100 protein-coding genes and 1 pseudogene (2 of these 101 only partly in view) are annotated in these 113,787 nt (G+C 65.4%); 66 read left to right on the top strand and 35 right to left on the bottom strand.

Annotation, left to right across the window (positions count from 1 at the left end; genetic code table 11):
• The 3 genes in view from ACWYRN_RS14910 to ACWYRN_RS14920 are tightly spaced (at most 20 nt apart) and all read left to right on the top strand, a layout consistent with a single transcriptional unit that may run on beyond the window.
• Positions 1–352, top strand: the 3' portion of a protein-coding gene (locus ACWYRN_RS14910; RefSeq protein ID WP_488688394.1) for a cell division protein. 95 nt of this gene lie to the left of the window's left edge; only the last 352 of its 447 coding nucleotides appear in the window; its start codon lies off the left edge, out of view; its stop codon occupies positions 350–352.
• On the top strand, positions 349–1,821 hold the full coding sequence (locus tag ACWYRN_RS14915; protein ID WP_488688395.1) for a TIGR01777 family oxidoreductase: 1,473 nt from the start codon (positions 349–351) through the stop codon (positions 1,819–1,821). Before ACWYRN_RS14910 ends, ACWYRN_RS14915 begins: the two co-directional genes overlap by 4 nt.
• 20 nt (positions 1,822–1,841) lie before the next feature.
• A complete protein-coding gene (locus ACWYRN_RS14920; RefSeq protein WP_488688396.1) occupies positions 1,842–2,183 on the top strand; it encodes a hypothetical protein in 342 nt (113 codons plus the stop codon).
• Positions 2,184–2,186: 3 nt separating this feature from the next.
• Here the strand turns inward: ACWYRN_RS14920 and hepT are convergent, their stop codons facing one another.
• Together hepT and ACWYRN_RS14930 are read right to left on the bottom strand one after the other, a co-directional pair.
• Positions 2,187–2,606: a type VII toxin-antitoxin system HepT family RNase toxin gene (hepT, locus tag ACWYRN_RS14925; RefSeq protein ID WP_488688397.1), complete on the bottom strand. Its 420-nt coding sequence runs from the start codon at positions 2,604–2,606 to the stop codon at positions 2,187–2,189.
• Between the two features lie 10 nt (positions 2,607–2,616).
• Complete coding sequence (locus tag ACWYRN_RS14930; RefSeq protein ID WP_488688398.1) at positions 2,617–3,870, bottom strand: putative Na+/H+ antiporter; 1,254 nt, start codon at positions 3,868–3,870, stop codon at positions 2,617–2,619.
• A 248-nt stretch (positions 3,871–4,118) separates the two neighbouring features.
• Between ACWYRN_RS14930 and imuA the strand changes: the two genes are divergently transcribed.
• Positions 4,119–4,826 carry a translesion DNA synthesis-associated protein ImuA gene (gene imuA, locus ACWYRN_RS14935; protein ID WP_488688399.1) on the top strand — a complete coding sequence of 236 codons (708 nt, stop codon included), beginning with the start codon at positions 4,119–4,121 and terminating at the stop codon, positions 4,824–4,826.
• Positions 4,756–6,237, top strand: a complete 1,482-nt coding sequence (locus ACWYRN_RS14940) for a Y-family DNA polymerase (protein ID WP_488688400.1) — start codon at positions 4,756–4,758, stop codon at positions 6,235–6,237. Before imuA ends, ACWYRN_RS14940 begins: the two co-directional genes overlap by 71 nt.
• Before the next feature lie 53 nt (positions 6,238–6,290).
• Here ACWYRN_RS14940 and ACWYRN_RS14945 read toward each other — a convergent pair whose 3' ends face one another.
• Both ACWYRN_RS14945 and ACWYRN_RS14950 read right to left on the bottom strand, forming a co-directional pair.
• Complete coding sequence (locus ACWYRN_RS14945; RefSeq protein WP_488688401.1) at positions 6,291–7,637, bottom strand: sensor histidine kinase; 1,347 nt, start codon at positions 7,635–7,637, stop codon at positions 6,291–6,293.
• Positions 7,613–8,275, bottom strand: a complete 663-nt coding sequence (locus tag ACWYRN_RS14950) for a response regulator transcription factor (protein WP_488688402.1) — start codon at positions 8,273–8,275, stop codon at positions 7,613–7,615. The genes ACWYRN_RS14945 and ACWYRN_RS14950 overlap by 25 nt, the downstream gene beginning before the upstream one ends.
• A gap of 583 nt (positions 8,276–8,858) precedes the next feature.
• On the opposite strand from ACWYRN_RS14950, the gene pbpG reads away from it, so the two are divergent.
• Positions 8,859–9,653, top strand: coding sequence for a D-alanyl-D-alanine endopeptidase (gene pbpG / locus ACWYRN_RS14955; RefSeq protein WP_488688403.1), 795 nt, complete (start codon positions 8,859–8,861; stop codon positions 9,651–9,653).
• Positions 9,654–9,662: 9 nt separating this feature from the next.
• Here pbpG and arsH read toward each other — a convergent pair whose 3' ends face one another.
• Genes arsH through ACWYRN_RS14975 form a run of 4 tightly spaced genes read right to left on the bottom strand, consistent with a single transcriptional unit; the run spans position 9,663 to position 12,526 of the window.
• Positions 9,663–10,379, bottom strand: coding sequence for an arsenical resistance protein ArsH (gene arsH, locus ACWYRN_RS14960; protein WP_488688404.1), 717 nt, complete (start codon positions 10,377–10,379; stop codon positions 9,663–9,665).
• Positions 10,380–10,388: 9 nt separating this feature from the next.
• Positions 10,389–11,669 carry an arsenic transporter gene (locus ACWYRN_RS14965; RefSeq protein WP_488688405.1) on the bottom strand — a complete coding sequence of 427 codons (1,281 nt, stop codon included), beginning with the start codon at positions 11,667–11,669 and terminating at the stop codon, positions 10,389–10,391.
• Positions 11,670–11,682: 13 nt separating this feature from the next.
• The gene (locus ACWYRN_RS14970; protein WP_488688406.1) at positions 11,683–12,162 is read right to left on the bottom strand and encodes an arsenate reductase ArsC; all 480 of its coding nucleotides are present in this window, start codon (positions 12,160–12,162) and stop codon (positions 11,683–11,685) included.
• Positions 12,163–12,187: 25 nt separating this feature from the next.
• On the bottom strand, positions 12,188–12,526 hold the full coding sequence (locus ACWYRN_RS14975) for an ArsR/SmtB family transcription factor (protein ID WP_488688407.1): 339 nt from the start codon (positions 12,524–12,526) through the stop codon (positions 12,188–12,190).
• Between the two features lie 148 nt (positions 12,527–12,674).
• Between ACWYRN_RS14975 and ACWYRN_RS14980 the strand changes: the two genes are divergently transcribed.
• Positions 12,675–13,439: an alpha/beta hydrolase family protein gene (locus ACWYRN_RS14980; RefSeq protein ID WP_488688408.1), complete on the top strand. Its 765-nt coding sequence runs from the start codon at positions 12,675–12,677 to the stop codon at positions 13,437–13,439.
• Between the two features lie 216 nt (positions 13,440–13,655).
• Here the strand turns inward: ACWYRN_RS14980 and ACWYRN_RS14985 are convergent, their stop codons facing one another.
• Both ACWYRN_RS14985 and ACWYRN_RS14990 read right to left on the bottom strand, forming a co-directional pair.
• Entirely contained in the window at positions 13,656–14,006 is a 351-nt protein-coding gene (locus ACWYRN_RS14985; RefSeq protein ID WP_229439289.1) for a hypothetical protein, read from the bottom strand.
• Between the two features lie 142 nt (positions 14,007–14,148).
• A complete protein-coding gene (locus ACWYRN_RS14990; RefSeq protein ID WP_488688409.1) occupies positions 14,149–16,062 on the bottom strand; it encodes a M61 family metallopeptidase in 1,914 nt (637 codons plus the stop codon).
• Positions 16,063–16,289: 227 nt separating this feature from the next.
• Here ACWYRN_RS14990 and ACWYRN_RS14995 point away from each other — a divergent pair, with 227 nt between their 5' ends.
• The 4 genes from ACWYRN_RS14995 to ACWYRN_RS15010 all read left to right on the top strand — a co-directional run bounded on the left by ACWYRN_RS14995 (position 16,290) and on the right by ACWYRN_RS15010 (position 20,614).
• A complete protein-coding gene (locus tag ACWYRN_RS14995; protein ID WP_229439291.1) occupies positions 16,290–16,754 on the top strand; it encodes an Hsp20 family protein in 465 nt (154 codons plus the stop codon).
• A 307-nt stretch (positions 16,755–17,061) separates the two neighbouring features.
• Positions 17,062–18,579, top strand: coding sequence for a Do family serine endopeptidase (locus ACWYRN_RS15000; RefSeq protein ID WP_488688410.1), 1,518 nt, complete (start codon positions 17,062–17,064; stop codon positions 18,577–18,579).
• A gap of 44 nt (positions 18,580–18,623) precedes the next feature.
• Positions 18,624–19,286 carry a response regulator gene (locus ACWYRN_RS15005; protein WP_229439293.1) on the top strand — a complete coding sequence of 221 codons (663 nt, stop codon included), beginning with the start codon at positions 18,624–18,626 and terminating at the stop codon, positions 19,284–19,286.
• A complete protein-coding gene (locus tag ACWYRN_RS15010) occupies positions 19,283–20,614 on the top strand; it encodes an ATP-binding protein (protein ID WP_488688411.1) in 1,332 nt (443 codons plus the stop codon). The genes ACWYRN_RS15005 and ACWYRN_RS15010 overlap by 4 nt, the downstream gene beginning before the upstream one ends.
• A gap of 1 nt (position 20,615) precedes the next feature.
• Here the strand turns inward: ACWYRN_RS15010 and ACWYRN_RS15015 are convergent, their stop codons facing one another.
• A complete protein-coding gene (locus ACWYRN_RS15015) occupies positions 20,616–20,819 on the bottom strand; it encodes a hypothetical protein (protein ID WP_488688412.1) in 204 nt (67 codons plus the stop codon).
• Between the two features lie 169 nt (positions 20,820–20,988).
• On the opposite strand from ACWYRN_RS15015, the gene ACWYRN_RS15020 reads away from it, so the two are divergent.
• The 4 genes from ACWYRN_RS15020 to ACWYRN_RS15035 all read left to right on the top strand — a co-directional run bounded on the left by ACWYRN_RS15020 (position 20,989) and on the right by ACWYRN_RS15035 (position 24,624).
• Positions 20,989–21,396 carry a hypothetical protein gene (locus ACWYRN_RS15020; RefSeq protein ID WP_229439296.1) on the top strand — a complete coding sequence of 136 codons (408 nt, stop codon included), beginning with the start codon at positions 20,989–20,991 and terminating at the stop codon, positions 21,394–21,396.
• Between the two features lie 97 nt (positions 21,397–21,493).
• A complete protein-coding gene (locus ACWYRN_RS15025; RefSeq protein WP_488688413.1) occupies positions 21,494–21,985 on the top strand; it encodes a DUF6328 family protein in 492 nt (163 codons plus the stop codon).
• A gap of 3 nt (positions 21,986–21,988) precedes the next feature.
• Positions 21,989–22,855 carry an oxygenase MpaB family protein gene (locus tag ACWYRN_RS15030; protein ID WP_488688414.1) on the top strand — a complete coding sequence of 289 codons (867 nt, stop codon included), beginning with the start codon at positions 21,989–21,991 and terminating at the stop codon, positions 22,853–22,855.
• Between the two features lie 77 nt (positions 22,856–22,932).
• Positions 22,933–24,624 carry a 6-pyruvoyl-tetrahydropterin synthase-related protein gene (locus ACWYRN_RS15035; protein ID WP_488688415.1) on the top strand — a complete coding sequence of 564 codons (1,692 nt, stop codon included), beginning with the start codon at positions 22,933–22,935 and terminating at the stop codon, positions 24,622–24,624.
• A 49-nt stretch (positions 24,625–24,673) separates the two neighbouring features.
• Here the strand turns inward: ACWYRN_RS15035 and ACWYRN_RS15040 are convergent, their stop codons facing one another.
• A complete protein-coding gene (locus tag ACWYRN_RS15040) occupies positions 24,674–25,624 on the bottom strand; it encodes an MYG1 family protein (protein WP_488688416.1) in 951 nt (316 codons plus the stop codon).
• Positions 25,625–25,822: 198 nt separating this feature from the next.
• Here ACWYRN_RS15040 and ACWYRN_RS15045 point away from each other — a divergent pair, with 198 nt between their 5' ends.
• Entirely contained in the window at positions 25,823–27,295 is a 1,473-nt protein-coding gene (locus tag ACWYRN_RS15045) for an alanine/glycine:cation symporter family protein (RefSeq protein ID WP_488688417.1), read from the top strand.
• Positions 27,296–27,337: 42 nt separating this feature from the next.
• Here ACWYRN_RS15045 and ACWYRN_RS15050 read toward each other — a convergent pair whose 3' ends face one another.
• The 3 genes and pseudogenes from ACWYRN_RS15050 to metE all read right to left on the bottom strand — a co-directional run bounded on the left by ACWYRN_RS15050 (position 27,338) and on the right by metE (position 35,177).
• A complete protein-coding gene (locus ACWYRN_RS15050) occupies positions 27,338–30,181 on the bottom strand; it encodes a PAS domain-containing protein (RefSeq protein WP_488688418.1) in 2,844 nt (947 codons plus the stop codon).
• A gap of 40 nt (positions 30,182–30,221) precedes the next feature.
• Positions 30,222–32,618 carry a TonB-dependent receptor plug domain-containing protein gene (locus ACWYRN_RS15055; RefSeq protein ID WP_488688419.1) on the bottom strand — a complete coding sequence of 799 codons (2,397 nt, stop codon included), beginning with the start codon at positions 32,616–32,618 and terminating at the stop codon, positions 30,222–30,224.
• A 211-nt stretch (positions 32,619–32,829) separates the two neighbouring features.
• Positions 32,830–35,177 (bottom strand): annotated as a pseudogene (gene metE, locus ACWYRN_RS15060) (5-methyltetrahydropteroyltriglutamate--homocysteine S-methyltransferase).
• Positions 35,178–35,272: 95 nt separating this feature from the next.
• Here metE and ACWYRN_RS15065 point away from each other — a divergent pair.
• Positions 35,273–36,199, top strand: a complete 927-nt coding sequence (locus ACWYRN_RS15065; RefSeq protein WP_488688420.1) for a LysR family transcriptional regulator — start codon at positions 35,273–35,275, stop codon at positions 36,197–36,199.
• A gap of 200 nt (positions 36,200–36,399) precedes the next feature.
• Here the strand turns inward: ACWYRN_RS15065 and ACWYRN_RS15070 are convergent, their stop codons facing one another.
• Positions 36,400–37,191, bottom strand: coding sequence for a PhzF family phenazine biosynthesis protein (locus ACWYRN_RS15070; protein ID WP_488688421.1), 792 nt, complete (start codon positions 37,189–37,191; stop codon positions 36,400–36,402).
• Between the two features lie 114 nt (positions 37,192–37,305).
• Between ACWYRN_RS15070 and ACWYRN_RS15075 the strand changes: the two genes are divergently transcribed.
• A complete protein-coding gene (locus ACWYRN_RS15075) occupies positions 37,306–40,482 on the top strand; it encodes an error-prone DNA polymerase (protein WP_488688422.1) in 3,177 nt (1,058 codons plus the stop codon).
• A gap of 49 nt (positions 40,483–40,531) precedes the next feature.
• On the opposite strand, the gene ACWYRN_RS15080 is transcribed toward ACWYRN_RS15075, so the two are convergent.
• Positions 40,532–40,789, bottom strand: coding sequence for a Txe/YoeB family addiction module toxin (locus ACWYRN_RS15080; RefSeq protein WP_488688423.1), 258 nt, complete (start codon positions 40,787–40,789; stop codon positions 40,532–40,534).
• A complete protein-coding gene (locus tag ACWYRN_RS15085) occupies positions 40,764–41,063 on the bottom strand; it encodes a type II toxin-antitoxin system Phd/YefM family antitoxin (protein WP_488688424.1) in 300 nt (99 codons plus the stop codon). The genes ACWYRN_RS15080 and ACWYRN_RS15085 overlap by 26 nt, the downstream gene beginning before the upstream one ends.
• A gap of 527 nt (positions 41,064–41,590) precedes the next feature.
• On the opposite strand from ACWYRN_RS15085, the gene ACWYRN_RS15090 reads away from it, so the two are divergent.
• Positions 41,591–42,616 carry an EthD domain-containing protein gene (locus ACWYRN_RS15090; protein ID WP_488688425.1) on the top strand — a complete coding sequence of 342 codons (1,026 nt, stop codon included), beginning with the start codon at positions 41,591–41,593 and terminating at the stop codon, positions 42,614–42,616.
• On the opposite strand, the gene ACWYRN_RS15095 is transcribed toward ACWYRN_RS15090, so the two are convergent.
• Positions 42,607–43,017 (bottom strand): RidA family protein, encoded by a 411-nt coding sequence (locus ACWYRN_RS15095; RefSeq protein WP_488688426.1) that lies wholly within the window; start codon positions 43,015–43,017, stop codon positions 42,607–42,609. The genes ACWYRN_RS15090 and ACWYRN_RS15095 overlap by 10 nt on opposite strands.
• Before the next feature lie 142 nt (positions 43,018–43,159).
• On the opposite strand from ACWYRN_RS15095, the gene ACWYRN_RS15100 reads away from it, so the two are divergent.
• The 4 genes from ACWYRN_RS15100 to ACWYRN_RS15115 all read left to right on the top strand — a co-directional run bounded on the left by ACWYRN_RS15100 (position 43,160) and on the right by ACWYRN_RS15115 (position 46,536).
• Positions 43,160–44,083, top strand: a complete 924-nt coding sequence (locus ACWYRN_RS15100; RefSeq protein ID WP_488688427.1) for a LysR family transcriptional regulator — start codon at positions 43,160–43,162, stop codon at positions 44,081–44,083.
• Between the two features lie 88 nt (positions 44,084–44,171).
• Entirely contained in the window at positions 44,172–44,603 is a 432-nt protein-coding gene (locus tag ACWYRN_RS15105; RefSeq protein WP_488688428.1) for a DUF2231 domain-containing protein, read from the top strand.
• A 35-nt stretch (positions 44,604–44,638) separates the two neighbouring features.
• Complete coding sequence (locus ACWYRN_RS15110; protein WP_488688429.1) at positions 44,639–45,904, top strand: PQQ-dependent sugar dehydrogenase; 1,266 nt, start codon at positions 44,639–44,641, stop codon at positions 45,902–45,904.
• Between the two features lie 257 nt (positions 45,905–46,161).
• Positions 46,162–46,536: a COG4315 family predicted lipoprotein gene (locus ACWYRN_RS15115; protein WP_488688430.1), complete on the top strand. Its 375-nt coding sequence runs from the start codon at positions 46,162–46,164 to the stop codon at positions 46,534–46,536.
• A 35-nt stretch (positions 46,537–46,571) separates the two neighbouring features.
• Here the strand turns inward: ACWYRN_RS15115 and ACWYRN_RS15120 are convergent, their stop codons facing one another.
• The gene (locus tag ACWYRN_RS15120) at positions 46,572–46,892 is read right to left on the bottom strand and encodes a Dabb family protein (RefSeq protein WP_229439316.1); all 321 of its coding nucleotides are present in this window, start codon (positions 46,890–46,892) and stop codon (positions 46,572–46,574) included.
• 134 nt (positions 46,893–47,026) lie between these two features.
• Here ACWYRN_RS15120 and ACWYRN_RS15125 point away from each other — a divergent pair, with 134 nt between their 5' ends.
• From ACWYRN_RS15125 to ACWYRN_RS15155, 7 genes are all read left to right on the top strand, one after another.
• Positions 47,027–47,419: a hypothetical protein gene (locus ACWYRN_RS15125; protein WP_488688431.1), complete on the top strand. Its 393-nt coding sequence runs from the start codon at positions 47,027–47,029 to the stop codon at positions 47,417–47,419.
• Between the two features lie 229 nt (positions 47,420–47,648).
• Positions 47,649–49,334, top strand: coding sequence for a CTP synthase (gene pyrG / locus ACWYRN_RS15130; protein ID WP_488688432.1), 1,686 nt, complete (start codon positions 47,649–47,651; stop codon positions 49,332–49,334).
• Positions 49,331–50,188 (top strand): 3-deoxy-8-phosphooctulonate synthase, encoded by an 858-nt coding sequence (kdsA, locus tag ACWYRN_RS15135; RefSeq protein WP_488688433.1) that lies wholly within the window; start codon positions 49,331–49,333, stop codon positions 50,186–50,188. The genes pyrG and kdsA overlap by 4 nt, the downstream gene beginning before the upstream one ends.
• Positions 50,189–50,294: 106 nt before the next feature.
• Entirely contained in the window at positions 50,295–51,578 is a 1,284-nt protein-coding gene (eno, locus tag ACWYRN_RS15140) for a phosphopyruvate hydratase (protein ID WP_488688434.1), read from the top strand.
• Between the two features lie 59 nt (positions 51,579–51,637).
• Positions 51,638–52,000, top strand: coding sequence for a cell division protein FtsB (gene ftsB, locus ACWYRN_RS15145; RefSeq protein WP_488688435.1), 363 nt, complete (start codon positions 51,638–51,640; stop codon positions 51,998–52,000).
• A gap of 6 nt (positions 52,001–52,006) precedes the next feature.
• Positions 52,007–52,246 (top strand): helix-turn-helix domain-containing protein, encoded by a 240-nt coding sequence (locus ACWYRN_RS15150; RefSeq protein ID WP_488688436.1) that lies wholly within the window; start codon positions 52,007–52,009, stop codon positions 52,244–52,246.
• A gap of 90 nt (positions 52,247–52,336) precedes the next feature.
• Entirely contained in the window at positions 52,337–52,741 is a 405-nt protein-coding gene (locus ACWYRN_RS15155; RefSeq protein WP_488688437.1) for a DUF3224 domain-containing protein, read from the top strand.
• A 43-nt stretch (positions 52,742–52,784) separates the two neighbouring features.
• Here the strand turns inward: ACWYRN_RS15155 and ACWYRN_RS15160 are convergent, their stop codons facing one another.
• Positions 52,785–53,291: a Dps family protein gene (locus tag ACWYRN_RS15160; protein ID WP_229439328.1), complete on the bottom strand. Its 507-nt coding sequence runs from the start codon at positions 53,289–53,291 to the stop codon at positions 52,785–52,787.
• Between the two features lie 189 nt (positions 53,292–53,480).
• Between ACWYRN_RS15160 and ACWYRN_RS15165 the strand changes: the two genes are divergently transcribed.
• The 3 genes from ACWYRN_RS15165 (at position 53,481) to ACWYRN_RS15175 (ending at position 56,388) form a co-directional block, all read left to right on the top strand.
• Positions 53,481–53,783, top strand: a complete 303-nt coding sequence (locus ACWYRN_RS15165) for a hypothetical protein (RefSeq protein ID WP_488688438.1) — start codon at positions 53,481–53,483, stop codon at positions 53,781–53,783.
• Between the two features lie 75 nt (positions 53,784–53,858).
• A complete protein-coding gene (bchE, locus tag ACWYRN_RS15170) occupies positions 53,859–55,448 on the top strand; it encodes a magnesium-protoporphyrin IX monomethyl ester anaerobic oxidative cyclase (RefSeq protein WP_488688439.1) in 1,590 nt (529 codons plus the stop codon).
• 313 nt (positions 55,449–55,761) lie between these two features.
• Complete coding sequence (locus ACWYRN_RS15175; protein ID WP_488688440.1) at positions 55,762–56,388, top strand: hypothetical protein; 627 nt, start codon at positions 55,762–55,764, stop codon at positions 56,386–56,388.
• Positions 56,389–56,414: 26 nt separating this feature from the next.
• Here the strand turns inward: ACWYRN_RS15175 and ACWYRN_RS15180 are convergent, their stop codons facing one another.
• From ACWYRN_RS15180 to ACWYRN_RS15190, 3 genes are read right to left on the bottom strand one after another with little or no spacing between them, the layout of a single operon-like run.
• Entirely contained in the window at positions 56,415–56,852 is a 438-nt protein-coding gene (locus ACWYRN_RS15180; protein WP_488688441.1) for an acyl-CoA thioesterase, read from the bottom strand.
• 28 nt (positions 56,853–56,880) lie between these two features.
• On the bottom strand, positions 56,881–57,837 hold the full coding sequence (hslO, locus tag ACWYRN_RS15185) for an Hsp33 family molecular chaperone HslO (RefSeq protein WP_488688442.1): 957 nt from the start codon (positions 57,835–57,837) through the stop codon (positions 56,881–56,883).
• Positions 57,838–57,840: 3 nt separating this feature from the next.
• Complete coding sequence (locus tag ACWYRN_RS15190; RefSeq protein WP_229439334.1) at positions 57,841–58,365, bottom strand: gamma carbonic anhydrase family protein; 525 nt, start codon at positions 58,363–58,365, stop codon at positions 57,841–57,843.
• A 181-nt stretch (positions 58,366–58,546) separates the two neighbouring features.
• Between ACWYRN_RS15190 and ACWYRN_RS15195 the strand changes: the two genes are divergently transcribed.
• Complete coding sequence (locus ACWYRN_RS15195; protein WP_488688443.1) at positions 58,547–59,425, top strand: alpha/beta fold hydrolase; 879 nt, start codon at positions 58,547–58,549, stop codon at positions 59,423–59,425.
• 348 nt (positions 59,426–59,773) lie between these two features.
• Here the strand turns inward: ACWYRN_RS15195 and ACWYRN_RS15200 are convergent, their stop codons facing one another.
• Complete coding sequence (locus ACWYRN_RS15200) at positions 59,774–60,175, bottom strand: GFA family protein (protein ID WP_488688444.1); 402 nt, start codon at positions 60,173–60,175, stop codon at positions 59,774–59,776.
• A gap of 120 nt (positions 60,176–60,295) precedes the next feature.
• On the opposite strand from ACWYRN_RS15200, the gene ACWYRN_RS15205 reads away from it, so the two are divergent.
• The 8 genes from ACWYRN_RS15205 to ACWYRN_RS15240 all read left to right on the top strand — a co-directional run bounded on the left by ACWYRN_RS15205 (position 60,296) and on the right by ACWYRN_RS15240 (position 67,730).
• Positions 60,296–61,129, top strand: coding sequence for a 3',5'-nucleoside bisphosphate phosphatase (locus ACWYRN_RS15205; protein ID WP_488688445.1), 834 nt, complete (start codon positions 60,296–60,298; stop codon positions 61,127–61,129).
• A 305-nt stretch (positions 61,130–61,434) separates the two neighbouring features.
• Positions 61,435–62,313, top strand: coding sequence for a protease HtpX (gene htpX / locus ACWYRN_RS15210; RefSeq protein WP_488688446.1), 879 nt, complete (start codon positions 61,435–61,437; stop codon positions 62,311–62,313).
• Between the two features lie 12 nt (positions 62,314–62,325).
• Positions 62,326–62,949 (top strand): L-threonylcarbamoyladenylate synthase, encoded by a 624-nt coding sequence (locus ACWYRN_RS15215; RefSeq protein WP_488688447.1) that lies wholly within the window; start codon positions 62,326–62,328, stop codon positions 62,947–62,949.
• A 96-nt stretch (positions 62,950–63,045) separates the two neighbouring features.
• The gene (locus ACWYRN_RS15220; RefSeq protein ID WP_229438865.1) at positions 63,046–63,699 is read left to right on the top strand and encodes a site-2 protease family protein; all 654 of its coding nucleotides are present in this window, start codon (positions 63,046–63,048) and stop codon (positions 63,697–63,699) included.
• Positions 63,696–64,265 (top strand): class I SAM-dependent methyltransferase, encoded by a 570-nt coding sequence (locus ACWYRN_RS15225; protein WP_488688448.1) that lies wholly within the window; start codon positions 63,696–63,698, stop codon positions 64,263–64,265. Before ACWYRN_RS15220 ends, ACWYRN_RS15225 begins: the two co-directional genes overlap by 4 nt.
• Before the next feature lie 64 nt (positions 64,266–64,329).
• Entirely contained in the window at positions 64,330–65,214 is an 885-nt protein-coding gene (gene dapA, locus ACWYRN_RS15230; RefSeq protein WP_488688449.1) for a 4-hydroxy-tetrahydrodipicolinate synthase, read from the top strand.
• A 43-nt stretch (positions 65,215–65,257) separates the two neighbouring features.
• Positions 65,258–66,436 (top strand): NlpB/DapX family lipoprotein, encoded by a 1,179-nt coding sequence (gene bamC / locus ACWYRN_RS15235; RefSeq protein ID WP_488688450.1) that lies wholly within the window; start codon positions 65,258–65,260, stop codon positions 66,434–66,436.
• Between the two features lie 313 nt (positions 66,437–66,749).
• Positions 66,750–67,730 carry an IS110 family RNA-guided transposase gene (locus tag ACWYRN_RS15240; RefSeq protein ID WP_488688451.1) on the top strand — a complete coding sequence of 327 codons (981 nt, stop codon included), beginning with the start codon at positions 66,750–66,752 and terminating at the stop codon, positions 67,728–67,730.
• A 180-nt stretch (positions 67,731–67,910) separates the two neighbouring features.
• On the opposite strand, the gene ACWYRN_RS15245 is transcribed toward ACWYRN_RS15240, so the two are convergent.
• From ACWYRN_RS15245 to ACWYRN_RS15255, 3 genes are all read right to left on the bottom strand, one after another.
• Positions 67,911–68,192, bottom strand: a complete 282-nt coding sequence (locus ACWYRN_RS15245; RefSeq protein WP_488688452.1) for a hypothetical protein — start codon at positions 68,190–68,192, stop codon at positions 67,911–67,913.
• Positions 68,193–68,472: 280 nt separating this feature from the next.
• On the bottom strand, positions 68,473–68,952 hold the full coding sequence (locus ACWYRN_RS15250) for a DUF7931 domain-containing protein (protein ID WP_488688453.1): 480 nt from the start codon (positions 68,950–68,952) through the stop codon (positions 68,473–68,475).
• An 18-nt stretch (positions 68,953–68,970) separates the two neighbouring features.
• Positions 68,971–70,092 carry a ribosomal protein uL16 3-hydroxylase gene (locus tag ACWYRN_RS15255; protein ID WP_229438871.1) on the bottom strand — a complete coding sequence of 374 codons (1,122 nt, stop codon included), beginning with the start codon at positions 70,090–70,092 and terminating at the stop codon, positions 68,971–68,973.
• Between the two features lie 78 nt (positions 70,093–70,170).
• On the opposite strand from ACWYRN_RS15255, the gene ACWYRN_RS15260 reads away from it, so the two are divergent.
• Positions 70,171–70,719: an FKBP-type peptidyl-prolyl cis-trans isomerase gene (locus tag ACWYRN_RS15260; RefSeq protein ID WP_229438872.1), complete on the top strand. Its 549-nt coding sequence runs from the start codon at positions 70,171–70,173 to the stop codon at positions 70,717–70,719.
• Between the two features lie 318 nt (positions 70,720–71,037).
• Here the strand turns inward: ACWYRN_RS15260 and ACWYRN_RS15265 are convergent, their stop codons facing one another.
• Both ACWYRN_RS15265 and mutS read right to left on the bottom strand, forming a co-directional pair.
• On the bottom strand, positions 71,038–71,991 hold the full coding sequence (locus tag ACWYRN_RS15265; RefSeq protein ID WP_488688454.1) for a hypothetical protein: 954 nt from the start codon (positions 71,989–71,991) through the stop codon (positions 71,038–71,040).
• Positions 71,991–74,654, bottom strand: coding sequence for a DNA mismatch repair protein MutS (gene mutS / locus ACWYRN_RS15270; protein ID WP_488688455.1), 2,664 nt, complete (start codon positions 74,652–74,654; stop codon positions 71,991–71,993). Before mutS ends, ACWYRN_RS15265 begins: the two co-directional genes overlap by 1 nt.
• Before the next feature lie 163 nt (positions 74,655–74,817).
• Here mutS and ACWYRN_RS15275 point away from each other — a divergent pair, with 163 nt between their 5' ends.
• Positions 74,818–75,168, top strand: a complete 351-nt coding sequence (locus ACWYRN_RS15275; protein ID WP_488688456.1) for a hypothetical protein — start codon at positions 74,818–74,820, stop codon at positions 75,166–75,168.
• Between the two features lie 21 nt (positions 75,169–75,189).
• Here the strand turns inward: ACWYRN_RS15275 and ACWYRN_RS15280 are convergent, their stop codons facing one another.
• Together ACWYRN_RS15280 and ACWYRN_RS15285 are read right to left on the bottom strand one after the other, a co-directional pair.
• Positions 75,190–75,570: a response regulator gene (locus tag ACWYRN_RS15280; RefSeq protein ID WP_488688457.1), complete on the bottom strand. Its 381-nt coding sequence runs from the start codon at positions 75,568–75,570 to the stop codon at positions 75,190–75,192.
• Positions 75,571–75,573: 3 nt separating this feature from the next.
• Positions 75,574–77,337 carry a histidine kinase famiy protein gene (locus tag ACWYRN_RS15285; RefSeq protein WP_488688458.1) on the bottom strand — a complete coding sequence of 588 codons (1,764 nt, stop codon included), beginning with the start codon at positions 77,335–77,337 and terminating at the stop codon, positions 75,574–75,576.
• A 251-nt stretch (positions 77,338–77,588) separates the two neighbouring features.
• On the opposite strand from ACWYRN_RS15285, the gene ACWYRN_RS15290 reads away from it, so the two are divergent.
• Both ACWYRN_RS15290 and ACWYRN_RS15295 read left to right on the top strand, forming a co-directional pair.
• Positions 77,589–81,713 (top strand): CheR family methyltransferase, encoded by a 4,125-nt coding sequence (locus tag ACWYRN_RS15290; protein WP_488688459.1) that lies wholly within the window; start codon positions 77,589–77,591, stop codon positions 81,711–81,713.
• 165 nt (positions 81,714–81,878) lie between these two features.
• Positions 81,879–82,523: a PEP-CTERM sorting domain-containing protein gene (locus ACWYRN_RS15295; protein ID WP_488688460.1), complete on the top strand. Its 645-nt coding sequence runs from the start codon at positions 81,879–81,881 to the stop codon at positions 82,521–82,523.
• Here the strand turns inward: ACWYRN_RS15295 and ACWYRN_RS15300 are convergent.
• From ACWYRN_RS15300 to ACWYRN_RS15310, 3 genes are all read right to left on the bottom strand, one after another.
• Complete coding sequence (locus ACWYRN_RS15300) at positions 82,501–83,127, bottom strand: LysE family translocator (protein WP_488688461.1); 627 nt, start codon at positions 83,125–83,127, stop codon at positions 82,501–82,503. The genes ACWYRN_RS15295 and ACWYRN_RS15300 overlap by 23 nt on opposite strands.
• A gap of 192 nt (positions 83,128–83,319) precedes the next feature.
• Positions 83,320–85,890, bottom strand: coding sequence for a cyanophycin synthetase (gene cphA / locus ACWYRN_RS15305; protein ID WP_488688462.1), 2,571 nt, complete (start codon positions 85,888–85,890; stop codon positions 83,320–83,322).
• A gap of 81 nt (positions 85,891–85,971) precedes the next feature.
• Positions 85,972–88,146: a cyanophycin synthetase gene (locus ACWYRN_RS15310; protein ID WP_488688463.1), complete on the bottom strand. Its 2,175-nt coding sequence runs from the start codon at positions 88,144–88,146 to the stop codon at positions 85,972–85,974.
• A 286-nt stretch (positions 88,147–88,432) separates the two neighbouring features.
• On the opposite strand from ACWYRN_RS15310, the gene ACWYRN_RS15315 reads away from it, so the two are divergent.
• From ACWYRN_RS15315 to ACWYRN_RS15410, 20 genes are all read left to right on the top strand, one after another.
• Positions 88,433–90,718: a cyanophycin metabolism-associated ABC transporter gene (locus tag ACWYRN_RS15315; protein WP_488688464.1), complete on the top strand. Its 2,286-nt coding sequence runs from the start codon at positions 88,433–88,435 to the stop codon at positions 90,716–90,718.
• 3 nt (positions 90,719–90,721) lie between these two features.
• Complete coding sequence (locus ACWYRN_RS15320; RefSeq protein WP_488688465.1) at positions 90,722–91,189, top strand: cyanophycin metabolism-associated DUF1854 family protein; 468 nt, start codon at positions 90,722–90,724, stop codon at positions 91,187–91,189.
• Between the two features lie 149 nt (positions 91,190–91,338).
• Positions 91,339–92,238 carry an alpha/beta hydrolase family protein gene (locus tag ACWYRN_RS15325; RefSeq protein WP_488688466.1) on the top strand — a complete coding sequence of 300 codons (900 nt, stop codon included), beginning with the start codon at positions 91,339–91,341 and terminating at the stop codon, positions 92,236–92,238.
• Positions 92,235–92,681, top strand: coding sequence for a MarR family winged helix-turn-helix transcriptional regulator (locus tag ACWYRN_RS15330; RefSeq protein WP_488688467.1), 447 nt, complete (start codon positions 92,235–92,237; stop codon positions 92,679–92,681). The genes ACWYRN_RS15325 and ACWYRN_RS15330 overlap by 4 nt, the downstream gene beginning before the upstream one ends.
• Before the next feature lie 69 nt (positions 92,682–92,750).
• Complete coding sequence (locus ACWYRN_RS15335; RefSeq protein WP_488688468.1) at positions 92,751–93,161, top strand: GFA family protein; 411 nt, start codon at positions 92,751–92,753, stop codon at positions 93,159–93,161.
• Positions 93,162–93,248: 87 nt separating this feature from the next.
• Entirely contained in the window at positions 93,249–93,785 is a 537-nt protein-coding gene (locus ACWYRN_RS15340; protein WP_488688469.1) for a pyridoxamine 5'-phosphate oxidase family protein, read from the top strand.
• Between the two features lie 150 nt (positions 93,786–93,935).
• Positions 93,936–94,271 (top strand): DUF805 domain-containing protein, encoded by a 336-nt coding sequence (locus tag ACWYRN_RS15345; protein ID WP_488688470.1) that lies wholly within the window; start codon positions 93,936–93,938, stop codon positions 94,269–94,271.
• A 91-nt stretch (positions 94,272–94,362) separates the two neighbouring features.
• The gene (locus ACWYRN_RS15350) at positions 94,363–95,430 is read left to right on the top strand and encodes an SDR family oxidoreductase (protein WP_488688471.1); all 1,068 of its coding nucleotides are present in this window, start codon (positions 94,363–94,365) and stop codon (positions 95,428–95,430) included.
• Entirely contained in the window at positions 95,430–96,725 is a 1,296-nt protein-coding gene (locus ACWYRN_RS15355; protein WP_488688472.1) for a glycosyltransferase, read from the top strand. Before ACWYRN_RS15350 ends, ACWYRN_RS15355 begins: the two co-directional genes overlap by 1 nt.
• Positions 96,726–96,936: 211 nt before the next feature.
• Positions 96,937–99,498 (top strand): excinuclease ABC subunit UvrA, encoded by a 2,562-nt coding sequence (gene uvrA, locus ACWYRN_RS15360; protein ID WP_488688473.1) that lies wholly within the window; start codon positions 96,937–96,939, stop codon positions 99,496–99,498.
• Between the two features lie 122 nt (positions 99,499–99,620).
• Complete coding sequence (locus tag ACWYRN_RS15365; RefSeq protein WP_488688474.1) at positions 99,621–103,091, top strand: response regulator; 3,471 nt, start codon at positions 99,621–99,623, stop codon at positions 103,089–103,091.
• 35 nt (positions 103,092–103,126) lie between these two features.
• Positions 103,127–103,918: a CheR family methyltransferase gene (locus ACWYRN_RS15370; RefSeq protein ID WP_229438978.1), complete on the top strand. Its 792-nt coding sequence runs from the start codon at positions 103,127–103,129 to the stop codon at positions 103,916–103,918.
• A complete protein-coding gene (locus ACWYRN_RS15375; protein ID WP_488688475.1) occupies positions 103,915–104,529 on the top strand; it encodes a chemotaxis protein CheB in 615 nt (204 codons plus the stop codon). The genes ACWYRN_RS15370 and ACWYRN_RS15375 overlap by 4 nt, the downstream gene beginning before the upstream one ends.
• Positions 104,526–105,740 (top strand): hybrid sensor histidine kinase/response regulator, encoded by a 1,215-nt coding sequence (locus tag ACWYRN_RS15380; RefSeq protein ID WP_488688476.1) that lies wholly within the window; start codon positions 104,526–104,528, stop codon positions 105,738–105,740. The genes ACWYRN_RS15375 and ACWYRN_RS15380 overlap by 4 nt, the downstream gene beginning before the upstream one ends.
• A gap of 263 nt (positions 105,741–106,003) precedes the next feature.
• Complete coding sequence (gene ahpC / locus ACWYRN_RS15385; protein ID WP_229438895.1) at positions 106,004–106,567, top strand: alkyl hydroperoxide reductase subunit C; 564 nt, start codon at positions 106,004–106,006, stop codon at positions 106,565–106,567.
• Positions 106,568–106,789: 222 nt separating this feature from the next.
• Entirely contained in the window at positions 106,790–108,379 is a 1,590-nt protein-coding gene (ahpF, locus tag ACWYRN_RS15390) for an alkyl hydroperoxide reductase subunit F (protein ID WP_488688477.1), read from the top strand.
• Positions 108,380–108,521: 142 nt separating this feature from the next.
• Positions 108,522–109,793 (top strand): hypothetical protein, encoded by a 1,272-nt coding sequence (locus tag ACWYRN_RS15395; protein ID WP_488688478.1) that lies wholly within the window; start codon positions 108,522–108,524, stop codon positions 109,791–109,793.
• A 531-nt stretch (positions 109,794–110,324) separates the two neighbouring features.
• The gene (locus tag ACWYRN_RS15400) at positions 110,325–112,031 is read left to right on the top strand and encodes a RecQ family ATP-dependent DNA helicase (RefSeq protein ID WP_488688479.1); all 1,707 of its coding nucleotides are present in this window, start codon (positions 110,325–110,327) and stop codon (positions 112,029–112,031) included.
• 15 nt (positions 112,032–112,046) lie between these two features.
• Positions 112,047–113,147 carry a ligase-associated DNA damage response exonuclease gene (locus ACWYRN_RS15405; protein WP_488688480.1) on the top strand — a complete coding sequence of 367 codons (1,101 nt, stop codon included), beginning with the start codon at positions 112,047–112,049 and terminating at the stop codon, positions 113,145–113,147.
• On the top strand, positions 113,140–113,787 hold the beginning of the coding sequence (locus ACWYRN_RS15410; RefSeq protein WP_488688481.1) for an ATP-dependent DNA ligase. 993 nt of this gene lie beyond the right edge of the window; the window shows 648 of its 1,641 coding nt (coding positions 1–648); its start codon is at positions 113,140–113,142; the stop codon falls past the right edge of the window. The genes ACWYRN_RS15405 and ACWYRN_RS15410 overlap by 8 nt, the downstream gene beginning before the upstream one ends.

Consider the following 113,787-nt stretch of genomic DNA (forward strand, 5'->3'; position numbering starts at 1 on the left):
GGCGCCGGTACTCGACGCCTACCACGGCAGTATCGAAGCCGCCTTCTGGCCTGGCGCTGCGCCGGCCGGGGCGCGCGACCTGCAAACCTGGTGGATCGCGCTGTTCGGGCCGACGGTGCAATTGATGGCCCTGTGGATGATTGCCCTGATCCACCTGGCCGACCGCCTGCGCCAGCCGCAGGTGTGGCTGTGGCTGATGATCGGCCTCGTGGTCTGGGCGCCGCAGGACATCATCGTGTCGCTGCGCGCCGCCTGCTGGGCGCACGTCTGGGTCGATGCCGCGGCACTCGTCGCGATGCTGCCGCCGCTGTTCTGGCTGTGGCGCCACGACCGGGCGGCGGTGGCGTCATGAACACCCACTTGCTGGCGCTGCAGCTGATGGCGGCACAAGGCTGCCTCGGCGCCTTCGACACGCTGTACCACCACGAACTCACCGAAGCCCTGCCGCAAAAGCCGGGCGCGCGGCTGGAACTGGGCATTCATGCGACGCGCGCCCTGATCTATGCGCTGCTGTTCATCGGGCTCGCGTACTGGGAATGGCATGGCGTGTTTGCGGTCGCCTTATTGGCCATCTTCACGGTGGAAATCGTGCTCACGCTGTGGGACTTCGTGGTCGAGGACCGCACCCGGCTGCTGCCGGCCACCGAGCGCGTGACGCATACGGTATTGGCGATCAACGGCGGCGCCTTCATCACGCTGCTGGCGATGAATTTCCCGGCCTGGTATGCCGAACCGACGGGGCTGGTATGGAGTCCGCAGGGCTGGCTCAGCGTGTTCCTGGCGCTGTGCGGAGTGGGTGTGGGCATCTCCGGCCTGCGCGATGGGGTGGCCGCTTTGCGGCTTGGGCGCGTCGGCGGGCAGGGCGTGGCCGAGGCGCCGATCGCTTTCGATGAGAAGAAGCGCACCGTGCTGGTGACCGGCGCCACCGGCTTCATCGGCCGCCAGCTGGTGCGCGCCTTGCTGCAGGACGGTCACGCGGTGATTGCCCTGACCCGCCAGCCCAGGCAGGCCGCATGGACTTTCGAGGGCAAGGTGCGCTGCATCGCCTCGATGCAGGAACTGCCGGCGGCATGCCGTGTCGACGTCATCGTCAACCTGGCCGGCGCCCGCATCCTGGGGCCGCGCTGGACGGCGAAACGCCAGGCAGCCTTGCGCCGCAGCCGCATCGGCCTGACCGGGCAGGTGGTCGACTGGATCGCGCGCGCCGAACACAAGCCCTTTCTGATGTTGTCGGCGTCCGCCATCGGCTACTACGGCATCCAGCGCATCGGCGACGCCACGGAACTCGATGAGAGCGCGCCGCCGCAAGCGATGTTCATGTCGGACTTGTGCCGCGAATGGGAACAGGCCGCGGGCGCCGCCGCGCAATACGGCACGCAGGTGGAATGCATGCGCTTCGGCCTGGTGCTCGGCATGGCCGGCGCGCTGCCGATGATGCTGTTGCCTATCCTGCTGGGATTGGGCGGCAGGCTGGCCAGCGGCAAGCAATGGCTGTCCTGGATCCACGTCGACGACGTGGTGCGCGGCATGGCGCACCGCTGGCGGCTGGCGGTGGGGCAAGCCGGATCGGCGCCTGGCATGGGCGTCAGCAATTTCACGGCCCCCGAATGCGTGACGCAACTCGGCTTCAGCCAGGCAGCGGCGCGCATCTGGCATCGGCCCTGCGTGATGCCGACGCCGGGCTGGCCGATGCGACTGGTGCTCGGCGAGCAGGCCGACTTGCTGCTGGAAGGGCAGCGTGTTGTGCCCAGGCGCCTGGAGCGGGAAGGCTTTGTGTTCCGCTATCCGGGCATCGCGGCAGCGTTGCGGAGCGTGAAGTAGATTGCGGTTATAGTCGCATCATGCCAGCCGATCGCACCTATCCGCATACGCCCGACGGCCGTTACTTCGTCGTCTCGGGCCGCCTTTGGCGCACCAGCAATCCTGGTCTCTCACCGGAGCATCGTCAGGAACTGGTCGACCAGCTGATGCGCGCACGGCGCCAGGTTGGCCTTACCAAGAAGGCGGGCGATGCCGAAGCGGAACGCCAGGCGCGATCAAGCGTCGACAAGGCCAAGCGCGCCCTGGGCGAGCGCGGTCCGGTATGGTGGACCGACGGCGCGCCGGACCTGAACCGGCGCATGGTCGCCAACACGCCGTATGCCGATTGGTACGCGGCCCTGGCGGCGGATGGTGGGGATTGACGCCTAGGCCGCCGCCCCGGCGCGCGTGACCAATGCCTGGCTGTAGGCGCCGAAATCGTCGAGCCCGCGCTTGATGATGGTGACCAGCGCCGGCAGCGGCGCGGCCTGGTGGTCCCACTCGGCGCGGCAGAATTCGCCGGTGCGCTTCAGGTCTTCGGCCAGCGCCGCCTCGATCCAGCCATGCTCGGCCAGCAGGGTCATCACCTCGCGCTCGTCGTGCGGCTCGCCCAGGCCGGCCACGCCGATCACGTAGTCTCCCATCTCGACCGCCGCTTCCCAGGCGCGGATCACGTTCAGCGTGGCCGCGTCCTGGCGCGTGATGTCGCCGACAAAGGTGGTCGGGTCCTTTTCGTACTCTTCGCGGGCGCGCCGGCAGCAGCGTTCGATGGTGCCGGTCTTGCCGATCAATACGGTGTCGTCCATGGGTGCTCCTCTAGATCAGGAAAAGCAATGCTGCCACAGCGGTCGGCCCGAGCGCGCCACCCAGCAAACCGAGCGCGTTGATGGATTCGTCGGCAAAGCCATGCTTGAGCAGGGCCGCGCCGGCCGGGTTCGGGGCGTTGGCGATGACGGTCAGGCCGCCGCCGGCCACCGCGCCCGCCACCAGCATGTATTGCGACTGTTCCGACAGGCCCGCGATCAGCGAGCCGAGATAGGTGAGGGCGGCATTGTCGGTAATCGCCGTCAGGCCCAGCGCGCCGAAGAACAGGGCGGTCGGCCCCAGGCTGGAGACGACCGGCTGCAGCCACCATTGCTGCATCCCGCCCAGCACCACCAGGCCGGCCAGGAAGAAGCCGACCAGCAGGCCTTCCTTCAGGATCAATGGGTCCTGGTGGCGCTGGTAGGCCTGGGTAAAGCCGAGGAAGAGCATGAACAGGCCCAGGAAGAGCACCGGATGGTGGGCCAGCAGCACCACCGCGGCCAGGAAGGCCAGGTGGATGAGCGACACTTTCAGGGGCACCGTTTTTGCGTCGCCCGTCGCGTCGCTCGTCGCGGCGGCGGGCGCCAGGTACTTGCGCAGCAGCAGGGTGATGACGGTGGCGTTGACCAGCACGGCCAGGGCCGCGCGCCAACCGAAGTGCAGGAACATGTAGGCGCTGTCCCAGCCCCAGGTGGACGCCACCATCAACACCGGCGGCGCGGCATACGAGGTCAGGGTGCCGCCGATCGACACGTTCACGAACAGCACCCCCAGCGCGCCGTACTTCAGCGCCTCCGGTATGCCGGGGCGGAACACCTGGGGCGCCAGCATCAGCGCCGCCAGCGTCATCGCGGCCGGCTCGGTGATCAGGGAACCGGCCAGCGGCACCAGGGCCAGGCCGAGCCAGGCCAGGGCTACTTCGGTGCGCACCGGCACCAAGCGCGCGACCGTGGCGAGCAGGGAGCGCACGGCATCCAGGATGGGCCGCGAAGCCGCGATCACCATCACCACGAACACGAACAGCGGCTCGGTGAACTGGCGCGACTCGGTATAGTCCACCGCCGCACCCGGCCCGCCGATCAGGGCCATGGCCACGATCAGGACCATGGCCCAGAAGCCGAATACCACCTCGACCTCGCCCAGCAGATGGAACAGCCCGGCATGGCGCGGGTGGCGGTGGGCCAGCACCTCGAAGCCTTTGGCGGCAAAGGTGTGGACGAGGGCGCAGGCGAACAGGATGGCGCCGACCAGCTGCATGGTGGTCATGGCTGGCCTTGCTGTTGTATATGGAAGAGATCTGCAGTCATTGTCAGGCGATTAATAGGTAAACCGCCATTATTTCATCTTTTGATGCGGCTCGGATGACTTGCCTGGCCAGGCTGAAAAGAGGTGGCCCGCTTGAGCGTACACAGGAACAAGGTGAAATCCTACATAGACAGACTATACACATCTTGCCAAAAGCTGAACGAACTAGTACTGTATATCCATCCAGTACTTTTGTATTACCCGTAATCATGTCTTCCTTACAAAACAATACTTCACCGGAAGAATTGCACCCTTCGCTATGGCTGGCCTCGCAGCTGGCCCGTGCGAATACGCGTTGCGTCGACACTGGCCACCCGGTGCTGTCGAAGCAATTGCCGGGCGGCGGTTGGCCGGTCGGCACCCTGGTCGATTTGCTGCTGCAGCAGCCCGGCATTGGCGAAATGCGCCTGCTGCGCCCGGCCCTGGTGGCGGCTGCGTCGCGCCGCATCGTGCTGCTGCAGCCGCCGCACCCGCCGCAGGCGCTGGCGCTGGCTGCGCTCGGCCTGCCGCCCTCGCAACTCGTCTGGCTGCGCAGCACGCGCAGCAACGACGCGCTGTGGGCCGCCGAGCAGGTGCTGCGCAGCGGCAGTTGCGGCGCGCTGCTGTTCTGGGCCAACCACGTGCGCGGCGAAAGCCTGCGCCGCCTGCACCTGGCGGCGCAATGCGGCGAAACCCTGTTTTTCATGATGCGTCCGCTCGCCGCCGCGCAAGATTCGTCGCCGGCGCCGCTACGCCTGTCGCTGCGGCCTGCCGCCGGCGGGCTCGACGTCGGCTTCGTCAAACGCCGGGGGCCGCAGCGCGAAGCGCCGCTGTTCCTGCCACTCACTCCAACTTTGCTTCAACGACATGCGTTTGTGGATCGGCCTGCACCTGCACCAGTTACCGCTCGAGGTCTTCAGCCCGAACTGGTGCAATGACGCCGGCAGCGTCGTGCTCGAGCAGGAGCGCGTGCTGGCAGCTTCCCCGACAGCACGCGCTGCCGGGGTAGCACCCGGCATGCGCCGCGGCGGAGTGCTCATGCTGATGCCGGATGCACGCCTGCACGTGCGCTCGCCCGAGCGCGAGGCCGAAGCCCTGAACACGGCGGCGCTGGCGCTGCTGCAGTACACGCCGCTGGTCGCGGTGGCCGAGGAATCGACCCTGCTGATCGACATCGGCGCCAGCCTGCGCCTGTTCGGCGGCATCCGCGCGCTGTGCCGGCGCGTGCGCGCCAGTTTGCGTGCGCTCGGCTATTCCGGCGTGCTCAGCTGCGCCCCCACCGCACGCGGCGCCTGGATGCTGGCGCGGCGCCGCGCCGGCCGCGCCATGCGCATCGAGTCGCTCACGCGCCGGCTCGACAGCCTGCCCGCCAGCCTGCCGCCGCCGGCGCGCGCCTATGCCACCTGGTTCGAAGGCATCGGCTGCTTCAGCCTGGGCGCCATGCGGCGTTTGCCACGTCCGGGTTTGCAGCGGCGCTGCGGACGCGCGCTGCTCGACATGCTCGACGCCGCCTACGGCATGGCGCCCGAATTGTTCGAATGGGTCGAGGCGCCCACCAGTTTCCACGCGAAGATCGAACTCTTCGACCGGCTGGAAAATGCCGAGGAATGCCTGATGGGCGCCGAACGCCTGGTGCAGCAACTGACGGGCTGGCTGTGCGCGCACCAGCTGGCCGTCGAGCGCATTACACTGCTGCTGGAGCATGAGCGGGGCAGGGTGGCGCGTCCGCCCACGCCGGTCGAGATCGCGCTGGCCGAGCCCACCTGGCGCGACGAACACCTGGTGCGCCTGCTGCGCGAACGCCTGGCCAAGCTGACCCTGGAAGCGCCGGTGATTGCCCTGGTGCTCGACGCCAACCAGGTGCAGCCGATGGCGCCGCCGAACGAATCGCTGTTTCCCGAGCCGGGCGGCAGCGAGGAAGACCGCCTGCGCATGTTCGAACTCCTGACCGCACGCCTGGGGCCGGAGAATGTGCTGCAGGCCCTGCCGCAGGCCGATTACCGGCCCGAGGTGGCCAACAGCTGGGTACCGGTGCAGGAAAAGGTGCGCGAAACGGCGCGCTCGGCGCAGATGCCGCCGGACGTCGAAAGCCTGGCGCGGCCGACCTGGATCCTGGCCAAGCCGATTGCGCTCTTGATGCGCAATCACCGGCCATTCTATGGATCGCCCCTGAAGATGGCGTCGGTGGCGGAGCGGATCGAGGCGGGGTGGTGGAGCCAGACGCAGACGCGGGATTATTTTGTCGCGGAAGGGCAGGATCACACGCTGTACTGGGTATACCGCGAGCGCATCGTCGGCTCGGGCGAGGAAGAGGCGCCGCGGTGGTACCTGCATGGCCTGTTCGGCTGACCGGCAGCCCGGGCGGCGCCATGACCTGCCGCCGCGGCCGGGAGCCGGCATGCTCAGCGTGCCGCCGGAAACGTCACGCGCGCACGCAATCCCCGCATGCCGTCGGGCCTGTCCAGCAGCGCAATGCCGGCACCGGCCTGGCGCGCGATCGACGCCGTGATGGCCAGGCCGAGGCCGGAGCCGATCGCGCCGTTGCCGAGCACGCGGTAGAAAGGATCGAACACGCGCTCCCGTTCTTCCTCAGGAATGCCGATGCCCGTGTCGTCGATGTCGAGCACGACGCGGCCGCCGGCCTCGGTCACGCTGATGTCGATGCGGCCGCCTTCGGGCGTATACCGGATGGCGTTCTCGACCAGGTTTTTCACGAGGATGGCGATATCCACGGCGTGCCCGGCGACGGTCGGGTCGGCATCGCCCACCACGCCCAGGTCGATCGCCCTGGCTTCGGCCAGCGGCACCAGGTCCTCGAGGCATTCCTGGATCGTCTTCTTCAAGGCCACCTGCGCCAGCCGGCCATTGCCCGACTCCTGGGTGCGCGCCAGGGTCAGCAACTGGTCGAGCAGGATACGGGTGCGCGCCAGGCCCGCCGATAGGGCGCCCAGCCGTTCCCGCGCCTCGCCCTGCATGTCGCTGGCCGCCAGCCGTTCCGCCTGCAGCGACAGGGCGGTCATGGGTGAGCGCAGCTCGTGCGCGGCGTCGGCGATGAAGCGCCGCTGCAGCGACAGCGCGCGCACCGTGCGGCCGATCAGCTTGTTGATCTCGGCCACGAAAGGCCAGGCTTCCGACGGGAGTGCAGCCCGGTCGAGTTCCCCGAGGTCGTGTTCCGGGCGCTCGCGCACTTGCGCGGCAAGCTTTTGCAGCGGTTGGAACATGGTCCGCACCAGCAGCGTCACCATCAGCACCAGCAGCGGCCCCAGGAACAAAACCGGCGTCACCGCGCGCAAGGCATTCGCACGCGCCGCCGCGTCGCGCACGGCCGTCTGCTGCGCCACCGCGACGCGCACGCCGCGGGAGTTGGTGCGGATGAAGACGCGCCAGGTCTCGCTGCCGCTGGTCACGGTCTGCAGGCCGTCGGGCAGGGCAGGTGAAAAATGCGGCGGCCGTTCCGGTTTCGGCACGGGCACGCCGGGCGCGTCGATGAAGCGCACGACCAGGCGCGCATCGAAGTCGACGTCGCCGACCCGTTCGCGCGCCATCGGCGAGGTCGGTACGGCATCGAGCCTGCTGATCAGGTAGCCGACCTGCCGCAGTTGCGTGTCCTGGTCATGGTGGGCATCGCTGGTGGCGTCGACGTACGAATACAGGCCGGCCACGGCGGCGCCGAGCAGGATCGCCGTCGAGATCCACAGCGACAGCCTGAAACGCAGCGATGCCGCTACCGGCCCTTCGCGACCATCCATCCGACGCCCCGTACATTCTTGATGATTTCGCTGCCGAGTTTCTTGCGCAGCGAGTGGATCAGGAATTCGATCGCATTGCTCTCGACTTCCTCGTCCCAGCCGTAGACGCGGTGTTCCAGCTCCGCACGCGAGAGGATGGCGCCCGGGCGCACCAGCAGCGCCTGCAGCAGGGGAAATTCGCGCGCGGTCAGGCGCACCGTCGCCGTCGCGGTGCGGGCCTCGTGGGTGGCCGGGTCGAGGGCGACGATGCCGTTCCCGAGCACCGGGCTGGCGCTGCCCTCCTTGCGCCGGGTCAGGGCGCGCATCCGCGCCAGCAGCTCGCTCATCGCGAACGGCTTGACCAGGTAGTCGTCGGCCCCGCCATCGAGGCCGGCCACGCGGTCCTCGGTGGCCTCGCGCGCCGTGAGCACCAGCACCGGCACGTCGTTGCGCGCCTGGCGCACCGAGCGCAGCACGGCCATGCCGTCGATGCGGGGCAGGTTCAGGTCGAGCAGGACCAGCCCGTATTCCAGGGTGCGCAGCGCTGTCAGCGCAGCCTCGCCGTCGACCACCCAGTCGGCCGCATAGCTGGCGTCGCGCAGCGCATGCTGGACCACGCTGCCGATCATCGGGTCGTCCTCCACCAGCAGCACTCTCATCGGCCGGTTCCCCGGGACGGCGGGCCACCGCATGCCGTGCGCCCTGCCGGGGCCAGGCCCGTCGTCGCTACTTTCATGTCTTGCTTTCTCCTGTATTACGCCGCCAAATTACGCCGCCAAGCTTACCAGCGGCCGGCACGGGGCCGCGTTCGCTGGCGCCTGCCCGGCCGGGTTCGTGCGAGCGCGTCATGTTAGGAGGAAACACTTAGCGAAGCCTTAGCGTACTTGAGATGCTGGGCGCCGCGCCGGCGCACCGGACGATCCTGCTCATCGCTAAGTGTTTGCTAATTCTCGGCCATTACGATGGCCGGATTCGTATGCTCCGCTGTCCGACCGAGGGCGGCGGAGGCGTTGCTTGCCTCTTTCGAAGATGAAAATACTGGTCCTCGTTTTCCTGTCCCTGGCATTCCTGCTGGGTTCCGCATCGCCCGTGCACGCCAACGGCAGCCATTCCTCCGCCACGGCGAAGGCAAAAACAAAAGCGAAGGCAAAAAAAAAGGCAAAAGCAAGAACAAAGGCAAAAGCAAAAACAAAGGCAAAAGCAAGAACGAAAGCAAAAGCCAGGGCAAAAGCCGCGAAGCGGGTGCGTCACCCGAAGGCGGCCACGGTCAACCGTGCCAACGTCCAGCTGGCGGCCCTGCGCTCGAGCGCGGTACTGGTGCTCGATCCGAAGACGCAGAGGGTCCTGTACCAGAAGAACGCACACGCGGTCATGCCGATCGCGTCGCTGACCAAGCTGATGACGGCCCTGGTCGTGCTGGAAGCCAAACAGGACATGAAGGAAATGCTGACCGTCACCCAGGCCGACGTCGACCGCCTCAAGTACTCGTCGTCGCGCCTGCGCGTGGGCACCCGCCTGTCGCGCTCGTCCATGCTGCACCTTGCCCTGATGAGTTCGGAAAACCGCGCCGCCTCGGCGCTCGGGCGCAACTACCCTGGCGGGACCGGGAAATTCGTCGAGGCGATGAATGCCAAGGCAAGGGCGCTGGGCATGCGCAGTACCCGCTACGTGGAACCGACCGGGCTCTCGAGCGCCAACGTCTCGAGCCCGGAGGACCTGGCCAGGCTGGTGGTCGCCGTCGAGAAGAACCCCTTGATCCGGCGCTACTCGACCGACCGCCACTTCACGATCCGGCAGGCGCGGGAGCAGACCGTCTACCGCAACTCGAACCGGCTGACCGCGAACCGCAACTGGAAGATCCGCCTGCAAAAGACGGGGTATATCTCGGAGGCCGGCCGCTGCATGGTGCTGCACGCAGTGGTCAAGGGCAGGGCGACGGTCATGGTCTTCCTGAATTCCCAGGGAAAGTTATCGCGTGCGGCCGACGCCAATCGGGTGCGTGCCTGGCTGACCACCTTCCATCCCTGGCGGCGCTGACGCGGCGCTTCACAGCCTGCCGATCTGCCGGTTAATGGCCGCCTGCGCCCGCTCGTTGCGCTCGCTGTAGCGGTCCGTCAGGTAGTCCGTGCGGCCGCGCAGCAGCAGCGTCATCTTGAACAGCTCTTCCATCACGTCGACCACGCGGTCGTAATAGGCCGACGGGCGCATGCGCCCGGCCTCGTCGAATTCCTTGTAGGCCATCGGCACCGAGGACTGGTTCGGGATCGTGAACATGCGCATCCAGCGGCCCAGCAGGCGCAGGGTATTCACCACATTGAACGACTGCGAGCCGCCGCACACCTGCATCACCGCCAACGTGCGTCCCTGGCTCGGGCGGATCGCGCCCATTTCCAGCGGAATCCAGTCGATCTGGTTCTTCATCACCGCCGTCACCGCGCCATGTCGCTCCGGGCTGCACCAGACCTGGCCTTCCGACCACAGGCACAGTTCGCGCAGTTCGACTACTTTCGGGTGCGTCTCCGGCACGCTGCCGGCCATCGGCAGTTCGGTCGGATCGAAGATCTTCACTTCCGCGCCGAAGTGTTCGAGGATGCGCGCCGCCTCCTTGGTCAGGAAGCGGCTGAACGAGCGCTCGCGCAGCGAGCCGTACAGCATCAGGATGCGCGGCGGGTGGTTCATGTCGCCCACGGGCGCCAGCTTGTCCAGCGTTGGCAAGTCCAGCAGTGCGGGGCGGATATTGGGGAGGTCGTCGAGTGTGTCCATATACTTCCTTCAGCTCAGGCGCAGGGCCAGCGCGCACAGGGTAACCAGCAGGATCGGCAAGGTGAGCACGATGCCGACCCTGAAGTAATAGCCCCAGGAGATGCGAATGTCTTTCGATGCCAGCACATGCAGCCAGAGCAGGGTGGCCAGGCTGCCGATCGGCGTGATCTTCGGACCGAGGTCGGCACCGATGACGTTTGCGTAGATCATGGCTTCGCGCACCACGCCCTGGGCCGTACTCGCGTCGATGGCCAGTGCACCGACCAGCACGGTCGGCATGTTGTTCATGACCGACGACAGGATGGCGGTGATGAAGCCGGTGCCGAGCGCCGCGCCCCAGACGCCATGTTCGGCGCAGCGATCCAGAAAGGCCGTCAGGTAACCGGTCAATCCCGCATTGCGCAGCCCATATACCACCAGGTACATGCCGAGCGAAAAAACAACCACCTGCCAGGGAGCGCTGCGCAACACCGCGCGGGTCGAGATGCGGTGCCCGCGCGCCGCCACAGCCAGCAGCAGCACTGCACCGGCTGCAGCGACGGCGCTGATCGGAATGCCGGCTTCGCCCAGCCAGAAAAAGCCGACCAGCAGCAGCGCCAGCACCCACCAGCCGGTGACAAAGGTCGCGCGGTCGTGGATGGCGTCGTCGGGCAGCCTGAGTTGGGTGACATCGTAGTGCGCAGGAATCTCCTTGCGGAAGAACCAGGCCAGCGCCGCCAGCGTTGCTGCCACCGACACCAGGTTCACCGGCGCCATCACCGCCGCATAGCGCGCGAAACCGATATCGAAGTAGTCGCTCGACACGATGTTCACCAGGTTCGATACGACCAGCGGGAGGCTGGCGGTATCGGCAATAAAGCCGGCCGCCATCACGAAGGCCAGGGTTGCCTTCGGCGGAAAACGCAGGGCGGCCAGCATGGCGACGACGATGGGCGTGAGGATCAGGGCGGCACCGTCGTTGGCGAACAGGGCGGCGACAGCAGCGCCGAGCAGGACCAGCAGCAGGAACAGGCGCCGGCCATGGCCGCCACCCCAGCGCGCCATGTGCAACGCGGCCCATTCGAAGAAGCCCGCCTTGTCGAGCAGCAGGCTGATGATGATCACGGCAATGAAGGCGCCGGTGGCGTTCCAGACGATGTGCCACACCGTCGGGATGTCGCCCACTTGGATCACGCCCGCGAGCAGGGCGACGACGGCCCCGCCAGTTGCGCTCCAGCCGATGCCCAGCCCTCGCGGCTGCCAGATGACGAGTGTGAGGGTCGCCGCGAAAATCAGGAAAGCGGTCAGCACGAATGTTCCGCCTTCAAGCCAGGATGCCGCCGATGCGGTCGAGTTCGGTCTTGAACCGTGCATGATCGGCGGCCAGTTCGCCGAGCGGCAGCGTCAGGAAGGTCTCGATGCGGGCGCGCAGGATGGCATAGGCTCCTTCGAACGCGGACGTGATCTCGTCTTCCGTGCCTACTACATGGCTCGGATCTTCCACGCCCCAATGCGTGCGCAGGACCGGGCCCAGGTAGGCCGGGCAGGTTTCGCCGGCCGCGCTGGCGCAGACGGTGACCACGATGTCCGGCGTCACTGGCAAGGCGTCCCAGGACTTGCTGTAGCAGCCCGCGGTGGACACATCCTTGGCGGCGAGCAGGGCCAATGCTCGCTCGTTCAGCTTGCCGGTCGGCTGGCTGCCGGCGCTGATGGCCTGCCAGCCTTGCGGCGCAAGGTGGTTGAAGACGGCTTCGGCGATGAGCGAACGGCAGGAATTGCCCGTGCAGAGGAAGAGGACGTTCATGAGGGTTTTGTCTTGTCGAGTGAATTCAGGTGCCGCAGACGAGCCCGGCAGAAGGCGTGCACGGCGTGCCGCCGCAGCAGTTTTCGGTCAGGAAGCCGAGCAGGGTGTTCATCGTGTCGAACTGGGCGGCATAGATGATGAAGCGGCCTTCCTGGCGTGCCACGATCAGGTTGGCGTGCGCCAGTTCCTTCAGGTGGAACGAGAGAGACGACGCGGGCATGCCCAGGGCGTGCGCAATCTTGCTGGCGGCCAGGCCGTCGGGGCCGGTTTGCACGAGCAGGCGGAAGACTGCCAGGCGCGATTCCTGGGCGAGGGCGGCGAGGGCGACGACTGCATCTTTGTTTTCCACCACGGCTCCCTTCATTTCGACGTTTCGACGTTTCTAGTATAGTCGAAACGTCTTGCGATAGGAAGCGTTTGAAAGCATGTCACTGGAGCGCATGCAGAGCGCTTTCTTGCGCGCCTCGCCGATCGCGTGCAGAGTAGCGCCTTCATTGCAAAAGAAAGACACCATGTTCACCGAACGCGTCGATTTCCAGGGGCCGCACGGCAAGCTCTCGGCCAAGCTGGACATGCCCGACGGCACCCCGCGCGCCTACGGCGTCTTCGCCCATTGCTTCACCTGCAGCAAGGATGTGCTGGCGGCGAACCGCATCTGCCACGGCCTGGCCGAGCGCGGCGTGGCCATGCTGCGTTTCGATTTCGCCGGCCTGGGCGCCAGCGCGGGCGACTTTGCCGACACCAATTTTTCTTCGAACGTGGACGACCTGGTCGCGGCCGCCGACTTCCTGCGCACGCGCTTCGAGGCGCCGCGGCTGCTGGTGGGGCACAGCATGGGCGGCACGGCGGTCCTGGCTGCAGCGCAGCGCATTCCGGAATCGAAGGCCGTGGTGACGATTGCCTCGCCGAGCGATCCGCACTACGTGGTCGACAAGCTGCTGTCCGAGCACCTGGATACGCTGGCGCGGCTGGGCGAGGCCCGGGTCAAGCTGGCGGGGCGCGATTTCCAGATCCGCCAGCAGTTCGTGGAGGATGCGGCGCAACACGGCCTGGCGGACCGGATTGCCGGGCTGGGCCGTGCGCTGATGGTGATGCATGCGCCGCAGGACGATACCGTCGACATCGCGAATGGACAGCGCATCTTCGACCTGGCGCGCTACCCGAAAAGCTTTGTTTCGCTCGACGGGATGGACCATCTGGTGACGGGACGGGAAGATGCGGCGCAGGTGGCCAGGATGATTGCGGCGTGGAGTGCGCGCCATATCGATGCGGCGTGATGGATCGACATGCTAATCGTACGGTGGGCACTCCGTGCCCACGCGGAAGCCAGCGCAGCGTTAGCGCAGTTTGAAAGCGGATGTTGGACGAACCGCGGAGTTTCCCCAGGAGGCACCGCGACATGAAAACGGAGCCGGTATAACGCAGCCAACATGACGCCAGCTTCCGCGTGGGCACAGCGTGCCCACCGTACGGTTGACGCCAGCGGCTAATGCTTACTCGTCGAAGTCTTCGGCGAGGTTTTTCCAGCCACGCGCCTTGGCAAACGCCGTGAATTCTTCCGGCGCCTCGAGCACGATCAGCTTGCGCTCCTGCAGCCCCGGATCGCTGTGTCCGAAATCCGGCCCTTTATAGCCCAGCGCGCGCAGGCGGTCGATGATGTTCTTGACCAGCACGCGGTCCTTGTACAAGCCGCTGTCGAGCGGCTTGGCAAAGTCCACGTACACGTCGATGATCCCGTAACCCTCGTCGAAAATGCGGATCGCCTTGACGTCATGGGTACGGCCGGTGCTGTCCGCGGCCTGGAAAGGCCCGGACAGTTCAATATCGGAGGAGTCGGTAGTCATAGCGCGCAGCATACAGGAATCCCGATAAACCTACTGCGCGTCGGACTGACAATCTGCGATGCTCGCTGTACTTCCGTACAGCTGCGCTTCTCGATTGCCAGTCCTTCCGCTCGCGACGGTTTCTCGAGATCCCTCGACAGTTTTACTTCAGCGCCTTGTAGATCGCGTCCAGGCGGTCCGGCGTGCCCGGGATGCGTTCCAGGCGCGGGTAGCGCAGGCCGTCGTGGTAGTCGAGCGAGATGGTGCGCAGGTTGTTACCCTTGCGGACCAGCAATTCGATCGGCGCCTTGCTGCCTTTGGCCGCCTTCACCGCCGCCTTCAGCACCTCGGCCTTGTAGGCCCGGTTATTCACCGCCACGACGGTCGTGTTGCCGGCCAGGCCAGCGCGGAAACCGACACCATCCCAGATCACGTTGCTCACGCCGCCATCGGCGCGCACCGAGAAGCCCAGCGAGTAGCTGAAGTCGGCCGACTTGCTGCGCTCTTCCGCAGCCTTGATGGCGTCGGTCGGGGTGTCGGTGTAGACCAGCTTCCAGCCGGCGCGGGCCAAGCCGTCGAGCGGGGCGCCCGGGCCGTGGCCTTCCACGCGGGTGCGCAGGAAGGGCGCCCAGTCGAATTTCTGCACCTTGTCGAGCGCGGCGACCACGTCCTCGAAGGTGTAGAAGGCCGGCAGCATGCTGCCGTTGTCGATGCCGTAGAAGGCGCGTGCGAAATCGTCGAGCGAGCGCTTGTCGCCGGACAGTTCGCGGATCTTGGTGTCCACATCCAGCCAGATCAGCGCGCCTTCCGAGTAGTAGTCTTCGCTGCGCTGCCAGTTGCTCCAGGCGAGGGCGCGGCGGCCGGCGATGATCGGGTCGTTCACCGTGTCCTGCATGGCGCGCCAGGCACGGCCCTGGGTGTTGTCGTAGCGGGCGGCGGTGGCGGCCAGCGTGTTGCGTGCGGCTTCCTTCGACACCAGGCCCGAGCGCGCAGCGAGGATGCCGCCCCAGTACTGGGTCTGGCCTTCGTACACCCACAACAGGCTGTTCTGCAGCGGCGTGTTGAAGTTCGGGACGTCCTGGCCGGCCGGGCGGCGGAACTTGCCGTTCCACGAGTGGGTGTACTCGTGCGGCAGCAAATCGCGGCCGGCTTCGCTGCGTGCCCAGTCGGTGAAGTAGCCCGGCTTCACGCCGTTCTCGCTCGACTGGTGGTGCTCGCGGCCGACGCCGCCGAATTCGTCCGACAGGGCCAGCAGGAAGTCGTAGTGCTGGTAGTGGTGCGAGCCGAACAGCTTGAGCGATTGCTGGACCATCGCGCGGTGGGCGGCGATCTGTTCCGGCTTGGCTTCCAGGCTCTCGGCATTGTCGGCAACCACGTTCAGCGACACGCGCACCTTGGCGCCCGGGTCGAGGTCGAACTGCTTGAAGTGGCGGCCGGCGAACAGCGGCGAGTCGATCAGGGTTTCCAGGTCGTGCGGCTGGAACTGGATCTCGTCGCCCTGGCGGGTGGCCGTCTCCAGCGCGGTGCCGTACTGCCAGCCTGCCGGGAGCGTGAGCGACGGCTGCACGGTGATGCGGCGCGCCACGTAGCCGGCAGGGTAGAGCGTCACCGATGGCCACTGCAGGCCGATGATGTCGTCGGTCATGACGATGCGGCCCTGGCCCGGGTCGAGCGGCGACAGGAACTGGTATTCGACGTCCAGGGTCGTGGCGCCTTCCGGCACGGTGACGTGGAAGGCGAAGACTTCGACCGGGTCGCGCGTCCATTCGACGGCTTTGCCGTTGGCGCTGAATTTCAGGCCAGCCAGCTGGGTCAGCGGACCGCTCGGGCCGTGGTTCGCCGGCAGCCATTGCGGGTACAGGAAAGTCATCGGGCCCGGCTTCACCGGCACCGTCATGCGCATGCGGAAGATCTGCTGCGACAGGTTGGTCGCATCGACCTTCAGGACGATGGTGCCGGGGTAGGGCTGGTCGACTGGGGCCGGCACGGCTGCTTGTGCTGGGAAGGCCAGTGCGAGCGCGAGGGCGAGGGCGGACGCCGATTTGGCGGCAAGGGAAAACGGGCTGTGAGCGGTCATCTTGTGATGTGTGCGGGTGACAAAACCGGACGAGTGTAGCACGCACCCTGTGCCGGAAAGCATTGAAATACTCCGAAACATCATTGCAAATAAAATTTGCAAAATGTCTTAAAAATCCGTATTTCGTATCCCTTGAAAATCGATTGAGATGGCATTAGATTGGTCCCAACGGATGCTCACGATGAGGTCCGTCAACTTATCGCTTAACTTAACGAGGATATTTAATCATGCGTACTTTCGATCTGACTCCCCTGTACCGTTCCGCCATTGGTTTCGACCGCCTGGCCAGCCTGCTCGAGCAACGCGCCGAATCGCAGCCGAGCTACCCGCCGTACAACATCGAGCTGGTCTCCGAAGACCAGTACCGTATCGTGATGGCGCTGGCTGGTTTCAACCGTAACGAAGTGGAAATCGTCACCGAGCGCGATTCGCTGCACGTGACCGGCCGCAAGCAGAAGGACGAGACCCAGCGTACCTACCTGCACCGTGGCATCGCCGCCCGCGACTTCGAACAGCGCTTCCAGCTGGCGAACCACGTGAAGGTCACCACCGCTTCGTTCGACAACGGCATGCTCACCATCGAACTGGTGCGCGAAGTGCCCGAGGCGCTCAAGCCACGCAAGATCGCGATCGGCGATGCGGCAGGCACCATCGACAATGTTCAGCAAATCGAACAGCGTCAAGCAGCCTAAAGGCGTAGAGCAGTAACGAAAGAGGGTGCCCACCGGGCGCCCTTTTTTACGTCCGGAAGCGGACAGAATTGTCCGTCCCTGCGTTTGGCGATGCACTGCCAACGCCGGCTGCGGCGCGTAGGGTGGACGGCTGTGCCGTCCACGCTACGTATTGACGTGCGTGTCCAGTTGAATGCACAGGCATTCCGACGTCCGCGCAACAGCCAATCGTAACGCTGAGTTTTAAGCATGTTCTAAGACAGATCGGCGAAACTAATCACCATGCGATAACCCGTTATCGGCAACCCTTTCATCCAGGAGTACGTCCATGCAAAACGAAGGTGCAGTCACTGCCATCACCGCAAAACGTCTCACGCTGGCGCTCTGCGCGGCGGGCGTTATTGGCGGGGCGGTCGGTGCGGTTGCAGTCAACCACAACAACGCCACCGCCCAGGCCCAGGCAACCGTTGCAGCGGCCCCGGCGCCCGCTCCGGTGCAGGCGCCGCCCGCCGTGGCAGGCGCCCCCGCGGCCACGGTCTCCCTGCCGGACTTCACCACCATCGCCAAGCAGAATGGCAAGGCGGTCGTGAACATCCGCGTCATGGGCACCACCAAGACCAGCGCGCGCGGTATGCCGCAAATGAGCCCGGGCGACCCGTTCTATGAATTCTTCCGTCAGTTCCAGGACCCGCGCGGTTCGCAACGTGACGCTCCCGTTTTCGGCGCCGGATCGGGCTTCATCGTAAGCCCGGACGGCGTCATCTTGACAAATGCCCACGTGGTGCAGGGCGCCAGCGAGGTAACCGTCAAGCTGGCCGACCGCCGCGAGTTCCGCGCCAAGGTGCTGGGCTCCGACCCGCGCACCGACGTCGCCGTGCTGAAGATCGACGCCAAGAACCTGCCCACTGTCCCGCTGGGCAATGCGCGTGCTCTGCAGACCGGCGAATGGGTGCTGGCCATTGGCTCGCCCTTCGGCCTGGAGTCGACCGTTACCGCCGGCGTGGTCAGCGCCACCGGCCGCAGCCTGGGCAACGACAGCCAGGTGCAGTTCATCCAGACCGACGTCGCCGTCAACCCCGGCAACTCGGGCGGTCCGCTGCTCAATACCCGCGGCGAAGTGGTCGGCATCAACTCGCAGATCTATAGCCAGACCGGCGGCTACCAGGGCCTGTCGTTCGCGATCCCGATCGACGTCGCGGCGCGCATCAAGGACCAGATCGTCGCCACCGGCAAGGTGCAGCATGCCAAGCTGGGCGTGTCGATCCAGGACGTGAACCAGAGCTTCGCCGATTCCTTCAACCTCGATTCGCCTGAAGGCGCGCTGGTGGCGAACGTCGAACGCGGCAGCGCCGCCGAAAAGGCCGGCCTGAAATCCGGCGACGTGGTGCGCAAGGTGAATGGCCAGCCCATCATCGGCTCCGGCGATTTGCCGGGCACGCTGGCGGTGGCCAAGCCGGGCGACAAGGTCGCGCTCGACGTCTGGCGCGACGGCAAGATCGTGCGCCTGAACGCAACGCTGGCGAATGCCGACGACAAGGCCGCGCCCGATGAGCGCGAAGAAGTGGCGGCAGCCGACAAGGGCGCCAAGCTGGGCCTGGCGCTGCGTCCGCTGGACCCGCTCGAACGGCGCCAAAGCGGCATCGCCTCCGGCCTGGTGATCGAAGACGCGCGCGGCGCGGCGGCGGTGGCCGGCATTGCGCCGGGCGACGTGCTGCTGTCGGTGAACGGCAAGCCGGTGTCCAGCGTGGACCAGGTGCGCGACGCGGTCGGCAAGTCCACCAAATCGGTAGCCTTGCTGATCCAGCGCGGAAATGAAAGAATCTTCTTTCCGGTGCGGATAGGCTAAGACGCCGTCTTGGCGCAGCCGGATCACACACAAGAGGTAAGGCGATGCGGCTGTTGTTAGTTGAAGACGATACGATGATTGGGGAAGTGGTGCTCGACCTGCTGCGGGCCGAGCACTACGCCGTCGATTGGGTGAAAGACGGCGAAATGGCCGACACGGCCCTGGTGCAGAACCAGAACTACGACCTGGTCCTGCTCGACCTGGGCCTGCCGCGCAAGGACGGCCTCGATGTCCTGCGCTCGATGCGCACCCGCAAGGACCGCACCCCGGTGCTGGTCGCCACCGCGCGCGACTCCGTCGCCCAGCGCATCGCCGGGCTCGATGCCGGCGCCGACGACTACGTATTGAAACCCTACGATCTCGACGAGCTGCTGGCGCGCATCCGCGCCTTGCTGCGCCGAGCCGCCGGCCGCGCCGAGCCCATCTTCGAATACAAGAACATCTCGATCAATCCCGCCACCCGCGAAACCCTGGTCGACGGCGAGCCGGTGTCGCTGTCGGCGCGCGAATGGGCCGTACTGGAGGCCCTGGTGGCGCGCCCCGGCGCCGTGCTCTCGCGCGCCCAGCTCGAGGAAAAGCTCTACAGCTGGCGCGATGAAGTCAGCAGCAACGCAGTCGAGGTGTATATCCACGGCCTGCGCAAGAAGCTGGGGAGCGATTTGATCCAGAACGTGCGCGGCGTCGGCTACATGGTACCGAAGGCATGAGAATGACCCACTCGCTGCGCGGGCGCCTGTTATGGTTCCTGCTGGCGGCCATCACGCTGGCGGCGCTGGCGCAAGCCTCGATCGCCTACAACACGGCGCTGTCGGACGCCGACCAGATCTTCGACTACCACATGCAGCAGATGGCGCTGTCGCTGCGCTCGAGCACGCCGCTGTCGAACACCGAGGCGCGCGAAAAGCTTGAGGAAGCCCCGGGCAACGACGACCTGGTGGTGCAGATGTGGTCGCCGGACGGCGTGCAGGTGTTCCACAGCGTCTCGCGCGCGCGCCTGCCGCAGCGCGCGGTACTCGGCTTTTCCAACGTCAAGGCCAACGGCACCACCTACCGCGTGTTCTCGATCCAGACTTCCGGCCAGACCGTGCAGGTGGCGCAGGACCTGGCCGTGCGCCGCAACATGGCCGGCAACCTGGCCCTGCGCACGCTCGGGCCCACGGCGGTGATGATGCCGATCCTGATGCTGGTGGTGTGGTGGGTGGTGAGCGGTTCGCTGCAACCGGTGGCGCGCGTGCGCAAGCAGGTGGCGGCGCGCCAGGCCGACGATTTGTCTCCGGTGTCGGAAGCCGGCCTGCCCGATGAGGTGCGCCCGCTGGTGCACGAGCTGAACCTGCTGTTCGGGCGTGTGAAGACGGCCTTCGACGCCCAGCAGCATTTCGTGGCCGACGCCGCCCACGAGCTGCGCACGCCGCTCGCCGCGCTGCGCCTGCAGGCGCAAAGCCTGGACCGCGCCGACAACCCGGAAGCGCGCAAGACGGCTGTGGCGCGCCTGACCGCCGGCATCGACCGCGCCACGCGCCTGGTCGAGCAGCTGCTGGTGCTGGCGCGCCAGGAAGCCTCGGCGGCGAACGGGGCGGCCAGCAAGCCGGTCGACCTGGCCGAGCTGGCGCGGCGCACCGTGGGCGACCTGGCCGGCCTGGCCCAGGCCAAGAACATCGACCTCGGCCTGCAGCATGCCGACGAAGCCAGCGTCGACGGCCAGCCCGACGCCCTGCACATCCTGCTGCGCAACCTGGTCGAGAACGCGGTGAAATACACCCCAAGCGGCGGCACCGTCGACATCGCGCTGCGGCTGGAAAAGGATGCGGCCGTGGTCAGCGTCGAAGACAGCGGGCCGGGCATTCCGCCGGAGGAACGCGAGCGCGTGTTCGACCGCTTCTACCGCGTGGCCGGCAGCGAGGCGGCCGGCAGCGGGCTGGGGCTGGCGATCATCAAGGCGATCGCCGAACGCCATGGGGCGAGCCTGAAGCTCGACAAGTCGGAGCGGCTGGGCGGGCTGGCGGCGGTCGTGCGCTTCCCGCTATCGAAAACCTGAACTACGAGCGCAGGTTCATCGGCAGGTCGCGCGACGGAAACTGGTGGCGCCGCTCGGCCGGCCGCGTGAGCACGCGGCGCGCCACCTCGAACGGCACGCCCATTTTTGCCAGCTCGCGCGCGGGCGAGGGCTGGCCGGCGTCGGGCGGCGCGTTGACGATGGTGTGGATGAGCAGGGCGGTCCTGTAGTCGGTGCGGCGGTCCATGCCCCATCCTACCATGCGCATCGCACGCACTGTGCATACGGCAGAGCACCTTGCGAGCCACGCAGGTCACACTTGTCCTTACATTTAGCAACACTCCTTACATCAATTGTGTGACGTGCTTCCGAAGAAAGATGTAATCTAAATTACAACTTTTGATTTGGAGCTCATCATGAAAAAAATTACCATCCCCGCCCTGATGCTGGCCGTCGCCATGGTCGCCACCGGTTGCAAGAAAGCCGACGACAATCCGAACATGGGTCCGGCCCAGGAAGCCGGCGCCGCCATCGATAACGCCGGCGCCAACACCGCCGCCGCCGCCCGCGAAGGCGCCGAGCGCGTCGACGCCGCCACCGACCGCGCCGCCGCCAACATGGAGAATGCTGCCGAGCGTGCCGGCGAGAACATCGACCAGGCAACCGACCGTGCCGGCGAAAAGATGCGTGAAGCCGGCGCCGAAGTGCGCCAGGAATCGCGCGAAGCCGGCCAGAACATCAAGGAAGGCGCAAGCGATGCCACCGCCGCCACCGGCCGTGCCGTCGAACGCGCTGGCGAAAAAATCCAGGACGCCTCGAAGTAATCATCCAGCCGGCGAAACCAGTCTTCGCCTGGCAAGCGCATGATGTCCAGCCCTGCATTGCCGGGGCTGGGCACGCTACGCACATTCGACGGAAAAAATGGCAGTCGACAGAAGCCAGGAACAAGGTCTGACACCCAAGGACCAGATGGGACACATCCTCGAGGAAGCGCGGATGGTCTTGCCTGGCATCCAGGCCTTGTTCGGGTTCCAGACCGTTGCCGTCTTCAATGCGCGTTTCGGCGACATGCCTGCACTTGCCCAGGGTGCCCACGTGGCCGCCCTGGCATTCGTCGTGCTCGCCATCGGCCTGGTGATGCTGCCGGCCGCCTACCAGCGGCTGGCGCAACCCGACAAGGTGACCCTGCAGACCATCAAGGTCAGTTCGCGCGCGATCTGCTACGCGCTGGCAGCGCTAATCGGCGGCATCACCTTCGATTTGTACGTGGTGATCGATGTCATTTCCGATAACGCCCTGGTTAGCCTGGGCGCGGCCGTTCTTGCCTGCGTCCTGTTGAACGGTTTGTGGTTCCTGGTGCCGCTCAGGGCGCGCCGCCGGCATGGCTACGGCGCCACCGACAAGGGTGCGTGACGCATGTTGCAAGCTTTCCGGGAACTGCTGCGCCCGCCACCGGGCATGGAATTCGACTTCAGCCAGCCGGCCGGCGAACCGGCGCTGGCGCCGCACGATGGTGTGACCTGGCAAGTGTTCGCCAATCCGGTGTCCCTGTTCGTCGGCGGCGTGGCGGCGGTCTTGCTGGAGCTGGCCGAGCCTTCGGTGCGCTCGGGCGTGTGGGACCACAGCAGTTTCCGGCGCGACCCGGGCATGCGCCTGCGCCGTACCGGCTTTGCCGCCATGATGACGGTGTATGGCCCCCGTTCCGCTGCCGAACAATTGATCGCGCGCGTGGTACGCATCCATGACGGGGTGCGCGGCGCCACGCCCGGCGGGCTCGCTTACCATGCCAACGATCCGCGCCTGCTCGACTGGGTGCAGGCCACCGCCGTGTATGGCTTCACCGAGGCCTGCCACCGCTACGCCCGGCCCTTGTCCGCGCAGGAGAAGGACGCCGCTTTCACCGAGTCGGCAGCCTCCGCACGGCTGTACGGCGCCACCGGCCTGCCGCAATCGTGGTCCGAATGGGAAGCGCTGCTGGCCGCCACCGCGCTGGAAGGGTCCGCCATCCTGGCCAAGTTCCTGCAGATCATGCGCACGGCGCCGATCTTGCCCGCTCCCTTGCGGCCGCTGCAGCGCCTGCTGGTGCGCGCCGCCGTCGACATGAGTCCGGAACCGCTGCGTTCATTGCCGCAGCTGCGTGGACGCGGACTGCGCTTCGGCGAGGCGGCGCTGGTGCGCACGCTGGCGCGCACCGCCGCGCTGTTGCCGCTGGGCGATACGCCGGCAAGGCAGGCGGCGCGCCGTCTTGCATCAGGTAGCCGGCCTGCAGGCTGGGAATGCTAAAATAGCAAGCTCATCGCTGGCCCCTGACCGGCTCATCGCCATCCTGGCGCGCTGCCAGCACCTTTTTTATTTCAAGCATGACGACTTCGCCGGCCTACCTCAGCAAGGAAACATCCGATACCGTGGCGCCCGATAGCCGGCTGCGCATCGCCGGGGCGCTTGCCGTTTTCCTGTTCGTCGGCCTGCTCTGGCTGTACCCGGCGGCTACCCTGAAACTGGGGCACCAGAACGATATCGCGGTACACCTGCGCTGGGTCGAGCAGTTCCATACCTCGCTGCAGGATGGCGTGCTCTTGCCGCGCTGGGCCCACGCCGCCCAGCTCGGGCTGGGCGACCCGTCTTTCTTCTACTACCAGCCGCTGTTCTACTACATCACCAGTCTGTTCCTCTGGCTGGGATTGGGCCCCGAGCGGGCGCTGGTGTTTGCCGCGGCCGTGCCTTTCCTGATGGTGGCGGTGATTGCCTACCGGACCTTCGTGGCGCGCTATCCGGCGCGCGCCGCCGTCCTCGGCGCCGTATTCGTAGTCAGCTGCCCGACCCTGTACTTCATGTCGACCCACCTGGCGGCATTTCCGTGGAGCCTGAGTATCCCGTTCAGCCTGCTGTTCGCCGCCGAGAGCATCCGCGACAAGCCACGCGCCCGCCATCTCGCCATCTTGCTGGCCCTGATCTGCCTGAGCCACCTGCTGAGCGGCATGATGACCCTGCTGTGCGTGGGCCTGGCCCGGTTGATCTTTGCGCCGCCGCACCCGCGCACGCTGGCCGGTCACGCCACCTGGCTCGGCGGCGTGGTGCTGGGCCTGGCGCTGGCCGCCTTCTTCATCTATCCGGCGCTCACGCAAATCCACCTGATCAATCCGGCCGGATGGGAAGAAAACTTCAACTGGCGCCGCTGCTTCGCCTTGCCGCTGGTGAACCAGTTCCTGGTCGGCACCTACTGGTTCGGCGTGCAATGGCCGTTTTCCCTCGCCTGCCTGGGTATCATCCTGGTCGTGCTGCTGCCGCGCATGCCGCTGCCGCTCACCGCGGGTGGGCGCAATGCGCGGCGCCTGGCGATCGTTGCCCTGTGCGCGCTGGCGCTGGGCACCGAACTGGCCTATCCGCTGTACGCGCTGCTGTCGCCCATGCAGAAGCTGCAGTTTCCTTACCGCTTCATGTTCCTGGCCTCGATCCTGGGCAGCATCGCCCTGGTACTGCACCTGAACGAAGGCGCCTGGCGCCGCTGGAGCAAGACGGTGCGCGTCCTGGTCGTGGCCCTGATTGCCCTGCAATGCGCCCAGGCCGCGGTGCTGCAGTTCAAGATCATCCGCAATGGCGAGCGCATGGCCACGCACGACAAATACTTCAGCGGCCGCTTCGGCCAGCCGGAATACCTGCTGGCGGCGCGCGGACCTTCCTTCGTCGAGTATGCCAAGGGCGGCGCGCTGGAAGCGGATTGCGCGCGCCTGCAGATCGCTTGCCGGAATGTCGTGCGTGGCAGCCACGCCTTTGCGGCCACCATCACGACGCCGCACGCGGTCAGCCTGCGCCTGCCGGTGTTTGCCTTTCCTGCGTGGCAAGCCAGCGTGGATGGCCAGGCACGCGCCTACCGTCCTGACAAGGACACCGGCGTCATCACGCTCGACCTGGCGCCGGGTACGCATGAGGTGAAGCTGCGCTTTGGGCGCCTGCCGGCCGAGATCGCTGGTTACTGGATCAGCGCGCTTGCGCTGGGCGTACTGCTGGTGCTGGCGGCGCTGGCGCGGCGGGCGCGCCGGAGCGGCGCCTAGCCTGGCAACAGCCGAGGCCGTGTCTTGATGAGACCTGGCCCCGTTGTTTTTAGTTGCCGGCGTCGACCGCCTGCAAGGCCTGTTTCGCCATCGCCAGCACGCCCTCGTAGGACCTGGCGGCGGCGATGAAGCGGCCGTTGTGGCAGAAGGTGGCGTCCGGCACGCCGGTGACGGCGGCCAGGTCGGCGTCGCGCAGCCCCGCCCAGGGCGCGGGCAAATCGGCGCGGGCGTCGAAGCTTTCGGTGCTGACCGAGACCGTGTGCAGCATGTAGCGCTGCTCGCCGATGCTGTGGCTGATCACGAACAGTACCTTCGGCATTTCCTTGCGCACGATGCTGGACCAGGGCAGGGCGCTGTTGCGCAGATACAGCAGGCGCCCGTTTTCCAGCGTCTCGGCGTCGCGCACCTGTTCCACGGCCAGCAGCGCGCCGACGCGGTATTTCACGGAATTGACCATGATGTCGGTCAGCAGCGCCATGGCGCGGCGGAATTCCTGCAGGCGGTAGGCTTCGGTCGGCGCGCCGTAGCCGATGCGCTCTTCGTCGAGCCAGTTCGGGTTGAAGCCGGAGACAATGGCCGACAGGCCATAGCCGCCCGGCGCATTCTTGGCGGCGCCGACGTCCGACAAATCCAGGTATTGCACGATGTCGGCGTCGATGGCGTAGGCCATCTCCTGCGCCGTGCTGTCCTTTAGTTCGCGCCCGACGTGCTGCAGGGCGAGGGCGGCGACGCAGCGCGCGCCGTATTCGCGCCAGACCAGGCCGGCGCTGGCGTAGGGCACGCCGCTGGGGCGGGCGCCGTCGAAACCTTTCTGGTGGTGGTCGAAGCGGCCGCTGGCCGGGTCCCAGATACCGCCGACGTCGACGGCGAAGTCGGCTGCCCCGATGACGGCGCCGTCGCGCGTACGCACCAGCTCGGCGTCGGGAAACAGGATCTGCAGGACGGCGCAGGCCCATGCGTCATCCGCATGGAACTTGCCGTTGTGGGTCACGATGACCATGTAAAACTCCAGTTCAATTCTTTTAGGCGAATGCGGATGATACCGGCTTCGCGAAAGCACGGTGTACATCCGAAGGCAATGCATAAAAGAATTGGCGTTCTCTCAGCCATACGGTATCTTCTTCCACTTGAAGATCGGGCAACATTTCGATCGTCAACGATAAGCGCCGTGTATCCAAAACCGAAGAGGATGATGTAGATGAACGAGTTGGTCAGTACTATCAATGGCATTGTCTGGAGCCCGGCCCTGGTCGTGCTCTGCCTGGCCGTGGGCCTGTATTTTTCGCTGCGCTCGCGCTTCCTGCAAGTGCGCCACGTGCGCGAGATGACGCGCCTGATGTTCGAAGGTAAAAGCTCGGAGCAGGGCGTCTCGTCGTTCCAGGCGCTGACCATGACCCTGGCCGGGCGCGTCGGCACCGGCAACATCGCCGGCGTCGCCACCGCGATCACCTTCGGCGGCCCCGGCGCCGTGTTCTGGATGTGGGCCGTGGCCTTCCTCGGCGCCAGTTCCGCCTTTGTCGAGTCGACCCTGGGCCAGGTCTACAAGGAGCAGATCGCCAACCAGTACCGCGGCGGCCCGGCCTTCTACATCGAGAAGGGCCTGGGCATGAAGTGGTACGCGCTCACCTTTGCCTTTGCCACCATCCTCGCCACCGGCCTGCTGCTGCCGGGCGTGCAGGCCAACTCGATTGCCGAAGGCCTGCAGACCGCGGTCGGCATCGACCGCAACGTTACCGCGGCGCTGCTGGCGATCGCCCTCGGCTTCATCATCTTCGGCGGCGTGAAGCGCATCGCCACCTTCGCCGAAGTCGTCGTGCCCTTCATGGCGCTCGGCTACATCATCGTCGCCTGCGTCATCATCTTCCTCAACATCGAACAGCTGCCCGGCGTGGTCAAGCTGATCTTCAGCTCGGCCTTCGGCCTGGACGCGGGCTTCGGCGCCATCATCGGCATGGCCATCCAGTGGGGCGTGAAGCGCGGCGTGTACTCGAACGAGGCCGGCCAGGGCACCGGCCCGCACGCCTCGTCGGCGGCGGAAGTGAGCCACCCGGCCAAGCAGGGCCTGGTGCAGGGCTTCTCGGTGTATGTCGACACCCTGTTCGTGTGCTCGGCCACCGCCTTCATGCTCCTGATTACCGGCCAGTACAACGTGGAGGGCCCGAACGGCGTGGCGATGTACACCGGCGTGCAGGGCGTGGCGGGCGGCCCGGGTTACGTGCAGGTCGCGCTGGAGAACGTGATGCCGGGCTTCGGCGCGATCTTCGTGGCGGTGGCGCTGCTGTTCTTCGCGTTCACCACCATCGTTGCCTACTACTACATCGCCGAAACGAACATCGCCTACATCGACCGCCATGCGCGCCATCCTTGGCTGAAGTTCGTGCTGAAGGTGGCGATCATCGCCGCCACCGTCTACGGTACCGTCAAGACCGCCGACCTGGCCTGGGCGCTGGGCGACATCGGCGTCGGCCTGATGGCCTGGCTGAACCTGGTGGCCATCGTCCTGCTGCGCAACGTCGCCTTCAAGTGCCTGCGCGACTACGAGGCGCAGAAAAAATTGGGCAAGGACCCGCAGTTCGATCCGCTGGCGCTGGGCATCGCGAATGCGCATTACTGGGAGCAGCGCGTGGCCGACGGCAAGCGCAATGCGAAGGATGTGCACCTGGCCGATTGATCCGGCCGGTGCGAGCAGCAAGGACGGCAGCTTCGGCTGCCGTTATCTTTTAGGGTCGCCCATGCGCCGGGCCTTGCCGATGCCCGCCAGGATCGCCGCCAGTTGCGCCGTGTCGGCCGGCTTTACCAGGTGGTGGTCGAAGCCGGCGGCCAGGGCCTTGCGGCGGTCGCTGTCGTGGCCATAGCCGGTCACCGCCACCAGCACCGCATCGCGCGTTTCAGGCTGCGCGCGCAGGCGTTCGGCCAGTTCGTAGCCGTCGATGTCGGGCAGGCCGATGTCGAGGATGCACACGTCCGGGCGTTCGCCTTGCGCACGCGCCAGTGCGGCCAGCGAGCCGTGTTCGACCTGCACATCGTGCCCATAGGTTTCCAGCACCATGGCCAGCATCGCCGCGGCGTCGGCGTTGTCGTCGACCACCAGCACGCGCAGGCCCTGGCCGGACGGCGGGACGGCGACATCCGCCGTGGCGCCCGGTCCGGACGCTGCCTGTGCCTGCAGCCGCGGCAGGCAGACCTGGAAGCGGCTGCCCAGTCCCGGACCCGGGCTGTCGCAGGTGACGCGGCCGCCGTGCAGCTCGACCAGGCTTTTCACCAGCGCCAAGCCCAGGCCCAGGCCGCCGGCCGCGCGGTCCGAGCTGCGTTCGGCCTGGGCAAACAGGTCAAAGGCGCGCGCCACCAGTTCCGGCGTCATGCCGATGCCGTTGTCGGCCACCTCGATGGTCACATGATCGGCCCGCACTTCCGAGGTGAGGCTGATGCTGCCGCCTTCGTCGGTGTACTTGGCGGCGTTGTTCAGGATATTCGCCAGCACCTGCACCAGGCGCTTCTTGTCGCCCAGGACAATCGTGGTATCGGGCGGGATGTGCGAATGCAGGTGGTGGCGGCGCTTTTGCATCAGCGGCGCCACCTGCTCGACGGCGTCGGTGACCACGTGCCGGATGTCGAGCGGCGCCATGTCGAGTTCGACCAGGCCGCGCGTGACGCGCGACACATCCAGCAGGTCGTCGATCAGGTGGGTCATGTGGTCGACCTGGCGCCCGATGATCTGGCTGGTCTGGCGCACCCGTTCCTGGTCGAGCCGTCCCAGGCGCAGCAGGTGGGCGGCGGCGCCGATCGGGGCCAGCGGGTTGCGCAGCTCGTGTGCCAGCATGGCCAGGAATTCGTCCTTGCGGCGGTCGGCTTCGTGCAGTTTGTCCTCGGTCTCCTTGCGCTTGCCGATGTCGCGGAAAAAGACCGCCAGCCGCTGCTCGGGCAGCGGGTAGGCGCGGCTCTCGATCCAGGCCCCGGCGCCGTCCAGCAGGATTTGCCGGTGCTCGAGGTACTCCGGCTGGCCGCCGGCCTGCACGCGCCGGTACAGCGCTTCCACCGGGCCGCCGGCCAGGTGCGGCATTGCCTCCCACAGCTTGCGGCCGAGCAGCTCGGCATGCGTGCGCCGGATCAGCCGGGTGCCGGTCTCGTTGACCTGCAGGATGGTCCAGTCGGCGTCGAGCAGGGCGAAGCCCTCGGCCATGTTGTCGAAGATCTGGCGGCTCTGGTCGCGCTCGGCGCGTAGCGCGGCCTGGGCGCGCAGGCTGTCGAGCGCGAACCAGGTGCGGTCGACCATGTCCTCGGCCATGGCGATGTGCTCGGCGCTCCAATGGTGCGGCTGGTCGTGGTGCACGCTCAGCACGGCGTGCAGGCGGCCGTTCTTCATCAAGGGAATGCCGAGGGCTGCGCCCATGCCGGCCGCACGGTAGGCCGCGGCATGGGGCGCGGTGGCCGCGTCGCGCGTGACGTCGTCGAGTACCAGGTTACGGCCGGCGCGCAGCAGGTCGACCGCCGCCACGCCGAAGTCGTCGAGACGCAGGCGCACGCCGCGCATCGAGGGCATGTCGCCGGTAGTCCAGTCGGGATGTATCTGGATCCAGACGCCGTCCGGGTCGGTCTCGCCGTACACGACGCGCTTGCCGCCGACTTCCTTGCCGAGCAGTTCGCTGGCGGCGGCGGTCACTTCGCCGGGGTCGGTCAGCGGGCGGATGCGGTCGGCCAGGGCCAGCTGGAAAGCATGGCGCCGACCGGCCGTTTCCAGCGCTTCGAACAGCTGGCGGTAGCGCGCTTCGCCCTCGGCCAGCGCGATCTTGGCCAGCTTTTCCTCGTGGATGTCGGTCGAGGTGCCGAACCAGCGCTCGATCTCGCCGGCGGCGTTTTTATAGGGCTCGGCGCGCACCAGGAACCAGCGGTAGGCGCCGGAGCGCGCGCGGATGCGGTGCTCGACCTGGAAGCGCCCGCCCCGGGCGTAGGCTTCGCCCCAGGCCGCCATGGTGGCGGCGCGGTCTTCGGGATGGACGAATTCCCCGGCCACGTCCGCCGGTGTCGAGGAATCGATGGGCACGCCGGCGTAGTCTTCCCAGACCTGGTTGAAATAGATGGCCTGGCCCGCCGCCGTGACGATCCAGACGATCTGCGGAATCGATTCGGCCAGCTGGCGGAAACTGCGCTCGCTCTCGCGCAGCGCCTGTTCGGTGCCCACCTGCGCCGTCACGTCGCGGAAGTAGAAGGTGAGGCCGGTGGCGGCGTGCGAGATGCGCACCTCGTACCACTTGCCGTGCTCGGGATAGAAGGCGGTGACTTCGGTGGCGGTCTTGTCGCGGATGGCCTTGACGTAGGCTTCCTCGAAAGCGGTGCCGGCCAGGCCGGGGTAGGCCTCGGCCATGGTGCGGCCGAGGATGTCTTCGCGGTGCACGTCGAGGATGCGTTCGGCCTGGCGGTTGACGTAGACGAAGCGGCCTTCGCGGTCGATCGAGAAGAAGCCGTCGGAGATGCTTTCCAGAATGGCGACAGCCTCCTCTGCCAAATGCTGGGAGGAGGTGTCGGGGAGGGTGTGGCGGGATTCCGGCGGCGAGGTCATGCCTGATTATAGAACCAGGCGGTCGAGCGCGCCGGACAGGTCAGAACTTGTGCCAGAGCCGCGCGAAGTAGGCCGCGCCGTTTAGGCCGAACTGCACGCTTTCGTACTTGAAGCCGTTGTCGGTTTCGTTCTCGTCCTGCGTGGTCGGCTTGACGTTGAAGATGTTGGTCGCGCCCAGGGTCAGCCTGGTGTTCTCGCTGTACGACCAGCTGAACGAGAGGTCGGCCGAGGTCTTCGCCTTGTAGTAGGCGTTCGGCACCGGCGGACCCGAGAAGGTGCCGAGCGTCTGCGGGCCGAAGTGGATGATGCGGAAGTCCGAACCGAACTTGCCGAGGCTGTACTCGAAGCCGAGGGTGGCCTTGCGGCGCGGGCCGCCCTGTTCGATGAACAGGCGCTCGCGTTCCGACAGCAGCACGTCCTCGAAGCCGGCCAGGGCGCTTGGCGCGTGCACGCCGGCCACTTCGGTCTTGCTGAAGTTCAGGGCCAGGAAGGTGTTCAGGCGGCCCGCGCCCAGCGGCATGCGGTGCGCGGCGGTGATGTCCAGGCCCTTCGTTTCGGTATCGACCGAGTTGACGAAGAACTGGGCCTGGCCAACGCCCAGCGTCTGCAGCGTGGCGCCCAGGGCCGGGTAGTTGTCGGCGTCGAAGCGGCCCGACAGCACGATGCGGTCGTCGATGTCGATGCGGTACAGGTCGGCCGTGACCGAGGTGGTCTGCGACGGCGTCCAGGTGGCGCCGACGGTGAAGCTCTTCGACTTTTCTTCCTTCAGTTTCGGGATGCCGGCGGCGTTGGCAACCGCGCCGCCGTTCGGCGCCAGCACCACGTCGAGCGGCTGGCCGCTGACGAAGTCGGTGAAGGTGGAAGAGAAGTAGACCTGCTGCAGCGACGGCGCGCGGAAGCCGGTGCTGGCCGAGGCGCGCAGCAGCACGTCGCCGCCAAGCTTGAAGGCGGCGGCCAGCTTGCCGTCGGTGGTCGAGCCGAAGTCCGAGAAGCGCTCGTGGCGCAGCGCGGCCTGCACTTTCAGGCGCTCCGTGACATCGGCCTCGAGGTCGAGGTAGGCGGCCGTGCTGTGGCGGCTGCGCTTGGTGGCGTCGCCCGGCTGGAAGCCCGGGAAGCCCTGGCTGCCGCCGGCGCCGCCGATGCCCACGCCGTCGGCGTCGATCCAGGAGCCGCGTTCGCCTTCGAAGATGCGGTATTGTTCGTTGCGGTATTCGAAGCCGAAGGCGGCGTTCAGGCCGTTCAGGACGTTGCCGTAGTAGCGGCTGAAGTCGGCGTTGGTGGTCAGCTGGCGGAAGTCGAAGCCGCCGGCGCTGAACGAGCTCGGGCTGATGCCGGCGCCGCCGTTCATCAGGTCGAGGTTCGCGATCGAGGCGTTCAGGGTGTTGGCGATGGTGTAGTCGAGGCGGTTGTAGCCGTAGGTCTGGGAGAAGTCGCCGCTCCATTCGCCGAGCTTGGTGCGGTAGCCGGCGGTGGCGTAGCGGTCCTTCAGATCGCCGTTGATGAAGGGGACGAAGCCGTTCGGGTACATGGCGGCCGAGTTGCGGGTCGGGATGTCGTCGGTGCCCAGGCCGCCGCGCGCAAAGGCGGCGCTCGACGCGTCGCGGCGCTGCACGCCGCCGGTGAGATACAGCTTGCCCTCGCCGAGGGCGACGTCGCCGTTGATGTAAACCGTTTGGTTTTCCGTCTTGCTGTCGCCGATGATGCGCGGGTTGCCTTCCTCGGCGCGGTTCGAGCGGCCGCGGTACAGGTATTCGGTGGTGATGCCGAAGCTGCCGCCGGCGACCGGGATGCCGCAGTAGGCCGAGGCCAGGTAGTTGTCGCCGTCGCCTTCCTTGTACTGGCCCCAGCCGGCCACCGCTTCGCAGCCCAGGCTTTTCTTGAGTTCGATGTTCATCACGCCGGCAATCGCGTCCGAGCCGTACTGGGCGGCGGCGCCGTCGCGCAGCACCTGCACGTTGCGGATCGCCATCACGGGAATCGCGTTCAGGTCGGTGCCGGTGTTGCCGCGGTTGCGCGCGCCAAACAAATTGACGAGGGCGGTGGTGTGGCGGCGCTTGCCGTTCATTAGTACCAGGGTCTGGTCCGAGCCGAGGCCGCGCAGGGCGGCGGAATCGACCAGGTCGGCGCCGTCGGCGCCGCTCTGGCGGGTCGAGTTGAACGACGGGGAGATGTTGGTGAGCGTCTGCGACAGGTCGAACTGGCTGCCTTGCTCGGCCAGGCGCGTCATCGGGATGATGTCGACCGGGACCGGCGTGTCGGTGCTCGATGCGGCGCCGGTGCGGCGGGTGCCGACCACGTGCACGCTTTGCATCGTGGTGTTCTCGGCCGCTTCAGGCGTGGCGGTCTGGGCAAAGGCCGGGGGAACGAAAGCGGCCAGGGCGCTGCTGCCATACAGGCCGAGCAGCACGGCGCGGCGCAATTGAGTCGGTTTGAACACGCACATCTCCAGTTAGGCAAACTTGCATGCTAGCCAATATTGGCAGACTCAACTACTGGGTGTGTCTGAAACACAACGGATGCACCGAAATGGCGCGGGTGGTCATGCCGGGTGCATGGTTTCGGTGCGGGTTTTCGTAGGGTGGACTCCCGAGTCCACCCTACGAACATCAACAGCGTGTAGGGTGGGTTCGAGAACCCACCCTATGCGATTACGCGGCTTTGCCTTGCAATGCCTCGCTGCGCAATACCTTCGCCGCCTCCACCATGTTGCGCAGCGCCGCCCGCGTCTCCGGCCAGGCCCGGGTCTTCAGCCCGCAATCCGGATTCACCCACAAATTCGCCGCCGGGATCACCTCGGCCGCCTTGCGCATCAGGCGGGCGATGTCGTCCACCGACGGCACCCGTGGCGAGTGGATGTCGTACACGCCCGGCCCGATCGCGTTCGGGTAGGCGAAGTCGCCGAACCCGCGCAGCAGTTCCATGTCCGAACGGCTGGTTTCGATGGTGATGACGTCGGCATCCATCGATGCGATCCCGGGCAGGATGTCGTTGAACTCGGCATAGCACATGTGCGTGTGCAGCTGGGTCGTGTCGGCGATGCCGGATGCCGAAATGCGGAAAGCGCGCGCGGCCCAGTCCAGGTAGTCGCGCCAGAGTGCGCGGCGCAGCGGCAGGCCTTCGCGGATCGCCGGTTCGTCGATCTGGATGATGCCGATGCCGGCCGCTTCCAGGTCTTGTACCTCGTCGCGGATCGCCAGCGCGATCTGCAGGGCGGTATCGCGGCGCGGCTGGTCGTCGCGCACGAACGACCATTGCAGGATGGTGACCGGGCCGGTCAGCATGCCTTTCACGGGACGCGTGGTGAGGCCCTGGGCGTAGGCGCTCCAGGACACCGTCATCGCGGCGGGCCGGGCGACGTCGCCGAACAGCAGCGGCGGCTTGACGCAGCGCGAACCATACGACTGCACCCAGCCGTTGGCTGTGAAGGCGAAGCCGTCGAGCTGCTCGCCGAAGTACTCGACCATGTCGTTGCGCTCGGCCTCGCCATGCACCAGCACGTCGATGTCGAGGGCTTCCTGTTCGCGCACGGCCTGTTCGATCTCGCGCCGCATCGCCGCTTCGTAGCTGTCCTGCGCCAGCTCGCCGCGCCTGAAGGCGGCGCGCGCGGCGCGGATGGCAGCCGTTTGCGGGAAGGAGCCGATCGTGGTGGTCGGATACAGCGGCAAGTTGAAGCGTGCCGCCTGCGCGGCCTGGCGCTCGGCGAAGGGAGTCGATCGGCGGTCGGCATTCGCCGCGAGCGTGCCGACGCGCTCCTGCACGGCGCGCCTGCGCACACGCGGGCTGTTGGCGCGCGCCTCCGCCGCCGCACGCGAGGCGCACAGTTCCAGGTACACGCTGCCGTCGCCTTCGACCAGGGCGTTGCGCAGGATGCGCAGTTCGTCCAGTTTTTCCGCAGCGCCGGCCAGCCAGCTGCGCAATTCGACGTCGATGGCGGCGTCTTCGCGCAGCGACAGCGGCACGTGCAGCAGCGAGCACGATGGCGCGAGCCAGAGTTCGCCGCGGCGGCGCTGCGCCAGCGGCTTGAGGCAGGCGAGGGCGCGGTCGAGATCCGTGCGCCAGATGTTGCGGCCATCGACGATGCCGACCGAGAGCACCTTGTTATCCGGCAGCCAGTCGGCCACCGATTGCAGCTCGTGGGCGGCGCGTACGCCGTCGACGTGCAGGCCGGCCACCGGCAGCTTGCAGGCGATACTCAGCTGGCCTTCGAGCGGAGAGAAGTAGGTGGCCAGCAGCAGCGGCAGGCCGGCCGTGGCCAGCGTGTGATAGGCGCGCTCGAAGGCCAGCAGCCAGGCGCCCGGCAGGTCCAGGCCGAGAATCGGTTCGTCGACCTGCACCCATTCGGCGCCGGCCGCTTTCAATTGCACCAGCAGCTGCACGTAGGCGGGCAGCAGGGTATCGAGCAGGTCGAGCTTGTCGAAGCCGTCCTGCCTGGCTTTGCCGAGCCAGAGGAAGGTGAGGGGGCCGACCAGCGCCACCTTGACCTTGTGGCCCAGGGCCCGGGCTTGCGTTACTTCGGCCAGCAGGCGTTCGGGCGCCAGCGCGAAGCTGGTGGCGGCATCGAACTCGGGGACCAGGTAGTGGTAGTTGGTGTCGAACCACTTGGTCATTTCCAGTGCCGGCTTGCCGCCGTGCTGGCCGCCGCAGCATCCTTCGCCGTGTTCGTGCGCTGCCTCGTTTGCCACCTCGTTTGCTACCCCACGGGCGAGGGTGAAGTAACGCGCCAGCGCCGATTCGCTGCCGTCAAAACCGAAGCGCGCCGGCTCGCAGCCGAACAGCTGGATGTGGTTCGCCACATGATCGTAGAAGGCGAAGTCGCCGACCGTGACGTAGTCCAGCCCCGCGTTTGCCTGCTGCTGCCAGTGGCGTGCGCGCAGTTCGCGGCGGTCTCTTCCAGTTCCGCTGCGCTCGATTCGCCGCGCCAGTGGCGTTCGAGGGCGAACTTCAGCTCGCGTTGCAGGCCGATGCGTGGATAGCCCAGTGTATGAATCTTGATCATGATAAATCCAGTTCGTATGAATGATGCTAACGATTGTCGTCAGAACTCATGCATAATTCAAACGAAAAAATTTCGACTTAACGTGAAAATCATTCATGGCTACTTCCATCCTTGAACTGCGCCACCTGCGCACCCTGCTGGCGCTGAAAGAGGCCGGCACCATCTCGCGCGCCGCGCAATTGCTCAACGTGACGCAGTCGGCGCTCTCGCACCAGGTGCTGGCGCTGGAGCGGCAATACGAGACCGGGCTGTTCGAACGCAAGTCGTCGCCGGTGGCGTTTACGGCTGCCGGCCAGCGCCTGTTGGCGCTGGCCGAGCAGGTCTTGCCGCACATCGGCGCGGCCGAGCGCGACCTGGCGCGCCTGACCAGCAACGCCACCGGCAAGCTGCGCATCGCGGTCGAGTGCCATACCTGCTTCGACTGGCTGATGCCGTCGATGGACGCATTGCGCGCGCGCTGGCCGGAAGTCGAGCAGGACATCGTGTCGGGCTTCCAGGCCGATCCGATCGGCCTGCTGCACCAGGACCGCGCCGAGGTGGCAATCGTGTCGGAGCTGGACGAGAGCGAGACCGACGTGGACTTCCATCCGTTGTTCGAGTTCGAGATGGTGGCGATCCTGCCGCTGAACCATCCGTATCTCGCCAAGCCTTATCTGGTGGCGCAGGATTTCGCGGGCCAGGCCCTGATTACCTACCCGGTGCCGGACGACATGCTGGACCTGGTGCGCCAGGTGCTGCGCCCGGCCGGCGTGGAGCCGCCGCGGCGCACGACCGAGTTGACGGTGGGGATGCTGCAGCTGGTGGCCAGCGGACGCGGACTGGCGGCGCTGCCGCTGTGGGCGGTGAACGGCTACCTGGAGCGCGGCTACGTGGCGCGCTCGCGCATCGGGCCGGAGGGCTTGACGGGGCGCCTGTATGCGGTAACGCCGAAACGGCTGGCGGGAAATGCCTGCCTGGTCGATTTCGTGCAGGTGATGCGCGAGACGTCCTTGCTGGCCTTGCCGGGGATTACCTTGCTGTGAGCGGAGCAGGCCCATCCGATAGCGGTGTTGTTAGTAGGGTGGGCCGGGCCACGAATGGCACTTGTGCCCACGCGGTCTGACCATCGGCATGCTCGGCAGCCTTTGAGCTGGCCTGCAATCTTCCCGATCCCGGGAAGTTATGAAGGTATGCTGGAGTACGACCGCGTGGGCACAAGTGCCCACCCTACATAAAAACGATGTTATGCACTGCGGCTCACCAGCCCGCCCACCAGCACGGCCTCGCCTTCGAGTGCGGTGCGGATGGAGCAGGACTGGCCGGTGGCGCGGCCCTGGCGCACCTTCACACCCTGGCCCAGCAGCAGCGTGAGCGCCCCCGCCGCCACGCCGGTGGCGCTGTCTTCCAGCGCCGGTTCGAGGTGGTTGAAGTTGCGGCCCTCGACCTCGCCATCGCCGGTGCGGCACCAGACGTAGCAGCCGTTCACGCCGGCGTTCCTGCTCCACACATGGATCAGCGCCAGGTCAGGCTGCAAGCCGTACAGCGTGTCGACATCGGCCACTTCCAGCAGCAGCTTCGGGCTGCCTACCGACAGCACGCGCGGCGCGCTGGCCAGCACCAGGTCGGGCGCCGCCAGCAGGCGCAGGGGCAGGGCGGTGTCCAGTTCGAGCGCGGGCGCTTGCTGGCGCTCCAGCCAGACGAACACCGTATCGCCAAGGCGCGACAGGAGCAGCGGCTGGCCGTGCATCGCGGTCTTGACCGTCAGCGGCGCAGCGGCCCCGTGCCGCTCGAACAGCAGCGCCGCCGCCGCCAGCGTGGCATGCACGCACAGCGGACTGCGCATGTGCGGATAGACGTAATCCAGTACCGCCGCCACATCGGGGGTATCGCCGGCATCGACGAACACACAGGTCAAGCCGCGCTCGCGCGCCAGCGCCCGGCGCCAGCCCGGGTTGCCGTTTCCTTCCTCGACGACCAGCGCCGGGTTGCCCTCTCCAGGCTTTTCTCCAAAACAATCGAACTCATGAACACGCATTGCTGATCCTTGCCAAATTTACCTCGTCAGTTATACTGTGTTTTTATACAGTAGTTTTGTGCGGTTTGCACGTTTAATTTTTGTCACCCCCGTTTTTCTCAAGCCCAGTCAAGAATGCCTTTACCGTCCGATCCGTCGATGCAGGGCCTGCCCGACTATGCCGAGCTGTTCTGCCTCTCGAACTTCTCCTTCCTGCAAGGCGCCTCGCATGCCGAGGAGCTGGTGGCGCGGGCGGTGAAGCTGGGTTATGCGGCGTTGGCGCTTACCGACGAATGCTCGCTGGCCGGCGTGGTGCGCGCCCATGCCGAGGCCAAGAAGGCGGGGCTGCCCTTCGTCGTCGGCGCCCATTTCCACCTGCAGGAGCCGGACGGCAACCCGGCCCTGTCGCTGATCCTGCTGGCCCGCAACCGCAACGGCTACGGCAACCTGTCCGAGTTCATCACGCTGGGCCGCACGCGCAGCGAAAAGGGAAGCTACTGCCTCACCCCGGGCGACATCGCCGACCCGCAAGGCGAGCTGGCGCACCTGAAGGGCATGCCCGACTGCCTGGCGATCCTGCTGCCGCGCTATCCCGGCCACGACCAGGCCGGCGTCGATCGCCTGCACGCGCAGGCCGCGTGGATGATCGAGCAGTTCGGCAACCGTGCCTGGATCGGCCTGACCCTGCTGCACCGCGCGCTGGATGAAGCGCACCGCATCACGGTGGAAGAAGTGGGCTGGCAGCACGGCCTGCCGATCGTCGCGCTCGGGCACGTGACGATGCATGTGCGCTCCCGCAAGCCCCTGCAGGACACGCTCACCGCCACCCGCCTGAACAAGCCCGTGGCCGAATGCGGCTACGGCCTGGCGCAGAACGCCGAGCAGCACCTGCGCGCGCGCCTGCGCCTGGCGAACATCTATTCGAAGGAGGCGCTGGACGAGACACTGCGTATCGCTTCGGCCTGCACCTTTTCGCTCGACGAACTGCGCTACGAGTACCCGAACGAAGTGGTGCCGCCGGGGCAGACGGCGAGCAGCTTCTTGCGCAGCGAAACCTATATCGGCGCGCACCGGCGCTTCCGCGAGGGCATCCCGGCCAGGGTGCAGGCCCAGATCGAGCACGAGCTGGCGCTGATCGCCGAGATGGAATACGAACACTATTTTCTCACCGTGTACGACATCGTGCGCTTCGCCCGTTCGCAGGAGATCCTGTGCCAGGGCCGCGGCTCGGCCGCCAACTCGGCGGTCTGCTACTGCCTCGGCATCACCGAGGTCGATCCGGCGCGGGCGAACCTGCTGTTCGAACGCTTTATCTCGAAGGAGCGCAACGAGCCGCCGGACATCGACGTCGACTTCGAACACCAGCGCCGCGAAGAGGTCATCCAGTACATCTACGCCAAGTACGGCCGCATGCGCGCGGCATTGGCGGCGGTGGTCATCAGCTACCGCCCGAAAAGCGCGCTGCGCGACAGCGGCCGCGCGCTCGGCATCGACCTCGCCATCATCGAGAAGGTCTGCAAGAACCACCACTGGTTCGACAGCAAGGAAAACCTGCTGATGCGCCTGGGCGAATGCGGCCTCGATCCGCAGGCGCCGCTGTCGCTGCAATGGGCCACGCTGGCGCAGCAGCTGCTGAACTTCCCGCGTCACCTCTCGCAGCACCCGGGTGGCTTCGTCATCGCGCGCGGCAAACTGTCGCGCCTGGTGCCGATCGAGAACGCCACCATGGTCGACCGCAGCGTCATCCAGTGGGACAAGAACGACCTCGAGGAACTCGGCCTGATGAAGGTCGACGTGCTGGCGCTGGGCATGCTGTCGATGCTGCGGCGTGCGCTGGCGCTGGTGAGCCTGCGCCACGACATCGTCTTCGAGATGCAGGACATCCCGCCCGACGACAAGGCGACCTACGACATGATCTGCGCCGCCGACACGGTGGGCGTGTTCCAGATCGAATCGCGCGCGCAAATGAGCATGCTGCCGCGCATGAAGCCGCGCGTCTTCTACGACCTGGTGATCGAGGTGGCGGTGGTGCGGCCGGGGCCGATCCAGGGCGGCATGGTGCATCCGTATCTGCGGCGGCGCCAGGGACTGGAACCGGTGGTGTATCCGAGCGAGCAGATGAAAGTGGCGCTCGAACGCACGCTCGGCGTGCCGATCTTCCAGGAACAGGTGATGCAGGTGGCGATCCTCGGCGCCGGCTTCACGCCGGGCGAGGCCGACCAGCTGCGCCGCGCAATGGCGGCCTGGAAGCGCAAGGGCGGCCTGGAACATTATTACGACCGCATCGTGCGTGGCATGCTGGAGCGCGGCTACGACCTGGCCTTCGCCGAGCAGATCTTCAGCCAGATCCAGGGCTTCGGCGAATACGGCTTTCCCGAGTCGCACGCGGCCAGCTTCGCCTTGCTCGCCTATGCCAGCTCCTGGGTCAAGTGCCACGAGCCGGCCGCCTTCCTGTGTGCGCTCCTGAACAGCCAGCCGATGGGCTTCTACAGCCCTTCGCAACTGGTGCAGGACGCGCAGCGCCACGGCATCGAGGTGCGGCCGGTGGATGTGAACATCAGCGGCTGGGACTCGACGCTGGAAGAACTGCACGACCGCACGCGCCAGCCGGCTGTGCGCCTGGGCCTGTCGCTACAGCGCGGCATGAGCCGCGAAGCGGTGGCGCGCATCGAGGACGCGCGCGCGATCAAGCCGTTCGACAGCGTGGCCGACCTGGCGCGCCGGGCAGGGTTGGACCGCAGCGACCTGCAGGTGCTGGCCGGCGCGAATGCCCTGCGTTCGCTGGCCGGGCACCGGCGCGAAGCCTTGTGGCAGGCGGTGGGTGCGGTGCCCGACCGCGATTTGCTGCGACCGACCACGGTGGATGAGGAGATGCCAGCGCTCGCGGCGCCGAGCGAGGGCGACGAGATCGTCGGCGACTACCGCGCGCAGGGGTTGACGCTGGGGCGGCATCCGCTGGCGCTGTTGCGCAAGCAGCTGCTGAAGCAAAGGTTCATGCCGGCGTCCGTATTGAACGAGTATGCCGACGGCCAGCTGGCGCGCGGCTGCGGCATCGTTACCGTGCGCCAGCGTCCGGGCACCGCCAAGGGCGTGCTGTTCGTGACGCTGGAAGACGAGACCGGCAACGTGAACGTGATCGTCTGGCCCGACCTGGTCGAGCAGCAGCGGCGCGAGGTGCTGGGGGCGCATCTGCTGGGCGTGTACGGGGTCTGGCAGAGCCAGGGGCAGGTGAAGCACCTGGTGGCCAAGCGGCTGGTGGACATGTCGCATTTGCTGGGCAGGCTGGCGACGAACAGCCGGGATTTTTGCTGAGACGGAGACCATGCGCCCAAAAAGGGAGCTGTTTGCTCCCCTGAACTGATCAGTAATGATAACGACAGGAAATGATGACCAAGTCATCTTCCATCGCTTCGTAGACCAGGCGATTTGTCTCATCTATTCGCCTGGACCAGAAGCCGGCAAGGCTGTGCTTCAGTGCTTCCGGTTTGCCAATACCTGTAAAGGGATCCCTCTGCGCTTCCTTGATCAGATCATTGATGCGTTTAAGTGTCTTCCTGTCTTGCGTTTGCCAGTAGATGTAGCTGGTCCAGGCTTCATCCGTGAACTTCACGTTGCGCATGCTGCGGTTCCTCAGTATCGGAAATGTCGATCAGTTCCCGATGCTGCGTTTGACCTGCACGTGCCTGAGCGATTGATTTTGCCAAGTGCGCCGCGTTCGCAGGTGAACTTAACAAATGGACAGTCTCCATCAGGCTGCTGTAGTGATCGAAGGACATGACTACTGCATCTGGCGCATCTCGGCGCGAGATAACGGTGACATCTGCATCTTCAACCACCTGGTCGATAACAGTCCGAAGACTGCTACGCGCATCGGAAAAATTGATGATTCTCATTTGGCACTCCATTGCTTCAATACTTAAAATGGTCGGATGAATAGTTGGTGTCGTCGTAGTCAGTATTTAGAACCTATCCCAGTAGGGAATGAGTCGTTGCTGACGCGCCTGGAAAGCGGGGGCGGCGTTGCTCGTCCTTGCATGGCTCGCCATGCGGCGTCCTCGCGCCTAGCCCGCGCTTCCCAGTCATCGCCAGCAACTTCCTCCTCCCTACTGGGATAGGTTCTTAGTAGTCGCAAGTATCGGTAAGATCGTCAGTATCGGAATAGTCGTCTGAGTCGTATGAGCGCGTATTGAGCGAGTGCTACTTGTACCATAAATAGTACAACTCATAGTGTATACCAACAAACGAAAATAGCAAGCTTGGGAGCACTGCATACGTATTTGGAAGACTGGATCGTAACGTTGTCGTAATGAAGCTATCTAAAGTCATTTATCGTAGTCAAAGCAGCCTGGGGTGAAGTACCGAACCGATCCCCAGCAGCTGGGCACGTATCGTCCGTCTTCCACTTATCGAGGACAACACCATGGCCACCGATTTCGACCGCAGCGACAACCAGCACCGCCCACCCCTCGGCGCAACGCAAGCCGGCAGCACGAAGCCGCTGATCGTCACGCCTACTTTCGTCAGCCGCGTCGATGCCACCCCGCGCGGCGAACGCCCGCAGGACAGCGGCGCCTCGAAAAGCCGCCACGGCCACGAGGTGCACTTCCCGAACTGGCGCCCGCACGCGCTGGCGCTCGAAGGCGAGCCGAACCTCGCCTTCGAGCACTGGGACGAATACTGGCGCAAGGTGCACGGCCCGAAGTTCGCCTGGGACGAGCCGGGCAGTTCGTCGGCGGCCGTGCTGCGCTACGACCAGGTGCACCGCATCGCGTCCGGCCCGTCGTCCTTCTTCGCGCCGCCTTACCGCGCGATGGTGACGGACGAAGGCAAGCTGCCGGACGATCCGGAAAAGCGCGTCCCGCCCTACGATCGCCCGCGCTGGGACGGCTTCGCCTACATCGCCTATGCCGACGAAGACGACATCGAGCGCACGCTGGGCCAGGACAAGTTCGACCAGCGCATCGTAGCCGACGAGCAGGTGGCCTTCCGCATGGTCACGCGCGAGATCACGCGCGAATACATCCTGATACCGAGCGCGCGCCACCGCGATCCGGTGAGCCTGGTGATGATCCACATGCGCGCATCCCACCTGTCGCGCGAGGCCTTCCAGGAGCGGCTGCTGGGCGAGCATGCCCGGCTGGTGCTGGCCCAGCCGGCCACGCACGAATTCGTGCGCCGCTACGCCCAGCTGCACAACATCGGCTCGACCCAGAAAGACCCCGAGGGCAGCCGGATCGACGCGGTGTCGGTGCTGTCGTTCGCGTCGCTGAACGACGTCGAGGATTACCTCGTCAGCGACGACTACGCCGCCATCCAGGCCTCGTACGATGCGCTGCTGGGCGAGGGTTCGGAATGGTGGACCGGCATCAACTACAGCGTGATCAACCGCCTGATGCCGGAAGTGGCCACCGTGCTGCCCGCATCCGCCACGCGGGATCAGGCCTGATCCTGCCCTCCCTCGGGCAGGCGCGCCACCACCTTGATCTCGAACTGGAAGCCATACAGCCAGGTCACGCCAACCGCGGTCACGGTGGGGTGGGGCGGGCCGCCCCAGAATTCCTGGGCCACGCCCCAGATCTGTTCGAAGCGCGTTTCCGGGTCGACGATGAAGATGGTCACGTCGACCACGTCGTCGAAGCTGCATCCCGCCGCCGCCAGCACGGCGTTCAGGTTCTGGAAGGCGCGCCGTACCTGGGCGTCCAGTTCCGGCTCGGGCGACCCATCCTCGCGGCTGCCCACCTGGCCCGAGACGAACAAAAAGCCGCCCGCGCGCACCGCCGGCGAATAGCGGTTCTTTTCATATAAAGCCTGGCGCCCGGCCGGGAACACGACGTCGCGTACTGTCATTGCTGTCTCCTTTGGTGAAGCCGGCAATGCGCCGGCCGATGGAGAGCATTCTGCCTGCCTACGGATCGCGGATAAACGGGCAGTTTTGTGCAAGACTGTTTGTATAATCCAAACAATCCAAATAATCAGAAGAGGAGGCGGCGTGGACAGGTTCGACGCGATGCGGGTGTTCGCCAGGGTGGTCGAAGCCGGCAGTTTTACGAAGGCGGCGCAAACGCTGCACATGAACCGCACCACGGTGACCCAGCTGGTGCAGCAGCTGGAAGCGCGCCTGCGCCTGAAGCTGCTGAACCGCACCACGCGCAAGGTGGGCGTCACGGCCGATGGCGCCGCGTATTACGAGCGCATCGTGCGCCTGCTGGCCGACCTCGAGGATGTGGAGACCAGCTTGCCGAATGCATTGGCGGCGCCCAGCGGCGAGCTGCGCGTCGACGTGCCGAGCCCGTTTGCGACGATGATCCTGATACCGGCGCTGCCCCGCTTCCATGCGCGCTATCCCGAGATCCGCTTCGACCTCGGCGCCAGCGACCGCAAGGTCGACCTGGTGGGCGAGAACATCGACTGCGTGGTGCGCGGCGGCGCCGTGACCGACGGCGCGCTCATCGCCCGCCACATCGGAGACCTGCGCCTGGGCGTGTACGCGGCGCCCGCCTACCTGGCCCAGGCCGGCGTGCCGGCGCATCCGCAGGAGTTGCTGGACGCGCGGCACCGCATCGTGCGCTTTCGCTGGTCGCGCAGCGGCGCCTTTCCGTATGCGATGCACAAGGACGGCGAAACGGTGCAGATCGGCGGGCGCCACGTGTTGTCCATCGACGATGGCAACGCCTACCTGGCGGCGGGCCTGGCCGGCCTGGGCGTGCTGTGGCTGCCCGACTACATGGCGCGCGGGCATGCGGAGGCGGGCAGGCTGCTGCCCCTGTTCGGGGACTGGCGCATCGACCCGATGCCGCTCTACGTGGCGTATCCGCCGAACCGCCATCCCAGCAAGAAGCTGCGCGTGTTCATCGACTGGATGGGCGAGCTGATGGCCGAGCACGCGCCGCTGGCGCCGCGCACCCGATCCTGAGGCAGGGCCGGCCTCCACTCAACGATGCGACAGGGCATTCACTTAGCCGCTATGATGAATTGTCAAAATCACCATCAAGGACAAGTCCATGTCTTCTGTCGTCACGGCCGGCCCGGCCTACCGCAGCCCGCCCGGCCGGCTTCACACCATTTTTCTTGTCGGAAGCGTTCCCCTGTTCCTCGGCGCATTGCTGAACGATATCGCCTACTACCAGAGCTACCAGATCCAGTGGAGCAATTTCGCTTCCTGGCTGCTGGCCGGCGCCGAGCTCTTCTGCGGGCTGGCGCTGCTGTTTGCCTTGATTAAGCTGGTACGCGCGCAACGCAAGGGCGGCTATCCGCTGACCTATTTCCTGTTGCTGCTGGCGACCTTTGTCCTGGGCCTGATCGATTGCTTCCAGCACGCCAAGGATGCCTGGGCCGTGATGCCGGCCGGGCTGGTGTTGTCGGCTATCGTGTTCCTGTTGAGCTGCCTGGCGGCCTGGGTTGGTCTCACCCCACGCGCGGGAGGTGTGCAATGAGGTATGCAACGAAACGTTCGAACGCACTCGCATGCATGAGCATGGCGCTGCTGCTCGGCGCATGCGGCGAACAAGGTGCCGACACCCAGGCGCGCGGTCCCGATCCCAAGCTGCCGGAACAGCAGCGCGGCCTGCTGCCGAGCATGAAGATCGCCGAACCGACGCCCTGGGGCGACCAGAAGCCGACCGTGCCCAAGGGCTATAGCGTCACGGCCATTGCCACCGACTTGCAGATTCCACGCCAGACCCTGGTGCTGCCGAACGGCGACATCCTGGTGGCGGAAGGGCGCGGCGGCAGCGCGGCCAAGCTCAAGCCGAAGGACGTGATCGCCGGCTACATCAAGGCCAAGGGCAACACCAAGGTGAAAAGCGGCAACCGCCTGACCCTGCTGCGCGACGCCGACGGCGACGGCACCTACGAGCTGAAGACCGTCTTCGCCGAGAACCTGAACGCCCCCTACGGCCTGGCGTTCGCGAACAACAAGCTGTACGTGGCCAACCAGGACGAGCTGGTCAGCTTCGACTACCAGGAAGGCCAGACGAAAGCCGCCGGCGCACCGACCAGCGTGGCCAAGCTGCCGTCCGAGATCAACCACCACTGGACCAAGTCGCTGACCGTGAGCGCCGACGGACGCTTCCTGTACGTCGGGATCGGCTCGAACAGCAACATCACCGAGCGCGGCATGGAGGCCGAACTGAACCGGGCCGAGGTGTGGCAGATCGACGCCGCCAGCGGCGCCCACAAGCCCTACGCCACCGGCATCCGCAACCCGACCGCCCTGGCCATGCATCCGGAAACCGGGCAGTTGTGGTCGGTGGTGAACGAGCGCGACGAACTGGGGCCGGACCTGGTGCCCGACTACCTGACTTCGGTGCGCGAAGGCGGCTTCTACGGCTGGCCGTACAGCTACTGGGGCCAGAACGTCGACCCGCGCGTCAAGCCGGGCGACCCGAAGAAGGTGGCCGCCGCCATCAAGCCTGACTACAGCCTGGGCTCGCACGTGGCCGCGCTGGGCCTGTCGTTCTCGCAGGCCGCGATGGGCGACAAGTTCGCGAATGGCGCCTTCGTTGGCGAGCACGGCAGCTGGAACCGCGACCAGCCGGTGGGCTACAAGGTGATCTTCGTGCCGTTCGCGAATGGACGTCCGTCCGGCCAGCCGATCGACTTCGTGACCGGCTTCCGCACGGAAGAGGGCAAGACGCGCGGACGCCCGGTCGGCGTCACCGTCGACCCGCGCGGTGCGCTGATCGTGGCCGACGACCTGGCGAATACGGTGTGGCGGGTAACGCGTAATCGCTGAAATGCGCGTTGAAATGCGCGTTGAAAACAGCCAGGGTCAAGTCTGACATTCGGACACGGCCCCGGCTGTGGAGGCAGCTGGCGCGCTTGCGAGTATGGGATTGAGCAATATTGTCTCGTAATCGGCCCGCAGCCGTCGTCACGGTATCATGCAAGCGACATGGCTTGCCTCGGTGCCTGGCTCCGGCGCTTGCCGTCGCCTGTGCGCCGGCGCCAGGCATATACTCGGTGTTCGACCTTCCTCACCGGGAGCTTGCCATGAAAACGATGCATCTTCTCGCTGCGGCCGCTAGCGCCGCGTTCGCGTTCTCGACCGGCGCCGTACTGGCCCAGACACTCAAGAAAACCGACGGCGTGCTGACCGACGCCGCGGGCATGACTGTTTACACCTTCGACAAGGACACGGCCGGCTCGGGCAAGAGCGCCTGCAACGACAGCTGCGCGAAGATGTGGCCGCCGGTACCGGTCACGGGCAGCAGCGTCGCCTCTCCGTACTCGACCGTCACGCGCGACGACGGCTCGAAGCAGCTGGCCTACAAGGGCAAGCCGCTCTACCTGTATGCCAAGGATGCCAAGCCGGGCGAACGCAAGGGCGACAAGGTGATGGATGTCTGGCACGTGGTCAGCGATTGACCACGCCGCCGCTTGGAGCCTGCTGAGACAGGCTCTTACTGCGCCCAGTAATCCAGCACCAGCGAGCGCGCCAGGCTCGCGCCCAGGGTGTCGACGAAGCGCGCGTGCGCCGGATGCACCAGGTAGCCGTCGCGCGCCTCGGCGCTGGCAAACGTCAGCGTGAAGCAGTGGGTGAAGCCGTCGTTCAGGCCTTCCGGGCTGACGTTGGTGCCCCATTCGTAGGACACGATGCCCGGGATGGCGCCGGGCAGGGTGGCGAAATCGGCGACCACGGCGTCGACTTGCTCGGGCGTGGCATCTTCCTTGAAAGCGAACAGAACGACGTGGCGCAGGGTGGCGGAAGCGTTGGCGGTCATGGAATGGAAGGGTGGATAAAAAGATAAGCAATCTTACACGCCCCGGCTGTTCCGTGCGCGCGCCATGTTCGCGCGTGCCGCGTCCGTTGCGAAGCGTGTAGAGTGCGCGGACCGACAAGCGAAAGGAGCACGCCATGTTCAGTATCGAAGACTTCGCGCAACTGCAGTTCCTGGTGGGCCGCTGGCGCGGCGAAAGCGCCGACGGCAAGCCCTTCTTCGAAGAATACGACCATCCCGAAGCCAGGGTGTTCCAGTCGCACCGCTACGCCGACGAGAGCTTTGCCGAGCGCACCGACGGCAGCACCATCGCCTACGAGGACGGCGAAGTCACCTCGACCTGGGGCGACTTCACCTGGCGCGCGTCGCGCATCGGCGCCGACAGCGCCGTCTTCGAGCCGGTGAGCGCACCCAGCCGTTTCGAGTGGCGCCGCGTCGACGACTCGACCCTGGAAGCGCACCAGCGCTGGACGGCCGAGGGCAAGGAGCAGCAGCACACGATCCGGATGACGCGTGTAATCAAGATCTGAACAGCTGCGGCGCCAGATGCCGCTGCCAGCGGCCCCGCGCCCTCCGTTTTGGGTGCACCCGCATGTCGCTTTTCCGACAATTGTTTCCATTATCAAGCATTTGTTTGTGAAAAACCGTGTTCGGCAGCCGGGGCGTGGCCAGCCTTTGCCAGCTTGATAAGAAGAAGTATTTGCCTGTTTAAGGTATAATTTCAATTTCCCGCGCGTGCCGTTCGGCACCTTCAGCACAATGACCAAATTTGTATTCGTCACTGGCGGCGTCGTGTCCTCCCTGGGTAAAGGGATCGCGGCCGCTTCCCTTGCCGCGATCCTCGAATCGCGCGGCCTCAAAGTCACCATGCTCAAGCTCGACCCGTATATCAACGTCGACCCGGGCACGATGAGCCCGATGCAGCACGGTGAAGTCTTCGTCACCGACGACGGCGCCGAGACCGACCTCGACCTCGGCCACTACGAGCGCTTCATCAGCACCCGCATGAAGAAGGTGAACAACTTCACCACCGGCCAGATCTACGAGTCCGTCATCCGCAAGGAACGCCGCGGCGAGTACCTCGGCAAGACCGTGCAGGTGATTCCGCACATCACCAACGAAATCCAGGACTACATCCGCCGCGGCGCCGAAGGCGTCGATGTGGCGCTGGTCGAAATCGGCGGTACCGTCGGCGACATCGAATCGCTGCCCTTCCTGGAAGCCGCGCGCCAGCTTTCGCTGCGCTCGGGCCGCAAGGGCGCCGCTTTTGTCCACCTGACCCTGGTGCCCTACATCGCCTCGGCCGGCGAACTGAAAACCAAGCCGACCCAGCACAGCGTGCAGAAGCTGCGCGAGATCGGCATTTCGCCGAACGCGCTGCTGTGCCGCGCCGACCGCCGCATCCCGGACGACGAGCGCGCCAAGATCTCGCTGTTCGCCAACGTCGAAGAGCAGGCCGTCATTTCGGTGTGGGACGTCGACACCATCTACAAGGTGCCGCAGGTGCTGCACGACCAGGGCCTGGACGACATTATCCTCGAAGCCCTGGGCCTGGAAGCGCCCAAGGCCGACCTGTCGATGTGGACCAAGCTGATCCACACGCTGGAAAACCCGAAGCACGAGGTCACCATCGGCATGGTCGGCAAGTACGTCGACCTGACCGAGTCGTACAAGTCGCTGACCGAAGCGCTGCGCCACGCCGGCATCCACACCGAAAGCCGCGTCAACATCGAGTACCTGGATTCGGAAGAAATCGAAACCAAGGGCTGCGACGGCCTGGCCAAGTACGACGCCATCCTGGTGCCGGGCGGCTTCGGCAAGCGCGGCGTGGAAGGCAAGATCATGGCCGCGCGCTATGCCCGCGAACAGAAGATCCCTTACCTCGGCATCTGCCTGGGCATGCAGGTGGCGCTGATCGAATACGCGCGTCACATGGCGAACCTGCCGAACGCGAACTCCACCGAGTTCGACCTGGAAACCGACCAGCCGGTCGTCGCCCTGATCAACGAATGGCAGAACCACGACGGCAAGGTCGAGCAGCGCGACGAGAACTCCGACCTCGGTGGTACCATGCGCCTGGGCGCCCAGACCTGCGCGGTGAAGCCGGGCACGCTGGCTGCCGAAATCTACGGCAGCGTCGTCACCGAGCGTCACCGTCACCGCTACGAAGCCAACAACCACTACCTGCCGAAGGTGGAAGCGGCCGGCCTCGTGGTGGCGGCGCGTACCCCGAACGAAGACCTGTGCGAGATCATGGAACTGCCGCGCGAAGGTGAAAATTCGCACCCGTGGTACATGGGCGTCCAGTTCCACCCTGAATTCAAGTCGACCCCGCGCAGCGGCCACCCGCTGTTCACCTCCTTCATCCAGGCGGCCCTGGCGCACCAGGCCGGCAACGAGAAGGTCGCGGCGAACACGCCAGCATTGCAAGGAGATGCAGCATGAAACTTTGCGGTTTCGAAGTAGGCCAGGAACACCCGATCTTCCTGATCGCCGGCACCTGCGTGATCGAGTCGCGCCAGATGGCGATGGACACGGCAGGCACCCTGAAAGAGATCACCAGCGCGCTGGGTATCCCTTTCATTTACAAGTCGTCTTTTGACAAGGCGAACCGCTCGTCGGGCAAATCCTTCCGCGGCCCCGGCCGCGAAAAGGGCCTGGAGATCCTGGCCGACGTGCGCAAGACGCTCGGCGTGCCGGTGCTCACCGACGTCCATGACGAAGAGATGATCCCCGAAGTGGCGAGCATCGTCGACGTGCTGCAGACCCCGGCCTTCCTGTGCCGCCAGACCGATTTCATCAACGCCTGCGCACGCTCGGGCAAACCGGTGAACATCAAGAAGGGCCAGTTCCTGGCCCCGGGCGACATGAAGAACGTGATCGACAAGGCACGCGCCGCCGCGCGCGAGGCCGGCCTGGAAGAAGACAACTTCATGGCCTGCGAACGCGGCGCCTCGTTCGGCTACAACAACCTGGTGTCGGACATGCGTTCGCTCGCCATCATGCGCGAATCGAACTGCCCGGTGGTGTTCGACGCCACCCACTCGGTGCAGCTGCCGGGCGGCCAGGGCACCTCGTCGGGCGGCCAGCGCGAGCACGTGCCGGTGCTGTCGCGCGCGGCGGTTGCCGCGGGCATCGCCGGCCTGTTCATGGAAACCCACCCGGACCCGGCGAACGCCCTGTCCGATGGCCCGAACGCCGTGCCGCTGGGCCGCATGAAGGAACTGCTGACCACCCTGGTCGAACTCGACCGCGTGGTGAAGCGTACCGGCTTCCTCGAGACCAGTTTCAAGGCTTGAGCCTGCGTGATTAGTATTTAGTGAACGATGCTTGTAATCGAGGCGCCCATGAGGCGCCTCGACTTGCATCTGCGAGACGATTTTTCTACTTTCCGGAGACTGAAACATGAGTGCTATCGTTGATATTATCGGCCGCGAGATCATCGACTCGCGCGGCAATCCGACCGTCGAATGCGACGTGCTGCTCGAATCGGGCGTGATGGGCCGTGCCGCCGTGCCGTCGGGCGCATCGACCGGTTCGCGCGAAGCGATCGAACTGCGCGACGGCGATCCGAAGCGTTACTTCGGCAAGGGCGTGCTGCAAGCCTGCGAGAACATCAATACCGAGATCAGCGAAGCCATCATGGGCCTGGACGCCAACGAACAGGCCTTCCTGGACCGCACCCTGATCGACCTGGACGGCACCGAGAACAAGAGCCGCCTGGGCGCGAACGCCATGCTGGCCGTGTCGATGGCCGTGGCGAAAGCCGCCGCCGAAGAAGCCGGCCTGCCGCTGTACCGCTACTTCGGCGGTTCGGGTGCGATGCAGATGCCGGTGCCGATGATGAACGTCATCAACGGCGGCGCCCACGCCGACAACAACCTGGACATCCAGGAATTCATGATCATCCCGGTCGGCGCGCCTTCGTTCAAGGAAGCCATCCGCTACGGCGCCGAGGTGTTCCACACCCTGAAAAAGATCCTGCACGCGAAGGGCCTGAACACGGCCGTCGGCGACGAAGGCGGCTTTGCCCCGTCGGTGGCCAACCATGAGGAAGCGATCAAGCTGATCATGGAAGCGATCGAGCAGGCCGGCTACCAGGCCGGCACCGACATCGCCATCGGCCTCGATTGCGCGGCCAGCGAGTTCTACAAGGACGGCAAGTACCACCTGGAAGGCGAGGGCCTGACCCTGTCGTCGACCGACTTCACCAACATGCTGGCGACCTGGGTCGACAAGTACCCGATCATCTCGATCGAGGACGCGATGCACGAAGGCGACTGGGAAGGCTGGGGCATCCTGACGCAGGCCCTGGGCAAGCGCGTGCAGCTGGTGGGCGACGACCTGTTCGTCACCAACACCAAGATCCTGAAAGAAGGCATCCAGAAGGGCATCGCCAACTCGATCCTCATCAAGATCAACCAGATCGGCACCCTGACCGAGACCTTTGCCGCCATCGAGATGGCCAAGCGCGCCGGCTACACCGCCGTGATCTCGCACCGTTCGGGCGAGACCGAGGACTCGACGATCGCCGACATCGCCGTTGGCCTGAACGCCCTGCAGATCAAGACCGGCTCGATGTCGCGCTCGGACCGCATGGCCAAGTACAACCAGCTGCTGCGCATCGAGGAAGACCTGGGCGACGTTGCCAGCTACCCTGGCCGCGATGCTTTCTATAATCTGAAGTAAATTAAACCGTCCTACCGCCGGCCGGTCGCAATGACCTGCCGGCGTTTTATATTCCCATCATGCGCCTGATTTCGCTTGCCCTTGCCGTCTTGCTGTTGCTGATCCAGTACCCGCTGTGGCTGGGGAAGGGCGGCATGCTGGCCGTTGCCGATCTGCGCGACCAGGTGACCGTGGCCCAGGCCCAGCTCGATGGGCGCAAGGCGCGTAACGCCAAGCTCGATTCCGAAGTGCGCGACCTGCGCGAAGGACTGGGCGCCGTCGAGGAGCGCGCGCGCCTGGAACTGGGCATGATCAAGCAGAACGAAATCTTCGTGCAGGTGCTGCGCCATAACGAAAAGCCGGTCGAATCGATGACCGTGCCGCCACCACCGCCCGCGCCGAAGAACAAGGGCGGGCATGCCACGCCCCCCGTGACGCACTGACACTCCATGACACTTGACACCCTCGAAGAGCTGGCGGCTTATCTGGCCGGCGCGTTCGACAGCGGCGACGCCGCCGTGCTGCGCGATGCGCTGGACGTCGCCTCGCGCGCGCCAGCGACGGCGCACCTGGCCGCGGCTGCCGGCGTGCCCCAGGCCGACCTGCGCGCCGCCTTTGCATCCGGCGAGATGGACCTCGAGACCACGCTGGCGGTCATGAAGGTCATCGACCTGCATCTGCCGGGCTGATCGCCGACGCCTCGCGATGCCGAGGCTCCCGCAAACCACGCGGATTGGCCTAGAATGTTCCTTATCTCTTCATGACAAGGTGAGGGCACCATGAGCCAGCAACATGCCGCAGGACCGTTCGACGTCACCGTGACGCCCCAGGGCCAGCCCGAGGTGCGCGACGGCGTTACCACCGGACGCATGGCAATCGACAAGCGCTACCACGGCGAGCTCGAAGGCAGCGGCGTGGGCGAGATGCTGTCGGCGATGACCACCACCGAAGGTTCGGCCGGCTATGTGGCCATGGAGCGCGTGACCGGCACGCTGCAAGGACGCAGCGGCAGTTTCGTGGTCCAGCACAGCGGCACGATGGCGCGCGGCGCGCAGGCGCTGGCGATCAGCGTGGTGCCGGATTCGGGAACGGGGGAATTGGCGGGGATTGCCGGCACCATGCGTATCCGCATCGAGGAGCGCAAGCACTTCTACGAATTCGATTACGAGCTGCCGGATTTGTAAGACGGCTGCAGCGGGCGAGTGCCCGCCGCAGCACCGTTGATACTTAGTCCGACGAGGCGTCGCCCTGTTGCGCGCCGGCGCCTTGCTCCAGGAAGGAGCGCAGCATCCAGGCGTTCTTTTCGTGCACTTCCATGCGGGTGGTCAGCATGTCGGCGGTCGGGAAGTCGTCCAGCTCGTCGGCGACCTTCACGCCTGCGCGCAGGGTGCGGATCAGGATCTCGTTGCCTTCCACCAGCTGGCGGATCATTTCCTTCGACGAGAGCACTTCCGGCTCTTCGGTAATGTTCGACAGCTCGGCGTAGCGCTTGTAGGTGGCCGGGGCGAAGTGGCCCAGGGCGCGGATGCGCTCGGCGATCTCGTCGAGGGCGTTCCACTGCTCGGTGTACTGCTCTTCGAACATCACGTGCAGGCTCGAGAACAGCGGGCCGGTCACGTTCCAGTGGAAGTTGTGGGTCTTCAGGTAGAGCATGTAGGCGTCTGCCAGAACGGTCGAGAGCGATTCGACGATCTTGGCGCGGTCTTCGGTGCTGATGCCGGTATCCATGTGCATTGCGGTTCTCCTGTAGTGAGTGACAGTGCTTGTTGAAAGTTGTAGCACTATTAACAATGCACAGCTTAGCACCGGCGCTAAAATCCTGCGGCACGATAAGGAATGACCGGGCAGGCCGCTCCCGGTGCTGTGCGTCGCGCCTGCCGGGCTGGTGCTACAGTTCGGATCACATCAGCACGGAGAGGCGGCATGGACAAGTTTCTGATCGTTTTTCGGGGATCGACAGCCGGGGAGGCGGAAGGCCGCCGGCACGATCCGCTGCAGTGGGAATCCTGGTTCGATTCGCTGGGCCAGGCCTTGCTCGACCGGGGCGCCCTGAGCCAGGGCAGCGTCGAGGTGCCGACCCGCCTGCTCGGGCCGAAGATCAGCAGCAGCGCCATGTCGGGCTATTGCGTGATCGGCGCCAGCGATTTCAACAACGCGGTGCGCCTGGCCAAGACCTCGCCCATCTTCGACGAAGACGGCTCGGTGGAAATCGCCCACCTGCGCTAGGGATGGCGCTCTGCGCTTCCGGCTGGTGGAAATGGGTGAGTTTTGCAGGCAATAAAATGGCTATGATCATGGCCGATGAACGTCCTGCTGATCAATCCTCCCCATACCGCCATCGGAAGCCGCATCCCGCGTGAACAACTGCCGCCGCTCGGCCTGCTGAGCATTGGCGGGCCGCTGATCGACGCCGGCTTCACGGTGCGCCTGCTCGACGCCGAATTCGGCCCCATGCTTGACGACGCCATCGTGCGCGCGGCGCTGGCCGCGATGCCCGACCTGGTGCTGATGGGGCATTCCGGTTCCACCTCGGCCCACGACACCATCATGCGCCTGGCCGCGGCCCTGAAGGCGGCCCGGCCCGGCTTGACGGTCGTGTACGGCGGCGTCTACCCGACCTATCACTGGGAAGACATCCTGCGCGACTATCCGCAGGTCGACTACATCGTGCGCGGCGAGGGCGAGCGCACCGCCACGCTCCTGCTGCAGGCGCTGCGCGACGGCGCCGGGCCCGCGTCGGTGGACGGCATCGCCTGGCGTGCGAACGGCGTGCCGGCCGCCAGCGCGCCGGCCGAGATGATCCGCGACCTCGACGATTACCGCATCGGCTGGGAGCTGATCGACCACACCCGCTATTCCTACTGGGGCGGCATGCGCGCCGTGGTCGTGCAATTTTCGCGCGGCTGCCCCTACCTGTGCAGCTATTGTGGCCAGCGCGGCTTCTGGACCCAGTGGCGCCACCGCGATCCGGTCAAGTTTGCCAAGGAACTGGCGCGGCTGAAGCGCGAGCACGGCGTTACGCTGATCAATTTTGCCGACGAACTGCCGACCGGTTCGCGCAAGGCCTGGAAGGCTTTCCTGGAAGCGCTGATCGCGGAAGACGTGGGCCTGACCCTGGTGGGGTCGACCCGCGCCGGCGACATCGTGCGCGATGCCGACATCCTGCACCTGTACAAGCAGGCCGGCGTCGTTCGCTTCTTGCTCGGCATCGAAAGCTACGACGAAGCCATGCTCAAGACCATCAAGAAGGGCGCGAGCATGAGCGAAGACCGGCAGGCGATCCGATTGCTGCGCCAGCACGGCATCATCTCGATGGCCACCTATGTCGTCGGCTTCGAGGAGGAAACCGATGCCGACTACTGGCGCTCGCTGAAGCACCTGTTGCACTACGACCCCGACCAGATCCAGATGCTGTACGTCACGCCGCATCGCTGGACGCCGTATTTCAAGACCGTCGAGGAACGCAAGGTCATCGAAACCGATGCCGCGAAATGGGATTACAAGCACCAGGTGCTGGAAACCACGCGCGTGCCGCCCTGGCGCATTTTGCTGTGGGTGAAGTCGATCGAGGTGATCATGCAGCTGCGCCCGAAAGCCATCCTGCGCGTGTTGCTGGGCAAGGACCGTCACGTGCGACACGGCATGCGCTGGTACACGCGCATGGGGCGGCGCGTCTGGTTCCACGAGATTGCCGAGTTCATCCTGGGCAAGCGCCTGAAGAGCAGCACGCTGACGCTGCGCCGTTTCTGGGGCGCCTCGCTCGAGGAGCATGAAGAATCGATGGTCAAGCGCAAGCGGTCCGTGATTCCGATCGAGGCCGTGCAGGCCGTGCAGGCCGGGCAGACCGGGCAGACCGGGCAGACCAGGCGGAAAGAGCAACAGCTGACCTGAGACGTAACCTGGAACGTAACCTGAGACGAGGCGAGCGAAGTCGCCGCATTGCAAGGCACTGTCCGGCACGCTGCCGTTACCGGCTGGGCAAAGTCACGAAGCCAACATCCTTCGAGCTCTTTCTTTAGAACGATTTCCGCAGCACTAGTTCTTTCTGCCAAAATCCAGAAGGTGGGGGAGGGGAGGCTCGAATCACGCCCTCTCTCAAACAGTCTCGTTTGGTGTTCTCATTTCTTCTCATTCGGTCTCTGTTTGAACTTGTCTAAATAGCAGAGATCAAACGAGAACCGATGAGAACAAATGAGAAAGCCAAATGAGACAGTTTGATACAGGGCTGGATTTGCACACCTCCTCCGCCCTGCGCGAGCTTGCCGATTATCTAGAGCGTTCAGGAAGTATCTTTTCGCCAAATGCGGCGCTGGAGTTTGCGATCCGGGAATGGATCGCTGCGCGTGAGGGTGGAGAAATTTCTCGCGATGTCGCCGTGATGTATCGCAGGCACGGCGGCTACCAATGGAAATGCCTGTTTCTCGCGCACGGCAGCGAGCTGCGTATGTATCACAACGAGCGCTACCATTACGCCGAGGTCGATCGGGATGTGTTGATGTATCAGGGCCGGCCTGTATCGCCGCGCCAGTTCGTGCTGGCAGTGATGGGCGAGGCGCGGAATGCATGGCGCGAGCTGTGGGTGCGCCGGCCAAGCGATGCGCGATGGAAAATGGCATCCGTATTGCGGCGTGAACTTGAATCGGGCCAGGCGCCACCGGAATCACCCGTCGGCGCCATGCGCGAAGTTGCCGCCGCGATGGCGCAAACGCTCACTACTGCGCAGACCATCGTGAAGCGTGTGCAAGATTTCGCCGAGCCGAAATTTGAACGGCGCGGCAGAGGTTTGCGGCGCAAGGACGATGTACTCGCTGACGATTGTCAGCAGGAATAAAGACAGCAGGATTAAAGACAGCAGGGCTAACGATCAGCAGGTGGACCGAGTGTCTGCAGCACCGCCCGCGCTCCCTCGGGAATCGGCACCGACTTGCCGCTCGGCCGGTGCACATACACATGCACGAAATGTCCGGCAGCAGCCGGCATGGTCTCGTCGTTGCGGTATAGCGCGATCTCGTAGCGCACGCTGGAATTACCGAGCTTGGCCACGCGCACGCCCACGTGCACGACGTCGGGAAAGGAAATGGAACTGAAGTAGGAGCATCCGGTCTCGACGACGAAGCCGACGACCTCGTCCTTATGGATGTCGAGCACGCCGCGGTCGATCAGGTAGCGATTGACCGCGGTGTCGAAAAAGCTGTAATAGTTGACGTTGTTGACATGCCCGTAGCTGTCGTTGTCCATCCAGCGCGTCGGCAGGGCGGCGATGTGGGGAAAGGCAGAGCGGGGCGTGTCGCGCATCGTCAACGGTCCTGTTTCAGTGTGGCTGTCAGTGTTTGGTGTCGTCGGCCGGGGTCATGGCATCGGCTGCGATCGGGGTGGCGAACAATTGCGCACAATCGACCTTGTCGAAGGCGTAATGCTTGCCGCAGAAATCGCAGTTGATGCCCAGTTCGCCCAGGTCGGCCAGCGCGGCATCCACTTCCGGCTTGCCCAGCATTTTCAGCATGTTGCCCACCTTTTCGCGGGTGCAGGAGCAATGGAATTGCGGATGCTGCGGGTCGAACACGCGGATCGTCTCTTCCCAGAACAGGCGGTTCAGCAGGGTCTCGATGCCGGTGCTCAGCAGTTCTTCCTGTTTCAACGTGCTGCCCAGCATGACGGCGCGGTTCCAGGTTTCCAGGTCTTCCTCTTCGCTTGCCTGTTTCACCTGGTCGTCCTTGCCGGTGTGGCGCGGCAGCTTTTGCAGCAGCAGGCCGCGCGAAACCTTGTCGTCGGCCGCCAGCCACAGGCGCGTGTCCATCTGCTCGGAACGCAGCATGTAGTTCTCGATGACGGTCGCCATGCTTTCGCCGTCGAGCGGCACGATGCCCTGGTAGGGCTGCTGGCCTGGCACCTTGTCGAGCGGGTCGAGGGTGATCACGAAGCGGCCCTGGCCATTGGCGTTGAGCAGCTGGCGCAGGGTGGCGTCGTCGGCCACTTCGGCGTCCGGCGCCAGTTTCGCCGTGGCGCGGATGCGCAGCTCGGCGTCGCATTCGACCACCAGCAGGCGCACCGGGCCGTCGCCGTGGATCTGCATCACGATCGAGCCGTTGAACTTCAGGTTGGCCGAGAGCAGGGCGGCTGCGGCCACCATTTCGCCCAGCAGGGAACGCACGGCTTTCGGGTAGCCGTGGCGGGCCTGGATCTCGCGCCAGGTATCGGAAATCTCGACCAGCTCGCCGCGCACGGCGGCGTTGTCGAAGATGAATTTCTGCAGGGTGTCCTTGGTGTCCGTTGTCGTCATTGTCTATCCGATTTGCTTGAGCTGCGCCTTGAACAATTGGCCACGCGCCACGTAACTGGCGGCATTGGCCTGCAAGCGCAGCAGGTCTTCTTCCGTGAGGGTGCGCACCGCCTTGGCCGGCGCACCGATGATGAGCGAGTTGTCGGGAAATTCCTTGCCCTCGGTAACCAGCGCGCCGGCACCGACCAGGCATCCCTTGCCAATCTTTGCGCCGTTCAGGATCACGGCCTGGATGCCGATCAGCGAGCCGTCGCCGACCGTGCAGCCATGCAGCATGGCCTGGTGGCCGACGGTCACGCCCTTGCCGAGCGTGAGCGGGTAGCCCATGTCGGTGTGCATGACCGTGCCTTCCTGTACATTACTGTTCTCGCCGATCGTGATCCGCTCGTTGTCGCCGCGGATCGTCACGCCGTACCACACCGAGGTATTCGCCTCGAGCGTGACTTTGCCGATCAGGTTGGCCGTATCGGCAACAAAGGCCGACGCATCGATCTCGGGCGCATGCTCGCCCAGCTGGTAAATCGCCATGGATTGCTCGCGGAAGGGTTGGTGTACCGCTATTTTACGCCCTTGCGTCCGCCATCGCCGGGTTGGCTCGATCTTCGATGAAGTCCCCAAGTGGGGATGGCAGGCAGGAATTCAACGGCATGCGTATAATCGGACGATTAATCCGAACGATCGTACTATTTTCTATCAGCCGAGCGAGCCCATGACACCATCCCGTTCCGAATTCCTCACCGTGCGCGGCCTGCGCACCCACGTGCGCCACTGGGGCCGCGAAGGCGCGCCGAAGATCTTCATGGCGCATGGCTGGATGGACATGTCGGCCTCGTTCCAGTTCATCGTCGATTGCCTGGAGGGAGACTGGCATGTGATTGCCCACGACTGGCGCGGCTTCGGCCTGAGCGAGCGGACCGGGACCGACACCTACTGGTTCCCCGACTACGTGGCCGACCTCGATTTCCTGCTCGACCATTATTCCCCAGACGCGCCGGTGAACCTGCTCGGCCACAGCATGGGCGGCAATGTCGTCAGCCTGTATGCGGGCGTGCGGCCCGAGCGCGTGGCGAAATTGATCAACCTGGAAGGCATCGGCCTGCAGGGCGGCGTGCCGCAGCAGGCGCCCAAGCGCATGGCGCGCTGGCTCGACGAACTGAAAACGCCGCCGGTGATGCGCGGCTATGCCAGCCTGGACGAGGTGGCGGCGCGCCTGAAGAAGACCAACCCGCGCCTGCCCGAAGACCGCGCCGCTTTCCTGGCCGAGCACTGGTCGGCGCGCAACGCCGAGGGCGAGTACGAGATCCTGGGCGATCCGGCGCACAAGATGAGCGGGCCGCTCTTGTACCACCTGGACGAGATGATCGCGATCTGGAAGAAGATCACGGCTCCTGTGTTGTGGATCGAAGCCGCCGAGACGGACATGTGGCGCTGGATGGGGCCGCAGGAACAGATGCGGGCCGAGGTGGACAGCCGCCTGTCGCACATGGCGTCGGTCGAGGCGCATATCGTGCCCGGGGCGGGGCACATGGTGCATCACGACCAGCCGCAGGTGCTGGCGCGCTTGATCGAGGCGTTTTTGGGGCGTTGAACCGGCGGTATGCGAGGGCAGGCGGGGCTGTTGCCTATGCCGTTATAGGTATGCATGATCCGCGTGGGCACGTGTTTGAAGCCCCCTGCTTCAAACACCCCACCGTACGGTTACCGTTATCGGCAAGTTCACACAAAAACCATCACCGCCAACAGCGGGATCATACAAAACCCGGTGCGTGACGCGTGCCCATCGACGGCAACATCATACGAAACGCGGATACGCAACGTGTCCCGTAGGGTGGGCACTCCGTGCCCACGCGGATTCAACACACCAATAACAGAGCAGGCAACAGCCCCACGTCCGCCCGCAAACCTTCCGCCCGCAAACCTTCCACCCGCGTCACGCTCATAAATACCGCGTCTCCACCGGCGCCGTCCCCCAATTATCATTGGCCCCATCGATATACCTGACCGGCGCTGAAACCAATTCCTCCACCTCCACATCATCCAGACTCGCCACCGTCACCGCCACGAAAGCCCCCAGCCCCACCGACTCCCCCGTCGAAAACACATTGATCCCGCACACCCGGCAAAAACAATGCCCATCCCTGCGCGCCCCAAACCGGTACTCCCCCAGCGCCTCCGCCCCCGCCAGCAGTCGAAAACAAGAAGCCCCCACCTGCACTCCCCAGAACCGCATCTTCGTACACATCGAACAATTACACTTCACCGTCCCCGTCACCGCCAGGTCGAACGCCGCCTCATACCGCACCGCCCCGCAATGACAACTCCCCCGATACGTCTTCATCCCCGCCGCCTAAGTCCAAGAAGAAAGCAACAACTCTAGCACTGCCCAGCCGCCCGCACAGCCAGCGCATTGCGGCGTACAATGTCCCTTCCGTCCAGTATCCGCACACGCACCGCATCCATGCTGAAAGTCGACCTGCACTGCCATTCCAACGTTTCCGACGGCGTCCTCGCGCCGGCCGCCGTGGCTGCCTATGCGCGCCAGGGCGGGGTCGATGCCTGGGCCCTGACCGACCACGATGAAGTCGGCGGCATCAAGGCGGCGCGCGCCAAGGCCAACGAACTCGGCATGCGTTTCGTCCCCGGCGTCGAGATCTCCGTCACCTGGGCGAACCAGACCGTGCACCTGGTCGGCCTGCACGTCGACGAAGACAACCCGGACCTGCTGGCCGGCCTGGCCGCCACGCGCCAGGGCCGCGACGCGCGCGGACGCGAGATTGCCGCCCAGCTGGAACAGGCCGGCATTCTTGACGCCTATGAGGGCGCCCTGAAATACGTCGGCAACCCCGATTTGCTGTCGCGCACCCACTTCGCCCGCTACATCGTCGAGACCGGCCGCTGCGCCAGCACCCCCGAGGTCTTCCGCAAATACCTCAGCGAAGGCAAACCCGGCTACGTGCCGCACCGCTGGGCCGCGCTCGACCAGGCCATGGGCTGGATCAAGCGTGCCGGCGGCATCCCCGTCATCGCCCATCCGGGCCGCTACCGCTTCGACGCCACCGCCGAGGGCGTGCTGTTCGACGAATTCCGCCAGCTCGGCGGCAACGCGATCGAAGTCGTCACCGGCAGCCACACGCCCGACCAGTACGCCGTGTACGCCGAGGTCGCGCGCCGCTACGGCTTCCTCGCCTCGCGCGGCACCGACTTCCACGCCCCCGGCGAAGCCCGCGTCGAATTCGACGCCTTGCCGCCATTGCCGGCCAACGTCACCCCGGTCTGGCACGACTGGTTCTGACGCGATCGCCTGTCACGTAGGGTGGACGGCTCTACCCGCCGACATGCATGCCTGCGGCCATTGCGCCGTCCACGCGTTCAGTTCCGCCAGCGCCGACGCGCGCTTTCCTGGGCCTGCTGAACGCGTGGACGGCGCCACAGCCGCAGGAACGCACCTTGCCAGGAGTAGCCGTCCACCCTACGTGGCCGGACCACGTCATGCACGCACGCGCCTTAAGCCCCCCATAAGCCCGCGCCCTTGAATTTCCCGGCACTCAGCCCTATCTTGGCAGCCTGTCAAGCTCATTTTTGCTGGAGGCTGTTTCCATGAAGCGCATCGTTTTGTTCCTCGCCACCAACCTCGCGGTTGTGCTGGTGCTCACCGTTGTCCTGAACCTGCTGGGTGTCGGGCGCGCGGTGACCGCCGAGGGCATCAATGTCGGCGCCCTGGCTGTCTTCTCGCTGGTGGTCGGCTTCACCGGCTCCATCATTTCCCTGCTGCTGAGCAAGCCCATGGCCAAATGGTCGACCGGCGCGCGCGTCATCGAGCATCCACAAAATGCCACCGAGCAGTGGCTGGTGAATACCGTGCGTAAACTCGCCGAGCGCGCCGGCATCGGCATGCCGGAGGTAGCGGTCTATGACGGCGAACCGAACGCCTTTGCCACCGGCGCCTTTAAAAACTCCGCGCTGGTGGCCGTCTCCACCGGCTTGCTGCAGGGCATGACCCAGGACGAAGTCGAGGCCGTGCTCGGCCACGAGGTAGCCCACATCGCCAACGGCGACATGGTCACGCTCACGCTGATCCAGGGCGTGGTGAATACCTTCGTCGTGTTCCTGGCGCGCGTGGTCGGCTTCTTCGTCGACAAGGTGTTGCTGCGCGGGAACGACGACCGCGGCCCTGGCATCGGCTACATGGTGACCGTGTTCGTCTGCGAGATCGTGTTCGGCCTGGTGGCCTCGATCATCGTGGCCTGGTTCTCGCGTCAACGCGAATTCCGCGCCGATGCGGGCTCGGCTAAACTCCTGGGCAGCACGGTGCCGATGCAGCATGCGCTGGCGCGCCTGGGCGGCCTGCAGCCGGGCGCCTTGCCGTCGTCGCTGAACGCCTCGGGCATCTCGGGCGGCGGTGGCGGCTGGGGCGCGCTGTTCTCGACCCACCCGCCGATGGAAGAGCGCATCGCCGCGCTGCAAGCCCTGCGCTAATCAAGGAAACCAATGAGCCAATTTTTCCAGATCCATCCAGAAAACCCGCAGGCGCGGCTGATCAAGCAGGCCGCGCAGATCATCCGCTCCGGCGGCGTGGCGGCGCTGCCGACCGACTCGGCCTATGCGCTGGTGTGCCAGCTCGACGATAAAGGCGCGGTCGAGAAGCTGCGTCGCGTGCGCGGCATCGACGACAAGCACCACCTGACGCTGCTGTGCCGCGACCTGTCGGAAATCGCCAAGTACGCGCGCATCGACAACTCCCAGTACCGCCTGCTGAAGGCCACCACCCCCGGCCCCTACACGGTGATCCTGGAGGCGACGAAAGAGGTGCCGCGGCGCCTGTCGCACCCCTCGCGCAAGACCATCGGCCTGCGCGTGCCGGAAAACCTGATCACGCTGGCGCTGCTGGAAGAACTGGGCGAGCCGCTGATCGGCACCACGCTGCAGCTGCCGGGCGACGACCACATGCTGTCCGACCCCGACGAAGTACGCGAACGCCTGGAAAAGCAGATCGACCTGGTGGTCGATGGCGGCGCCGGCACGCTGGAAGGCACCACCATCGTCGACCTCACCGGCCCCGAGCCCGTGCTGCTGCGCGAGGGCAGGGGCGACCCCGCTGCGTTCGGCCTGTAAGTTCTCTCCGCCACTGTCACCCCGGCCCGGCCGCTCATCCTGCGCGCCGGGCCGCCTGCCGGGTTTCCTTGCCCGGCTCTGCTAGAATCCCTCCCCATGGTCGAAAATTTTAGAAACATCCTGGTCTTCGCGCTGCCCGTGCTGTTCGCGATCACCCTGCACGAAGCGGCCCATGCCTATGCCGCCCGCCGCCTCGGCGACAACACCGCCTATGCCCAGGGCCGCATGACCCTGAACCCGCTGGTCCACATCGACCTGCTCGGCACCATCATCATTCCGATCGTGCTCTACATGACGAGCGGCTTCGTGTTCGGCTATGCCAAGCCGGTACCGGTCCAGTTCGGCAACCTACGCAATCCGAAGCGCGACATGGCCTGGGTGGCGCTGGCTGGGCCTGCCGCCAATCTGCTGATGGCCTTCCTGTGGGTGGTGTTCAGCATGCTGCTGGTAGCGTTCAATATCGACGAGGAATTTCCGAACAAGATGGCGCGTGCCGGCCTGGTCACGAACCTGCTGATCTTCGCCTTCAATTTGTTCCCGCTGCCGCCGCTCGACGGTGGGCGCGTGCTCACCAGCATGCTGCCGAACCGGATCGCCTACCAGTTCGCGCGCATCGAGCCCTACGGCTTCTTCATCCTGCTGGCGCTGCTGTACTTTAACCTGCTCGCCTTCTGGGTGCAGCCGGTGATGTGGCTGGGCGCGCAGGCGGTCGAGCTGATCACGACGCCGCTGGCCTGGCTCCTGACATGATGCACGCTCCCGTTTCCGCCGCCTCGCCCTGGGTGGGGCGCTTCGCCCACCTGGTCCCGCCCGGCGAAGTGCTGGACCTGGCCTGTGGCAGCGGCCGCCACGCGCGCCTGTTCGCACAGCTTGGCCACCCGGTGCTGGCGGTCGACCGCGACCCGCAGGCGCTGGCCAGCGCCGCCGGCCCCGGCATCGTCACCCTGGAGCACGACCTGGAGCGTGATGGCGCCGCCTGGCCCTTCGAGCCAGGCCGCTTTGCCGGCATCGTCGTCACGAACTACCTGCACCGGCCCCTGATGGCGCGGCTGATGGCCAGCCTGGCGCCCAACGGCGTGCTCCTATACGAAACCTTTGCCCTTGGTAACGAACTCTTCGGCAAACCCTCGAACCCGGACTTCCTGCTGCGCCCCGGCGAGCTGCTGGAGCATGCGGCGGCGGGCGGCTTGCGGGTACTCGCGTTCGAGGATGGCGCCATCGCCCGGCCGAAGCCGGCGCGGGTGCAGCGCCTGTGCGCGGCGGGGCAGGCCATGGTGCAAACCGAGGTAAAGCTCGACCATTTATCTGGCGGTTAATGAACCATAGCGCCGGGCTATCCGCTACAATCGGATTTTTATTTTTCAACACGTACCAGAAATTATGATCAAGGGCAGCATAGTAGCAATCGTCACGCCGATGTTTGAGGATGGCAGTCTCGACAAGGACAGCCTGCGCAAACTGCTCGACTGGCACGTGGCCGAAGGCACCGACGGCGTCGTCATCGTCGGCACCACCGGCGAATCGGCCACCGTCAGCCCGGAAGAGCACTGCGAACTCATCAAGCTGACGGTCGACCACGTGGCCGGCCGCATTCCCGTCATTGCCGGCTCGGGCGGCAATTCCACCGCCGAAGCCATCGCCCTGACGCGCCACGCAAAGGAAGTCGGCGCCGACGCCTCGCTGCAGGTCGTGCCGTACTACAACCGTCCGACCCAGGAAGGCATGTACCGCCACTTCAAGGCGATTGCCGAAGCGGTCGAGCTGCCGATCATCCTGTACAACGTGCCGGGCCGTACCGTGGCCGACATGAGCAACGAGACCATCGCGCGCCTGGCGCCGATCGACAACATCGTCGGCGTGAAGGATGCCACCGGCAACATCGGGCGCGGCATCGAGCTGCTGAAGATGGTCGACAAATCCTTCGCCGTGTACTCGGGCGACGATCCGACCGCGATGGCGCTGATGTTCTGCGGCGGCGCCGGGAATATCTCGGTCACCGCCAACGTCGCCCCGCGCGCCATGCACGAGCTGTGCGCCGCCGCCATGGCCGGCGACATCGCGAAAGCCGTCGAGATCAATAACCGCGTGCTTGAACTGCACGCCAAGCTCTTCGTCGAGCCGAATCCGGTGCCGGTCAAATGGGCGCTGACGGAAATGGGCAAGATGCCGGCAGGCCTGCGCCTGCCGCTGGCGCCGCTGTCCGCGCCTTTCCACGACACCGTGCGCACCGCGCTGCGCCAGGCGGGCCTCCTGCCGCAATCCTGAGTCCCGCAAGGGTGTTGGTTTACAGATCTGAAATCGTAACGATATGACTACTCGCAACAAAAAGACCTTCGCGACCCGTGTTTCCGCGCCAACCGCAGCGCGCGTACTGGCGCTGTCCGCACTGGCGCTGAGCATGGCCGCGTGCACCACCGTGTTCGAGTCGGACAAGGTGGATTACAAGGCTTCGAAAAAAGCAGCGCCGCTGGATGTGCCGCCGGACCTGACCCAGCTTCAAAAAGACAATCGTTACGCCGTGCCGGATGGCAGCGGCGTCGCCACCGCGTCGGGCATGCAGGCTGCCGCGGGTAGCCAGGCAGCGCCAGCCGCGGGCGTTCCCGCCGGCGCCGCCGCCATCGGCCCGGTCTCGACCGACGCCGTGCGCATCGAGCGCGCCGGCGACCAGCGCTGGCTGGTGGTCAAGCAGACGCCCGAGCAGCTCTGGCCGAAACTGCGCGAGTTCTGGAACGACGCCGGCCTGCCGGTGGCAACCGAGTCGGAAGCGACCGGCGTGATGGAAACCGAGTGGGTCGAGAACCGTTCGAAGATCCCGCAGGACTTCCTGCGCAACACCCTCGGTAAGGTCTTCGACCGCGCCTACTCGACCGGCGAGCGCGACAAGTTCCGCACCCGCCTCGAACGCCTGCCGGACGGCTCGACCGAGATCTACATTAGCCACCGCGGCGCCGAAGAGGTGCTGACCGGCGCCCAGAAGGAAACCACGGTCTGGACCGTGCGCCCGAACGACCCGACCCTGGAAGCGCAGTTCCTGGGCCGCCTGGTGGCACGCCTGACCGGCGCCACTACGCCCGAGCAGGTGCAGAGCGCGCAGGCCAAGGTCGACAACGCCGCCCCGGCGCCGCAGCGCGCCAAGCTGGTGGGCAACGCCGTCGAAGTCGACGAGGGCTTCGAGCGCGCCTGGCGCCGTGTCGGCCTGGCGCTCGACCGCGTCGGCTTCACCGTCGAAGACCGCGACCGCGTGCAGGGCATCTACTTCGTTCGCTACGTCGATCCGGACGCGTCCAGCAAGGATGGCTTCTTCTCGAAACTGTTCAGCTTCGGCAACGACGACAAGGCCAAGGAAGCCCAGCGCTACCGCGTGCTGGTCAAGGCCAACGAAGGCGGCAACAGCAGCGCGGTGACCGTCCAGGACAACGAAGGCAAGCCGGATGCATCGGCAACGGCGGGCAAGATCCTGTCGCTGCTGAATGACGAGCTGAAGTAATCGTTGTCCGCGTCGAGAAAGCCGGCCCACGTGGCCGGCTTTTTTATGGGTGCATCGTGACGGTAGGGCGTGCGTGGGTACGACCCGCGTGGGCACAAGTGCCCACCCTTGTATCTTGACCGAGTTGGTGGTTAGCTACTGCCAGCAGAGGTGAAGACCAGCTTGGGCCCACCCTTAAGGCTCGACCTTGGAAGGTAGATCAAGCCCTTCACCTCGTTCCCACACCATGCCAAACACTGGACGGTAGCCAAGGGCAATGACCCTGTATGCACAAGGAGAGTGGGTGTGTTGATCGAGGACGCAAGGAGAATTTATGTTTTATCTAGGTGTAGACGTTGCCAAGAAAAACCTTGACTGCATGCTGCTCGATAGCGAGACCGGCAAGCTCAAGTCGAAGAGTAATATTCCAAATACAGCTGCTGGCTTTGTGGAGTTGCTTGACTGGCTGAACGAAAAGAAGGCGTCCAATCCACACGTGGTGATGGAGCCGACAGGGATGTATCACGAAGCCGCTGCATTGGCCCTGGCCGATGCTGGACTGGTCGTATCGCTGGTTAATCCAGCTCAGCTGCGCGCTTTCGCGCAAGGACTGGGGGTGAAGAACAAGACCGATAAGCAAGACAGTGCGGTGCTGGCTCGCTTCGGCATGGCCCAAAATCCTGCACCATGGCAGCCACCATCGCCGTCAGCACGTCACCTCAAAGCCCTGCTGGCGCGCCGTGATGCAGTCGCCGACGATCTACAGCGCGAACGCAATCGCAAGGAAGCAAACGACTTTAGCTCGGTACCAGAAGCTGTAAGCGCCTCTATTGCAGAATCAATCGCTTTTCTGCAGGCCGAACTGAAGCGGTTGGAAAAGATGATTGCCAAGCACATCAATGACGACCCGGACCTGCGCAACAAGAAAGAACTACTCGAAACGATACCTGGTGTCGGTCCTCGTGTTTCGACCCATATGACGACGTTATTTGCTGGTCGAACGTTTGAGAGCGCCGAGCAGCTGGCAGCCTATCTGGGGCTCGTGCCAGTTGTATGGGAGTCAGGATCTTCGGTACGTGGCCGGCCGCATATGTCGAAAGCCGGCCCTGCTTACTTACGCAAAGTGCTGTACATGCCTGCCGTCGTGGCAACACGCTGTAATCCGCATATTAAGGCGCTGAATGAGCGACTGCTCGCCAAAGGTAAAACCGCGATGGCCGCAATTGGAGCCGCTATGCGCAAGCTGGCACACCTGTGTTTTGGTGTCATCCACTCCGGCAAGCCCTACGACCCAAAATTTGCATGTAGGGCTTGACGGGTAAGACGGTATCTACAGTATCACCATGCAATTACCGGCGGCATGGGGGCTTTCGTAGGGTGGGCACTTGTGCCCACGCGGTACGGCGCCTCCATGTCGATAACTTCTTCCGGCCACAAATGTCTGGACGAAAAAAAACCGGCCCGCAGGCCGGTCTTTCGAACCAGAAAAATCTGATTACTTGGTAGCAGCAGCCGAAGCAGCAGCGTCAGCAGCGGTCGAAGCGGCTTCCGAAGCAGCAGCCGAAGCGGTAGCGGCAGCAGCAGCAGCGTCAGCGGCTGGGGTGGTAGCAGCAGCGTCGGTGGTTGCTGGAGCAACGGTGTCGGTGGTGGTGGTGGTGGCGGTGGTGTCAGCAGCAGGCGCTTCGACAGCAGCTGGGGTTGCTGGAGCTTCTTCTTTCTTCGAGCAAGCAGCCAGAGCAACAGCCATCAGGGAGACGATCAGCAGGGATTTTTTCATGATTTTCCTTTTAATTAAAAGTGGAGTGCTTCTTGTTTTGACGATGAATAATTACCGGTAATTATCGCTCGCTGGAATTCTCGTGTACTTTGCAAATATTGCAACAATGATACACATACAACGGAACCTTCCTAACCCGATATTATAGCCAAATTTACTCATTCGCAATAGAAAAGTCATGCCAAAATGTAAGTATTGTGTGACTTGTTAAGCTTCATTTTGTTACAAGATGCAACAGCCTCCAAGAGCTTTCCCGGCAGTTCAAATACTTGCCTAAATGCTACAGCCCAGTGACGCTCGGCAGGAGCGTTTGGCGCGATTCTTCCCAGATGCCGGCGAAGCGATGAGCCGGCACATCCACGGCGCCGGGCGCGTCGAAAGCAGCCTCGCCGCGCATCCAGTCGCTGTGGAAACGGCGCAGCACATGCAGCTCGTCGGCAATGCAGAAAGAATCGGTCAGCTGGCGCAGCGCGCGCGGCGTCTGGCGGCATTCGGCCAGGTGGCTGTAGTCGCGCAGCAGGCGCAGGAAACGCGGCGCGTGGCGTTCGATGTGGCCGGGGTCATGCAGCGCCAGGCGCAGGCTGCCGCCGCCATGCAGAAAGGCGCGCAGCTGGGCATCGACTTCGCTCGAACCCAGCGGGAAGACGCTGAAATCCGGATCGAACATGTCGAGCCGCCGCACGGCGCGCGCCATCACGGCCCGCCACTGCGCCTCGCAGTCGCGGCGGGTATCGAAACGCAGCAGCAGCGGCTCGTCCATGCTTTCTCCCGTTCGTGATTACCCCAGTTCGATCCAGCCGTCCTGGTACCAGGTGTAGAGCGCTTCCAGCACGTCGTCCGAGGCGTGGCCCAGGGTTTCGCCGTCGAGGCGGCGCTCGTTGGCCAGGACGTCGAGTACGATCTTGTCGTTGCGGCTGACGGCAAACGATTCGCCGTTGATGAAGACATGCTTGCCGCGGTAGAGCATCAGGGTCTTGCTGGAGAGCTTCAGGCCCTTCTTCGCTGCCGCTTCCATGAAGCGCCCCACCACCAGCGGCTTGGCCGGGCCGGTGAAGAAGACATTGTGCTTCGGCTCGGACATGTACTCGCCGAAGAAGATGGTCACGTCTTCCTCGTCCCAGCGCACCTTGTTCAATTCTTCGGTGATGCTGGCCAGCATCTCGCGCGGGATCTCGGCCGGGTTTTTCGCAACCTGCTGGCCCGGGTCGGCATAGCGGCCCGGCAAATCGATCGAGTCGGCCATGAACTGCAGGAAGGCTTCGCCCAGTTCCTGGAACGAGGGCGAGCGGAAGCCGATCGAATAGGTCATGCATTCGCCCTCGGCGATGCCGTCGTGGGCGTAGTGCGGCGGCAGGTACAGCATGTCGCCCGGCTCGAGCACGAATTCTTCTTCCGGAGTAAAGTTCGACAGGATCTTCAGCGGCAGGCCTTCGACCAGCGACAGGTCTTGCTGGGCGCTGATCTTCCAGCGGCGCTTGCCATGGGCTTGCAGCAGGAACACGTCGTAGGAATCGAAGTGGGGACCGACGCCGGCGCCGTCGGTGGCGTAGCTGATCATCAGGTCGTCGAGGCGCGCGTCCGGCAGGAAGCGGAACTGGCGCAGCAAATCGTCGGCCTTTTCGTCGTACAGGTTCACGCCCTGCACCAGCATCGTCCAGTTCTTCTGGTCGCGCGGGGGGAGTTCAGTCAGGGGGCCGTGCTGCATGTCCCACTGGCCGTCGACCTGGGTGACGAGGCGCGATTCGACGAAGTTCTTGGTGGCGAGGTCGGCCAGGCGCTCGAACTTGAGCAGGGGCTTGAAACCGGGGATGGCGCCGCGGATCAGCAGCGGCTTCTTGTGCCAGTATTCCTTGAGGAACTGGGCGGGAGTGATGTTCCCGAGGAGCGGTAATTTATTCATGCGTCATTATAACCAGCCGGGCAACAGGCAGCAGCGGGGCAGGGGTATAATCCGCACCTTACAACGAAAGGATGTGCGATGAAGATTGCCAAGAATACGGTCGTATCGGTCAACTACAAACTGTCGGATGCGCAAAACAACCTCATCGAGGAAGGCGCCCAGCCGATGGTCTACCTCCACGGCGGCTACGAGAACACCCTGCCGAAAATCGAGGAACACCTGGACGGCAAGGAAGCCGGCTTCAATTCGACCCTGCAGATCGAGCCGGAAGACGCCTTTGGCGACTACGACGCCGAGCTGGTGAAGGTCGAAGAGCGTTCGCGCCTGCCGGAGCCGCTCGAAGTGGGCATGCAGTTCGAAGGCATGGCCGACGGCGCGCCGGACGACGAGCCGGTCATCTTCACCGTCACCGAAATCGCCGACGACAAGGTCGTGCTCGACGGTAACCACCCGCTGGCCGGCATGGCCCTGCGCTTCGAGCTGTCGGTCATCGACGTGCGCGCCGCCACCGACGAAGAAATCGCCCACGGCCACGTGCACGGCGCCCATGGTCATCACCACGGTGAAGACGAAGGCGACGACGAAGGCGAAGAGGGCGATCACTTCCGCAGCCAGCCGCTGCACTGATCGGGCAATTGCCTCATCAACGAGAAACGGGACCATGTGTCCCGTTTTTTGTTGGCGCCGCAGGTCGGCCCGGTCAGGCGTTTCGACGAGATGATGGTGGCGCTCCGAATACGGCCAACACGGCGCGCACGTTCGCGTGGGCACGGAGTGCCCACCGTACGGTCAAGGTTCAAGTGCTGCCGGCGTTCGCAATGATCTGCGCCTGAAACCGTACGGTGGGCACCCCGTGCCCACGCGGAACGCGCCGCATCGTTGGCGCCATCTCGCTCACGCTGCCAACGAACACCACCACCGTATCCCGGTGATCATCCCCTAACGCTAATCCGCCGCATCCTTCACGACAAACAAGGCCTTAGCCCCCGGCTTCACTTCGACTTCAACCGCCTGGTCATCCACCGACAGGTGCCCCAGGTTCCCACGCCATTCGATCTCCGGCTGCTTGCCCTTGCCCAGCGCCGCACTGTCGACCAGCAGCACCTTGCCGTCGAATTTCCTGGCCAGCGCCAGCACCTGCTTGCGCGTCGCCGCAAAGCCATCGAAGAGAGGCGAACCACGCCGCAGCAGGCTGGGCGCCACCGGGTCGGTCAGCGGCTTCAAGTCCCCTTCCGAGAACAGCACAATCGCATCGAGCTTGTCGCCGCGCGCCAGCGTGAACAGGCGGTTCAGCCAGAAGCGCGTGGCCACCTGCCGGTCCTCGTACTCGCTGTTCCTGCCCGCCGCCGCCAGGTAATGGTTGTTATTCGCCGGCAGGTTCACGCTCGCATACAGCACCTTGCCCACGGTCCAATGGGCATTCTCGGCATACGCGCGAAAACGCGGGCTCATCGACAGCCGCGTGAGCGGCAGCTTCTTCACGCCGAGCGAGGCCGGCTCGCCATGGAACAGCTCGCGCAGCCGGTTCAGGCGTTCGACCGCATTCGTGCGCCCGGCCGAATTGCGGCAGGCGGTCCAGTCGCTGCCGGCCGGCAGCACGATCACCGGGCGCTTGACGCGCGCGACCAGGTCGCGCCGCGCCTCGTACACGCGGTCGCCGCAAGGCTCGCTCGCATGCTTGATGCCGGTGAGGACCACGAAGGCATTCGACTTGTCGGAGGTATCGTCCAGCGCCTGCCTGAAACGCTTGTCGCTCTTGCCGTCAAAGCTGTGGCCGATGACGCCGAAGTGGTGCGCATGGACGTCGCGCGCATCGTCCTTTGCGCCCGCCACGGCCGGCAGGCAGAGCGCCGCGCACAGGGCGGCTGCCAGCAGGGCAAAGGCGGGCGGGCAGCGCATCAGGCGGCCAGGCGCTTCAGTTCGTACAAGCGGGCCAGCGCTTCGCGCGGGGTCAGCGCGTCCGGATCGATGCCGGCCAGGGCGTCCAGCAGTTCGTCCGATGCGGCTGCGGCCGGCGCGGGCGCCGCCTCTTCCTCGGCCGGCTCCTCGCACACCTGGGCAAACAGGTCGCGCTGCGGCGTGGCGTCGAGCGCCTGCGATTCCAGGCGCGCCAGGTGCTTGCGCGCGGCCTTGATCACGGCCGGCGGCACGCCGGCCAGCTGGGCCACCTGCAAGCCATAGCTCTGCGAGGCCGGGCCTTCCTGTACCGCGTGCAGGAACACGATGCTGTCCTTGTGCTCGACCGCCGACAGGTGCACGTTGGCGGCGCTGGCGTGGGTCTCGGGCAGCTGGGTCAGTTCGAAGTAATGGGTCGCGAACAGGGTGAAGCTGCGGCTGATGTCGATCAGGTGGCGCGCGATCGCCCAGGCCAGTGCCAGGCCATCAAAAGTAGAGGTGCCGCGCCCGACTTCGTCCATCAGCACGAGCGAATGCTCGGTGGCGCCGTTCAGGATCGCCGCCGACTCGGTCATCTCGACCATGAAGGTCGAGCGGCCACCGGCCAGGTCGTCGTTGGCGCCGATACGCGTGAAGATGCGGTCGATCGGGCCGATGGTGGCGCTCGTCGCCGGCACATAGCTGCCGATGTAGGCCAGCAGCACGATCAGCGCGGTCTGGCGCATGAATGTCGATTTACCGCCCATGTTCGGGCCGGTGATCAGGAGCAGGCGCCGGTCGTTCGACAGCTTGCAGTCGTTGGCGATGAAGCGCTCGATCTGCTTTTCCACCACCGGATGCCGGCCTTCGTGGATCGTCAGGCAGGGCGCATCGACCAGCTGCGGCGCGCACCAGTTATTCACCAGCGCGTGCCTGGTCAGTGCCACCAGGGTATCGATCTGGGCCAGGCCTTGCGCCACCGTCTGCAACTGGCCGATGTGCGGCGCCAGGCAGGCCAGCAGCTCGTCGTAGAGCTGCTTTTCGCGGGCCAGCGCCCGGTCCTGGGCCGACAGCGCCTTGTCCTCGAAGGCCTTCAGTTCCGGCGTGATGTAGCGCTCGCAGTTCTTCAGGGTCTGGCGGCGGCGGTAGTCGTCCGGCACCTTGTCGGCCTGGCCGTTGGTGACCTCGATGTAGAAGCCGTGCACGCGGTTGTATTCCACGCGCAGGTTGGCAATACCGGTACGGGCGCGCTCGCGCGTCTCGAGGTCGACCAGGAACTGGCCGGCGTTTTCCGACAGCGCGCGCAGTTCGTCCAGGTCGGCGTCGTAGCCGCGCGCGAACACGCCGCCGTCGCGCACCATCGCAGCCGGTTCTTCCATCACGGCGCGGGTCAGCAAATCCAGGCAGTCGGCCGGCGGCAGCAAGGCATCGTGGATCTCGCGCAGCAGGCAGGAGTCGCCCGGGATAAAGCAGCGCGCCACGCCCTGGCGCAGGGCCGGCAATGTTTTAAGGCCGTCGCGCAGGCTGGCCAGGTCGCGCGGGCGCGCCGACAGCAGGGCGATGCGCGTGGTGATGCGCTCGATGTCCGGCACCTGGGCCAGGATGCTCGACAAGCCATCGGCGGCATCGCCCTGGGCCAGCGCCTCGATCGCTTCGTGGCGCGAACGGGCCACCGACTGGTCGCGGCGCGCATGGTGCAGCCAGTGGCGCAGCAGGCGCGAACCCATCGCGGTGCGGCAGCCGTCGAGCAGCGAGAACAGGGTCGGCGATTCCTGGCCGCGGATGGTTTCGGTCAGTTCCAGGTTGCGGCGCGTGGCGGCGTCCAGGCCGATGAATTCGTTTTCGGACTCCACCGTGAGGCTGTTCACGTGCTGCAGGCCGCGGCCCTGGGTCGAGTGGGCGTAGCGCAGCAGCGCGCCGGCCGCACCGAACGCCGCGCCCAGGCCATCGGCGCCGAAGCCGGTGAGGGTCGACACGGCCAATTGGTCGACCAGCGCCTTGTGGCCCTTGACCACGTCGAAGTGCCATTCGGGCACGCGCTGGGTGTGGGTGACCGGGCTGTCCTCGAACAGATCGCCGTCGTCGGCGCGCAGGATCTCGGCCGGGGCGATGCGTTCCAGTTCCTGGGCCAGGCGGATCTCGTTGGCGCGGGCGTCGCCGCTGAACTCCATCAGGCGCAGCGCGCCGCTGGCCAGCGACATCCAGGCCAGGCCGGTGGTGACCTGCTTGCGGTTCGTGACCGAATACAGGGCCAGCAGCGGGCGCTCGGCCTTTTCGGGCAGCAGGTCGGAATCGGTGAGGGTGCCGGGCGTGACCACGCGCACGACCTTGCGCTCGACCGGCCCCTTACTGAGCGCCGGGTCGCCGATCTGCTCGCAGATGGCGCAGGATTCGCCCAGCTTGACCAGTTTGGCCAGGTAGGGATCGAGCGAGTGGAAGGGCACGCCCGCCATCTTGATCGGATTGCCGCCCATCGAGCCGCGCGCGGTCAGCGTGATGCCGAGGATGCGCGCGGCCTTTTCGGCGTCGTCGAAGAAGAGTTCGTAGAAGTCGCCCATGCGGTAGAAGACCAGCATGGTGGGGTAGTCGTTCTTGATGCGCAGGTATTGCTGCATCATGGGCGTGACTTTTTCCGTGGCGCTGTTCTTGACGGCGGCGGCGTTGATTTCGGATGGAACGGTGGTCATGTTGGTTGTGTTCGGTACGGCGGGGCAGGGGATGCCAGGACCGCCATTTTAACCGCTTCAGTTGAGCAGGAGCCAAAGCATGCCTCTCCTGTATTGACTATGTTGTCCAGCGCACGGAAAAAAATTTCCGCCCCGCTATGATTCGCTCAAGAAAGGGAATGCGATGGACGCGCACGAAAAAAATATATTGATCCTGGAACGCGACGAAGACGTCGCCGAAACCGTGTGCAGCATGGCCGAGATGCTCGGTTACCGCACGCGCGTATGCGACACCACCGATGGTGCGCTGACCGAACTGTCGCGCAAGCGCTACGACATCGTGATCACCAACCGCGTGCTGAAGCACACCGAAGTCTCGCTGCCCTGGCTGATCCGCTCGGTCCAGCCCGACGCCAAGATCGTGGTTACCACGGCCTGGCCGCTGGAACTGAATACGACGGCACTGCCGATCGACTGCCTGCTGCACAAGCCCTTCAGCCTGACCGAGCTGGGTAGCGCCATCGACGCCCGCTAGTGGGCACTCGCTAACGCCGGCTCAGTCCGCCGGTTTGTTCATCGCCATGGTCTCGGCGTCGAGCAGCAGATCGCGCACCAGCGCCACCAGTTCATCGGCCGCCACCGGCTTGTTCAATACCGGCACGCCAGGAATCTGCACGCTCAGTTCGTTGCCGTAGGCCGACACGATCAAGGCCGGCAAGGCCGGCTGCCGCGCGCGCAGGGCCAAAATCAATTCTTCGCCATTCATGCCCGGCATGCGGAAATCGGTGACCAGCAGGTCGGCCGGCTCCGCGTCGAACAGCGCCAGGGCGGCGCGTCCGTCCGGTGCCGCGCGCACGGCAAAGCCTGCCTTATCGAGATAACGCGTCAGGATGTAGCTGACGGCCGGATCGTCCTCGGCCAATAGAATCCGTTTCAAAAGTCATCCTTCGTGCTGGAAGCCCGCCGCGGAGTCCCTGGAACCCTTGCCCGCTTTGCTGTCGAGTGCCAGGCGCACGCGCTCGGCCAGGTCGGCCAGGCGGTAGGGCTTGGCCATGGTCGTGTAGGTGGCGCCGGGGCGGGCCGAGACCGGCAGTTCGTTCATGTAGCCGGTGGCGAGGAGTACGGGCACGTCGGGCTGGCGCTTGCGTACGAGTTCGGCCAGGCGCACGCCGTTCATCCCGCCCGGCATGATGATATCGCTGAACAGCAGGTCGATGTCGCCATAGCGCTCGATCAGTTCCATTGCTTCCTCGCCGCTCTGGGCCGCCAGCACCCGGTAGCCGAGTTCGCGCAGGTGGTTTTCGGCCAGCTCGCGCACGTCGTGGCTGTCGTCCACCACCAGGATGGTGCGGCGTCCGAGGATGGCGGCCGGGGTCCAGCTCGTCTGCGTGCTCCTGCCCTTGCCGCCCAGGCGGTCGGCCAGGACTTCCAGGCCCGACTGCTGGGCCAGCGGGAAGATCATGCGGATGGTCGTGCCTTCGCCCGGCACGCTGTCGATCTCCAGGCGGCCGTGCGATTGCTGGACGAAGCCGTGCACCATCGCCAGCCCGAGGCCGGTGCCCGGACCCTTTGTGGTAAAGAAGGGTTCGGTGGCGCGCTGGGCCACTTCGGGCGGCATGCCCTGGCCCTGGTCGATCACGCAGATCACGACATAGGTGCCCGGCGCCAGGCCGTGGCGCTCCAGGCGTTCGCTGTCGACCATGGTCGAGGTGGCGACGGTGACCCGGCCGCCGTCCGGCATGGCGTCGCGCGCATTGATCAGCACATTCAGAAGGGCCATTTCCATGTGGGTGGCGTCGAGCGTGCAGGAGGGCAGGCCGGGCTTCAGGTCGAGGTGCAGGTCGACATTCTCGCCGAGGGTGCGCACCAGCATGTCGCTGAACTCGACCACCAGCGAATTCAGGTTCAGGCGCTTCGGCTCCAGGCGCTGCTTGCGGGCGAAGGTCAGCAGTTGCTGGGTCAGCTTGCTGGCCTTTTCGCTCGCCAGTTGGGCCCGTTCGATCGATTGCAGCGTGGCTTCCGGGTCGTGCACCGTGGTGGTGGCCACTTCCAGGTTGCCGGCAACCACCTGCAGCAGGTTGTTGAAGTCGTGTGCCAGGCCGGCGGTGAGCTGGCCGATGGCTTCCATCTTCTGCGCCTGCAAATACGACTGCTCGGAGACGCGGCGGCGCGTGATGTCCATCTGCGAGGCGAACCAGTACAGCAGCTTGCCGTCCTGGTCGAACACCGGGCCTGCGAACAGGCCGTTCCAGAACGGGCGGCCGTCCGCCTTGTAATTGAGGATGTCGACCGCCACCGCGCGCTGTTCCGCCACTGCCGCACGCAGCTCGGCCACGGTGGCGGGGTCGGTCTGTTCGCCCTGCAGCAGGCGGCAGTTGCGGCCCAGGACTTCTTCCTCGCGGTACATGGTCAGGTCGAGGAAGGCGCCGTTCACGAACACGATCGGATTGTCGGGCTGGTTCGGGTCGGTGAGGACCATCGGCATGCGCGTCATCTCGATGGCGGCGAAGAAGACGTTGCCGCGGTCGTCCAGGCCGGGGCGCGAGATCTGGCTGGCCTGCCAGTGGCGCACGGCGACTTCGCCGATCGGGTGGTAGCTGTTGCCCTCCAGCTTGCCAAGCGCGGGCACGCCCTGGCTCTGGCCGCCGCCTTCCTGTTCGTGCGGAAGGTTCTCGCGTTCGTCTTTCGAGCTGCCGGTTGTCATGCTGGACTTCTCCATGGTCTGGTGGATGCAAGGCCAGGCGCTTCGACCCCGTGGGATTATAACAATATGCAAAGATGGTAAGCCGTCGGCTTGCCTATACGCGGAGAACAACTGAATAAGTGAAAAAGCGAACAGGAATGTTCTCGGAAGCGTATAAAAAAGACTATTTTTTTCACAATCTGGTCCAACACCGTGCTGGATCGTCTAGACTCGCGCTTATCAATTCAGATGCACTTTCAAGCGCACACAGTATGTACGATCCCGGAAACGCACCCAGCACCCCTCCCACCGAACCCGGCATCGTGCCGAGCAGCGTCGACTTCCCGGTCGTCGGCATCGGCGCTTCGGCCGGCGGCCTGCCGGCGCTGGTGCGCCTGTTCGAGAACATGCCGGCGGTGCACGAGATGGCCTTCGTCGTCATCCTGCATTTGTCGCCCAAGCATCCGAGTTCGGCCGCGGCGATCCTGCAGCGCGCCACCCGCATGCCGGTGCTGCAGGTGACGTCGAAGGTGCAGATCGAACCCGGCCATGTGTACGTGATCGCGCCGAACCAGCACATGTCGATGGTGGACGGGCTGCTGCTGGTCGATCCGCTCGAGCGCCCGCGCGGCAAGCACGTCGCCATCGACATGTTCTTCCGCACCCTGGCCGAGGTGCATCGCGAGCGCGCGGTGGCAATCGTGCTGTCGGGCACCGGCGCCGACGGGGCGGTGGGGCTGACGCGGGTGAAGGAGCAGGGCGGGGTGACGCTGGTGCAGGCGCCGGCCGATGCCGAGCACGACGGCATGCCGACGGCGGCGATCAGCACCGGCGCGGTCGACTTCGTCCTGCCCGCGATCGAAATCCCGCAAAAGCTGATCGAGCTGTGGAACAACGCGCGCACGATCCAGATGCCGCCGCCTGGCGACGGCGAGGAGCCTGTGGCCCACGTCACGCAGGGCGACGCCACCGCCAGCGCCGAGGATGCGCTGCAGGACATCATCGGCGCCCTGCTGAGCCATACCGGGCACGACTTCCGCCACTACAAGCGCGCCACCGTGCTGCGCCGCATCGAACGGCGCCTGCAGGTGCGCGCGGTGCAGACCCTGCCCGAATACCGCGATTTGCTCGAAGCCGACCCCGGGGAACACAAGCTGCTGCTCGACGACATGCTGATCGGCGTGACGAACTTCTTCCGCGACCGCGAAGCCTTCGAATCGGTCGAGCGCGAGATCATTCCCGAACTGTTCAAGGACAAGGGCCCGACCGACGAGGTGCGCGCCTGGGTGGCCGCCTGCGCCACTGGCGAGGAAGCGTATTCGCTCGCCATGCTGATGGCCGACCAGGCCGAGCTGATGGAGCATCCGCCGGCCTTCCAGGTGTTCGCGTCGGACATCGACGACGGCGCGATCGATGCCGCGCGCTCGGGCAATTACCCGGCCTCGATCATCACCGACGTCGCCCCGACCCGCCTGCGCCAGTACTTCAGCAAGGAAGACGACCGCTACCGCATCCGCAAGACCCTGCGCGACCACATCCTGTTCGCCTCGCACAATCTGCTGCGCGACCCGCCGTTCTCGCGGCTGGACATGATTTCCTGCCGCAACCTGCTGATCTACCTGAACCGCGACGTCCAGGTACGCGTGCTGCAGACCTTCCACTTCGCGCTGAAACCGGGCGGCTATCTCTTCCTGGGCAGCTCGGAGTCGGCCGAATCGGTGTCTGATTATTTCATTCCGGTCGACAAGAAGAACCGCATCTACCGCGCGCGCGGCGGCAGCCGTCCGCTGCAGTACCAGAGCCCGACCTCGGCCGTGTTCGGTGCCCGCCTGCCGGAAGTGAGCCGGGTCAAGCCGCCCGGCAAGCGCCAGTTCTCGTATGCCGAACTGCACCAGCGCGCCCTGGCCCAATACGCGCCGCCGTCGGCCGTGATCGACGGCGAAGGCAACATCGTGCACATGTCGGAAGGCGCGGGCCGCTTCCTGCGCATGGTCGGCGGCGAGCCCTCGCGCAACCTGCTGACGCTGGTGCTGCCCGAACTGCGCCTGGAACTGCGCTCGGCCATGTACCAGGCCACGCAAAGCCAGGCCAGCATCGAATGCCGCCCGATCGAGCTGCACGAGCAGAAGGAGCTGGGCACCATTGCGATGTCGGTGCGGCCTTTCCGCGACGAGGACGCCGAGACCGACTTCCTGCTGGTGGTCTTCAACCGCGTCGAGCACCTGCCCGAACGGGCCTTGCCGGCGCGCCCGAACGGCAGCCACGACGTGCTTTTGGGCCAGCTCGAGGCCGAGCTGCAACGCAAGCGCGAGCAGCTGCAGGAAACCATCGAGAATGCCGAGGTCTCGACCGAGGAACTGCGCGCTTCGAACGAGGAACTGCAGGCCATCAACGAAGAACTGCGCTCGGCCACCGAGGAGCTCGAAACCAGCAAGGAAGAGCTGCAGTCGGTGAACGAGGAACTCGTCACCGTCAACTACGAGCTGAAGGTGAAGGTCGAGGAAACCGGCAAGGCCAACGACGACCTGAACAACCTGATCGCCTCCACCGACATCGCCACCATCTTTGTCGACAGCAGCCTGCGCATCAAGCGTTTTACCCCGCGTGCGGCCGATTTGTTCTCGATCATCGCCTCCGACATCGGCCGTTCGCTGCTCGACCTGACCCACAAGCTCGACTACGACGCGCTGGCCGAGGACGTCAGCGCCACCTTCGACACGCTGCGCCTGGTCGAGCGCGAGGTGCGCAGCAACGACGGCCGCTACTACATCGTGCGCCTGCTGCCTTACCGCACCAACGAAGACCGCATCGAAGGCGCGGTGATGACCTTCTTCGACATCACGGCGCGCCGCCAGGCCGAGGAGCAGGCGCGTGCGATCGAGGCGCGCATGCGCATGGTGGCCGAGAGCGCCAACGACTACGCCATCATCACGATGGACGAAGAGGGCCGCGCGACCAGCTGGAACAAGGGCGCCGAGGCGCTGTTCGGCTACAGCGAGCAGGAGATGCTGGGCCAGCCGCTCGACCCGCTGTTCGTGCCGGAAGACCGCGCCGCCGGCGTGCCGGCCGACGAACTGCGCCGTGCGCGCGAGGACGGCCGCGCCGAGGACGAGCGCTGGCACCTGCGCAAGGACGGCAGCCGCTTCTTCTGCAGCGGCGTGACGACCCCGCTGCGCAACGGCGACATGGAAGGCTACGCGAAGATCGCGCGCGACGTTACCGCGCGCGAGCGCCAGGAGCAGGCGGTGCGCTCCGACGCCGAGAACGCGGTGGCGCTGAAGGACGAGTTCCTCGCGGTGATGGCGCACGAGCTCCGCCACCCGCTGAACATGATCAATATTAACGTCGAGCTGCTGGCGCGCATGCCGGAAATCCGCCAGTCGCCGGCCTTCCTGCGCGCCGCCACCATCATCCGCAATTCGGTGATGAGCCAGGCGAAGATCATCGACGATTTGATGGACATGTCGCGCGTGCGCACCGGCAAGCTGTCGCTGACGATGGCGCCGGTGCTGCCCGACCTCGTGGTGCGCGGCATCGTCGAGGTGATGCGCGCCGATCCGGCGTCGCAGGACATCGCCATCGAGCTGTCCGGCAGCGCCGACGGCCTGTACGTGATGGCCGACGCCGTGCGCATCGAGCAGGTGCTGATGAACCTGCTGAGCAATGCGCTGAAGTTCACGCCCAGGGGCGGGCGCGTCGCGGTGCAGGTCGAGCGCGACGACGGCCTGCTGCGCATCGACGTCATCGACAGCGGCCAGGGCATCGCGCCATCCTTCCTGCCGCACGTATTCGACATGTACGGCCAGAGCGTCTCGGTGACCACGCGCACCAAGGGCGGCCTGGGCATCGGGCTGGCGCTGGTGCGCGAGATCGTCGCCCTGCACGGCGGCCGGGTCGAGGCCTTCTCGGAGGGCGCCGGCAAGGGCGCGCGCTTCAGCGTCTGGCTGCCGCTGCTCGACAGCCACGCCGCGCCGCTGTCGGGCGGCGGCGGCGAGGGCGAAGACAGCATGGCCGGCCTGCGCATCCTGGTGGTCGACGACATGGAAGAGATGCTGCTGATCTTCAAGTCGCTGCTGGAGACGGGCGGCGCGACCGTGTTCGAGGCCACCAGCGCGCGCAAAGGGCTGGAAATCCTGGAGCGCGAGCAGATCGATCTGCTGATCTCGGACGTGTCGATGCCCGAGATCGACGGCTACGAATTCCTGCGCCGCATCCGCGCCAATCCGGCGCTGGCCAGGTTGCCGGCAATTGCCATCAGCGGGATGCGGCGCGACAGCGATATCGCGAATGCGCGTGCGGCGGGCTACTCGGCGCACCTGGGCAAGCCGGTCTCGGTCGAGCGCCTGAGCGCGATCGTGCACAACCTGCTGCCGCGCGGCGGGGCGGCGAAACGCTGAAGTGGCGTGGGTGCATCCGGGCGCTCAATGGCCGCCGGATGTCGCCAAGTTTTACATCCCTCGCAGAGGGATTTGACAATCTCTCCGTAAGGCATTGATTTAGCGGAAGCTTCCGTCACGGGCGTAGAACTTGCTTTTCTTTCCTGGTCAACTGAAAGGAGAGCCATGAGCATGTTCCCGCACCGCCTTACCGCTTTGTTCCTTGCCTGCCTGGTGAGCGGCAGCGCCGGCGCCACCGTTGTTGCCAGCAATACCCGCTACGGCCTGTTCGACGGCAGCGAGGGCACGCGCAGCCTCAACGTGACTTACCACGGTTCCATCCTCGACCTGAACCTGATCTTCGACCTGGCCAAGTGCGACGATCCGCCGATCGGCGCGAGCGGCGGCGCCTGCCGCGGCTTCGGCATCCCGTATGAAGACGAGTTTTCGATTGCGCTGGTGGCGCCCGACGGCACCACGGTCGACCTGGTGCGCGCCTACGACACCTATGCGCGCGGGAATGCCGGCGCCGGGCGCGTGCGCCTGCATTTCGACGACGAGGCGCCGGATGCCGCCGGGCCGCAGCTGGCATCGGGCAGCTTCCGCCCGGCCGGGTCGTTGTCCGCCTTTGACGGCATGGATGTGTACGGGCGCTGGACGCTGCAGTTCCAGGATTTCTTCCCGGGCGACCCGCTCGAATTCTTCGCGGCGCGGCTGGATGTGGAAACCGATCCGCCGGCGCCGGTGCCGGAACCGGCGTCCCTCGCCTTGCTTGGGCTGGGGCTGGGCCTGCTGGAGCTGCGGCGCTTCAGCGCGCGACGATCAGCTTGATGCCGAGCGCGACGAAGACGGTGCCGGCGATCCGGTCCAGCCATTTGCCGGCGCCGGGCTTGCGGTTCAGCCAGGCGCCAATCGCCCCGGCGAAGTAGCCGAGCAGGCCGAACAGGATCGCCGCCTGCACGGTGAAGGTCACGCCCAGGGCCAGCATCTGGCCGGGCACGTTGCCGTTGGCGGGAATGACGAACTGCGGCAGTAGCGAGAGGAAGAACAGCACGACCTTCGGGTTGATGGCGTTGGCCACCAGGCCCTTGGTGAACAGGCTGCGCAGCGATTGCGGGGCGGCGTTGCCGTCGCTGGCTTTCGAGCCGCCCTGGCTGCGCAGGGCGTTGTAGCCGAGCCAGACCAGGTACAGGCCGCCGCCGATGCGCAGGGCGGTAAAGGCGACCGGCGAGGCGGCAATCAGGGCGCTCACGCCGAGCACGGCCAGCAGGGTGTGGCTCAGGCAGCCGAGCGCGCAACCGAGACCGAATACCATGCCCTGCTTGCGTCCCTTGGACATGCCCAGGCCCAGGACCATCAGGTTGTCGGGGCCGGGGGAGGCGGTGAGCAGGATGGCGGCGAGCAGGAAGCCCAGGAATTGTTCGGGTGCGAGCATGGTGTGTTTTGGATGACCGGGGATGATGCTGGGTGGCGTAGGGTGGACGGGTTCCCCGTCCACGCGTTCAAACATGGCGTGATCCGCCGCGACGTTCGATTTTGCCGCGTTGAATCAAACGGCGCAAGGAGCCGATGCGAATGATCAGGTGATGGTTGAACGCGTGGACGGCAAAGCCGTCCACCCTACGGCTTATGCCTCGGCGACACGCTTGGCAATGTGCGCCAAGGCCTCATCCACCTGGTCGATCAGGATCAGGCACAGGTCGCCGTCGGACACACGTTCCAGCGCGCGGTCGATCGCCACGAACTCGCCGTAGATCTCTTCCACGTGACTGGTGCGCGATGCACCCTGCAAGCCCTGGCGCAGCAGCGCCACCACTTCGCCGTCGGCCCGCCCGCGCTGGCACTGGTCTTCGTACAGCAGCACGTCGTCGAAGGCCGCGCCAAGAATGGCGGTCTGCTGCGTGATGTCCTGGTCGCGGCGGTCGCCGGCGCCGCTGATCACCACCGAACGCCGTTTGGCCGGCATGTTCTCCACGGCCGACACCAGCGCCGCGATCGCGTCCGGATTGTGGCCGTAGTCGGCGATCAGCGTCGCGCCGCGATAGTCGAAGACGTTGAAACGCCCCGGCGCATTGTCGCTCTCGCCGACAAAGGTGCGCAGGCCGAGGGCGATTTTGTCCCAGTCGATGCCGACGCCCCAGGCCGCGGCCACCGAGGCCATCACGTTCTCGACCTGGAAGCCGATCACGCCGCCACGGGTGATCGGCACGTCCGCCAGGGGAATACGGTGCTCGAACTTGCCCTGCGCGCAGACCAGGTGTCCATCTTCCACGAACACGGCGCGGCGGCCCTGGGCGCGGTGCATGGCCATCAGCGGCAGATTGCCGTCCTGGGCGAAGAAGGTGACGTCGCCGCGGGTGAAGTTCGCCATGTCGGCCACGGTCGGGTCGGCGGCGTTCAGCACGGCCATGCCGCCCTCCATCACGTTCTGCACGATCACGCGCTTCAGGACCGCCAGGTCTTCCAGCGTGGTGATGTAGTTCAGGCCGAGGTGGTCGCCGGCGCCGATGTTGGTCACCACCGCCACCTGGCAGCGGTCGAAAGCCAGGCCTTCGCGCAGCAGGCCGCCGCGCGCGGTCTCGAAGACGGCGGCATCGACGTCCGGGTGCAGCAGCACATTGCGCGCGCTGCGCGGGCCGCTGCAGTCGCCGCTGTCGATGCGGCGGCCTTCGATGTACACGCCGTCGGTATTCGTCATGCCGGTGCGCAGGCCGGAGGCGGTGAGCAGGTGCGCGATCAGGCGCACCGTGGTGGTCTTGCCGTTGGTGCCGGTGACGGCGACCACCGGGATGCGGCCGTCGTCGCCATCTTCATACAGCATGTCGACAATCGCTTCGCCGATGGCGCGCGGCTTGCCGAACGAGGGCGCCAGGTGCATGCGCAGGCCCGGCGCGGCGTTCACTTCGACCACGCCGCCGTTCTGGTCTTCGATCGGTTTCAACACGCTGTCGCACACCAGGTCGACGCCGCAGATATCCAGGCCGACCATGTGGGCGGCGGCAATCGCGCGCGCCGCCACTTCCGGATGCACGTCGTCGGTGACGTCGGTGGCGGTGCCGCCGGTCGACAAATTCGCGTTGTTGCGCAGGATGACGCGCTTGCCCTTGGGCGGCACCGAGTCGGCCTCCATGCCTTGCGTGGCCAGGCTGGCCAGGGCGATGTCGTCGAAGCGGATCTTGGTGAGCGAAGTCGAGTGACCGTTGCCGCGGCGCGGGTCGCGGTTGACGATGTCGACCAGTTCGCGCACGGTGTGCACGCCGTCGCCGGTCACGTTCGGCGGTTCGCGCCGTGCGGCGGCCACCAGCTTGTCGCCGATGACCAGCAGGCGGTAGTCGTGGCCCGGCAGGTAGCGCTCGACCATGATGTCGTCGCGGAATTCGCTGGCAGCAATGAAGCCGGCGGTGATCTGTTCCTTGGTCGTGATGTTGACCGTCACGCCCTTGCCCTGGTTGCCGTCCTTCGGCTTGACCACGACCGGCAGGCCGATCTCCTGGGCCGCGGCCCAGGCGTCGTCCGGGTCCGTCACCGTGCGGCCATGCGGCACCGGCACGCCGGCGGCGTCGAGCAGCTTCTTGGTCAGTTCCTTGTCCTGGGCGATGGTCTCGGCAATCGCGCCGGTGGCGTCGATCTCGGCGGCCTGGATGCGGCGCTGCTTGCTGCCCCAGCCGAACATCACCAGGCTGCCTTCGGTCAGGCGGCGGAAGGGAATGTTGCGGGCCGCGGCGGCCTGCACGATCGAGCCAGTGGACGGGCCGAGGCGCACGTCTTCGTCGAGGTCGCGCAGCTGGGTGAGGGCGTTCTGCAGATCGAAGGGTGCGTCATTGCGCGCGGCTGCGATCAGGTTTTCCGCCAGCGTGAGGGCCAGGCGGCCGACGTCTTCCTCGGTGTATTCGACCACTACCTGGTAGATGCCGCTTTCCAGCGTGGCGGTGGTGCGGCTGAAGGTGACCGGGCAGCCGGCTTGCGCCTGCAGGTCGAGCGTGACTACTTCTAGTACATGGGCCAGCGGGATGGTGTCGTCGTGGCCGAGCGGCTGCAGCTGGCCGAGCTGGGGGAAGAGGGAACGCAGGCGCGTCTCGAAGCCTGGCAGGGCGCCAATCGATTCTTCTTCCGGCGTGCAGGCGACGATCGCCTCGACCGAGGTGTGGTGGCTCCAGAGATTGGGGCCACGCAGGGCCCGTACGCGAGATACTTCCATAAAACTGTAATCCTTAAATGTGGGCCGCGCCAATCACGCGCGGCGGGCGGCTGCCGGTTTCAAAAGCCGGCCCGCTCTTCTTCAATAAATCGTTTTCTTTGGCGTGGCGTCGAAGGCGCGCAGGCCGCCGCAGATCAGGTCGTGCTGCAGGCCCAGCGCCCAGGCGGCGGCGGTGGCGGCCAGCACGCTGGCCGGATGCTTGACGGTGGCCGGCTTGATCTTGGCGAGGTCGAGCAGGGCAGTTTCTTCTGCTCCGTCGGCCAGCATGATGCGGTTGTCGCGCGCAAACACGACACGCTCGCCGGCCGCGCGGTGCGCCGCCATCACGGGGTTATGCTCGTCCATGCCGTAGAAGATCACGCGGCCGTCCGACAGTTCGGCCAGCTTCACCACTTCCGGATCGGCCGCGTTCAGCACGGCCGCGCCGCTGGACAGGATCACGTCGACCTGGCTGCGCACCACGTTGGCCAGCGCTTCATCGTCGTTGATGTGCAGGTCGCGCACGTCGTCGAGCTTGCCCATGTCGGTGACCACGCCCACCGAGCAGCGGTCGTAGGGCAGGCCCTCAAGCAGGATGCTGCGCGCGTTCGATTCGAATACCGCCGCTTCCATGTTGCGGTTGATGAGCAGGCGCTCGCCGGCGGCAAAGCCGGTGCAATCGCCTTTTTGTACCTGGCGGCCGTCGAGGTAGAGGCCTTCGCCGTTTGCCACGCCGGCGTGCTTGCCGGCCGCGTTCAGCAGGCAGCCCAGCAGTTTCGCGATCAGGCTGCTGCCCAGGGTGCCGGTGACGCCGACGATCGGGATGCGGCCCGATTCTTCAGCCGCGAACAGGTGCTCGACGATGGCCGCGCCGACGTTCCTCGGTTCGCCGCTGGCCGGCTTGATGTGGGCCAGCAGGCCAGGGCTGGCATTGACTTCGATGATGGCGCCGCGCTGCTCAAGCAGGGGTTTGGAGATGTCTTCGCAGACCAGGTCGATGCCGGCGATGTCGAGGCCGACCACGCGCGCGGCCAGGGCGGCGGCGTGGGCCACGTCCGGATGCACGATGCCGGTCACGTCGTCGGCGACGTTGCCGTTTGGCTGGATCAGCACGCGCTGGCCGTCTTGCGGAATCGCGTCCGGCGTCAGGCTCTGGCGCTGCAAATCGAGCAGGATCACCGGGTCTTTGGTGTCGATGCGGCCGAGCGGGAATTCCTCGCTGTCGCCGCGGCGCGGGTCGATGTTGATCTGGCTGTCGCAGAGCTGGGCGACCGTGGACTTGCCGTCGCCGGTGACCCACAGCGCCTCGCCGCGTGCGGCGGCCACGACCTTCTTGCCGACGACCAGCAGGCGGTGCTCGTTGCCGGGGATGAAGCGCTCGACCAGCACGGCGGTGCTGTCGCCTTCCTTCGAGGCGATGGCGTAGGCGGCATGCACATCCGCTTCCGTCATCAGGTTCAGGGTCACGCCGCGGCCATGGTTGCCGTCGACGGGTTTGACCACCACCGGCAGGCCGATGTCCTGCGCTTCTTCCCAGGCGGCTGCCGCGCTGCGCACCAGCGCGCCTTCCGGCACCGGCACGCCGCAAGAGGCGAGCAGGCTCTTGGTCAGGTCCTTGTCGCTGGCGATGCCTTCGCCGATGGCGCTGGTGCGGTCGGTTTCGGCGGTCCAGATACGGCGCTGGGCGGCGCCGTGGCCGAGCTGCACCAGGTTGCCTTCGGTCAGGCGGATCGAGGGGATGCGGCGGTCGGTGGCGGCGTCGACGATGTTCGCGGTGGACGGGCCGAGGCAGTAGCGGTCGACCAGGTCGGTCAATCGGCTGACGGTGCCGGCCATGTCGAAGGCTTCATCGTTGATGGCCGCCATCAGCAGGCGGTGGCCGGCTTCCAGGGCGGCGCGGCCGACCACGGCGTCGCGCGTGCGGAAGGCCATTTTGTACACGCCATGTTCGCCGGTGGAGCGGGTCTTGCCGAAGCCGGTCTTCATGCCAGCCATGTTCTGCAACTCCAGCACCACGTGCTCGAGGATGTGGCCGGCCCAGGTGCCGCCCTGCAGGCGTTCGATGAAGCCGCCGCGCTCGCCGACGCCGCAGCGGTGCTCGATCAGGCCGGGCAGCCAGGCTGTCAGGCGCTCCGTGAAACCAGGCAGTTTGTTCGAGGGGAAGTCTTCCAGCTCGCCGATGTCGAGCCAGGCCTCGATGACCGGACGGTAGGTCCAGATGTTCGGGCCGCGCAAATGGGTCACACGGAGAAACTTGATGTCGTTCTTTTTCGTCATGTATCGATGTCTTGCCGCCGGTGTCTGCACGACTACCATGATGGCGTTGCCTATGTTTTTCTGCCTGTGCGCTACCGCACCGAATCGCCATGCTGCGCGAGATGCTGTGGTGCGCCGTGTTATATACTCGCGGGCTTATTTCCTATCCGGCACCGGTTTCCCGGGGGCCGTGCTACGGTAATCACACCGCCAGCGAAGAATATTTCCACGTTCTACGTAAACCGCTGAGCCGGTCACCGCGTTACCCCCTTATTCAGAACTTGCCTGACCAAGGCTGCATCACACAATGACAACTCAACAACCTGCTATTCCGACTTCGCTGGCGGCACCCGCCAGTTTCCTGCCCGATGCCTGGCAGGGTGACGTTCGGAAACAGCTTGCACCAGGGGAAAACGTTTTAAGTAGCGTGGAGGTTGACCTCGATGCGAAATTACGTTTCGTGAAGGGCATCCTGGTCGTCACGAACCGCCGTCTGCTGAGCCTTGCCCCCGGCGAAACGGCCTGGCGCGACTGGGCCTACCGCCCCGGCCTGGCCCTCCAGCACCACGACCATGCCGGCGTCGGCCACCTGGAACTGGTCGATGAACAGGGCCGCCTGGCGTCCTGGCGTTTCACCCTGGGCCAGAACCTGCACGCCATCCGCGTGGTCGATGCCTTTACGGACCAACTGAAAAGCGTGCTCACCGGCGTGGCCGTGCAGCCGCCCGAGACCCACACCTGCCCGAGCTGCAAGGCGCCGCTCGAACCGGACCAGGAAGATTGCCCGATCTGCACCAAGGTGCTGCACACGCCGCCCTCCACCTGGACCCTGTTCCGCCTGTGGCGCTTCGCCCGGCCGTACAAGGTGCAGCTGCTGGTGGGTTTCCTGCTGATGCTGGGCTCGACGGCGGCGCACATGATTCCGCCGTACCTGACCAAGCCGCTGATGGACAATGTGCTGATCCCGTACCAGAACGGCCAGACCATCGACAACTCGCTCGTCTGGCTGTACATGGGCGGCCTGTTCGGCGCGTCGATACTGGCCTGGGCCCTGGGCTGGGGCAAGACCTATGTGCTGGCGCTCGCATCCGAGCGTATCAGCGCCGATCTGCGCTCGACCACCTATGAACACCTGCTGCGCCTGTCGCTCGAATACTTCGGCGGCAAGCGCACCGGCGACCTGATGAGCCGCATCGGCAGCGGCTCGGACCGGATCAGTGTCTTCCTGTCGCTGCACCTGCTCGACTTCCTGTCGGACGTGCTGCTCATCATCATGACCGGCGTGATCCTGTTCAGCATGAATCCGTGGCTGGCGCTGGTGACCCTGGTGCCGCTGCCCTTCATCGCCTGGATGATCCACGTGGTGCGCGACCGCCTGCGCACCGGCTTCGAGAAGATCGACCGCGTCTGGGGCGAGGTCACCAACGTGCTGGCCGATACCATTCCCGGCATCCGCGTGGTGAAAGCCTTTGCCCAGGAAAAGCGCGAAGCGCTGCGCTTCCGCGAAGCCAACAAGCACAACCTGGCCGTCAACGACAAGCTGAACCGCGTGTGGTCGTTGTTCTCGCCGACGGTGTCGCTGCTGACCGAACTGGGCCTGCTGGTGATCTGGATCTTCGGTATCTGGCAGGTATCGCAGGGCGACATTACGGTCGGCACACTGACCGCCTTCATCGCCTACAGCGGCCGCTTCTATGTAAAACTCGATTCGATGAGCCGCATCGTGTCGGTGACGCAAAAGTCGGCGTCGGCCGCCAAGCGCATCTTCGATATCCTGGATCACGTGTCGAGCGTGCCGGACCCGGTGACGCCTGCCAAGGTTCCTGAAGTGCAGGGGAATATCGAGCTGCGCGAAGTCGGTTTCCGCTACGGCAACCGCGCCGTGAACCGCGGCATTTCCCTGAACATCAAGGCCGGCGAAATGGTGGGCCTGGTCGGGCACAGCGGTTCGGGCAAGAGCACGCTGGTCAACCTGATCTGCCGCTTCTACGACGTGGCCGAAGGCGCGATCCTGTTGGATGGCGTGGATATCCGCTCGTTTGCCGTGGCCGACTACCGCCGCAACATCGGTCTCGTGTTGCAGGAACCGTTCCTGTTCTTCGGCACGATTGCCGAGAACATTGCCTACGGCAAGCCGCATGCGACGCGCGAGGAAATCATCGCCGCCGCCCGCGCCGCCCACGCCCACGAATTCATCCTGCGCCTGCCGCAGGGCTACGATTCGATGGTGGGCGAGCGCGGGCAAGGCCTGTCGGGCGGCGAGCGCCAGCGTATCTCGATTGCGCGCGCGCTCCTGATCGACCCGCCGATCCTGATCCTCGATGAGGCAACCTCGTCGGTGGACTCGGAAACCGAAAAGGAAATCCAGAAGGCGCTCGACAACCTGGTGCAGGGCCGCACCACGATTGCGATTGCCCACCGCCTGTCGACGCTGCACCGCGCCGATCGCCTGGTCGTGCTCGACCGCGGCGTGGTGGTGGAAGAGGGCAGCCACGACGAACTGATGGCGCGCGAAGGCGCCTACCACAGGCTGTATGAAGCGCAGGCGCGCAATGTCGACCAGGACATGGACGACGCCAACAAGGACGACTAAAGCATGAGCAATCCCATTCAACTGCGCCGCGACGCGTTCGGCAAACTGGTGTTCATGAGCGCCGAGGGCGAAGACTTCGTCGGCGTGATCCCGGTGCGCGCCTTTCCGATCCAGGCGCCGACGCGCGGCATTTCGCTGGTGCGCGATGGCGGCAAGGAAGTGGCCTGGATCGACGACCTGGCCGAGCAGCCGGAAGCGATCCGCGCCTTGATCACCGAGGAACTCGAAGGGCGCGAATTCATTCCCGAGATCGAGACGATCCGCAGCGTGTCGAGCTTCGCCACGCCCTGCACCTGGTATGTGAAGACCGACCGCGGCGAGACCGCGTTCGTGCTGAAGGTGGACGAGGATATCCGGCGCGTGGGCGAGGCCTCGCTGCTGATTGCGGACAGCCACGGCATCAACTTCCTGGTGCGCGACATGTTCAGGATCGACAAGGGAAGCCGCAAGATCCTCGACCGCTTCCTCTGATCGCGCATGCCCGGAAAGCCGCCCTGCCTGCAAGGCCGGGGCGGCTTTGTCGTTTCTGGAGGTTTCCTTCGAATCGCTACCCTGCGCCTTGCCTGGCCAGCAAGCCGGTGCTAATGTCGTTAACACGTTAACTATATCGGGAGCTGCACATGACGGCCGAAGCGATCCGTATCCCCATCGGCGCCGCCGCCGATATCGGCGCACGCCTGTTCGCGGCAAGTTCCCCGCGCGGCGTGGTCCTGATCCATCCCGCCACGGCGTTAACGCAAGGGTATTACGAAGCCTTTGCCCGCTATCTGTGCGGCCTCGGCCTGCACGTGGTGACCTACGATTACCGGGGCACAGGCGCGTCGCGGCCGGCGCGCTTGCGCGGCTTCGAAGTGAGTATGTCGGACTGGATGCTGGAGGATGTCGGCGCGGTGACGCGTTGGGCGCAGTCGCGCTTTCCCGGCCTGCCCTTGCTGGCGGTGGGGCATAGCGTGGGCGGGCATGCGATCGGACTGTCGTTGGAAACGGCGCACCTGCGCGCGGCCTTGCTGGTGGCCACCCATGCCGGCGTGACGCGCACCATCCGCGGCCGCGCCGAGCGCTTGCGCGTGTGGTGCGTGATGCGCCTGCTGGCGCCCGTGCTGTGCGCGCTGCTGGGCTACATGCCGGGACGGCGCATCGGACTGGGCGAAGACTTGCCGCGCGCAGTGATGCTGGAATGGAGCCGCTGGACCACATTGCCGCGCTATTTCTTCGACGATCCGGCACTCGATGCCGGGCGCCGGATGGCCGACGTCGCGATTCCCTTGCTGGTGCTGGGCTTCGACGACGATCCCTGGGCCAATCCCGGGGCGATGGACATCCTGCTCGCGGGCTACACGTCGGCGCCGCTCGAACGCCGCCAGGTCGACCCGCGCAGCCTCGGGCTGCCGGGTATCGGCCACATGGGCTTTTTCCGGCGGCGCTGCGCGGCGGGCCTGTGGCAAGATGCCGGCGCCTGGCTGCTGCTGCAGCTGGCGAACCGGCGCCATGCCCCGGATGCGGCCGGGGACGCGGCATGAAGGGCGTGTCCAGGCCGCCGCGCTTCGTGTTCCTGGTCAACCGGGCCCAGAAGGCGATCGCGCGCTGGATCGAGCGTCGCGACCAGGCCTGGGACGGTATCAGCCCGGCCCAGGTCGGCCTGCTGTTCGTGCTCGCCGCACGCGACGAGGCCGCCATCGGCGAGATCGCGCAGGCGCTGGACGTGGCGCCCGCCGCGGTAACGAACCTGTCGAAGCGCATGCAGGCTGCCGCGCTGGTCGAGCGCATTGCCGATGAGCACGACGCGCGCCTGACGCGCCTGCGCCTGACCGCTGCGGGTATCGACGCCAGCGTGCGCGCCAGGGCGGTGCTTGCCGAGCTCAACGAACGCCTGACGGCGGGCTTCAGCGTGCAGGAGCAGCAGGTCGTCGCGCGCTGGCTGGAGCACAGTGCGCGCGTCATAGCGGAAGACGCGGCGTCGTGACGCGTTCCGCTTGAAGCGGGCCGCGCTCTCGCCTATTCTGGATACCGGTGTCGTCGACAGGAGACGGTCATGATCTTGCAGGGCGGATGTTTTTGCGGTGCAGTACGCTACGTCATCGACGGCGACACCTTCCACAGCACCCTGTGCCATTGCAGCGACTGCCGCCGCATCGCCGGCGCCCCCGCGGTGGCCTGGGTCAGCGCCGCCATGGACAAGTTTCGTTTTTCGCAGGGTAACGCCACCACCTTCCGCTCCAGCGACCACGTCCTGCGCAGCTTCTGCTCCACCTGCGGCACCACGCTCACCTACCAGGACGACCGCTACCCCGACGAGCTCGACATCTCCACCGCCACCCTCGACGACCCGGCCGCCATCGCCCTCGGCGACCACACCTTCGTGAACGAGCGCCTGCCCTGGATGCGGCTGCATGACGGCCTGCCGGAATACCCGCGCACCCGTAGCGAAGGCCAGGCCGGCTAGCGATGCGACCGCCCGCGTGAGGCAGTGCACATACGGAAGCGTCTTGACGAGCTAAGGTGACCCATCGTGACCAACGAAGGAGAACCCATGGATTCGATCAACCAGCAGCAACCTGAAGAGAACCGCCGCGACCTCGCCGGAGCGGAAGCCCGCGCCCGCATCAAGGAAATGGCCGACGACGCCAAGACCTGTTTCTTCACCACCCATGGCAGCCTGGGCGACAGCCGCGGCGTGCGTCCGATGAGCGTGCTGCAGGCCGACGACGACGGCACCCTGTGGTTCATGAGCGCCATCGACAGCCACAAGAACGCCGAGCTGAAGGCCGACCCGAACGTGAAGCTTTACTTCCAGGCCGACAAGCACGCCGGTTTCCTGGAACTCGACGGCGTCGCGACGATCTCACAGGACAAAGCGAAGATCAAGGCGCTTTGGGACTTTACGCTGAAGACCTGGTTCACCGAAGGCGAGGACGACCCGCGCATCACCGTCATCGGGGTGACGCCGCGTGCCGGCTACTACTGGGACAACAAGCACGGCCAGGCCGTGGCCGGGGCCAAGATGCTGGTGGGCGCCGCCATCGGCAAGACGCTCGACGATTCGATCGAAGGGCGACTGCTGCCGTAACAGCATCTCGCCCCAGGCAGGACATGCTAACGGCCAGCTACGCCCGCAAGGGCGGCTGAGCTTGTTGTAGCGCAATTCTTGTCCGCGTGACATACTACAAGCGTGGTTTTTCTATCAACGCGTAGCACTCGTTAACCTGAAAGAGCCGGCATGACGTTTACCGAATCGATTTCCACCTGCTTCAACAAGTACGCCACCTTCGACGGTACCGCCTCGCGCTCCGAATACTGGTGGTTCATGCTGTTCGTGTTCCTCGGCGGCCTGGCGGCGAATGTCGTCAGCAACACCGTCGGTATCCTGTTCAACCTGGCCACGCTCCTGCCCGTGCTCGCCGCCGGTTCCCGCCGCCTGCACGATACCGACCGCAGCGGCTGGTGGCAGCTGATCTGGTTCGTGCCTTTCATCGGCTGGATCATCCTGATCGTGTTCATGGTGCAGGAAGGCCGTCCGAACCGCTACAGCCAGGGCTTGCCGGCAACGGTCTGAGCGCTTGTCCGCGGCGCCGCGTTCAGGCGGCGCCGACGTCTTTTTTCCTGCCCAAGTAGAATAGGCTTTACTTGGTAGAGAAAGGACAAAGATGAAACGGACAGCATTGATCGCCGGCGTCACCGGCATCGGCGGCAACCACCTCGCACGCGAACTGCTCGCGAACGGCTGGGATGTGGTCGGCCTGTCGCGCCGCGCACCGAAGGACTTGCCGGGCGTGCGCCATGTCGCCGCCGACCTGCTCGACCCGGCCGCGCTGAGCACTGCCCTGGCAGACGTCGCGCCGACCCACGTCTTCATCACCACCTGGATGCGGCAGGACACCGAAGCCGAGAACATCCGCGTCAACGCCGCCCTGGTGCGCAATCTGCTCGACGCGCTGTCGCCGCAAAAAAGCCTGCGCCACGTGGCCCTGGTCACCGGCCTGAAGCACTACCTCGGCCCCTTCGAGGCCTATGCCAGCTCGGGCACCTTGCCCGACACGCCGCTGCGCGAAAGCCAGCCGCGGCTGCCGCTGGAGAACTTCTATTACGCCCAGGAAGACGAAGTCTACGCCGCCGCCGCGCGCGACCGCTTCACCTGGAGCATCCACCGTCCGCACACCATCATCGGCCTGGCCGTCGGCAACGCCATGAACCTGGGCACCACGCTGGCCGTGTACGCCACCATCTGCAAGGAAACCGGCCGCCCGTTCCAGTTCCCGGGCTCGGAAGCGCAGTGGAAGGGCTTGTCGGACGTGACCGACGCGCGCATGCTGGCGAAGCAACTGGCCTGGGCGGCGGACACCGATGCGGCCAAGAACGAAGCCTTCAACATCGTGAATGGCGATGTGTTCCGCTGGAGCTGGCTGTGGCCGAAGCTGGCCGAATGGTTCGGCGTGGAAGCGGCCGGCTTCAATGGCACGATGCAGCCGCTGGAAGCCGCGATGGCGAACGACGCCGACACCTGGCGCCAGATCGCCGCCAAGCATAACCTCGTCGAAGCCGACCTGGAGCGCCTGGCCTCGGCCTGGCACACCGACCTCGACCTCGGCCGTCCGCTGGAAGTCATGACCGACATGGCCAACAGCCGCCGCCTCGGCTTCAGCGCCTACCAGGCCACCGACAGCTCGTTCTTCGACCTGTTCGCGCGCCTGCGCGCCGAGCGCTTGATTCCGTAATGGCGATCACGGGAGCGCACGACGTGGACGTCGATCGCACTCCCGTCGACGCCGGCCATGTTGTCCTGGTGACGATCGGCTCGGCCGGCGACCTATTTCCCTTCCTGAAGCTGGGCCTGGCCCTGCATGCGGCGGGGCGGCGGGTCAGTTTCCTCGGGCCGGAGCAGCATGGGCCGTATGTACGCGAGGCCGGCCTGCCTTTCCACGGCTTGCCGGCCGACGAGGCGGTGCTCGACCATCCCGACTTGTGGCATCCGACGCGCGGCTTCGGCGTGGTGTGGGCGGCGACGCGGCCGGCCATGGCCCTGGTCCCGGCTTTCATGGCGGCGCTGCCGGCCGATGAGCCATGCACGATGGTGGTCCATCCGCTGGCGCTGCCCGAAGCAGACCTGTGCCGCGCCGCGCGTCCAGGCCTGCGCATTGCCGCGATCTTCCTGGCGCCGTCCAACATCCCCACCGTCTACGACCCGCTGCTGCTGGGACCGTACCGCGTACCGCGCTGGGTGCCGCATGGCGCGCGCCGCTGGCTGTGGCGCACGGCGGTCAAACACCTGGTTGATCCGATTGCGATGCCGGACGTGAATGCGAAGCGCCGTGCGGCCGGGCTGGCGCCGGCCGGGTCGCTGATGGACCACATCTTTGCGATTCCGGATTGGTCGATCGGGCTGTTCCCGGAGTGGTTTGCGCCGACCCAGCCGGACTGGCCGCAGCCGATGCTGCGTACCGGCTTTCCCTTGTACGACCCGAATCCGCATGCGGAACTGTCCGCCGAGCTGCGCCATTTCCTGGGCCAGGGCGGGCGCACGCTGGTGTTCACGCCGGGGACCGGCAACCGCCAGGCGCGGGCCTACTTCGAGCACGCGATCGAGGCCTCGCGGTTGCTGGGCGAGCGGGCGGTGTTCCTTACGCCGCACCGCGATCAGCTACCCGCCGAGCTGCCGCGCCATGTGCTGTGGCAGGAGTATGTGCCGCTGCGGGCCTTGCTGCCGCATGTGGCGGTGCTGGTGCACCATGGCGGCGTCGGGACCACGGCCGAGGCGCTGCATGCCGGCACGCCGCAGCTGGTGGTGCCGCTGGCGCACGACCAGTTCGACAATGGGGCACGCGTCGCGGCGCTGGGCGTGGGGCGGAGTTTGCCGGCCACGCGCCTGACGCAGGGGCGCTTGTTGCGGTGCCTGGAAGCCTTGCTCGACGATGAAGGCTTGCCGGCCCGCTGCCGCGCCGTGGCGGCGTATTTCGAACGCGATACCGGCATCGAGACCATCGTAGGGTGGACGGCTCCACCCGTGGCGTAGCACGTCACGCGGCGCGTATGCCGTCCACGCGTTCAACGCCAGGATGATGTGCCGCGGTGTTTCGGGGGGCGGTTGGACGCGTGGACGGCGCCCATGTTGGTGATAGGCAAGGACCGGGAACGAGCCGTCCACCCTACAGCGTGTGTCACCGCACCGTCTTTTCCGACTCAGAGCGCTTTAATAACACCAACGAATCACCGGACGACAAGCAATGCGCAGGAAAGCCGAGGACACCACCGCCACCACCCCCCAATCCGGCCAGGGCCGCCCCGGCTACGTGCGCGTACGCGGCGCGCGCGAACACAACTTGAAGAACGTCAGCCTCGACATCCCGCGCGACGCGCTGGTCGTCTTTACCGGCGTCTCCGGCTCCGGCAAATCCTCGCTCGCCTTCGGCACCCTGTACGCCGAAGCCCAGCGCCGCTATCTTGAGTCGGTCTCGCCCTACGCGCGCCGCCTGTTCCACCAGATGCCGGTCCCCGAAGTCGACGAGATCGACGGCCTGCCGCCGGCCGTGGCCCTGCAGCAGCAGCGCGGTTCGCCCACCACGCGCTCCTCGGTCGGCAGCGTCAGCACCCTGTCGAATTCCCTGCGCATGCTGTACTCGCGCGCCGGCGATTACCCGGAAGGCCAGGAACTCCTGTACGCCGAGTCCTTCTCCCCGAACACCCCGGAAGGCGCCTGCCCCGAGTGCTCGGGCCTGGGCCGCGTGTACGAAGTGACCGAACAATCGATGGTGCCCGACGATTCATTGACCATCCGCGAACGGGCGATTGCCGCCTGGCCGCCGGCCTGGCACGGCCAGAACCTGCGCGACATCCTCGTCACCATGGGCTACGACGTCGACACGCCCTGGCGCGACTTGCCGAAGAAAGACCGCGACTGGATCCTGTACACCGACGAAACGCCGACCGTGCCGGTCTACGCCGGCCTCACGCCCGAGGAAACCAAACGCGCCCTGAAGCGCAAGGACCCGCCCAGCTACCAGGGGACCTTCACCGGCGTGAAGCGCTATGTGATGCAGACCTTCGCCACCACCGAAAGCGCCTCGATGAAGAAGCGCGTGGCGCGCTACATGGTGAGCACCGAATGCCCGCTTTGCCGCGGCAAGCGGCTGCGCCAGGAAGCCTTGTCGGTGACGTTTGCCGGCGTCGACATCACCGATATCTCGCGCATGCCGATGGCGCGCCTGCACGCGCTGCTGCAGCCTTACGCCGCCGGCGCGGCGCCAAAGGATGCGCGCCGCGCCAAGCTGCACCCCGAGCAGCTGATCGTCACGCGCCGTATCGCCGAAGACCTGGTCGCGCGCCTGGACGTGCTGCTGGCCCTGGGCCTGGGCTACCTGGCGCTGGAACGCAGCACGCCGACGCTCTCTCCCGGCGAACTGCAGCGCCTGCGCCTGGCCACGCAGGTGCGCTCGAATCTGTTCGGCGTGGTCTACGTGCTGGATGAACCCTCGGCCGGCCTGCACCCGGCCGATACCGAGGCGCTGCTCACGGCCCTCGACCAGTTGAAAGCCTCGGGCAACTCGATGTTCGTGGTCGAGCACGCGCTGGACGTGATCCGCTGCGCGGACTGGATCGTCGACGTCGGCCCGGCCGCCGGCGAGCGTGGCGGCGAAGTGCTGTACAGCGGCCCGCCCGAGGGCCTGAAGAAAATCGAGGCGTCGCAGACGCGGCGCTACCTGTTCGACGATGCGCCGCCCGAAGCACGCACCCGGCGCGAACCCGTCGGCCAGTTGCGCCTGGAAGGCGTCACCCGCAATAACCTAAACAAGCTCGACGTCGACTTCCCGCTCGGCGTGCTCACCGCCGTCACCGGCGTCTCGGGTTCTGGCAAATCGAGCCTGGTGAGCCAGGTACTGGTCGAACTGGTGTCGAAGGAACTGGGGCAGGGGGCTCCCGCCGCCGAAGCCGAGGAAGGCGAAGACCTGGAACAGGAAGCCGCGCTGCCGCTGGAAGGCCGCATCGCCGCCGGCATGGAGGCTATCCGCCGCATGGTGCGCGTCGACCAGAAGCCGATCGGCCGCACCCCGCGCTCGAACCTGGCCACCTACACCGGTTTGTTCGACCAGGTGCGTAAACTCTTCGCCGCCACCAAGATGGCGAAATCGCGCCGCTACAATGCCGGCCGTTTCTCCTTCAATGTCGCCAAGGGCCGCTGCGAGAACTGCGCCGGCGAGGGTTCGGTCATGGTGGAATTGCTGTTCCTGCCCAGTGTGTACGCGCCTTGCCCGGTATGCGAAGGCGCGCGCTACAACGCCAAGACGCTGGAAGTGACCTATAAAGACCGCAACATCGCCGAGGTGCTGGGCATGACGGTCGATGCCGCTGCCGAGTTCTTCGCAGGCGAGGCGCTGGTCGAACGCTCGCTGGAAGTATTGCGCGAAGTCGGCCTCGGCTACCTGCGCCTGGGCCAGCCGGCCACGGAACTGTCGGGCGGCGAAGCCCAGCGCATCAAGCTGGCGACCGAACTGCAGCGCGCCGGGCGTGGCAACACCCTGTATGTACTGGACGAGCCGACCACCGGCCTGCACCCGTCCGACGTGGATCGCCTGATCGTGCAATTGCAGCGCCTGGTCGACGCCGGCAACACCGTGGTGGTGGTCGAGCACACGATGCGCGTGGTGGCGGCCTGCGACTGGGTGATCGACATCGGCCCCGGCGCCGGCGACGAAGGCGGCACCGTGGTCTGCGCCGGCCCGCCTGAAAAGGTGGCCAAGGCCGGGCGTAGCCGTACCGCACCCTACTTGAGGCCGTATGTACCAGCTTGATTGTTATAATTAGCACGATCGTACTTGATACAAAGCGATACACGCCCGCGCACGGTTGAGCGTATCAGCGATTTCGCAATTGCGTTAAACTTAGGATATTTTTCTTAAGATAATCGCAACGAATGACCGGCTCTTCCATCGATAATTCCCAGTTTCGCCGCATCCTGACGCGCAATGTCGCGTTGCCGCTCGGCCTGAGCGTGTTGAGTGCCGGCGTGTTCGTGGCGATCATTGCCTACCTGATCAGCGTGCTGAACTGGGTCGAGCACTCGCAGCAGGTGATCGGCAATGCCACCGAGGTCAACCGTCTCGTCTCGGAGATGGAAACCGGCATGCGCGGCTATCTGCTCACCGGCGACGAAAGCTTCCTCGGGCCTTATGTGGTGTCGAAACCCAAGGTCGAGGCCGAACTCGAATCCCTGGTGCGCATGGTGCTCGACAACGAGTCCCAGACCACGCGCCTGAGCCGGGTGCGCGCCGCGCATGCCGAATGGGTCAAGTACACAGACGAGATGATCGAGCGCCGCCGCCGCAACGAAGAGGTGGTCGATTCGGTCAAGAGCGGCCGCGGCAAGATCCTCACCGACGACATGCGCGCCCAGTTCGCCGCCTTCATCGCGATGGAGCGCACCTTGTTGCAGACCCGCAACGGGGATGCGCGCTCGGTAACCACCTGGTCGGTCGGCTTCTACCTGCTGTTCACCCTGATCGTCGGCGGCATGATGGCGGCCTTTGGCCGGCGCGAACTGGTGCGCCTGTCGACCTCCTATTCCGACATCCTGGAACACGAGGCCGAGCACAACGCCGAACTGCGCCACCAGGCCTGGCTGCGCACCGGCCAGACCGAGCTGTCCGCGCGCAGCGCCGGCATCCACAGCCTGGAACCGCTGGCCCAGGCCGTGCTCGACCACGTGGTGCGCTATGTCGGCGGCACCGTGGCCGCCATGTACGTGCGCAGCGACGACGGCGTGCTGCGCCGTATCGGCGCCTTCGGCTTCTCGAATGAGGAACAGCGCAACATGGTCATCGAGCCGGGCGCCTCGCTGGCCAGCCAGGCCGCCAACGAAAACCGCCTGATCACCGTCGACAACCTGCCCGACAACTACATGAAGGTGGCGTCGAGCCTGGGCGACGCCGTGCCGCGCGAAGTCGTGATCGCACCGATCAACAACTTCGGCAAGGTGAAAGGCGTGATCGAGATCGGCTTCCTGCACGGCATCCGCGAGCGCGACGTCGAATTCCTGAAGCTGATTGCCGACAACGTCGGCGCTTCGGTGGCCGCCGTGGTCTACCGCCAGCGCCTGCAGGATGCGCTGTCCGAAACCCAGGCCCTGAACGAGGAACTGCAGGTCCAGCAGGAAGAACTGCGCACCGCCAACGAGGAACTCGAAGAGCAGTCGCGCGCGCTGGAAGAATCGCAGTCGAGCCTGGAAAACCAGCAGGCCGAGCTGGAACAGACCAACGACCAGCTGGCCGAGCAGGCCCTGAACCTGGACATGAAGAACGCCGCGCTGACCGAAGCCCAGGACCAGTTGCGCGCCCGCGCCCTGGACCTGGAACGCGCCAGCCGCTACAAGTCCGAGTTCCTGGCCAACATGTCGCACGAACTGCGCACGCCGCTGAACAGCTCGCTCATCCTGGCCAAGCTGCTGTCCGACAACGTGCCGGGCAACCTGAACGAAGAGCAGGTGCGTTTCGCCCAGACGATCTATTCGGCCGGCAACGACCTGCTGAACCTGATCAACGACATCCTGGATATTTCCAAGGTCGAGGCCGGCAAGCTGGAACTGCTGCCGGAAGACCTGCCGCTGCGCCGCACGGTCGAGGGCCTGGGCCGCACCTTCGAGCCGCTGGCCAAGCAAAAGGAGCTGCAATTTACCGTGACGGTCGAGCCGAACGTGCCGGCCTCGATCCACACCGACCGCCAGCGCCTGGAACAGGTGCTGAAGAACCTGCTCTCGAACGCCGTGAAGTTCACCGAGCAGGGCGCGGTCAGCCTCACCGTGAGCGCCACCGACGAAGGCTGGGTCCAGTTCACGGTGCAGGATTCCGGCATCGGCATCGCGCCCGAGCAGCAGGAACGCATCTTCGAGGCCTTCCACCAGGCCGATGGCACCACCAGCCGCCGCTTCGGCGGCACGGGTCTCGGCCTGTCGATTTCGCGCGACCTGACCAGCCTCCTGGGCGGCACCCTGGTGGTGTCCAGCACGCCGGGCGAGGGCAGCAGCTTTACCCTCAGCCTGCCGAAGAGCGGCGCGGTCGCGGCCACGCCGCCGGCCCCGCGCGCGCCGGCTCCGCAGTTGCGCGCAGCCCGTCCCGCGCCGGAGCCGGTGGCCGCGCCGGCCGCCGAACCTGCCCAGGCGCCTGCCGAACGCTTCCCGGACGACCGCGAGCAGGCCGTCGCCGGCCGCCGCACCGTGCTGGTGGTCGAGGACGAACCCGGCTTCGCGCGCATCCTGTACGACCTGGCGCACGACCTCGGCTACCGCTGCCTGGTGGGCCTGACCGCCGGCGAGGGCCTGGAACTGGCAACCAACAACAGCCCGGACGCGATCCTGCTCGACATCCGCCTGCCCGACGGTTCCGGCCTGTCGGTGCTGCAGCAGCTGAAGGACAACCCGGCCACGCGCCACATCCCGGTGCACGTGGTGTCGAGCATGGAAAACGGCACCGAGGCCCTGCACCTGGGCGCGATCGGCTACGCCCTGAAGCCGACCACGCGCGAACAGCTGGAAGATGTGTTCCGTAAACTCCAGGAGAAATCCTCGCAGCAGATCAAGCGCGTGCTGCTGGTGGAAGACGACGAGCGCCAGCGCGACAGCGTGGTGGCCCTGATCGCCGACGCCGACGTGCAGATCTCGGCGGTCGGCTCGGGCGAGGAAGCCCTGGCCCTGCTGCACAGCGAGATCTTCGACTGCATGATCATCGACCTGAAACTGCCCGACATGCAGGGCAACGAACTGCTGCAGCGCATGTCGCAGGAAGAACTGTTCTCGTTCCCGCCGGTGATCGTCTACACGGGCCGCAACCTGACGCGCGACGAAGAGGCGGAATTGCTGAAGTATTCGCGCTCGATCATCATCAAGGGCGCGCGTTCGCCCGAGCGCCTGCTCGACGAAGTGACGCTGTTCCTGCACAAGGTCGAGTCGCAGCTGTCGACCGAGCGCCAGCACATGCTCAAGACCGTGCGCGGCCGCGACCGCGTGTTCGAAGGGCGTACAATCCTGCTGGTCGACGACGACGTGCGCAACGTCTTCGCCTTGACCAGCGCACTGGAGCAGCGCGGCGCCAACGTGGTCGTCGGCCGCAATGGCTTCGAGGCGATCTCGAAACTCGACGAGGTGCCGGGCATCGACCTGGTGCTGATGGACGTCATGATGCCGGGCATGGATGGCCTGGAAGCGACGCGCCGCATCCGCGCCGACGGCCGCTTCGACCGCCTGCCGATCATCGCCATCACCGCCAAGGCGATGAAGGACGACCAGGAGCAATGCCTGGCTGCCGGCGCGAATGACTACCTGGCCAAGCCCATCGACCTGGCCCGCCTGTACTCGCTGCTGCGGGTCTGGATGCCCACCATGGAGCGCGTTTGAAAACTGCACCGGACAACATCGACATCGAACTGCGGATGCTGGTCGAGGCGGTCTACCTCAAGTACAACTACGACTTCCGCGACTACACCGGCGCCTCGCAAAAGCGCCGCGTGCTGGTGGCTCTGCGCGAAATGGACTGCGCCACGGTCTCGGAACTGCAGGCCAAGGTGCTGCACCAGCCGGAAGCGTTTTCCCAGCTGCTGCAATACCTGACGATTCCCGTCTCCGAGATGTTCCGCGACCCGGAATACTTTGCGGCGATCCGCAGCCAGGTGGTGCCGCACCTGCGCACCTATCCGTCGCTGAAGATCTGGGTGGCCGGCTGCAGCACCGGGGAAGAGGTGTATTCGCTGGCCATCCTGCTGCACGAGGAAGGGCTGCTGGAACGCACCATGCTCTACGCCACCGACATCAACCCGGTGTCGCTGGACGCGGCGCGGCGCGGCGTGTTCCCGCTGGACCGCATGCGTTTATTCACCGAGAACTACCAGAAGTCGGGCGGTAAGCGCGCCTTTTCCGATTACTACACGGCGGCCTATGGCGGCGCCCTGTTCGAGCGCATGCTGGTCGAGAACGTGACCTTTGCCGACCATTCGCTGGCCACCGACAGCGTGTTTTCGGAAACCCATTTCGTCAGCTGCCGCAATGTGATGATCTACTTTAACCGGCGCCTGCAGAACCGCGTGCTGGGCCTGTTCCACGAGTCGCTCTGCCACCGCGGCTTCCTGGGCCTGGGCAGCAAGGAGAGCATCGACTTTTCCAGTTACGCGAATCGCTTCGAGCCGCTGGCGCGGCGCGAGCGCCTGTTCCGCAAGGCGGCCGAATGAGCGACTTGGCGGCCAGGTTCGCGCAGGTGCTGGCGGGGCGGCGCATCGAGGCCGTCGTGATCGGCGCCTCGGCCGGCGGCGTCGATGCCCTGGTCGCGCTGCTGCCGGCGCTGCCGGTCAGCCCGAAGCTGGCCGCCGTCTGCATCCTGCACGTGCCGAGCGACCGCGACAGCCGCCTGGCCGAACTGTTCGACGCGCGCCTCGGCCTGCCGGTGCGCGAAGCGATGGACAAGGAAAGCGTCGAGCCGGGCACGCTGTACTTCGCCGGCGCCGGCTACCACCTGTCGATTGAGGCCGATCGCGTATTTTCACTCAGCTGCGAGCCGCCGGTGCACTATGCGCGTCCGGCCATCGACGTGCTGATGGAGTCGGCCGCCGACGCCTATGGCCCGGCCCTGGCCGGCATTTTGCTCACCGGCGCCAATGCCGACGGCGCCGAAGGCATGCAAAGGATCAGGCAGCGCGGCGGCCTGACCATTGTGCAAGACCCGATTGAAGCGCAGGCGGCGACGATGCCCGAAAAAGCCATCAGCCTGTGCGCCCCGCACCTGGTGCTGCCGCTCGCGGACATCCGCGTGCTGCTGCCCCTGCTGGAGACAACAACACCATGAGCTTCCAAGAGCCAAGCAAACTGTTAATCGTCGACGACCTGCCGGACAACCTGCGCGCCCTCGATGCCCTGATCCGCGACGAGCGCCGCCTCGTGTTCCACGCCCATTCCGGCGAGGAAGCGCTGACCCTGCTGCTCGAGCACGAGTTCGCGCTCGCCATCCTCGACGTCCAGATGCCGGGCATGGACGGCTTCGAGCTGGCCGAACTGATGCGCGGCACCGAGCGCACGCGCAACATCCCGATCATGTTCGTCTCGGCCGCCGGGCGCGAACTGAATTACTCGTTCAAGGGCTACGAGAGCGGGGCGGTCGACTTCCTCTACAAGCCGCTCGACCCGGACGCGGTGCGCGGCAAGGTGAACGTGTTCGTGGCGCTCGACCAGCAGCGGCGCGAGGTGGCGCGCCAGATGGAAGCGCTGGAACGCAGCCGGCGCGAGCAGGAAATCCTGCTGCAGGAGCTGAACGCGACCCAGGCCGAACTCCAGCGCTCGCTGCGCATGCGCGACGAATTCATGTCGCTTGTCGCCCACGAACTGCGCACGCCGCTCAACACCCTGTTCCTGGAAATCCAGATGCGCACGCTGCACCTGAAGCGCGGCAATCTGCAGGCCTTCAATGCCGAACAGATGGGCGCCATGGTCAAGCGTGACGAGCGCCAGGTAAAGGCGATGATCCGCCTGATCGACGACATGCTGGACGTGACCCGCATGCGCAACGGCACGCTGTCGGTGCGGCCGGCGCCGGTGGAGCTGATGGGCATGCTGGAACGCGTGGTGAGCGATCTGTCGCTGCAGGCCGCCGCCAGCGGCTGCGCCATCGGTCTGCAGCCGCACGAACCCGTGTTCGGCCACTGGGACGAATTCCGCATCGAGCAGGTGATCGTCAATCTGCTGACGAATGCGCTGCGCTATGGCGGCGGCTGCAACGTGGAAGTGAACGTGCAGGTCGACGGGTGCTGCGCCCGCATCGACGTGGCCGACAAGGGCAAGGGCATTTCGCCCGACGACATCGAGCGCATCTTCCAGCCTTTCGAGCGCGGCACCCGCAACGGCGAACCGAAGGGCCTGGGCCTGGGCCTGTACATTTCGCGCCAGCTGGCCGTGGCCCACGGCGGCGAACTGACGGTGACCAGCACGCCGGGGCAGGGCTCGACCTTCAGCCTGGCGCTGCCGTGCAGCGTGATGACGCCGCGCGCCGAAATTCCAGCCTGAATACCGGACTAATCCCGGGCTAACCCGGGGCCGATCCCGGGCCCGTTCGCGCGGGCGATTGAAAATCCAAATCGGGCGGCGGTTGCAAACCCCGCCCGTTTCCCTCACACTTACGCGGCACTTGCGAGGCTGATATCTTTTGTCACCTCTGCATCATAGGTAAAATCAATTGAACTCATCTGATCAATTAATTTTACAAAAGCACAGCAAGAGCATAAACTTCGTTTCATCAATTTTTGATTTGACCCACAACAGGAGCTTCCATGTCCCTTATCAACACCGAGATCAAGCCTTTCAAAGCAACCGCTTACCATGCTGGCAAATTCATCGATCTGACCGAAGAGCAGTTCAAAGGTACCTGGTCCGTCCTGATGTTCTACCCGGCCGACTTCACCTTCGTCTGCCCGACCGAACTGGAAGACCTGGCTGACTTCCAGCCAGAATTCGAAAAGCTGGGCGTGAAAGTCTACGGCGTGTCGACCGACACCCACTTCGCCCACAAGGCATGGCACGACACCTCGGACGCCATCAAGAAAGTGAACTACCCGCTGATCGGCGACCCGACCGGCACCCTGGCACGTAACTTCGAAGTCATGATCGAAGAAGAAGGCCTGGCACTGCGCGGCACCTTCGTCATCAATCCAGAAGGCCAGATCAAGGTCATGGAAGTGCACGACAACGGCATCGGCCGTGACGCGTCGGAACTGATGCGCAAAGTCAAGGCAGCCCAGTACGTCGCCGCCCACCCAGGCCAGGTGTGCCCAGCCAAGTGGACCGAAGGCGCCGAAACCCTGACCCCGTCGCTGGACCTGGTCGGCAAGATCTAAGGTGGTAGGACCTCGATAAACCTACTGCGCGTCGGATTGGCGCCCTGCGATGCTCGCTGTACTCCTCGTACAGCTGCGCTTCTCGGACGCCACTCCTTCCGCTCGCTACGGTTTCTCGAGGTCCCGATACGCCAACGAGTAGCACAGTAATACCCGTAGCACCGGAAGCCCGCCGATTGGCGGGCTTCCAATAAAAACCTCTGTATTTCAAGGAAAATCACCATGCTGGACGCAACCCTCAAGAAGCAGTTACAAGCCTATTTGGAAAAAGTGGTGCAGCCGATTGAGATCGTTGCATCGCTTGATGACTCGCCAAAAGCGCGAGAAATGGAAGAGCTGCTCAAGGAAATCACTTCCCTGGGCACCAAGATTACTTACCGCGAAGACGGCAATGCCACGCGCAAACCGTCGTTCGCCATCAACCGCGTCGGCACCGATATCGGCATCGAATTCGCCGCCATTCCGCTGGGCCATGAGTTCACCTCGCTGGTGCTGGCCCTGCTGCAGGTGGGCGGCCACCCGATCAAGTTCGATGCGCCTGTCATCGAGCAGATCAAGAACCTGCCGGGCGACTTCGTGTTCGAAGCCTTTATTTCGCTGTCGTGCCACAACTGCCCGGAAGTCGTGCAGGCGCTGAACTCGATGTCCATCATCAACCCGCGCATCAAGGTCACGACCATCGACGGCGGCCTGTTCAAGGATGAAGTCGAAGCACGCCAGATTTTGGCAGTGCCGATGATGTTCCTGAACGGCGAGCACTTCGGCCAGGGCCGCATGAGCGTCGAGGAAATCCTCGCCAAGCTCGACACCGGCGCCGGCGCCAAGAAAGCGGAAGAACTGAGCAAGAAAGAAGCCTTCGACGTGCTGATCGTCGGCGGCGGCCCTGCCGGTGCGGCAGCGGCGATCTACTCGGCCCGCAAAGGCATCCGTACCGGCGTGCTGGCCGACCGTTTCGGCGGCCAGGTGATGGATACCCTGGCGATCGAGAACTTTGTCTCGGTCAAGGAAACCGAAGGACCGAAGTTTGCTGTCTCGCTGGAAGAGCACGTCAAGCAGTACGAAGTCGACATCATGAACCTGCAGCGTGCCGCCAAGCTGGAGCGCAACGAAGGCGAGAAGCTGTTCGAAGTGACGACCGAGTCGGGCGCGCTGCTGAAAGCCAAGTCGGTGATCCTGTCGACCGGCGCCCGCTGGCGCGAAATCAACGTGCCGGGCGAAAAAGAGTACAAGAACCACGGCGTGGCCTATTGCCCGCACTGCGACGGTCCGCTGTTCAAGGGCAAGCGCGTGTCGGTGATCGGCGGCGGTAACTCGGGCGTCGAAGCGGCCATCGACCTGGCCGGCATCGTCGAGCACGTGACCCTGATCGAATATGGCGCGGAACTGCGCGCCGACGCGGTCCTGCAGCGCAAGCTCTACAGCCTGAAGAACGTGAACGTGATCAAGAACGCCCAAACCACGGAAATCCATGGCGACGGCAAGAAAGTCACCGCCCTGTCGTACAAGGACCGCCTGTCGGGCGAGACCCACCGCGTGGAACTGGCCGGCGTGTTCGTCCAGATCGGCCTGATCCCGAACGCCGAATGGCTGAAAGGCACGCTGGAACTGTCGCCGTACGGCGAGATCGAAGTCGACGTGCGTGGTGAAACCTCGATCCCGGGCGTGTTTGCCGCCGGCGACGTGACCACCGTGCCGTTCAAGCAGATCGTCATCGCCGTGGGCGAGGGCGGCAAGGCTTCGCTGGCGTCGTTCGACTACCTGATGCGTCTGCCGACGGAAGAAACCGAGGCGCTGGAAGCAAAAGCAGCCTAAGCGTCAAGCGGCCCGGAGGGGCCGTCAGCAAGAACAAAAACGCCATCGCGACGATACTTGCGATGGCGTTTTTCTATTTCATTTGGAAATATTTCGGAACACGGCAGTGCTAAACTGTTGCATCTTTAGCATATATCTCCATATGAAAACCTTTTCTCTGCTGGCGGGCCTGGGATTACGCGATCTTCGTCGTGTGCTCGCGCTGGTTGTTGTGGCGGCGATCGGCGCTGGCTGCAGCAAAACCCAGCCCACTTGCATCGACCCGTCCACCATCGACCTCGTCAAACAGGGCGTCGAGGAAACGCTGGAAAAAGCCTTGTCCGGCTCAGGGAGCGACACCGAACTGCTCGACCGCCTCAATAAGCGCATGCAGATCGCCGTCACGACCATTCGCACATCGAACAAGGATGAAAAGATCGGCAAGGTCACATGCGAAGCCTCGCTCGAGATTACGCTGGCCAATGCCGATCAAATCGTCGGCGACCCGGTTTTCAAATCCCTGCAGGACAAACTCGTCGATACGAGCGGGCCGGCGTGGAAAACCGGCATCCAGTACACCGCCCAGCGTACCGAGGACACGAAGGAACTGCTGGTCGAACTGAGCGGCCATGCGCCCATGGTGGAATTGCTGTCCACGCTTGCCCAATCCGGCGTCATGGACCCCAGGCAGTCGCCGCCCGGCGACATTCCGCCCAACCTGCTCGCTTCCGGCAACGCACGCGACGCTGCCGTGCGACTGATGAATCACATCTACGGCAAACAGGAAAAGGAGCACGGATGCTGGATATCCCGGTTTGAAGGGATGCCGTATTGCATGAAGATCGCGCAATCCGAGATCAAGACGCTCGGCAGCGGAAAGCGTTTGTATGCCATTGCAAATGGACAGGCCATCGATCAGCAGGGCGAAGCGATTACTGCCCACGCCATGCAGGGCCTGGTCGGCGCATTCATCGTTGGCGAGACAAATGGCAAGCCCGCATTCATTGCGAAATCGACGACCATCCAGGCCGGCACCATGGGCACTGCGCCGTCCGAATGGATATTGACCGAGCTCGGAGCGAACGATAACTGGGGCTGGCGTGGCGAATACGGCGATTGCCACCAGGGTTATTGCGGCAGCCGGATGATTATCCTTGCAAATCGCGCCGGCGTCGTTCAAGAGGTCGGTGGGCTACCAACTGCTTATGACGACACGGGTGCATGCGGGGAGTGCGAAGGGAAGTCGTCATCGCTGGCCTCGACCGTGCGTGTCAGCGATGGTCCCGAAAATGCCGAGTTCTATCATCTGCTCGTCGCGGTGACCGGCACCAGCAACGGCGAGGAGTTGGCGAAAGAATGGACGCTGGCGTTCGACAATGCAAAGGGCACGTATAGCGAGCCTGCCGACTGGCCGCTCGCTGACAGGGACTTCTAGCAAAACGCCGCGTCATTGCACCCAACAAAAAGCGCCGTTCCACGTCAGTGGTACGGCGCTTGCTCTATCGTGCGCAGGTCTCGGCTGCGGCTGGGTAAAATGGGCTATCGAACTTGCCACGCAGGCAAGTATTGAGCCGTGTTTCGTAAAATCAGTGGAACATCATGAACGCCGCGCCCTGCAGCGCATTGGTCTCGTAGAGCAGCCAGGCGGCTGCACTGGCGAGGGCAAGTTGCAAGGCAGTCAGGGTGGTGGGAATTGAGCGCATCATGATCGTTCTCCGGGGCGGTACGGCGTGTTTTGTTGGTGTATGGTGCCATCTTAGCCATCCAACTGATGTTGCGGCATCGGCGGGAACTCCGCCGTTATGTAGGAAAAAGCCTTGTGGCCCTGTCTCAGCGGCACCCGGCCCAGCTGAACGGCGGCGCCGACAGCGCCGGTCCCGCATTTTCCCCCACCCGCACTCCTACACACCGGTTGGCGTGCATCCTATAGCTGGGTTTGCAGGGGAGGCTTACATTAGCTTCCATCATGACCCGACACGAACCCAAACTCCTGCATAACGGCCTCCTCGCGGTGCGCCGTAATTCCATTCGCAAGCTGCTGCGCTCCGTGTTCGGTATCGAACAGCTGCGCGAAGGGCAGCAACGCGTGATCGACAGCGTCCTGGACGGCAAGGACACCCTGGCGATCATGCCCACCGGCGGCGGCAAGTCGCTGTGTTACCAGATCCCCGCACGCATGCTGGGCGGCACCACGGTCGTGGTCTCGCCGCTGATCTCGCTCATGAAAGACCAGCTGGAAAAGCTCGATGAGCTGGGCGTGCGCGCCTGCCAGGTCAACAGCAGCCTGAATGCCGAGGAAGAGCACCAGGCCCTGGAGTCGATCAGCGGCGGCACCTGCGAAATCGTGTTCTGCACGCCCGAGCGCCTGACCTCGCCCGAATTCATCGAGGTGCTCAAGCACACCACGGTCACCCTGGTGGCCATCGACGAGGCCCATTGCATTTCCCAATGGGGCCACGATTTCCGCCCGGCCTACATCGAGATGGCGGCGGCAATCGCGGCCATCGGCAACCCGACCGTGCTGGCCCTGACCGCCACCGCCACCGACGAGGTGATGGAAGACATCGGCCGCCAGCTGAACCGGCCACGCATGAAGGTCATCAACACCGGCATCTACCGCCCGAATCTCGAATACCGGGTGCACCAGGTGACGAGCCTGGCCGACAAGTTCGCCGAAGCGCGCCGCCTGGTGGCCGAGACCGAAGGCGTGGGCATCGTGTACGCCGCCACCGTCAAGGCGGCCGAGGAAATGCATCGCATCCTGGAAGAAGCCGGCGAATCGGTGACGATTTACCATGGCAAGCTGCCGGCCGCCGAGCGCCGCGCCAACCAGGACATGTTCATGAACGACGAGCGCCGCATCATGGTGGCGACGAACGCTTTCGGCATGGGCATCGACAAGGCGGACACGCGTTTCGTGGTGCACCTGCAGATTCCGGCAAACCTGGAATCGTATTACCAGGAGTCGGGCCGCGCCGGCCGCGACGGCAAGGACGCCCAGTGCACGCTGCTGTTCCTGCAGGACGACAAGCGCCTGCAGCAGTTCTTCCTGGTGAAGCACTATCCGGATGCGGCCGAGATTCGCTCGGTCTACGACGCTGCCTGCGAACTGGCGGAAGCGGGGCCGGTCACCACCGAGCGCATCGAGGACAAGCTAATCGACCTGAACGAAGCCAAGATCAAGGTCTGCCTCAAGCTGCTGAAAGACGGCAAGCTGGTGCGCCAGAACCGCAAGCTGGAGTTCGTGATCACGAGTGCCGAGCCGAAGGCCGTCACCTTCGAGCAGCTGGCCCAGGTCTACATCCAGAAGCAGGACCACGACCGCGAGGCGCTGGAAAAGATGGTGGGCTATGCGGTGAGCGGTTTTTGCCGCTGGAAGCTGCTGCTCGACTATTTCAATGACGAAGTCGAAGGCTTCGAGAAGTGCTGCCGCTGCGACAACTGCCTGAATCCGCCGGCCGCCGCGCTGGAAGACATCGAGATCCGCGACGACGAATTCAGGCATGAGCCGGAACCGGAAGACACGGGTCCACACTTCGAAACAGGCATGCGCGTAACGGTGGCGAAGTACGGCGAGGGCGTGGTGAGCTCGGTGGCCGGCAGCCAGATCGGCATCGACTTCCCGGACGGCGAGCATCGGAGCTTTATGGCAGACTTCGTCAAGCTTGTTTAAAATATAAGGTTTGGCATGGGAGATATGGTCGTCGTACGCAAGGAAGGCCTGTACTGTGTGCCGGGCGGTTTCTACATCGACCCCTGGCGGCCGGTGGAACGGGCCGTGATCACGCATGCACACGGCGACCACGCGCGCTACGGCCATGGCCGCTACCTGACCGCCGCCAGCGGCGTGCACGTGCTGCGCTCGCGCCTTGGCGACATCTCGGTCGATGGGCTGGAATACGGAGAAACCGTGGTCCACAACGGCGTCACCATTTCGCTGCACCCGGCCGGCCATGTGCTTGGGTCCGCCCAAGTGCGCATGGAATGCGGCGGCGAAGTCTGGGTCGCATCCGGCGACTACAAGATTGAACCCGACAAGACCTGCGCGCCGTTTGAACCCGTGCGCTGCCATACCTTCATCACCGAATCCACCTTCGGCCTGCCGATCTACCGCTGGGCGCCCGAACAATCCATCTTCGACGACATGAACCGCTGGTGGCGCAAGAACGCGGAAGAGGGGCGTTGCAGCGTGGTGTTCGGCTATTCCTTCGGGAAGGCCCAACGCATCTTGTCCGGGCTCGATCCTTCCATCGGACCGATCGTTTGCCATGGCGCGGTCGAGCCGCTGAACCGCGTCTACCGCGAAGGCGGTATCGAATTGCCGCCGACGCTGATGGTCAGCGACGTGTCGAAAGCCGATCTGAAGCAGTCCATCGTGGTGGCGCCGCCGTCCGCCTCGGGGTCGGCCTGGATGAAGCGCTTCGGCGACTACAGCGATGCCTTTGCCAGCGGCTGGATGCAGCTGCGCGGCGCGCGCCGGCGGCGTGGCGTCGACCGTGGCTTCGTGCTGTCCGACCACGCCGACTGGCCGGGGCTGATGCAGGCGATTGCCGCCACCGGCGCCGAACGCGTGATCGTTACCCACGGTTCGATTCCCGTGCTGGTGAAGTGGCTGTGCCAGCAGGGGCTGGACGCGGCCGGCTTCGACACCGAATACGGCGACGACGATGACGATGTGGCGATTCCGCCGCAACCTGCCGAAGCTGCTGAAGCCGCCGAAACAGCGCAAGCCACCGAAGCGAACGATGCCCTCGGGACCACGGAGGCAAAGGAGACGCGCGATGCGTGAATTCGCCCGCCTCTACGCCGAACTCGACGAAACCACCGCCACCAACCGCAAGCTCGAAGCCCTGCAGCAGTATTTCTCGACCGCCGCACCGGAGAACGCCGCCTGGGCCGTCTACTTCCTGGCCGGCGGCAAGCCGCGGCAGGCCGTGCCGACCAAGCTCCTGCGCCAGTTCGCCATCGAATACGCGGTGCTCGACGAATGGCTGTTCGACGAGTCCTATCATGCGGTCGGCGACATGGCCGAGACCATCGCCCTGATCCTGCCGCCGCCCGAAAAACACAGCGACGTCGGTCTTGCCGAATGGATGACCGAACGCATCGGCCCCTTGCGCGGCGCCGACCCGGACGTCATCCGCGCCGCCCTGTTCAGCTACTGGAACGAACTCGATACGCGCGAGCGCTTTTTGTTCTGCAAGCTGATCGGCGGCGGTTTCCGCGTCGGCGTCTCGAAGCTGCTAGTGACGCGCGCCCTGGCGAACATCGCCGCCGTGGACAGTAAACTCGTGGCCCAGCGCCTGATGGGCTGGACCGACGGCAGCGTGCGCCCGACCGCCACCAAGTTCCTGCAACTCATCGCCGCCCAGTCCGACGAAGAGCACAAGCTGCGCGGCGGCCAGCCCTATCCCTTCTTCCTCGCGCAC

Source organism: Massilia sp. BAP21, assembly GCF_057801335.1.

Coding starts and splice junctions, on each gene's coding strand:
- ACWYRN_RS15275 (WP_488688456.1), top strand. CDS start 74,818: ATGGACGCGCACGAAAAAAATATATTGATCCTGGAACGCGACGAAGAC.
- ACWYRN_RS15065 (WP_488688420.1), top strand. CDS start 35,273: ATGGCTACTTCCATCCTTGAACTGCGCCACCTGCGCACCCTGCTGGCG.
- ACWYRN_RS15115 (WP_488688430.1), top strand. CDS start 46,162: ATGAAAACGATGCATCTTCTCGCTGCGGCCGCTAGCGCCGCGTTCGCG.
- ACWYRN_RS15150 (WP_488688436.1), top strand. CDS start 52,007: ATGACACTTGACACCCTCGAAGAGCTGGCGGCTTATCTGGCCGGCGCG.
- ACWYRN_RS15380 (WP_488688476.1), top strand. CDS start 104,526: ATGAGCTTCCAAGAGCCAAGCAAACTGTTAATCGTCGACGACCTGCCG.
- ACWYRN_RS15120 (WP_229439316.1), bottom strand. CDS start 46,892: ATGACCGCCAACGCTTCCGCCACCCTGCGCCACGTCGTTCTGTTCGCT.
- ACWYRN_RS15260 (WP_229438872.1), top strand. CDS start 70,171: ATGAAGATTGCCAAGAATACGGTCGTATCGGTCAACTACAAACTGTCG.
- ACWYRN_RS15175 (WP_488688440.1), top strand. CDS start 55,762: ATGAGACAGTTTGATACAGGGCTGGATTTGCACACCTCCTCCGCCCTG.
- htpX (WP_488688446.1), top strand. CDS start 61,435: ATGAAGCGCATCGTTTTGTTCCTCGCCACCAACCTCGCGGTTGTGCTG.
- ACWYRN_RS15020 (WP_229439296.1), top strand. CDS start 20,989: ATGAAAAAAATTACCATCCCCGCCCTGATGCTGGCCGTCGCCATGGTC.
- ACWYRN_RS15215 (WP_488688447.1), top strand. CDS start 62,326: ATGAGCCAATTTTTCCAGATCCATCCAGAAAACCCGCAGGCGCGGCTG.
- ACWYRN_RS15405 (WP_488688480.1), top strand. CDS start 112,047: ATGGGAGATATGGTCGTCGTACGCAAGGAAGGCCTGTACTGTGTGCCG.
- ACWYRN_RS15110 (WP_488688429.1), top strand. CDS start 44,639: ATGAGCATGGCGCTGCTGCTCGGCGCATGCGGCGAACAAGGTGCCGAC.
- ACWYRN_RS15325 (WP_488688466.1), top strand. CDS start 91,339: ATGACGGCCGAAGCGATCCGTATCCCCATCGGCGCCGCCGCCGATATC.
- imuA (WP_488688399.1), top strand. CDS start 4,119: ATGTCTTCCTTACAAAACAATACTTCACCGGAAGAATTGCACCCTTCG.
- ACWYRN_RS15255 (WP_229438871.1), bottom strand. CDS start 70,092: ATGAATAAATTACCGCTCCTCGGGAACATCACTCCCGCCCAGTTCCTC.
- ACWYRN_RS15330 (WP_488688467.1), top strand. CDS start 92,235: ATGAAGGGCGTGTCCAGGCCGCCGCGCTTCGTGTTCCTGGTCAACCGG.
- ACWYRN_RS15080 (WP_488688423.1), bottom strand. CDS start 40,789: ATGCGCAACGTGAAGTTCACGGATGAAGCCTGGACCAGCTACATCTAC.
- ACWYRN_RS15095 (WP_488688426.1), bottom strand. CDS start 43,017: ATGACAGTACGCGACGTCGTGTTCCCGGCCGGGCGCCAGGCTTTATAT.
- ACWYRN_RS14995 (WP_229439291.1), top strand. CDS start 16,290: ATGCGTACTTTCGATCTGACTCCCCTGTACCGTTCCGCCATTGGTTTC.
- ACWYRN_RS15000 (WP_488688410.1), top strand. CDS start 17,062: ATGCAAAACGAAGGTGCAGTCACTGCCATCACCGCAAAACGTCTCACG.
- ACWYRN_RS15205 (WP_488688445.1), top strand. CDS start 60,296: ATGCTGAAAGTCGACCTGCACTGCCATTCCAACGTTTCCGACGGCGTC.
- pyrG (WP_488688432.1), top strand. CDS start 47,649: ATGACCAAATTTGTATTCGTCACTGGCGGCGTCGTGTCCTCCCTGGGT.
- ACWYRN_RS14920 (WP_488688396.1), top strand. CDS start 1,842: ATGCCAGCCGATCGCACCTATCCGCATACGCCCGACGGCCGTTACTTC.
- ACWYRN_RS14985 (WP_229439289.1), bottom strand. CDS start 14,006: ATGACTACCGACTCCTCCGATATTGAACTGTCCGGGCCTTTCCAGGCC.
- ACWYRN_RS15265 (WP_488688454.1), bottom strand. CDS start 71,991: ATGCGCTGCCCGCCCGCCTTTGCCCTGCTGGCAGCCGCCCTGTGCGCG.
- ACWYRN_RS15075 (WP_488688422.1), top strand. CDS start 37,306: ATGCCTTTACCGTCCGATCCGTCGATGCAGGGCCTGCCCGACTATGCC.
- hslO (WP_488688442.1), bottom strand. CDS start 57,837: ATGACGACAACGGACACCAAGGACACCCTGCAGAAATTCATCTTCGAC.
- ACWYRN_RS15045 (WP_488688417.1), top strand. CDS start 25,823: ATGAACGAGTTGGTCAGTACTATCAATGGCATTGTCTGGAGCCCGGCC.
- ahpF (WP_488688477.1), top strand. CDS start 106,790: ATGCTGGACGCAACCCTCAAGAAGCAGTTACAAGCCTATTTGGAAAAA.
- cphA (WP_488688462.1), bottom strand. CDS start 85,890: ATGGAAGTATCTCGCGTACGGGCCCTGCGTGGCCCCAATCTCTGGAGC.
- ACWYRN_RS14970 (WP_488688406.1), bottom strand. CDS start 12,162: ATGAACGTCCTCTTCCTCTGCACGGGCAATTCCTGCCGTTCGCTCATC.
- ACWYRN_RS15240 (WP_488688451.1), top strand. CDS start 66,750: ATGTTTTATCTAGGTGTAGACGTTGCCAAGAAAAACCTTGACTGCATG.
- ACWYRN_RS15160 (WP_229439328.1), bottom strand. CDS start 53,291: ATGCACATGGATACCGGCATCAGCACCGAAGACCGCGCCAAGATCGTC.
- ACWYRN_RS15035 (WP_488688415.1), top strand. CDS start 22,933: ATGACGACTTCGCCGGCCTACCTCAGCAAGGAAACATCCGATACCGTG.
- ACWYRN_RS15105 (WP_488688428.1), top strand. CDS start 44,172: ATGTCTTCTGTCGTCACGGCCGGCCCGGCCTACCGCAGCCCGCCCGGC.
- hepT (WP_488688397.1), bottom strand. CDS start 2,606: ATGGACGACACCGTATTGATCGGCAAGACCGGCACCATCGAACGCTGC.
- ACWYRN_RS15070 (WP_488688421.1), bottom strand. CDS start 37,191: ATGCGTGTTCATGAGTTCGATTGTTTTGGAGAAAAGCCTGGAGAGGGC.
- ACWYRN_RS15015 (WP_488688412.1), bottom strand. CDS start 20,819: ATGGACCGCCGCACCGACTACAGGACCGCCCTGCTCATCCACACCATC.
- ACWYRN_RS15355 (WP_488688472.1), top strand. CDS start 95,430: ATGGCGATCACGGGAGCGCACGACGTGGACGTCGATCGCACTCCCGTC.
- ACWYRN_RS15025 (WP_488688413.1), top strand. CDS start 21,494: ATGGCAGTCGACAGAAGCCAGGAACAAGGTCTGACACCCAAGGACCAG.
- ACWYRN_RS14990 (WP_488688409.1), bottom strand. CDS start 16,062: ATGACCGCTCACAGCCCGTTTTCCCTTGCCGCCAAATCGGCGTCCGCC.
- ACWYRN_RS15250 (WP_488688453.1), bottom strand. CDS start 68,952: ATGGACGAGCCGCTGCTGCTGCGTTTCGATACCCGCCGCGACTGCGAG.
- ACWYRN_RS15285 (WP_488688458.1), bottom strand. CDS start 77,337: ATGACAACCGGCAGCTCGAAAGACGAACGCGAGAACCTTCCGCACGAA.
- ACWYRN_RS15310 (WP_488688463.1), bottom strand. CDS start 88,146: ATGACGAAAAAGAACGACATCAAGTTTCTCCGTGTGACCCATTTGCGC.
- ACWYRN_RS15400 (WP_488688479.1), top strand. CDS start 110,325: ATGACCCGACACGAACCCAAACTCCTGCATAACGGCCTCCTCGCGGTG.
- ACWYRN_RS15220 (WP_229438865.1), top strand. CDS start 63,046: ATGGTCGAAAATTTTAGAAACATCCTGGTCTTCGCGCTGCCCGTGCTG.
- ACWYRN_RS15350 (WP_488688471.1), top strand. CDS start 94,363: ATGAAACGGACAGCATTGATCGCCGGCGTCACCGGCATCGGCGGCAAC.
- ACWYRN_RS15365 (WP_488688474.1), top strand. CDS start 99,621: ATGACCGGCTCTTCCATCGATAATTCCCAGTTTCGCCGCATCCTGACG.
- ACWYRN_RS14975 (WP_488688407.1), bottom strand. CDS start 12,526: ATGAAGGGAGCCGTGGTGGAAAACAAAGATGCAGTCGTCGCCCTCGCC.
- ACWYRN_RS15300 (WP_488688461.1), bottom strand. CDS start 83,127: ATGCTCGCACCCGAACAATTCCTGGGCTTCCTGCTCGCCGCCATCCTG.
- arsH (WP_488688404.1), bottom strand. CDS start 10,379: ATGGACACACTCGACGACCTCCCCAATATCCGCCCCGCACTGCTGGAC.
- ACWYRN_RS15320 (WP_488688465.1), top strand. CDS start 90,722: ATGAGCAATCCCATTCAACTGCGCCGCGACGCGTTCGGCAAACTGGTG.
- ACWYRN_RS15165 (WP_488688438.1), top strand. CDS start 53,481: ATGGACAAGTTTCTGATCGTTTTTCGGGGATCGACAGCCGGGGAGGCG.
- ACWYRN_RS15375 (WP_488688475.1), top strand. CDS start 103,915: ATGAGCGACTTGGCGGCCAGGTTCGCGCAGGTGCTGGCGGGGCGGCGC.
- ACWYRN_RS15010 (WP_488688411.1), top strand. CDS start 19,283: ATGAGAATGACCCACTCGCTGCGCGGGCGCCTGTTATGGTTCCTGCTG.
- ACWYRN_RS15395 (WP_488688478.1), top strand. CDS start 108,522: ATGAAAACCTTTTCTCTGCTGGCGGGCCTGGGATTACGCGATCTTCGT.
- ACWYRN_RS14980 (WP_488688408.1), top strand. CDS start 12,675: ATGTTCACCGAACGCGTCGATTTCCAGGGGCCGCACGGCAAGCTCTCG.
- uvrA (WP_488688473.1), top strand. CDS start 96,937: ATGCGCAGGAAAGCCGAGGACACCACCGCCACCACCCCCCAATCCGGC.
- eno (WP_488688434.1), top strand. CDS start 50,295: ATGAGTGCTATCGTTGATATTATCGGCCGCGAGATCATCGACTCGCGC.
- ACWYRN_RS15195 (WP_488688443.1), top strand. CDS start 58,547: ATGACACCATCCCGTTCCGAATTCCTCACCGTGCGCGGCCTGCGCACC.
- ACWYRN_RS15200 (WP_488688444.1), bottom strand. CDS start 60,175: ATGAAGACGTATCGGGGGAGTTGTCATTGCGGGGCGGTGCGGTATGAG.
- ACWYRN_RS15050 (WP_488688418.1), bottom strand. CDS start 30,181: ATGACCTCGCCGCCGGAATCCCGCCACACCCTCCCCGACACCTCCTCC.
- ACWYRN_RS15005 (WP_229439293.1), top strand. CDS start 18,624: ATGCGGCTGTTGTTAGTTGAAGACGATACGATGATTGGGGAAGTGGTG.
- ACWYRN_RS15345 (WP_488688470.1), top strand. CDS start 93,936: ATGACGTTTACCGAATCGATTTCCACCTGCTTCAACAAGTACGCCACC.
- ACWYRN_RS15180 (WP_488688441.1), bottom strand. CDS start 56,852: ATGCGCGACACGCCCCGCTCTGCCTTTCCCCACATCGCCGCCCTGCCG.
- ftsB (WP_488688435.1), top strand. CDS start 51,638: ATGCGCCTGATTTCGCTTGCCCTTGCCGTCTTGCTGTTGCTGATCCAG.
- ACWYRN_RS15125 (WP_488688431.1), top strand. CDS start 47,027: ATGTTCAGTATCGAAGACTTCGCGCAACTGCAGTTCCTGGTGGGCCGC.
- ACWYRN_RS15315 (WP_488688464.1), top strand. CDS start 88,433: ATGACAACTCAACAACCTGCTATTCCGACTTCGCTGGCGGCACCCGCC.
- ahpC (WP_229438895.1), top strand. CDS start 106,004: ATGTCCCTTATCAACACCGAGATCAAGCCTTTCAAAGCAACCGCTTAC.
- ACWYRN_RS15090 (WP_488688425.1), top strand. CDS start 41,591: ATGGCCACCGATTTCGACCGCAGCGACAACCAGCACCGCCCACCCCTC.
- dapA (WP_488688449.1), top strand. CDS start 64,330: ATGATCAAGGGCAGCATAGTAGCAATCGTCACGCCGATGTTTGAGGAT.
- ACWYRN_RS14930 (WP_488688398.1), bottom strand. CDS start 3,870: ATGACCACCATGCAGCTGGTCGGCGCCATCCTGTTCGCCTGCGCCCTC.
- ACWYRN_RS15040 (WP_488688416.1), bottom strand. CDS start 25,624: ATGGTCATCGTGACCCACAACGGCAAGTTCCATGCGGATGACGCATGG.
- ACWYRN_RS15155 (WP_488688437.1), top strand. CDS start 52,337: ATGAGCCAGCAACATGCCGCAGGACCGTTCGACGTCACCGTGACGCCC.
- ACWYRN_RS15245 (WP_488688452.1), bottom strand. CDS start 68,192: ATGAAAAAATCCCTGCTGATCGTCTCCCTGATGGCTGTTGCTCTGGCT.
- ACWYRN_RS14945 (WP_488688401.1), bottom strand. CDS start 7,637: ATGGATGGTCGCGAAGGGCCGGTAGCGGCATCGCTGCGTTTCAGGCTG.
- ACWYRN_RS15335 (WP_488688468.1), top strand. CDS start 92,751: ATGATCTTGCAGGGCGGATGTTTTTGCGGTGCAGTACGCTACGTCATC.
- ACWYRN_RS15295 (WP_488688460.1), top strand. CDS start 81,879: ATGAGCATGTTCCCGCACCGCCTTACCGCTTTGTTCCTTGCCTGCCTG.
- bamC (WP_488688450.1), top strand. CDS start 65,258: ATGACTACTCGCAACAAAAAGACCTTCGCGACCCGTGTTTCCGCGCCA.
- ACWYRN_RS15085 (WP_488688424.1), bottom strand. CDS start 41,063: ATGAGAATCATCAATTTTTCCGATGCGCGTAGCAGTCTTCGGACTGTT.
- ACWYRN_RS15225 (WP_488688448.1), top strand. CDS start 63,696: ATGATGCACGCTCCCGTTTCCGCCGCCTCGCCCTGGGTGGGGCGCTTC.
- ACWYRN_RS15190 (WP_229439334.1), bottom strand. CDS start 58,365: ATGGCGATTTACCAGCTGGGCGAGCATGCGCCCGAGATCGATGCGTCG.
- ACWYRN_RS14950 (WP_488688402.1), bottom strand. CDS start 8,275: ATGAGAGTGCTGCTGGTGGAGGACGACCCGATGATCGGCAGCGTGGTC.
- bchE (WP_488688439.1), top strand. CDS start 53,859: ATGAACGTCCTGCTGATCAATCCTCCCCATACCGCCATCGGAAGCCGC.
- ACWYRN_RS14915 (WP_488688395.1), top strand. CDS start 349: ATGAACACCCACTTGCTGGCGCTGCAGCTGATGGCGGCACAAGGCTGC.
- ACWYRN_RS15030 (WP_488688414.1), top strand. CDS start 21,989: ATGTTGCAAGCTTTCCGGGAACTGCTGCGCCCGCCACCGGGCATGGAA.
- ACWYRN_RS14940 (WP_488688400.1), top strand. CDS start 4,756: ATGCGTTTGTGGATCGGCCTGCACCTGCACCAGTTACCGCTCGAGGTC.
- ACWYRN_RS15340 (WP_488688469.1), top strand. CDS start 93,249: ATGGATTCGATCAACCAGCAGCAACCTGAAGAGAACCGCCGCGACCTC.
- kdsA (WP_488688433.1), top strand. CDS start 49,331: ATGAAACTTTGCGGTTTCGAAGTAGGCCAGGAACACCCGATCTTCCTG.
- mutS (WP_488688455.1), bottom strand. CDS start 74,654: ATGACCACCGTTCCATCCGAAATCAACGCCGCCGCCGTCAAGAACAGC.
- ACWYRN_RS15370 (WP_229438978.1), top strand. CDS start 103,127: ATGCTGGTCGAGGCGGTCTACCTCAAGTACAACTACGACTTCCGCGAC.
- ACWYRN_RS15290 (WP_488688459.1), top strand. CDS start 77,589: ATGTACGATCCCGGAAACGCACCCAGCACCCCTCCCACCGAACCCGGC.